The sequence below is a fragment of the Methanococcoides sp. NM1 genome (assembly GCF_900774285.1).
Taxonomy (GTDB): domain Archaea; phylum Halobacteriota; class Methanosarcinia; order Methanosarcinales; family Methanosarcinaceae; genus Methanococcoides; species Methanococcoides vulcani.
Map to the genome: position 1 here is coordinate 57,672 of NZ_CAAGTW010000006.1, position 115,343 is coordinate 173,014.

108 protein-coding genes, 1 tRNA gene and 5 pseudogenes (1 of these 114 only partly in view) are annotated in these 115,343 nt (G+C 41.0%); 47 read left to right on the top strand and 67 right to left on the bottom strand.

From position 1 onward, the window contains the following. Positions 1 to 44: 44 nt before the first annotated feature. Positions 45 to 1,127: a CRISPR-associated endonuclease Cas1 gene (gene cas1, locus E7X56_RS07195; protein WP_135606136.1), complete on the bottom strand. Its 1,083-nt coding sequence runs from the start codon at positions 1,125 to 1,127 to the stop codon at positions 45 to 47. Positions 1,128 to 1,468: 341 nt separating this feature from the next. Here cas1 and E7X56_RS11780 point away from each other — a divergent pair. Continuing rightward, positions 1,469 to 1,786, top strand: a pseudogene (locus E7X56_RS11780) (AAA family ATPase); the annotation flags it as partial. Between the two features lie 12 nt (positions 1,787 to 1,798). Here E7X56_RS11780 and glgP read toward each other — a convergent pair. The 9 genes from glgP to E7X56_RS07245 form a co-directional block, all read right to left on the bottom strand. Next, positions 1,799 to 3,664, bottom strand: a complete 1,866-nt coding sequence (gene glgP / locus E7X56_RS07205; protein ID WP_135606137.1) for an alpha-glucan family phosphorylase — start codon at positions 3,662 to 3,664, stop codon at positions 1,799 to 1,801. Positions 3,665 to 3,756: 92 nt separating this feature from the next. Beyond that, positions 3,757 to 4,032, bottom strand: a complete 276-nt coding sequence (locus tag E7X56_RS07210; RefSeq protein ID WP_135606138.1) for an EamA family transporter — start codon at positions 4,030 to 4,032, stop codon at positions 3,757 to 3,759. A 275-nt stretch (positions 4,033 to 4,307) separates the two neighbouring features. Further along, on the bottom strand, positions 4,308 to 6,758 hold the full coding sequence (locus tag E7X56_RS07215) for a VWA domain-containing protein (RefSeq protein ID WP_135606139.1): 2,451 nt from the start codon (positions 6,756 to 6,758) through the stop codon (positions 4,308 to 4,310). Continuing rightward, entirely contained in the window at positions 6,755 to 8,626 is a 1,872-nt protein-coding gene (locus E7X56_RS07220) for a VWA domain-containing protein (RefSeq protein ID WP_135606140.1), read from the bottom strand. Before E7X56_RS07220 ends, E7X56_RS07215 begins: the two co-directional genes overlap by 4 nt. Beyond that, positions 8,626 to 9,507, bottom strand: coding sequence for a DUF58 domain-containing protein (locus tag E7X56_RS07225; RefSeq protein WP_135606141.1), 882 nt, complete (start codon positions 9,505 to 9,507; stop codon positions 8,626 to 8,628). The genes E7X56_RS07220 and E7X56_RS07225 overlap by 1 nt, the downstream gene beginning before the upstream one ends. 47 nt (positions 9,508 to 9,554) lie before the next feature. Beyond that, positions 9,555 to 10,529 (bottom strand): MoxR family ATPase, encoded by a 975-nt coding sequence (locus E7X56_RS07230; protein WP_135606142.1) that lies wholly within the window; start codon positions 10,527 to 10,529, stop codon positions 9,555 to 9,557. Between the two features lie 50 nt (positions 10,530 to 10,579). Further along, positions 10,580 to 11,473: a hypothetical protein gene (locus E7X56_RS07235; protein ID WP_135606143.1), complete on the bottom strand. Its 894-nt coding sequence runs from the start codon at positions 11,471 to 11,473 to the stop codon at positions 10,580 to 10,582. A 75-nt stretch (positions 11,474 to 11,548) separates the two neighbouring features. After that, entirely contained in the window at positions 11,549 to 12,403 is an 855-nt protein-coding gene (gene pheA, locus E7X56_RS07240) for a prephenate dehydratase (protein ID WP_135606144.1), read from the bottom strand. Between the two features lie 48 nt (positions 12,404 to 12,451). Beyond that, positions 12,452 to 13,915, bottom strand: coding sequence for a sulfatase-like hydrolase/transferase (locus E7X56_RS07245; RefSeq protein WP_135606145.1), 1,464 nt, complete (start codon positions 13,913 to 13,915; stop codon positions 12,452 to 12,454). A 574-nt stretch (positions 13,916 to 14,489) separates the two neighbouring features. Between E7X56_RS07245 and mtaA the strand changes: the two genes are divergently transcribed. Continuing rightward, on the top strand, positions 14,490 to 15,527 hold the full coding sequence (mtaA, locus tag E7X56_RS07255; protein ID WP_135606146.1) for a methylcobamide:CoM methyltransferase MtaA: 1,038 nt from the start codon (positions 14,490 to 14,492) through the stop codon (positions 15,525 to 15,527). 54 nt (positions 15,528 to 15,581) lie between these two features. Here the strand turns inward: mtaA and E7X56_RS07260 are convergent, their stop codons facing one another. Then, positions 15,582 to 16,406 (bottom strand): nitroreductase family protein, encoded by an 825-nt coding sequence (locus E7X56_RS07260; protein ID WP_135606147.1) that lies wholly within the window; start codon positions 16,404 to 16,406, stop codon positions 15,582 to 15,584. 83 nt (positions 16,407 to 16,489) lie between these two features. Between E7X56_RS07260 and E7X56_RS12350 the strand changes: the two are divergent. Further along, positions 16,490 to 16,648 (top strand): annotated as a pseudogene (locus tag E7X56_RS12350) (pirin-like C-terminal cupin domain-containing protein); the annotation flags it as partial. A gap of 95 nt (positions 16,649 to 16,743) precedes the next feature. Here E7X56_RS12350 and tnpB read toward each other — a convergent pair. Continuing rightward, positions 16,744 to 17,862, bottom strand: a pseudogene (tnpB, locus tag E7X56_RS07270) (IS200/IS605 family element RNA-guided endonuclease TnpB). 524 nt (positions 17,863 to 18,386) lie between these two features. Here tnpB and E7X56_RS07275 point away from each other — a divergent pair. From E7X56_RS07275 to E7X56_RS07285, 3 genes are all read left to right on the top strand, one after another. Beyond that, the gene (locus E7X56_RS07275) at positions 18,387 to 19,892 is read left to right on the top strand and encodes a SulP family inorganic anion transporter (protein WP_244603446.1); all 1,506 of its coding nucleotides are present in this window, start codon (positions 18,387 to 18,389) and stop codon (positions 19,890 to 19,892) included. A 123-nt stretch (positions 19,893 to 20,015) separates the two neighbouring features. Then, entirely contained in the window at positions 20,016 to 20,231 is a 216-nt protein-coding gene (locus E7X56_RS07280; RefSeq protein ID WP_135606149.1) for a hypothetical protein, read from the top strand. Between the two features lie 97 nt (positions 20,232 to 20,328). Then, complete coding sequence (locus tag E7X56_RS07285) at positions 20,329 to 21,177, top strand: DMT family transporter (RefSeq protein WP_135606150.1); 849 nt, start codon at positions 20,329 to 20,331, stop codon at positions 21,175 to 21,177. A gap of 31 nt (positions 21,178 to 21,208) precedes the next feature. Here the strand turns inward: E7X56_RS07285 and E7X56_RS07290 are convergent, their stop codons facing one another. Together E7X56_RS07290 and E7X56_RS07295 are read right to left on the bottom strand one after the other, a co-directional pair. Next, the gene (locus E7X56_RS07290; RefSeq protein WP_135606151.1) at positions 21,209 to 21,871 is read right to left on the bottom strand and encodes a class I SAM-dependent methyltransferase; all 663 of its coding nucleotides are present in this window, start codon (positions 21,869 to 21,871) and stop codon (positions 21,209 to 21,211) included. Positions 21,872 to 21,979: 108 nt separating this feature from the next. Next, on the bottom strand, positions 21,980 to 22,666 hold the full coding sequence (locus tag E7X56_RS07295) for a peroxiredoxin (RefSeq protein ID WP_135606152.1): 687 nt from the start codon (positions 22,664 to 22,666) through the stop codon (positions 21,980 to 21,982). 272 nt (positions 22,667 to 22,938) lie between these two features. On the opposite strand from E7X56_RS07295, the gene E7X56_RS07300 reads away from it, so the two are divergent. Next, positions 22,939 to 23,763 carry a DUF4097 family beta strand repeat-containing protein gene (locus tag E7X56_RS07300; protein ID WP_135606153.1) on the top strand — a complete coding sequence of 275 codons (825 nt, stop codon included), beginning with the start codon at positions 22,939 to 22,941 and terminating at the stop codon, positions 23,761 to 23,763. A gap of 48 nt (positions 23,764 to 23,811) precedes the next feature. On the opposite strand, the gene E7X56_RS07305 is transcribed toward E7X56_RS07300, so the two are convergent. After that, entirely contained in the window at positions 23,812 to 24,744 is a 933-nt protein-coding gene (locus tag E7X56_RS07305; protein WP_135606154.1) for a nucleoside recognition domain-containing protein, read from the bottom strand. Between the two features lie 166 nt (positions 24,745 to 24,910). Here E7X56_RS07305 and E7X56_RS07310 point away from each other — a divergent pair, with 166 nt between their 5' ends. Beyond that, a complete protein-coding gene (locus tag E7X56_RS07310; RefSeq protein WP_135606155.1) occupies positions 24,911 to 26,023 on the top strand; it encodes a cytochrome c3 family protein in 1,113 nt (370 codons plus the stop codon). Between the two features lie 319 nt (positions 26,024 to 26,342). On the opposite strand, the gene E7X56_RS07315 is transcribed toward E7X56_RS07310, so the two are convergent. Both E7X56_RS07315 and E7X56_RS07320 read right to left on the bottom strand, forming a co-directional pair. Next, complete coding sequence (locus tag E7X56_RS07315) at positions 26,343 to 27,206, bottom strand: PGF-CTERM sorting domain-containing protein (protein ID WP_135606156.1); 864 nt, start codon at positions 27,204 to 27,206, stop codon at positions 26,343 to 26,345. A gap of 171 nt (positions 27,207 to 27,377) precedes the next feature. Then, on the bottom strand, positions 27,378 to 27,977 hold the full coding sequence (locus tag E7X56_RS07320) for a UTP--glucose-1-phosphate uridylyltransferase (RefSeq protein ID WP_371413358.1): 600 nt from the start codon (positions 27,975 to 27,977) through the stop codon (positions 27,378 to 27,380). Positions 27,978 to 27,983: 6 nt separating this feature from the next. Between E7X56_RS07320 and E7X56_RS11965 the strand changes: the two genes are divergently transcribed. The 4 genes from E7X56_RS11965 (at position 27,984) to E7X56_RS07335 (ending at position 33,654) form a co-directional block, all read left to right on the top strand. Continuing rightward, positions 27,984 to 28,220 (top strand): hypothetical protein, encoded by a 237-nt coding sequence (locus E7X56_RS11965; protein WP_210409257.1) that lies wholly within the window; start codon positions 27,984 to 27,986, stop codon positions 28,218 to 28,220. A gap of 399 nt (positions 28,221 to 28,619) precedes the next feature. Next, positions 28,620 to 28,823, top strand: coding sequence for a UDP binding domain-containing protein (locus E7X56_RS12200; protein ID WP_135606158.1), 204 nt, complete (start codon positions 28,620 to 28,622; stop codon positions 28,821 to 28,823). Positions 28,824 to 28,996: 173 nt separating this feature from the next. Then, positions 28,997 to 30,376 carry a mannose-1-phosphate guanylyltransferase/mannose-6-phosphate isomerase gene (locus tag E7X56_RS07330; protein ID WP_244603447.1) on the top strand — a complete coding sequence of 460 codons (1,380 nt, stop codon included), beginning with the start codon at positions 28,997 to 28,999 and terminating at the stop codon, positions 30,374 to 30,376. Between the two features lie 362 nt (positions 30,377 to 30,738). Further along, complete coding sequence (locus tag E7X56_RS07335) at positions 30,739 to 33,654, top strand: glycosyltransferase family 39 protein (protein ID WP_135606159.1); 2,916 nt, start codon at positions 30,739 to 30,741, stop codon at positions 33,652 to 33,654. Here E7X56_RS07335 and E7X56_RS07340 read toward each other — a convergent pair. From E7X56_RS07340 to E7X56_RS07410, 16 genes are all read right to left on the bottom strand, one after another. Next, entirely contained in the window at positions 33,639 to 34,868 is a 1,230-nt protein-coding gene (locus tag E7X56_RS07340; RefSeq protein ID WP_135606160.1) for a glycosyltransferase family 4 protein, read from the bottom strand. The two genes, E7X56_RS07335 and E7X56_RS07340, sit on opposite strands and share 16 nt — an antisense overlap. After that, positions 34,865 to 35,818, bottom strand: coding sequence for a glycosyltransferase (locus E7X56_RS07345; RefSeq protein ID WP_135606161.1), 954 nt, complete (start codon positions 35,816 to 35,818; stop codon positions 34,865 to 34,867). The genes E7X56_RS07340 and E7X56_RS07345 overlap by 4 nt, the downstream gene beginning before the upstream one ends. Positions 35,819 to 35,946: 128 nt before the next feature. After that, on the bottom strand, positions 35,947 to 36,189 hold the full coding sequence (locus tag E7X56_RS07350) for a hypothetical protein (RefSeq protein ID WP_135606162.1): 243 nt from the start codon (positions 36,187 to 36,189) through the stop codon (positions 35,947 to 35,949). 170 nt (positions 36,190 to 36,359) lie between these two features. Further along, the gene (locus E7X56_RS07355) at positions 36,360 to 37,736 is read right to left on the bottom strand and encodes a flippase (RefSeq protein ID WP_135606163.1); all 1,377 of its coding nucleotides are present in this window, start codon (positions 37,734 to 37,736) and stop codon (positions 36,360 to 36,362) included. Next, positions 37,733 to 38,533, bottom strand: a complete 801-nt coding sequence (locus E7X56_RS07360; RefSeq protein WP_135606164.1) for a glycosyltransferase family 2 protein — start codon at positions 38,531 to 38,533, stop codon at positions 37,733 to 37,735. The genes E7X56_RS07355 and E7X56_RS07360 overlap by 4 nt, the downstream gene beginning before the upstream one ends. Then, positions 38,523 to 39,461 (bottom strand): GDP-L-fucose synthase, encoded by a 939-nt coding sequence (locus tag E7X56_RS07365; RefSeq protein ID WP_135606165.1) that lies wholly within the window; start codon positions 39,459 to 39,461, stop codon positions 38,523 to 38,525. Before E7X56_RS07365 ends, E7X56_RS07360 begins: the two co-directional genes overlap by 11 nt. Next, the gene (gene gmd / locus E7X56_RS07370) at positions 39,451 to 40,521 is read right to left on the bottom strand and encodes a GDP-mannose 4,6-dehydratase (protein WP_135606166.1); all 1,071 of its coding nucleotides are present in this window, start codon (positions 40,519 to 40,521) and stop codon (positions 39,451 to 39,453) included. The genes E7X56_RS07365 and gmd overlap by 11 nt, the downstream gene beginning before the upstream one ends. A 26-nt stretch (positions 40,522 to 40,547) precedes the next feature. Beyond that, the gene (locus tag E7X56_RS12205; RefSeq protein WP_256360052.1) at positions 40,548 to 40,682 is read right to left on the bottom strand and encodes a hypothetical protein; all 135 of its coding nucleotides are present in this window, start codon (positions 40,680 to 40,682) and stop codon (positions 40,548 to 40,550) included. Continuing rightward, positions 40,672 to 41,823, bottom strand: coding sequence for a glycosyltransferase family 1 protein (locus E7X56_RS07375; RefSeq protein WP_167879477.1), 1,152 nt, complete (start codon positions 41,821 to 41,823; stop codon positions 40,672 to 40,674). Before E7X56_RS07375 ends, E7X56_RS12205 begins: the two co-directional genes overlap by 11 nt. A 19-nt stretch (positions 41,824 to 41,842) precedes the next feature. Further along, positions 41,843 to 42,967: a glycosyltransferase gene (locus E7X56_RS07380; RefSeq protein ID WP_135606168.1), complete on the bottom strand. Its 1,125-nt coding sequence runs from the start codon at positions 42,965 to 42,967 to the stop codon at positions 41,843 to 41,845. Positions 42,968 to 43,005: 38 nt separating this feature from the next. Beyond that, positions 43,006 to 43,929, bottom strand: a complete 924-nt coding sequence (locus tag E7X56_RS07385; RefSeq protein WP_244603448.1) for a glycosyltransferase family 2 protein — start codon at positions 43,927 to 43,929, stop codon at positions 43,006 to 43,008. A gap of 88 nt (positions 43,930 to 44,017) precedes the next feature. After that, positions 44,018 to 44,953 carry an SDR family oxidoreductase gene (locus E7X56_RS07390; protein ID WP_135606170.1) on the bottom strand — a complete coding sequence of 312 codons (936 nt, stop codon included), beginning with the start codon at positions 44,951 to 44,953 and terminating at the stop codon, positions 44,018 to 44,020. Positions 44,954 to 45,155: 202 nt separating this feature from the next. Next, positions 45,156 to 46,670, bottom strand: a complete 1,515-nt coding sequence (locus E7X56_RS07395; protein WP_135606171.1) for a glycosyltransferase family 39 protein — start codon at positions 46,668 to 46,670, stop codon at positions 45,156 to 45,158. Between the two features lie 9 nt (positions 46,671 to 46,679). Next, the gene (locus E7X56_RS07400; protein WP_135606172.1) at positions 46,680 to 47,207 is read right to left on the bottom strand and encodes a hypothetical protein; all 528 of its coding nucleotides are present in this window, start codon (positions 47,205 to 47,207) and stop codon (positions 46,680 to 46,682) included. A gap of 113 nt (positions 47,208 to 47,320) precedes the next feature. Further along, positions 47,321 to 48,664: a threonine synthase gene (gene thrC / locus E7X56_RS07405; protein ID WP_135606173.1), complete on the bottom strand. Its 1,344-nt coding sequence runs from the start codon at positions 48,662 to 48,664 to the stop codon at positions 47,321 to 47,323. Positions 48,665 to 48,887: 223 nt separating this feature from the next. Then, the gene (locus E7X56_RS07410) at positions 48,888 to 49,319 is read right to left on the bottom strand and encodes a DUF61 family protein (protein WP_135606174.1); all 432 of its coding nucleotides are present in this window, start codon (positions 49,317 to 49,319) and stop codon (positions 48,888 to 48,890) included. A gap of 265 nt (positions 49,320 to 49,584) precedes the next feature. On the opposite strand from E7X56_RS07410, the gene E7X56_RS07415 reads away from it, so the two are divergent. Both E7X56_RS07415 and E7X56_RS07420 read left to right on the top strand, forming a co-directional pair. Then, positions 49,585 to 50,832 (top strand): glycosyltransferase family 2 protein, encoded by a 1,248-nt coding sequence (locus tag E7X56_RS07415; protein WP_135606237.1) that lies wholly within the window; start codon positions 49,585 to 49,587, stop codon positions 50,830 to 50,832. 55 nt (positions 50,833 to 50,887) lie between these two features. Beyond that, positions 50,888 to 51,652, top strand: coding sequence for a GTPase (locus tag E7X56_RS07420; RefSeq protein WP_135606175.1), 765 nt, complete (start codon positions 50,888 to 50,890; stop codon positions 51,650 to 51,652). A gap of 114 nt (positions 51,653 to 51,766) precedes the next feature. On the opposite strand, the gene E7X56_RS07425 is transcribed toward E7X56_RS07420, so the two are convergent. Next, positions 51,767 to 51,964: a YwbE family protein gene (locus E7X56_RS07425; protein ID WP_135606176.1), complete on the bottom strand. Its 198-nt coding sequence runs from the start codon at positions 51,962 to 51,964 to the stop codon at positions 51,767 to 51,769. A 234-nt stretch (positions 51,965 to 52,198) separates the two neighbouring features. Between E7X56_RS07425 and E7X56_RS11785 the strand changes: the two genes are divergently transcribed. From E7X56_RS11785 to E7X56_RS07445, 4 genes are all read left to right on the top strand, one after another. Then, positions 52,199 to 54,154: a S8 family serine peptidase gene (locus tag E7X56_RS11785; RefSeq protein WP_167879478.1), complete on the top strand. Its 1,956-nt coding sequence runs from the start codon at positions 52,199 to 52,201 to the stop codon at positions 54,152 to 54,154. 224 nt (positions 54,155 to 54,378) lie between these two features. After that, positions 54,379 to 55,317: a calcium/sodium antiporter gene (locus E7X56_RS07435; RefSeq protein WP_135606177.1), complete on the top strand. Its 939-nt coding sequence runs from the start codon at positions 54,379 to 54,381 to the stop codon at positions 55,315 to 55,317. Between the two features lie 284 nt (positions 55,318 to 55,601). Next, positions 55,602 to 55,985 carry a DUF5830 family protein gene (locus E7X56_RS07440; RefSeq protein WP_135606178.1) on the top strand — a complete coding sequence of 128 codons (384 nt, stop codon included), beginning with the start codon at positions 55,602 to 55,604 and terminating at the stop codon, positions 55,983 to 55,985. A gap of 140 nt (positions 55,986 to 56,125) precedes the next feature. Continuing rightward, positions 56,126 to 56,317 carry a hypothetical protein gene (locus E7X56_RS07445; protein WP_135606179.1) on the top strand — a complete coding sequence of 64 codons (192 nt, stop codon included), beginning with the start codon at positions 56,126 to 56,128 and terminating at the stop codon, positions 56,315 to 56,317. A gap of 335 nt (positions 56,318 to 56,652) precedes the next feature. On the opposite strand, the gene E7X56_RS07450 is transcribed toward E7X56_RS07445, so the two are convergent. Both E7X56_RS07450 and E7X56_RS07455 read right to left on the bottom strand, forming a co-directional pair. Further along, the gene (locus E7X56_RS07450) at positions 56,653 to 57,000 is read right to left on the bottom strand and encodes a branched-chain amino acid transporter permease (protein ID WP_210409258.1); all 348 of its coding nucleotides are present in this window, start codon (positions 56,998 to 57,000) and stop codon (positions 56,653 to 56,655) included. Next, positions 56,997 to 57,740: an AzlC family ABC transporter permease gene (locus tag E7X56_RS07455; protein WP_135606180.1), complete on the bottom strand. Its 744-nt coding sequence runs from the start codon at positions 57,738 to 57,740 to the stop codon at positions 56,997 to 56,999. Before E7X56_RS07455 ends, E7X56_RS07450 begins: the two co-directional genes overlap by 4 nt. 204 nt (positions 57,741 to 57,944) lie before the next feature. On the opposite strand from E7X56_RS07455, the gene E7X56_RS07460 reads away from it, so the two are divergent. From E7X56_RS07460 to E7X56_RS07480, 5 genes are all read left to right on the top strand, one after another. Further along, positions 57,945 to 58,334 carry a hypothetical protein gene (locus E7X56_RS07460; protein WP_135606181.1) on the top strand — a complete coding sequence of 130 codons (390 nt, stop codon included), beginning with the start codon at positions 57,945 to 57,947 and terminating at the stop codon, positions 58,332 to 58,334. A gap of 75 nt (positions 58,335 to 58,409) precedes the next feature. Next, positions 58,410 to 58,757 carry a hypothetical protein gene (locus tag E7X56_RS07465; RefSeq protein ID WP_135606182.1) on the top strand — a complete coding sequence of 116 codons (348 nt, stop codon included), beginning with the start codon at positions 58,410 to 58,412 and terminating at the stop codon, positions 58,755 to 58,757. 1 nt (position 58,758) lies between these two features. Next, positions 58,759 to 59,199 (top strand): hypothetical protein, encoded by a 441-nt coding sequence (locus tag E7X56_RS07470; RefSeq protein ID WP_135606183.1) that lies wholly within the window; start codon positions 58,759 to 58,761, stop codon positions 59,197 to 59,199. A gap of 18 nt (positions 59,200 to 59,217) precedes the next feature. After that, the gene (locus E7X56_RS07475; protein WP_135606184.1) at positions 59,218 to 59,637 is read left to right on the top strand and encodes a hypothetical protein; all 420 of its coding nucleotides are present in this window, start codon (positions 59,218 to 59,220) and stop codon (positions 59,635 to 59,637) included. Between the two features lie 346 nt (positions 59,638 to 59,983). Beyond that, positions 59,984 to 60,253: a DUF3303 domain-containing protein gene (locus E7X56_RS07480; RefSeq protein ID WP_135606185.1), complete on the top strand. Its 270-nt coding sequence runs from the start codon at positions 59,984 to 59,986 to the stop codon at positions 60,251 to 60,253. A 52-nt stretch (positions 60,254 to 60,305) separates the two neighbouring features. On the opposite strand, the gene E7X56_RS07485 is transcribed toward E7X56_RS07480, so the two are convergent. After that, positions 60,306 to 60,581 (bottom strand): hypothetical protein, encoded by a 276-nt coding sequence (locus E7X56_RS07485; protein ID WP_244603449.1) that lies wholly within the window; start codon positions 60,579 to 60,581, stop codon positions 60,306 to 60,308. A gap of 14 nt (positions 60,582 to 60,595) precedes the next feature. On the opposite strand from E7X56_RS07485, the gene E7X56_RS12210 reads away from it, so the two are divergent. Beyond that, positions 60,596 to 60,718 carry a DUF1801 domain-containing protein gene (locus tag E7X56_RS12210; RefSeq protein WP_167879479.1) on the top strand — a complete coding sequence of 41 codons (123 nt, stop codon included), beginning with the start codon at positions 60,596 to 60,598 and terminating at the stop codon, positions 60,716 to 60,718. 4 nt (positions 60,719 to 60,722) lie between these two features. On the opposite strand, the gene E7X56_RS07490 is transcribed toward E7X56_RS12210, so the two are convergent. The 3 genes from E7X56_RS07490 to E7X56_RS07510 form a co-directional block, all read right to left on the bottom strand. Further along, on the bottom strand, positions 60,723 to 61,097 hold the full coding sequence (locus E7X56_RS07490) for a nuclear transport factor 2 family protein (protein ID WP_135606186.1): 375 nt from the start codon (positions 61,095 to 61,097) through the stop codon (positions 60,723 to 60,725). Between the two features lie 376 nt (positions 61,098 to 61,473). Then, positions 61,474 to 61,962, bottom strand: a complete 489-nt coding sequence (locus E7X56_RS07500; protein WP_135606187.1) for a GyrI-like domain-containing protein — start codon at positions 61,960 to 61,962, stop codon at positions 61,474 to 61,476. A gap of 209 nt (positions 61,963 to 62,171) precedes the next feature. Beyond that, positions 62,172 to 62,714 (bottom strand): copper chaperone Copz family protein, encoded by a 543-nt coding sequence (locus E7X56_RS07510; protein ID WP_135606188.1) that lies wholly within the window; start codon positions 62,712 to 62,714, stop codon positions 62,172 to 62,174. Positions 62,715 to 63,080: 366 nt separating this feature from the next. On the opposite strand from E7X56_RS07510, the gene E7X56_RS07515 reads away from it, so the two are divergent. Together E7X56_RS07515 and E7X56_RS07520 are read left to right on the top strand one after the other, a co-directional pair. Then, positions 63,081 to 64,412 (top strand): hypothetical protein, encoded by a 1,332-nt coding sequence (locus tag E7X56_RS07515; protein ID WP_167879480.1) that lies wholly within the window; start codon positions 63,081 to 63,083, stop codon positions 64,410 to 64,412. Between the two features lie 357 nt (positions 64,413 to 64,769). Beyond that, positions 64,770 to 64,937 (top strand): annotated as a pseudogene (locus tag E7X56_RS07520) (ferredoxin); the annotation flags it as partial. A gap of 61 nt (positions 64,938 to 64,998) precedes the next feature. Here the strand turns inward: E7X56_RS07520 and E7X56_RS07525 are convergent. The 6 genes from E7X56_RS07525 to E7X56_RS07550 form a co-directional block, all read right to left on the bottom strand. Then, on the bottom strand, positions 64,999 to 65,292 hold the full coding sequence (locus E7X56_RS07525; RefSeq protein ID WP_135606191.1) for a winged helix-turn-helix domain-containing protein: 294 nt from the start codon (positions 65,290 to 65,292) through the stop codon (positions 64,999 to 65,001). Positions 65,293 to 65,322: 30 nt separating this feature from the next. After that, the gene (locus E7X56_RS07530) at positions 65,323 to 65,469 is read right to left on the bottom strand and encodes a hypothetical protein (RefSeq protein WP_244603450.1); all 147 of its coding nucleotides are present in this window, start codon (positions 65,467 to 65,469) and stop codon (positions 65,323 to 65,325) included. 137 nt (positions 65,470 to 65,606) lie between these two features. After that, positions 65,607 to 65,858 carry a hypothetical protein gene (locus tag E7X56_RS07535; protein WP_135606192.1) on the bottom strand — a complete coding sequence of 84 codons (252 nt, stop codon included), beginning with the start codon at positions 65,856 to 65,858 and terminating at the stop codon, positions 65,607 to 65,609. 113 nt (positions 65,859 to 65,971) lie between these two features. Then, positions 65,972 to 66,469, bottom strand: a complete 498-nt coding sequence (locus E7X56_RS07540) for a PepSY domain-containing protein (RefSeq protein ID WP_135606193.1) — start codon at positions 66,467 to 66,469, stop codon at positions 65,972 to 65,974. 248 nt (positions 66,470 to 66,717) lie between these two features. Then, on the bottom strand, positions 66,718 to 67,527 hold the full coding sequence (locus E7X56_RS07545) for an FTR1 family protein (RefSeq protein ID WP_135606194.1): 810 nt from the start codon (positions 67,525 to 67,527) through the stop codon (positions 66,718 to 66,720). A 343-nt stretch (positions 67,528 to 67,870) separates the two neighbouring features. Continuing rightward, positions 67,871 to 69,295 carry a ribulose-bisphosphate carboxylase gene (locus E7X56_RS07550; protein ID WP_135606195.1) on the bottom strand — a complete coding sequence of 475 codons (1,425 nt, stop codon included), beginning with the start codon at positions 69,293 to 69,295 and terminating at the stop codon, positions 67,871 to 67,873. A 208-nt stretch (positions 69,296 to 69,503) separates the two neighbouring features. Between E7X56_RS07550 and E7X56_RS07555 the strand changes: the two genes are divergently transcribed. Beyond that, on the top strand, positions 69,504 to 70,130 hold the full coding sequence (locus E7X56_RS07555) for a VTT domain-containing protein (protein ID WP_244603451.1): 627 nt from the start codon (positions 69,504 to 69,506) through the stop codon (positions 70,128 to 70,130). Between the two features lie 26 nt (positions 70,131 to 70,156). Here E7X56_RS07555 and E7X56_RS07560 read toward each other — a convergent pair whose 3' ends face one another. The 7 genes from E7X56_RS07560 to E7X56_RS07590 all read right to left on the bottom strand — a co-directional run bounded on the left by E7X56_RS07560 (position 70,157) and on the right by E7X56_RS07590 (position 77,140). Continuing rightward, positions 70,157 to 70,747: a toll/interleukin-1 receptor domain-containing protein gene (locus E7X56_RS07560; protein ID WP_135606196.1), complete on the bottom strand. Its 591-nt coding sequence runs from the start codon at positions 70,745 to 70,747 to the stop codon at positions 70,157 to 70,159. A gap of 570 nt (positions 70,748 to 71,317) precedes the next feature. After that, positions 71,318 to 71,758, bottom strand: a complete 441-nt coding sequence (locus E7X56_RS07565; RefSeq protein ID WP_135606197.1) for a hypothetical protein — start codon at positions 71,756 to 71,758, stop codon at positions 71,318 to 71,320. 89 nt (positions 71,759 to 71,847) lie between these two features. Next, positions 71,848 to 72,270 (bottom strand): hypothetical protein, encoded by a 423-nt coding sequence (locus E7X56_RS07570; protein WP_135606198.1) that lies wholly within the window; start codon positions 72,268 to 72,270, stop codon positions 71,848 to 71,850. A gap of 224 nt (positions 72,271 to 72,494) precedes the next feature. Then, complete coding sequence (locus E7X56_RS07575) at positions 72,495 to 72,737, bottom strand: ATP-binding protein (protein ID WP_135606199.1); 243 nt, start codon at positions 72,735 to 72,737, stop codon at positions 72,495 to 72,497. A 24-nt stretch (positions 72,738 to 72,761) separates the two neighbouring features. Beyond that, positions 72,762 to 75,170, bottom strand: coding sequence for a histidine kinase N-terminal 7TM domain-containing protein (locus E7X56_RS07580; protein ID WP_135606200.1), 2,409 nt, complete (start codon positions 75,168 to 75,170; stop codon positions 72,762 to 72,764). Between the two features lie 215 nt (positions 75,171 to 75,385). Next, complete coding sequence (locus E7X56_RS07585; RefSeq protein WP_135606201.1) at positions 75,386 to 76,420, bottom strand: radical SAM protein; 1,035 nt, start codon at positions 76,418 to 76,420, stop codon at positions 75,386 to 75,388. A 57-nt stretch (positions 76,421 to 76,477) separates the two neighbouring features. Further along, a complete protein-coding gene (locus E7X56_RS07590) occupies positions 76,478 to 77,140 on the bottom strand; it encodes a SagB/ThcOx family dehydrogenase (RefSeq protein WP_135606202.1) in 663 nt (220 codons plus the stop codon). A 58-nt stretch (positions 77,141 to 77,198) separates the two neighbouring features. Between E7X56_RS07590 and E7X56_RS07595 the strand changes: the two genes are divergently transcribed. The 3 genes from E7X56_RS07595 (at position 77,199) to E7X56_RS07605 (ending at position 79,733) form a co-directional block, all read left to right on the top strand. Further along, complete coding sequence (locus E7X56_RS07595; protein WP_135606203.1) at positions 77,199 to 77,933, top strand: DUF434 domain-containing protein; 735 nt, start codon at positions 77,199 to 77,201, stop codon at positions 77,931 to 77,933. Between the two features lie 117 nt (positions 77,934 to 78,050). Further along, the gene (locus tag E7X56_RS07600; RefSeq protein ID WP_135606204.1) at positions 78,051 to 78,377 is read left to right on the top strand and encodes a hypothetical protein; all 327 of its coding nucleotides are present in this window, start codon (positions 78,051 to 78,053) and stop codon (positions 78,375 to 78,377) included. A 210-nt stretch (positions 78,378 to 78,587) separates the two neighbouring features. Next, complete coding sequence (locus E7X56_RS07605; protein ID WP_256360054.1) at positions 78,588 to 79,733, top strand: MFS transporter; 1,146 nt, start codon at positions 78,588 to 78,590, stop codon at positions 79,731 to 79,733. 50 nt (positions 79,734 to 79,783) lie between these two features. Here the strand turns inward: E7X56_RS07605 and rsgA are convergent, their stop codons facing one another. From rsgA to E7X56_RS07625, 4 genes are all read right to left on the bottom strand, one after another. After that, entirely contained in the window at positions 79,784 to 80,341 is a 558-nt protein-coding gene (gene rsgA / locus E7X56_RS07610; protein WP_244603452.1) for a GTPase RsgA, read from the bottom strand. 550 nt (positions 80,342 to 80,891) lie between these two features. Continuing rightward, positions 80,892 to 82,121, bottom strand: coding sequence for an ethylbenzene dehydrogenase-related protein (locus E7X56_RS07620; protein WP_135606206.1), 1,230 nt, complete (start codon positions 82,119 to 82,121; stop codon positions 80,892 to 80,894). Positions 82,122 to 82,273: 152 nt separating this feature from the next. After that, positions 82,274 to 82,420, bottom strand: a complete 147-nt coding sequence (locus tag E7X56_RS11795) for a hypothetical protein (RefSeq protein ID WP_167879483.1) — start codon at positions 82,418 to 82,420, stop codon at positions 82,274 to 82,276. Between the two features lie 83 nt (positions 82,421 to 82,503). Next, positions 82,504 to 82,956, bottom strand: a complete 453-nt coding sequence (locus E7X56_RS07625; RefSeq protein ID WP_135606207.1) for an SRPBCC family protein — start codon at positions 82,954 to 82,956, stop codon at positions 82,504 to 82,506. Between the two features lie 236 nt (positions 82,957 to 83,192). Between E7X56_RS07625 and E7X56_RS07630 the strand changes: the two genes are divergently transcribed. Continuing rightward, positions 83,193 to 83,909, top strand: a complete 717-nt coding sequence (locus E7X56_RS07630) for an aspartate/glutamate racemase family protein (RefSeq protein ID WP_135606208.1) — start codon at positions 83,193 to 83,195, stop codon at positions 83,907 to 83,909. Between the two features lie 236 nt (positions 83,910 to 84,145). Next, positions 84,146 to 84,664 carry a pentapeptide repeat-containing protein gene (locus E7X56_RS07635; protein WP_135606209.1) on the top strand — a complete coding sequence of 173 codons (519 nt, stop codon included), beginning with the start codon at positions 84,146 to 84,148 and terminating at the stop codon, positions 84,662 to 84,664. A gap of 107 nt (positions 84,665 to 84,771) precedes the next feature. On the opposite strand, the pseudogene E7X56_RS07640 reads toward E7X56_RS07635, so the two are convergent. After that, positions 84,772 to 85,171: pseudogene (locus E7X56_RS07640) on the bottom strand (transposase); the annotation flags it as partial. A 171-nt stretch (positions 85,172 to 85,342) separates the two neighbouring features. On the opposite strand from E7X56_RS07640, the gene E7X56_RS07645 reads away from it, so the two are divergent. Next, the gene (locus E7X56_RS07645) at positions 85,343 to 85,633 is read left to right on the top strand and encodes a ferredoxin-thioredoxin reductase catalytic domain-containing protein (RefSeq protein WP_135606210.1); all 291 of its coding nucleotides are present in this window, start codon (positions 85,343 to 85,345) and stop codon (positions 85,631 to 85,633) included. 857 nt (positions 85,634 to 86,490) lie between these two features. Here the strand turns inward: E7X56_RS07645 and E7X56_RS07650 are convergent. Continuing rightward, positions 86,491 to 87,063, bottom strand: coding sequence for an acetate uptake transporter (locus E7X56_RS07650; protein WP_135606211.1), 573 nt, complete (start codon positions 87,061 to 87,063; stop codon positions 86,491 to 86,493). 459 nt (positions 87,064 to 87,522) lie between these two features. On the opposite strand from E7X56_RS07650, the gene E7X56_RS07655 reads away from it, so the two are divergent. Both E7X56_RS07655 and E7X56_RS07660 read left to right on the top strand, forming a co-directional pair. Further along, a complete protein-coding gene (locus E7X56_RS07655; RefSeq protein WP_167879484.1) occupies positions 87,523 to 88,053 on the top strand; it encodes a cache domain-containing protein in 531 nt (176 codons plus the stop codon). A 254-nt stretch (positions 88,054 to 88,307) separates the two neighbouring features. After that, positions 88,308 to 88,892, top strand: coding sequence for a hypothetical protein (locus E7X56_RS07660; protein ID WP_135606213.1), 585 nt, complete (start codon positions 88,308 to 88,310; stop codon positions 88,890 to 88,892). Between the two features lie 363 nt (positions 88,893 to 89,255). On the opposite strand, the gene E7X56_RS07665 is transcribed toward E7X56_RS07660, so the two are convergent. Further along, positions 89,256 to 89,332 (bottom strand) — tRNA-Val (locus E7X56_RS07665). A gap of 160 nt (positions 89,333 to 89,492) precedes the next feature. On the opposite strand from E7X56_RS07665, the gene E7X56_RS07670 reads away from it, so the two are divergent. The 8 genes from E7X56_RS07670 (at position 89,493) to E7X56_RS07705 (ending at position 102,439) form a co-directional block, all read left to right on the top strand. Beyond that, positions 89,493 to 89,783, top strand: coding sequence for a hypothetical protein (locus tag E7X56_RS07670; protein ID WP_135606214.1), 291 nt, complete (start codon positions 89,493 to 89,495; stop codon positions 89,781 to 89,783). Positions 89,784 to 89,868: 85 nt separating this feature from the next. Beyond that, entirely contained in the window at positions 89,869 to 92,223 is a 2,355-nt protein-coding gene (gene hdrA2, locus E7X56_RS07675) for a CoB-CoM heterodisulfide reductase HdrA2 (RefSeq protein ID WP_135606215.1), read from the top strand. Further along, entirely contained in the window at positions 92,220 to 93,509 is a 1,290-nt protein-coding gene (locus tag E7X56_RS07680) for a 4Fe-4S binding protein (protein WP_244603453.1), read from the top strand. Before hdrA2 ends, E7X56_RS07680 begins: the two co-directional genes overlap by 4 nt. Positions 93,510 to 93,769: 260 nt before the next feature. Next, a complete protein-coding gene (gene gatE / locus E7X56_RS07685; RefSeq protein ID WP_135606216.1) occupies positions 93,770 to 95,671 on the top strand; it encodes a Glu-tRNA(Gln) amidotransferase subunit GatE in 1,902 nt (633 codons plus the stop codon). Positions 95,672 to 95,686: 15 nt separating this feature from the next. Further along, positions 95,687 to 96,751, top strand: coding sequence for a PD40 domain-containing protein (locus E7X56_RS07690; protein WP_135606217.1), 1,065 nt, complete (start codon positions 95,687 to 95,689; stop codon positions 96,749 to 96,751). A gap of 150 nt (positions 96,752 to 96,901) precedes the next feature. Next, positions 96,902 to 97,999, top strand: coding sequence for a glutamine-hydrolyzing carbamoyl-phosphate synthase small subunit (gene carA, locus E7X56_RS07695; protein WP_135606218.1), 1,098 nt, complete (start codon positions 96,902 to 96,904; stop codon positions 97,997 to 97,999). After that, the gene (gene carB / locus E7X56_RS07700; RefSeq protein ID WP_135606219.1) at positions 97,999 to 101,229 is read left to right on the top strand and encodes a carbamoyl-phosphate synthase large subunit; all 3,231 of its coding nucleotides are present in this window, start codon (positions 97,999 to 98,001) and stop codon (positions 101,227 to 101,229) included. The genes carA and carB overlap by 1 nt, the downstream gene beginning before the upstream one ends. Positions 101,230 to 101,254: 25 nt before the next feature. Beyond that, entirely contained in the window at positions 101,255 to 102,439 is a 1,185-nt protein-coding gene (locus tag E7X56_RS07705) for an argininosuccinate synthase (RefSeq protein ID WP_135606220.1), read from the top strand. 245 nt (positions 102,440 to 102,684) lie between these two features. Here E7X56_RS07705 and E7X56_RS07710 read toward each other — a convergent pair whose 3' ends face one another. Then, positions 102,685 to 103,476, bottom strand: a complete 792-nt coding sequence (locus E7X56_RS07710; RefSeq protein WP_135606221.1) for a hypothetical protein — start codon at positions 103,474 to 103,476, stop codon at positions 102,685 to 102,687. 181 nt (positions 103,477 to 103,657) lie between these two features. Then, entirely contained in the window at positions 103,658 to 104,824 is a 1,167-nt protein-coding gene (locus E7X56_RS07715; protein WP_135606222.1) for a pyridoxal phosphate-dependent aminotransferase, read from the bottom strand. 165 nt (positions 104,825 to 104,989) lie between these two features. On the opposite strand from E7X56_RS07715, the gene E7X56_RS07720 reads away from it, so the two are divergent. Then, positions 104,990 to 105,307, top strand: a complete 318-nt coding sequence (locus tag E7X56_RS07720; protein ID WP_135606241.1) for a DUF6951 family protein — start codon at positions 104,990 to 104,992, stop codon at positions 105,305 to 105,307. 34 nt (positions 105,308 to 105,341) lie between these two features. On the opposite strand, the gene gpgS is transcribed toward E7X56_RS07720, so the two are convergent. After that, positions 105,342 to 106,553, bottom strand: coding sequence for a glucosyl-3-phosphoglycerate synthase (gpgS, locus tag E7X56_RS07725; RefSeq protein ID WP_135606223.1), 1,212 nt, complete (start codon positions 106,551 to 106,553; stop codon positions 105,342 to 105,344). Between the two features lie 245 nt (positions 106,554 to 106,798). On the opposite strand from gpgS, the gene mpgP reads away from it, so the two are divergent. The 3 genes from mpgP to E7X56_RS07740 are packed head-to-tail and all read left to right on the top strand — an operon-like array spanning position 106,799 to position 109,407. Beyond that, positions 106,799 to 107,620: a mannosyl-3-phosphoglycerate phosphatase gene (gene mpgP, locus E7X56_RS07730; RefSeq protein ID WP_135606224.1), complete on the top strand. Its 822-nt coding sequence runs from the start codon at positions 106,799 to 106,801 to the stop codon at positions 107,618 to 107,620. Between the two features lie 27 nt (positions 107,621 to 107,647). After that, entirely contained in the window at positions 107,648 to 108,178 is a 531-nt protein-coding gene (locus E7X56_RS07735) for a hypothetical protein (RefSeq protein WP_135606225.1), read from the top strand. Continuing rightward, complete coding sequence (locus E7X56_RS07740; RefSeq protein ID WP_244603454.1) at positions 108,175 to 109,407, top strand: glucoamylase; 1,233 nt, start codon at positions 108,175 to 108,177, stop codon at positions 109,405 to 109,407. The genes E7X56_RS07735 and E7X56_RS07740 overlap by 4 nt, the downstream gene beginning before the upstream one ends. 208 nt (positions 109,408 to 109,615) lie before the next feature. Here the strand turns inward: E7X56_RS07740 and ade are convergent, their stop codons facing one another. The 4 genes from ade to E7X56_RS07760 all read right to left on the bottom strand — a co-directional run. Then, positions 109,616 to 111,367 (bottom strand): adenine deaminase, encoded by a 1,752-nt coding sequence (ade, locus tag E7X56_RS07745; protein WP_167879485.1) that lies wholly within the window; start codon positions 111,365 to 111,367, stop codon positions 109,616 to 109,618. A 92-nt stretch (positions 111,368 to 111,459) separates the two neighbouring features. Beyond that, positions 111,460 to 114,294 carry a DEAD/DEAH box helicase gene (locus tag E7X56_RS07750; RefSeq protein ID WP_135606228.1) on the bottom strand — a complete coding sequence of 945 codons (2,835 nt, stop codon included), beginning with the start codon at positions 114,292 to 114,294 and terminating at the stop codon, positions 111,460 to 111,462. Beyond that, positions 114,291 to 115,175, bottom strand: a complete 885-nt coding sequence (locus E7X56_RS07755) for a metallophosphoesterase (RefSeq protein ID WP_135606229.1) — start codon at positions 115,173 to 115,175, stop codon at positions 114,291 to 114,293. Before E7X56_RS07755 ends, E7X56_RS07750 begins: the two co-directional genes overlap by 4 nt. A 2-nt stretch (positions 115,176 to 115,177) precedes the next feature. After that, positions 115,178 to 115,343, bottom strand: the final stretch of a protein-coding gene (locus tag E7X56_RS07760) for a hypothetical protein (protein WP_135606230.1). 239 nt of this gene lie beyond the right edge of the window; the window shows 166 of its 405 coding nt (coding positions 240–405); its start codon lies beyond the right edge, outside the window; its stop codon occupies positions 115,178 to 115,180.

Sequence of the window (115,343 nt, forward strand, 5' to 3'; positions counted from 1 at the left end):
ATTGATTTTTTGAAAATGGAAAAACACGTGGTTCAGCTCTATTTTTATGAATATCCAGACATATCAATGATTTTCTTCCTCAACAGATCAGTATCATCCCTTTCAGCCACATAAACAGGTTTCACGAACTCAACAGCTTTCCTCTTCCCAACAAGATGTTGGCTTAGCTCCCTTGCTTTGAGCAACAGTACAGATCCCCAGGAACTGTTCTTGTTCCTGTACTCAACCTTACCGTTCATTACAGAACTAAATTCCTCAGTAACCTTCCTCGCTCCTGTAGGTTTAAGTCTCAATGAAAAGCTCTCTGTCCTGATAAAGTCCTTGTTATCAATAACTCCCTTTTCGATCAGGTTCATAACAGCAAGATCCACAATGAACCTGAACGGCTCCTGCAAATCATAAGCAAGACTGTACTTGCTCTGGTTCATTTCATGAAGGAAACCTACATGAGCATCAAGACCAACTGAATTAATAGCTCTCAGGCACTCAGATTCAAGTAATGCATAACCATAATTGAGCATTACATTGGTTTTGTCACCAGCTCCTGTTGCTCTTCTGTATTGGTCTATCCTTGATCTAAAATCATATTTTTCAGGAACAGCTTTGGCATACTCATTCCAGTACTTCCAGGCAACCCCACCTTCAACACCAAGTAGCTCCCTTATGGATTTGGCATTCTCAAGTTTAGCCTTATCATCAGTAAAATCATACTCAATCTCAGGATACCTCTGTTTAAGGTAATCAAGAACAGCTTCTGATTTGGAAAACTTAGCCTCAATGAACTTCCTAGCAAACTCAATCCTTGTATCCTTATCTTCATAGGCATGGTACTGGGCAAACTTCGTTTTAACATTGGTACTCTCAGGAGGAAGCATTGTTGTCAACAGTTTTCCATCCCAATTGAGAATTGTAATCTGTACATTGTGTTTGACTAACCATCTTATGGCTTCAAAGCTCAGAGATCCGCTCCGACCATACACAACAATGCTATCAATATCCACCCGTTTTGGATAGAAAACATACTTTTGAGGTTCTTCAGTGGTTGAAAATCTTCCATCTTTGATATGGAGTTTAGCAGCATCAACCCTCATGTTGATTCCATGACCGTTTAGAAGTAGCATTTTCATTGTAGATAACCTTCCATTTAGTCTAAATGATCAGCTAAGCTAATGCATCGATTTCAATACCATTTTTTTTTTGAATCTTACAGATAATTAGCTGAACAATTTGATAGAAACGTGCATATATGACATGTACTTTTTAGTTTATATAATTTATGTATGAAATGTGCTTACTGATTGCGTTTTAAAAAATTAAAAGAAATAGAACATTTATAGATCACGACTTACTTAAAATACACCGTAAGTAGAATCGTCGGGCATAGGGGTATAATATTCGAGAAGTTTACGGAGTTGCCTTTACCCGATTTACCTATATCCCCACATAGCAAGTCGATGAAGCTTCGCTCAATGGCTGCAAGCTAGCGTTTCTCGACAGGTCGCTTATAGACAATGCGGCCTATACACGACATTATGGCTTAGATGTTCCTTCGGATCTTGATAATGCATGCAGGAATGCTTGCTATACTAAGGGGTTCTTCCTCGAGCAGGTCAGGTCTTTCGAGAATAATAATGTAAGAAAAGAGGATGACATGGAAGCAAAGGCTCTCTCAAAGATAATCTTTGAGACTTATGGGCTATTCGGTTATGAAGTTGTCAAGGTTCCTGATATGGGAGCACCAGCAAAGAGATTGGATTTAATACTCGAGATTCTTTCCCTTTTTTGACCTATTAGAAATTCAAAATTGCCAAGCAAATTCCTTCTTTATGTAATCACTTGCACGTAGAGGATCACGATATGCCCTGATGTCATATTCATCCATCATCTTTCCTGAGCTGAAGTCAGTTAAATTCAGGTTTGCTGTGTTTTTCATGATATGGATATATTCTTTTGGAAGTTCCATTGGGCTTCTGTCTTTGTTATAATATTTAGGCATGATCACATTTTTCAGAAGAGAAAATAAGGCATTTGCATCTTCATCCCAACGTACGTCCCAATCAAGACTTTCTGGATTGTATGGACCTATGATAAAACCATTCACACCATTTATGATTCCTTCACGAGCACCACCATCGGCGGTGGTTGCGCATGGTACCCCGTCTGTTTTCATGTATGATGTCCCACAGGCTTCCTTATAGATGAATGGTGTGTTGAGCCAAAGATCGCTACCTGATGTCATCTTTTTTGCGATCTGTATGTTATAATTAGGGATATATACTCCCTGGATGTCATCGCTTATGACTGATAAGTTGTCCTTTATGTTCTGGATTATGCATTTACCGCCGTCATCTTTAGGGTGTGCCTTGCCGGCAAACACCAGCTGTATAGGGCCTACATCTTTTGCTATGTCGCATAGCTTGTTGATATCATAGAACAATAGGTTTGAACGCTTGTATTGTGCTGCACGTCTCGCAAAACCTATCGTGAAAGCATTATAATTCAGTTCTGCTTCAGGAATTGTATCGTTTGCGTAATCGATAAGATTTTTCTTTTCAGTATTGTGGGCTGCCCAGATCTCTTCATCTGGTATTCTAGAGCATGGATCTTTCATACGTAGAGTTCCTGTTTTCCAATCACCTGGCAATGTCTCAAAATACTTATCGTAAAGTTTTCGGAATGAATCGGATGTCCACCTATAGCTGTGGACGCCGTTTGTTATCGAATGTATGTTGTATTCAGGGAACATTTCACGGCTTACGTACTTATGTATCTTTGAGACAGCATTTATGAATCCGCTGTAGTCCATACCAAGACGGGTCGTGTTCAACTTATCATAATTATAATTTATTGCATCTCTTGGAAGTGTCTCATCGCCGTAGATTAGCCTTTCTACAAGTTCGCGGTCGAACTGGTCATGACCTGCAGGTACGGGTGTGTGTGTCGTAAAGATGCATTTTGACTTGAGGTAGTCCTGGAGTGTCAAACCTCTTTCTCTCAGTTCTTCTTCTTTGTCTTTGTTATTGTTCAGAAGTTCAAGAACCATAAGGGCTGAATGACCTTCATTCATGTGATATTTCTTTATATTGGTGAAGCCTAATGCTTCAAGCATACGGATACCGCCTATGCCGAGTACGATCTCCTGAGCCAGCCTGTATTCCCGTTCGCTTCCATAGCCGTCAGGCTTGCAGCCATAAAGACGACTGGTAATGCTCCCGTATAAGTCATTTTCATCTAGATTCGTGTCTAGCAGTATGACAGGGACTGCATTTCTGCCATCGACGCTCTTGACATCGTATTGCCAGGCAGATACTGTGACATCACTGTCTCCGACTCTTACATTTACTTTCTTGTTGAGTCTTTTGAAGTAATCCTTCGGGTTCCAATCCACGATGCTCTCGCACTGAAATCCTTCCTCGTTGAATGACTGGTTGAAGAATCCGCCTGAATAGCATGGGATTACTGCGACCATGGGGATCCCGAGGTCTGCAGCGCTCATTATCGTGTCGCCTGAAAGGATGCCCAGCCCGCCGCTATATAGGGGCAATAGGCCGTCAGGATCGATTGCTGCTTCCATCGAGAAATAAGCTATTTCTATATCTTTCCAGTCATAGGCAAAAGGATTCATCAGGTCCTGATTGTTAATTCTGTCTGCCGTTAGGTTCATCCAATCACCGAACTATCTTTTAATCACATGAGAATAATAATCAATAGCTATCAATTATTTGATTGCTGAACTATTAAAACTATCTGTCGTTTTCAAAGCAGAAGCGATATCCAGGCAACTATAAGGACTATGATGCCTAACCACTGGATCTTCCTCAGTTTTTCTCCGAAAGCCCTAGATCCATAGATCGCTGTTATCAAGGGGTTTGAGAACATGAATGCTGAGACGATTGTCACGCTTGATATCATGATTCCTGCATTGTAGGCGACGGTTCCTATGGCGACGAAGTTATTTTGCTGATCGATCCACAAAACCCTAAGCGAGCTGTAATCAGAGATCTCTATTTCTGAAAATATTGCTTCCATCATTCAATAACAGAAACTTTCTGTTCCCACTTCTCCAACCTTTCCCTCACATGAGCATTGAGAGTAAATGGCTTGTCACTCTTAGCGTTCTGGCTATTGCTGTGACTTAATTCAACACATCAAGCTTGAGTTGGACATGTATGGTCCTGACAGGTAGCACCTGATGATTGTCATCAAGTAACAGAACGAATGAATGCTATATATTCATTACTTTAACTACGAACAAATTCGTAGTCTTCTGCATGCGTTTTTGAAAAAAAAAGGAAGGCAGAATTCGTTCACTCTGCCCTTTCCCTATTTGCTTCCCTGATCTCCCTTATTCTTCTTACTGCTATCTCTGTAAGGAAGAGCAGTAATGCTGCAATAAGGAAGTATAATTTCCTGCTGACCGGCTGCTGAACGCTTTTCAGCGAGTTAGCCTTAGCATCTGTAAGTAACAGTGCCAGTGCTTCGTTCTCACTGTAGGTCTTACCACCGTTTGCCTTGATGAGCACAGGCAGGTTCTCGTTCAGGCCGACATCACGGTATTCGATAGCATAGTTCACAGCTATCGGATAACCTGAAACATCATGCATTCCGATGTTCTTTGGCTCTATCGTGGTCTCATAGGTATTCTTACCTGTGACCGCAAGCTCAAGGGTCTCTCCCTTGTACTTCAGTTTCGGGATACCTTCATCGTAGCGTGTAATGTAGAGGGTTGCAGGACTTCCAAACCATGTATCATCTCCTTCGACCACGGTTCCTTCCTCGACCTGTGGATTGCCTATCGCCCAGTTCATGGTTGAGGATATCAGCCTTGAATTGTTACCGGAGTACATCTGTGAGCTCCATGTTGCCTGTCCGCCTTTACCGTTATCCGTGGTAATGGCTGCCACCCTTCCAAGCCCATATCTCCATGTAGTGATGACCGGTTTGCCTGTGGCTGTCACAACGATCCTGTCGGCACCTGCTTTTGGTGTGACGTCATTGTAGCCGGTGACATTGCCTTCAACTTCCAGGTTGCGGGTGATGAAGTGGTTCGGGTTGTATTCAATAAGTGGGAATGATGTCATCAGTGGAACATCTTCCTCGCTATCGTCGGGGATGTCCTGATCTTCGAACTCCAGCTTTGCACGTTCTCCTCTCTCCACAGGGAAGTATATACCATCCACAGTTTCCATGAGGTCTTCCGCATAATATGTTCCAGTAAATTGATCTTTTTGATCATTAACACCTCTCTCACGCACGTGAACAAAATAGAAATTAACCCCTTCGCCTTGGATGTCTTCTGCAACTTTTAAGCTTTCATCATAACTTTGTCCAATCCCACCATCCGAGATAATAATTATATCCAGTTCTCCTACCTCGTTCTCAAGCCAGTCCTGTGCAATGAGAAGCCCCTGGTCCAAGGATGTTTCGCTGAGATCGTCTGACGTAAGTTTAGATATATCTTCTTCAAGCTTTATTACGTTAGAATATGTTCCAAGATAAACCAAACCTCCCGATACATCGATACCTTCGCTTCCATAGGCAATAACACCTGCGTAGGCATCTCTCAGGTTCTCATTCTCAAGTATGAATAGTGCATTACCAAGGACATCTTCAGCTACGGTTCCTTGTTTGATACTCGGGGACACATCAACTATAAGCACAATGCTCCTGCCACCTTTCCAGTCTGTTGGTCTTGAGAGCACCGGCAGTAAATCTTCAAATGATGAATTCAGGTAATTGCCCTGATCAAAGGAGGTCTCTCCCCCAACGACCACAAGACCGTTACCATCAGCTACAAATTCCTTGAGGATCACGACATCACTTTCTGAAAGTGTCCTTATGTTGCGGTTATCGAGGACTATTGTCTTCTTATCATCAATGTTTGTGAGCTCGTTCGTGTTGGACACATCATACAAGTTGTACAGTACATTTCCAAGAGGTGCGGAAGTATCGCTGGTCATTAGTTTGATATTCGGCTTGGGTACAACATAGATAGCTTTGTAGAACTCGTTATTAATGCCATCCTTGTCGGATGTTAGGGGTGTAAGCTTCACGCTTAACTCCTGTGCACCAAGTTTCTTGAACGTGTAAGGTACACGTATGGTCCTTGTGCGTGTCTGCTGTGTGAAGGTACCACTCCTGACAAGTGTATCTCCTGCGTAGACCTCAAAGCTATATCTTATCTCTTCATCCCCTGCCTGTGAGACAAGCACGTCGAACTGGTTCTCGTTTCCGATGACCACTGTCTTATCGCCCAGTATCTGTACGCTTATGTCATTCTCCTCAAGTTCCGGTTCCACTGAATAAACTGTAGTACCGACTTCCTCGGCGAATTGGAGAGCCTCTTCAAGGTCCTTTCCAAAGTTGCTGTTACCATCCGTTACAAGTACGATCTGGTTATCCCCGCTGGAATACTGCTCGACAGCATCCCCGAGAGAACTGCTATCTCCTGAGAGCCTGACAAGGGTCGTCGGCGTGTTTGCGGTCAGGGATTCATAGACATTATCACCCACTCCTTCCTCGAAGAGTTGCATACTGCTGGTCTCATCAGAGATTATCACTATCTGGGGTGTATCATCACTCGTGACCTCGCTGACAATTGAAAATGGGGATGCCAGTGCTACTACTAGCAATGAAAGCACTATGATGCGTGAAAGTATCAATGTCTTTCTTGCACCTTTTTTGATGAGATACAGTCCGCCGGCGATTATTGGCAGGATTAGTAGCAGTACCAGTGGTTCTTCAAAAGTAAACATCATAGCTCACCCCGGCTTCTGATAATTAGGATCTCAACGATCACCAGCAGCATGGCAATGATGATGAGATAGATGTCAATGTAATTCTTGGATGTGTAGGTACTTTCCCTAACGATCTGGGAACCATCCTGTGCTGTGGCACGGTCCATAACACCGGATGAATCGATGGTGGTGTCGGATTCCATGTCGTCATAGAGGTTGACAGCGATGTCCTTTCCCGCAACCTCGTAGATCCCGACCTCATCATAGAGCAACCTGCTGGTCGTCACGGTTCCGGTTGGTGTGGAAACATCCTGCTCTTTTGAAAGTGCGGATATGGCACCTGTCTGGACATTATAGTCGCCGATATCCCCTGCACCACCTAGCCATGCGATGAGCTTTGCCCAGAGGACAGGATACTCCGGCAGGTTATGGAAGTTGTTCCATGCATCTTCTCCGAGTTCATCGCTCAGGCCCAGATACATCACTGTTCCGTCACCGACACTCCAGTAAGCAAGCATCGGGATACCTGAATCGGTATTCACAAGTGAGACCGCATCTGACCGAATGGTAGCATTCAGGTAAGTGTAAACTGCGATATCCTCGAATCTCACATCTTCTGTCAGCCTGGTCTCCTGTACAACCTTAAGCGTTTCCCCGTTGTTGCTTTGCATTGTAGCAATTGGTTTTACCGGGAGTATTTTTAGCAGGTCAAAGTTCGCAACTGCCGGGTCAAGTGTGGAAGATGCAATGAAAAGTGCTTCTCCGCCGTTGTTTATGAAAGTATCAAGAAGTGTGACCTCTTCGGTGGTCAGTGCTCTTTGTTGTGTGTCTATCACGACAACCTTGTAGTCACCAAGGTCTGCCGGGACATTGTTCGACTGGGTTGCCCTTATGTTCGGCAGCAATGAAAGTGCAACTGATGCCGGTGAGTTCTTAACATCGGTCACAAGGAGCAAATCGTTGTGAACGTCCGAAGGGATCGATATGTAAGCTGTATTATCAGTTATAAGGCTGTCATCTTTTGTTATCCTGAGTGTTGTGACACCGGGTCCCAGGTTTGTCAACTTGAATTGGTTGGTTGAGAATGGCTTTACCTCAAGTATAACGCTCTTCTTTGTCTCGCTTCCGGATGTATCGATCTCAAGGTTGACGTTCTGTGTGGTTTCCTTGTAGTTCTTGACGACACAGTTGTATGTGTAGCCGTACTCTTCAGCCACGAGCCAGCCCTGTATTATGCCAACATTGTCCGCAGGGGCTCCTACTCTGACGAAACTGACCTTCATGCCATAGGATTCCGCAAGTCTCTTTGCAGAGACTGGATCCTCACCTTCCCAGTTGGTGAGATCAGATATGACTATTATCCTTCCGCCTTCGTTAGAAAGCATTCGCATGGCGCTCGTTATGGAACTGGACAGGTCTACCACAGTGCCTTTCCCCGATAATCCGTCCAGAGTGTCCTTTGTAGCCGAAGCACCTCCGGCTTCAAGAACGGTGACCGGAATGTTCTGTGCAAGGATGATGCTGTTCTTCTTGCTGACATAGGTCTTTGCGATCTCAGTAGCACTGTCAAACCTTCCGTCAGTGTTCATGCTTGCAGAAGCATCGATGACAAAGACAGTGTGCTCTCCGCTCAGGCTTTCCTCGGATGTGTAGAATGGAGCTGCCACTGCAACGGATAATAGAATCAGCACCAGTAATTGTGCAAGGAAGATAGGATCCCTTATCAGTCTTCTCAGGGAAGCAAATCGTTTTTTCTTCTGTTCTGCCCGCATTAGGAACATCAGGGACGGGATCTTCAGTTGAAGTGGCTTTGGTCGTAACAGGTACAATATGATAAGAGGGATCACACTTGCAAGGGCTGCAAGTCCGAGTGTGTTCTCAAAAGGCATTAAAGGCGCCTCCCGCTGATTGTATGGAAGAACGCATCAAATATGGGTGTATCAGTTGTAAATGTAAAGAAATCGGCACCAACATGGTCGCAGATATTTTTAATTCCATCGATGTGTGCCTGTAGCTCTTCCTGGTATTTATCCTTGAAATTGTTGCTGAGGTATGTCTTCAATTCATCATCTGTCTCAAGGTCCAGGAGCTTTACATGTCCGTGCATGGACAGATCGCTCTCTGAAGAGTCCAATACCTGTATAAGCATAAGGTCATGATGCGATAATCGGTAAATGGCAGATTCAATGGAACTTAAGTCTTCCATGAAATCTGAAATAATGACGACAAGTGACCGTGAATGTATAACACGCTCGTACTGCTCAACACAGCTGTTCAATGCGGTCTTACCTTCAAGATCTACTTCTGCCAGCCGGTCGATGTCCCTGAGAAGGTAGCGTCTGCCTCTGTGTGTCTGGGAGATCGCTATATCCTCGGCATATGTGGAGATGCCGAACTTGTCGTTGTCCTTGGTGACAAGGTATGCAAAACCGGCTGCAAGCATGGCTCCATACTCGTATTTTGTAACATCACCCGTCGAATAGTCCATACTGTTGCTGGAATCCAGCAGTATGTGGGTAGTTACTGATTTATCCTCTTCGAACTCTCTCACATAGAGCTTCTCAGACCTTGCATATACGTTCCAGTCGATGGATTTCAGGTCATCTCCCGGGTGGTATTCAACATATCCGAGGGTATCAAGACCGCGGCCGCTATGGGTTGAACGCCTGCTTCCGGCATAAGCACTGGACACCCGCTTTCTTACCATGAAAGTAAAGCGGTCCAGCTGGCGGAAGAAATCCACATCGATCCTGTGTTTCCTGTCACTCATGGTTCAATATCTGTTTTCGTTATTCATAGGCTGCACTTATCAGAAACTCATTTGACCTTTGTTAATATTTCCTTAATGACCTGGTCCGGTGTGATACCACGCCTTTCAGACTCGAACGTCAGGATGATCCTGTGCCTTAAGATCGGATATGCCATGGCCTCGATGTCCTCGTTGCTGACGAAGTTCCTGTTGTTTACCAATGCACGTGCTTTTGCTGCAAGTATCAGACCAATAGATGCTCTCGGGGATGCTCCATATTCGATGAAATCGGTCCATTTACGTGTTGCCATTACTATTTTGATGGCTCTGTCCTTTATGTCGTCAGCAATTGGCATATCCCTTGTGAGACGCTGCAACTGTAGCACCATTCTCTTGTCAAGCACCTTTTTGACCTGTGGTTCATCATACTGCGTGTAGCGTCTAACGATCTCTTTTTCTTCATCGAAGGACGGATAGTCCAGCAGGATCTTCAGAAGGAACCTGTCAAGCTGTGCTTCAGGAAGCGGGAAAGTACCTTCCATCTCAATAGGGTTCTGGGTTGCAAGCAAGAAGAATGGTTTGTCAAGCAGGAACGTATCATTTCCAACAGTGACCTGCTTTTCCTGCATAGCCTCAAGCAATGCTGACTGGGTCTTTGGGGAAGCACGGTTTATCTCATCTGCAAGGACTATATTTGCAAAGACAGGTCCGGGCTCGAACTTGAATTCCTTGCTTCCGCCTCTCTCCTCTATGATATGTGTACCTGTTATATCTGCAGGCATAAGGTCCGGAGTACACTGTACCCTGCTGAAATCGAGGTCCATCGTCCTGGCCATAGTAGAGATTGTCAGTGTTTTTCCAAGTCCGGGATTACTCTCCATCAGTGCGTGACCGTTGCACAGGATCGCAATGACGATCTCTTCAACTGTCTCCTTCTGTCCGACTATGACCTTTGATATCTCATTGAAAAGTGCTGCAAAGGCATCTCCAGCACCTCTGTAGACCCGTTCAAGTTCACCGGATCCGGCGTCATTGGAATTCATTTAATGTTCTCCTTGTATTGCAATTGATCGAATATGTTAATGTGATATTTTTAGTTCTTAGCCATCTCCTCGAAGTACTCTTTTATGATACTCTCATACCCTTCGGGGAGTTGCTCATAATAGGCCGGGGATGACATAAGTCCAACCTCATAGGCGGACGAGCTCACAAATTCAGGGGGTAGTTCCTCACCTTCTTCACCTGCTGTAAAACCGGTTCCTGCTCCCGGCGGGAGTGACAGGTCGACCTCTTCTCCTTCAACCACTATTACAGCCGGCTCACCCATAAGATCTTCATCACCGCCGTTCCCGTCTCCGTCATCTTCCAGTGGAAATATCTCATCCGGAGATGTTGCATTCTCTTTATCAGGCACGAATGGCAGGTCTTCGATCAGGCCTGCAAGATCATCGGGGTCAACGCCTGACTGGTAGTCGGTTACTACAACAAAACTGAAGATCGCAAGGGAGGCAACAAGAAGTGCCATGCTTGCCTTGAACCTCTTCTTTTCGAGAAGTTCGGAAGAGTTGACCTTTGAAGCGATCTCGAGGACATTGCCCATGAGCTCGTCAACAATGATGTTATGGATATTCCTGTTATCGTTCGCTGTGCGTAGCCTCTCGTTCAGTGAAGGGAACTTTTCTTCGATAAGTGGTACTATCTGTATCTTCCTGTCCCGGAAGTGTATAGCAAAGGTAAGTAGGATCGCAATGAAGATGGATATTGATGCGATGAAAAGACTTCCTGCAGAGATAGCATCTGCAGGGCCATATGTTGAATCTGCATAGAGCTCGAAGGTCCTGAATTTGAAAAGCAGTTGGTCGATCTTCAGTATCTTTAGCAGAGTGAATAATATTAATGCGATAATAGAAAAATCAAGTATCTTATAGATACGCCTGTATTTATTAGCAGCAGACTCCTGTTTTTTAATAAATGCATCAATATCCATAAGTACATATCCCTTAATGATAAATTACTAAGATTACTACGACCACTATTCATCCCTTTATATAAAAATGTGTGTTTAGCTATCCAGCGGGTAGCCATTATAAGAGCCAAGAACCTTCAGCATGGATACTTTGGAATCAATATGATATAGAGCATCTTTTATAGCTGCATTGGATGTGCTTCCTTCCAGATCGATATAGAACAGATAGTCACCGAGCGAACGCTTGGATGGTCTTGACTCGATCCTTGTAAGATTAATGTCCCGCTTTGCAAATTCGCCGAGGATCTCATAAAGGGAACCAGCCCTGTCATTCCCGATATAGGCTATTACGGATGTCTTGCGGACATAAGCTTCATTGGTGTTGCTTTCATCCATTTCCCTGTCAGTTCTCTGGATAGCAATAAAGCGGGTATGGTTCTGTTCCCTATCCTGGATATTTGGCATCAGTACATTAAGACCGTAGGCTTCTGCTGATTCCTTTGATGCAATGGCTGCCATTTCCTCGAACTCGTTGGCAAGTTTGGCAGCATGTGATGTGCTTCCCGTTGTGCGTATCTCTACATTCTTGAAATGATCTCTTATGAACTGCCTGCACTGTGCAAGTGCCTGTGGATGTGAAAGTATGATCCGGATGTCGGATATCTTGCCTTTGGATAACAGGCAATGTTCAATCGGTACAACGACCTCTCCTATAATAGTAACATCCGTTTCAAGCAAAAGATCAAGCGTGATACCCACTGATCCTTCGATGGAATTTTCAATGGGGACGATCCCCATGTCTGTTCTTCCTTCGATGACCGCGGAAAACGTGTCGGTAATATCATCATAATATAACAGGGATGCTTTTCCGGTGATCCCCTGTTTTTCCATCCAGCCTTTTGCAGCTTTATCTGAGTAGGACCCTGCAGGTCCAAGTACGCCAACGATCATCGGTTAGAATGGGGCTGCTTTATAAAAATAGTTTGTGTTGCTAACGTGTCATTTTTTTAGGAGCATGAAGATAATCCCCAGTCCAGCCAGGTTGATCAGTACTATAAGAACAGATCCGATCGTACGGCGTGTATCTTTTTGCCCTGCATCTCCCAATCCTTTCGAAACATCCGGTGTTGGATCAAACCTTATAACCTGATCGGTATCTGAAAGCACTGTTCTTTCCATGATCCTTTCTGGTTCTTCTGCTGTTTTCATTCTGATACTATACTGGGTATCCTGCTCAAGTCCATAGAATATATATGAATCATCTCCCATTGCATCTGCGATCATTTCATTGCCCTTGTATATTGTGACAGTACCGGTTTCAGGCAGTATCACCTTAAAATTAACATAACATTTTGAAGCAAGAGACCTGCCGTTTGTAAAACGCATCTCATCGGGCAGGTCAAGCACGCTAAGTATGGTGGGTGCAATGTCCTGCTGCCCGAACTCTCCTTCAAGGAGCTCATTGTTCAGGTTCTTTGATGTTACAATAAAAGGTATCCTGAGGACTTCAGGTTGGCTGGCATACTGATCCGATTTACTCCCTCCTCTTCCGTCTGCAGACTGGAATGTCATTCCGTGGTCCGATGTAAGTATCAGTGCAAGGTCATTCTCTTTTGTTCGTTCGTAAAGTTCACCTATCATTATGTCAAGGTCTTCGATAGTGTCCGCATAACCTTCACTCCTGCGATAGAGTCCTGCTGTATCCACTGCACCAACGTTGACAGTAAGGATGAACTTCTGTTCAGGATAACGTTCGTGCATAAGGTCGATAACCTCGGTCGTGGTGTCCATCGCCCAGCGGTTGTAAGCGTAATAGCGTTCAATGCTACCTTCGGGATGCTGTTCAACATAACCAGGTGCGGATTCTGCATTTGTTTCCAGGATCTCCGTTATGGATGTTTGCAGAGATTCATACTGGCTCTCATATTGGGAATTTACAATAACTTCAATCTGTGGGTCATTGATGGATGTCGTAACGTCGTGTATGACCATATCCTGTTCTGCAAGTATTTCCGATATATCTCCTTTTTCAAGGATTGCAAAGGTCAGATATCCATTTTTGTGTGCAATGTCATAGATCGTTGCATCGGTGTAAGCAACCATTGCAGGAGTTGCTCCGGAATTACCTGTTACGATCACCGAATGTCCGTTCTCACCTTCCGTGGAGGGAGTTAGTACATTAAGCACTCGCAGGCCTTGGTCTGATAACATGGATATATTTCTGACGACTGGCTTTTCAATGATCGAACCGTCGAGTGCATAAGGGATGATTTCAGGATAGATGTAGGATGAACCAAGTCCATCGATGATTAAAATGACTGCTCCGTCTGGTGTACTGATGGGATTGACATCTATCTGGGTAAGTGCCCCTGCAGGGGGCGCAGTAAAGGAAACTATAAAGCAAATAACTAAAAAAACCCGTATGACTATGCAAATATTATTTGATTTATGCCCGTTTCTCATCCTGTGGACAATATTTGTTCAGAATAAAATAAGTACTGTTTTTTTATTTCTCATTTGATTTTTTTATTTTTCTTGTTATTTGCTGATCTCGCTTATTACTTGTGTACATTTAAGCAAACGTTGTACCTAATTACATATATTCAAATATGTATATTGTGATTATTGTTTATATTATAGAGATCAAAGAGTTCAAGCACATCTTTACGGTTTATCCATTCATGTGCTTTTTTGATGCTAAAATTATCTCTGAGCTTATAGCTCACAAGAGCTTTCAATAGTCTGTTGATGTCAATACCATGTTTTTTATGTTTGCTGAATATACTAGAAAAGTTCAGGACATCGTAGAGATTTTCAACAGTCAGGATAGTTCCAATCGGAAAAGATATATTGGTATTAGGAACTATTTCGTATGTTCTTAGTTTGGTTTGCATTTTGATCGACTCAAACAAAACTAAGAACATTTATATTAATTTTAACTGACAAACTTGGGTTAAAATGATCCTTGTTCAAAACATATATTCGTTCAAGAAAAAATCCGTTCCATTTTTTGTTACAAAGTACCAGAGGGTTGAAATTGACAGACCTAACACCAAAAGAAAGATTCATGCGAGCTTTACAAGGCAAAGATGTAGACAAGGTTCCGGTCTGTTCAGTTACTCAAACAGGCACTATCGAACTTATGGATATTGCAGGTGCAAAGTGGCCGGAAGCACATTTTGATGCAGAGAAAATGGCAACTCTTGCAATTGCAGGACATGAGATCGCAGGGCTTGAAGCTGTACGTTATCCTTTTGATGGAACTGATATTCCACATACACTTGGATGTAAGATAATTGAAGGGACCTACGATACGCAGCCATCGATCGTTGATTTCCCCTGCAAAGAACCGAAAGATGTGAACGATCTGGAAATTCCTGAAAATCTCCTTGAATGTGACAGGGTAGCGACTCTCCTGAAAACAACAGATATAGTAAAAGAACGTGTTGATGACGACATACCGGTAGTTGCAGGGATGCTCGGACCGGCAGCACTTGCAATGTCACTGGTTGGTGCAAGAAATTATCTCATGTGGTTCATTTCAGAGCCTGATACCATAAAGGAATTGATCACAATAGGCACCGATATCTGTATAGAATATTCCAATGCTCTTTTTGAACATGGGGCTGATGTGATCTGCCTACCTGATTCCGAAGCCGGACCTGCGCTGATACCGCCTGAGTTCTTTGAAACGATGATATTATCCGAGTATAAGAGACTCAATCAGAAGGTGCACGGGAAGACAATAGCACATATTTGTGGAGATGCTTCTGATATCCTTGAGCCATTATCAACTTCCGGCTTTGATGGCATAAGTATCGAGGAAAAAGTCGACGTCGGATATGCAAAGAGCATCATTGGAAATAAAGCCTGCCTGATAGGGAATATATCACCGGTAGAAACGCTTCTTGGAATGCCTCCGGAACAGGTAAAAGAAGAAGCAAAAGCATGTATTGACGATGGTATAGACATCCTTGCACCAGGATGTGGATTAGCTCCGCATACCTCACTCAAGAATCTTAAGGCGTTCGTTGCTGCAAGGGATGAATATTATCTGGAGAAAGGAAAGCTCTAAACTTAAAGAACTTCTTTCTCCAGAGATGACTCTCTTTGGGGCTAGATATCTTTTTCATTTCCACGTAACTATGGCAGGTTCCCTTCCCGGAATCCCATTGACCCTGTGTTCAGGGTACCCGAACATCATGCTGTACTGGACCACATGACCCTGCGGAAGTTCCAGCTCATCCATCAATGGCTTGTAAGATGTAGCTGCTATGGCCAGGAATCCTGCCCAGCATGTTCCGACTTCAAAGGCCTGTGCTGCAAGTTCGAACCATGAAAGTGCTATAATACTGTCAGTATAACCGGTTGGGTTCTCAGCTGGCGTGTGTGCTATTACCAGATGCGGAGCTCCCCTGCAGATCGGATCCACACCCATTTCGTAAGTTGATATAAGACCCGGCATCAGCGACTTGAGAGGATGTTCTCCTTCACTTGCCACGACATCGCGCATCCAGTCGATGCTCAGACCGGTGATCTTTTTTACTTCCTCAGGATCGTGAACAATGGTCCATTGTACAGGTTGCTTGTTCATTCCGGAAGGAGCATAGCGAGAAATATCAAGTATTGCTTCTATTTTGCTCTTATCGACGGATTCATCTTTATAGCTCCTGATCGAGCGACGCATTACCATATATTTGCCTATCTCTGATGTAGGTATGGAAGGGAATTCATCATCCTGAAGCTGATAATAGGTTGAGTCGAACAAAGTTGAGATCGCGCCTTCAGGACAGAATACCTCGCAGTGCCCGCATTTCGCACAATATGTAGCAGCATCCTCAGGCGAGTAAGGAGTGCCACCTTCCTTGGAAGGAAGGATTATAGACATAGGACAGATCTCTACGCAGATCTCACAATTCGTACACAGCTCTGGGTCAATGGATATTACTGTCATCAGGTCACCTCTACTCCAAAAAATTCAGTTCAGTTAATGTTGGATGCTGGAGGATATATACTTTTCATCTGTGATGGAAAATTGGTGATGAAATAGTCGCAACAGCAGGGAATAAAGGATTGAGATTCCTGCTCGTTTCGGGTAAGCCCATCAATGAGCCAGTTGCCTGGTACGGTCCAATTGTAATGAACACGCAGGAAGAATTGAAGGTGGCTTTTGAGGAATATAGAAATGGGACTTTTAGTGAACTACTCCACGCTTACGCATGGAGCTTCCTGCTTCATTCTTTGAACTTATGTTCACAAGTCCACAGGCTCTTCCCCTCGTTCCGAAGGTGTCAAATATTTAGTAGATTTTGATTTTGAAGTGCAAACTTCTTGATATTGATAGCGGCATTGATATCTCGGTCGTGTTCTGTATTACACTCAGGACAGCTCCAATATCTATCTTTCAAAGTCATTTTACCATTGTGGAAACCACAAACATTACATAATTTCGAAGATGGCTCAAATTGGCCTATCTTTAATAGTGTCTTTCCGTACCGCTCTGCTTTATATTCGAGTTGTCGAAAAAACTCACTCCATGAAACATCACCGATTGCTTGTGCAAGACTATGGTTTTTTAACATGCCCGAAATATTCAATGTTTCTACTGCAATTGCTTGGTTCTCGCTTATTAATTTATAAGAAGTTTTGTGCAGAAAATCAGTTCTCTGGTTTCGGATTTTTTCATGAAGTGTAGATACTGCAAGTCTAGCTTTATTTCGGTTCTTTGAACCCTTTTGTTTCTTACTCGTCCGCTTTTGTAAGATTTTCATCCTATCCATACTATTTCTAAGGTGTTTGGGATTGTCGATTTTTTCACCATTGGAAAGTATGGCGAAGTGAGTAAGTCCAACATCGATTCCCAATGTTGATTTTTCATCGAACATTTCTTTTTCAGGCAATTCTTTTCCATCATCTACTAGAATACTGATGTAGTATTTTCCAGTAGGGGTTATTGATACCGTAGCGGTTTTTAGTTTACCTTCAAACTTCCGATGCAACTTTGCTTTTATCGGTTGTTTCAACTTAGGAAGTTTGATTGTATCAGTTTCAAAATCCACTGAATAATGTTGTGGTATCTGAAATGATTGTACGGGATTTTTCCTTGATTTGAAATTAGGAAATCCTTTTTTCTCTCTGAAAAAGCGAGTGAAAGCAGATTCGAGATTGATAAGTGTATTTAGTAATGATTGGGAATTGACTTATTTTAACCATTCATTGTTTGGTTTCAGGTCATGAACAAGTCGATGCTGTAATTCAAATCTCGACAAGTGTTTTTTATCAACTTCATACGCTTTGTTTTTCTGTTCTAAAGCCCAATTATACGTAAACCTACATGCACCAATATGTTTTACAAGAATCTCGATTTGGGATTCTGAGGGGTACAGTCGATATTTGTAGGCTTTAAGCATCAATATACTATATGTTTTAACAATATATCAATGTTTTGTAAAATAATGGTGTATGCGGATAGTACGCCTTTCATCCCCTACCTTACGGAAGGGGACTTCTCGGCTGAAAGTTAAATCCGGAAGTCCGGATTGATTCGATATTATTCTTTTTTCAAAATATGATTACATTTATATACTGACAGTCTGTTCTACGAATCTCTATCAACATTGACAAGATATGTCTAAGAGGATAGAACTAATGGAATTCGAGAACAAGGTCATAGAGCATTTTAGATCGTTTCTGAAAAGTCTTTATAAAGCTACCATTGAATGTTTGCTTGTTTTTTCCATTGATACTTCAAATAATTTCATATTCAGATAAATATTCACAAGTTTCCCCACCCTGAGTTACGTTTTTCGTAAAGCTTTCCCCAATTTATTTAATTGGCCCTTCAACTTCGAGCTTTGAGAGAACTTGCGGGTGTATAGTAATTTTAAGAAATGGTATAAATATGGCGTTTATAGAACAACTAAAAAATGATCAATTGAACTTTAAAAATGAGGTCTTATCCGGGCTGACGGTTTCATTGGCCCTTGTGCCGGAAGCTGTAGCCTTCTCAATAATAGCAAATGTTAGTCCATTAGTTGGACTCTACTCTGCATTCATCATTGGATTAATAACCGCAATTATCGGTGGCAGACCGGGAATGATATCAGGTGCTACCGGTGCAATAGCAGTTGTAATTGTGGCCCTGGTGCTCCGACACGGAATTGAGTATCTTTTTGCTGCCGTAGTTCTAATGGGTATTATCCAAATGACCATTGGCTTTTTGAAATTGGGTAAATTTATTCGGCTTGTACCACATGCAGTGATGTTCGGCTTTGTAAACGGACTGGCTATCGTGATCTTCATGGCCCAGCTTTCCCAGTTTAAATTTACTGACATTAACGGGATAGAACATTGGTTGGGCGGACAATCCCTGCTGGTCATGTTAGGTTTTGTAGGATTGACCATGGCTATTATCTATGTGATGCCAAAATTAACAAAAGCTGTTCCTGCTTCACTAACTGCAATTATAGTTGTTTCAGCCATTGTCATCTATTTCCAGGTCCAAACAAGAACAGTTGGAGATATTGCATCTATTGCAGGCGGTTTTCCCGAATTTCATCTGCCACAGGTTCCACTAAATCTGGAAACATTAAAAATTGTATTCCCTTATTCGCTAGTCATGGCATTGGTTGGATTGATCGAAAGTCTATTGACGCTCACCGTGATCGATGAAATGACAGAAACAAGAAGCAGGGCAAATAAAGAAAGTGTTGCACAGGGTATTGCAAATTTTGTTTGCGGGCTCTTTGGAGGAATGGGAGGCTGTGCAATGATAGGGCAGAGTCTCATTAACATCAATTCAGGTGCCAGAAACAGAATCTCCGGGATCGTTGCAGCCACGGGTCTATTACTTTTTGTTTTAGTAGGTTCCTCTCTTATCGAAAAGATACCAATGGCAGCATTGGTTGGTGTAATGTTCGTGGTTGCCATCGGAACCTTTGAATGGGCATCATTAAGGATATTCAGAAAAGTGCCCATGACGGATGTAATTGTCATGGTGGTCGTTGCAGGAATAACCGTTATCTACCATAACCTTGCAGTAGCTGTAATTGCAGGTGTCATAATTTCTGCATTGGCTTTTGCATGGGAAAATGCCAAACTGGTGCGTTCAAGAGAAATAATTGATGAGAACGGGATCAAGCATTACGAATTTTTCGGCCCGTTGTTCTTTGGTTCAGTTACGGAATTTCAAAATAAATTTGATGTGTTGAATGACCCTGATGAGATAATCATCGATCTCAAAGAATCAAGAGTTGCTGACCACTCTGCAATCGAAGCATTGAATAAGATAACCGAACGCTATGCAAAGGTTGGAAAAAAGGTTCATCTGCGACATTTAAGCGAAGATTGCCTGGTACTATTGGACAATGCATCTGCCATAATTGACGTTAATCACTGGGAAGATCCGCATTACAAAGTTCCTTCTGATATACTGGGATAAGGAAGAAAGGGCAAATAATCAAATTTGCCCCTGATTTTTTAAAATGAATACCAATATTGGAATTCATTAATCGTTTAAGGGCGAGTAATTAGCTTTATTTGCAAAGTAATTCAATTGTCCATTATGGAAGATGAAAAGCAGAATATATTTCTTGAACTCCAATCCATCTTATCATCTTATGTATCACCTCTTGTTTGTCAAGATAGACAAAAAAAACGCTATGACATCTATGAAAGCAAGATCGTACAGGTGGGGAAAACAAAGAAAGATGGCATCTTTTTTGCTTCTGTTATAATCCAGAAATATCACGTGGGATTCTACGTCTTCCCGATCTATTAACTTAATTTGGTTTTAATATTATTTCACCCCATATCGAAAATAAGGGGCATAAACCCAAATAGCTTCAACATGATAATTATTCCAGAGGAAAAAAGACATGATACCTGCTGAATTCCTTGTGGTTTTCTTTGGACTTATGGCAGCTATATCCTGGGGTGCCGGAGATTTCAGTGGTGGATTTGCATCAAAACGTGCAAATGTCTATAGTGTCGTTCTGATAACCCAGGCAGTCGGAGTTTTCCTTCTTGCAGCGTCAGCTCATCTGATGGCAGAAGAAATGCCACCTCTTGGCGGTATGGTCTGGGGAGCTGTTGCCGGCGTTTTCATCAGCATCGGGCTTCTGGCTCTTTATCGTGGCCTTTCACAGGGAAGAATGGGATTTGTAGCACCTATTTCCGCAGTGGTAGCTGCTTCCGTACCGGTCATCTATGGTGCATTCTATGAAGGGTTGCCTGCTGTTCATCAAATGATCGGTTTTGCTTTTGCATTTGTAGCAGTCTGGCTCATTGCAGGTGGAGGAGACGAGAGCAGCAAAATAGAACGCACAGACCTTATACTCCCATTGATCGCCGGAACGGGATTCGGACTGTTCTTCATATCCATTGACAGGGTTAGTGATACGGCTGTACTCTGGCCCCTTACCGCTGCAAGGATCGCAGCTGTAATAACATTGCTCGTATTTATCGCATTAAGCAAACAGGTGTACATACCACCTAAAAATGTCCTTCCTGTAGTTATCATTGCAGGGATCTTTGACACAGCAGGAAATACCTTTTTTGCCCTGGCTTCCCAGGCAGGCCGGCTGGACATAGCTTCCATCACATCTTCCCTGTATCCTGCAGGCACAGTATTGCTTGCATGGCTGATACTGAAAGAAAAGCTTTCTTCAAAACAATGGACAGGAGTAGCCGCTGCTCTGGTTGCGATCGTATTCATCTCGGCCTGAAATTGTAGGCTAAGTGTCTTTAATCTAGAATTTACCGGGAAGCTACAAGAACAGCATACATTTCATACCAGTAAGGATAAAATATTCGTTTAAATCCGGCTTCTTTCAGCCTTTCCCGAAATTCCGCAAGTGTATCTATCCTTTCATAGACCCTATCCAGAGAAAGCAACATCCCTTCAACCTCTTCAGGGGACATACCCCATTCCAGCATATACTTTTTCCATTGCGACCTATAGATCATCTCTTCCCATTTGCTTTCAGGCCTGAAAATGTCACCTTCGAGGAGCATGCCGCCTGGTCTGAGACTATCATGGATCTGTTTGAAAATACGTGCTTTTTCATCTGCTGGTAACGCAAAGAGACATTGTGTAGAGATCACAAGATCAAAACTGGTCTCAGGCCACATTTTCAGGATATCGCCTTCGATAAAGGTAATATCTTTGAGTTCAGGCTTTTCCTTAGCTATCGCCAGCATATCAGGATCCTTATCGATGCAGGTAATTGAGACTTCAGGTCTGGCTTTCCGGATCATGCTGGTAAGAAATCCGGTTCCACTGCCCAGTTCAAGTATTTCCTGTTTTCCTTCAGGGATATATTCGATGACCGTGGAGAAAAAAGCCTGCCAATTCGGAAGAGCCTGTTTTTGCAGAAGGTCATATCTTTGGGGAAGGTTATCAAAAACAGATGGAGTCATTATATTACCTTAAAGGATGGTTGTAGAACTATTATTGTATGCCCACATATAGAAATTACTGAAGCCACTGAAAATAGTGGCTACAGATAATAGATATATAACCTTCGTTCAGGATTCTTTTCTGAAACAGATGAACCAGTCCAGACAGTATTTGCCTTCTTCTTCTGTTTCAATTCTTTCTTTAGCGGCTCCGCAGGATCCTGGTGGTGGAATAATGACATCGTCGCCAGGCATCCAATTTGCCGGAGTTGCAATGTTCTCTTTATCAGATTTCTGCATTGCAATTATCATTCTTTTGATCTCATCCATATTCCTTCCGTTTGATAATGGATAGTAAAGGATTGCCCTTACCTTTGCTTCAGGATCAATAATGAATACGGCCCTCACCGCCTGATTATCGGAAGCATTTGGCTGCACCATTCCAAACATTTTAGCAACTTCCATTTTGAGATCTGCAATTACAGGGAACATGACCTCAACATTCTTCATCCCCTTGTACTCGATCTTCTCTTTGATTGTCCTTAACCAGGCAATATGTGCATACTTGCTATCAATAGACAGACCTATCAGTTCAGTATTAAGTTCACGGAATTCTTCCTGCATACTGGCAAATGTCATGAATTCTGTAGTGCATACAGGTGTGAAATCTGCAGGGTGACTGAATAATATTACCCACTTACCCTTGTAATCCTCCGGGAAATTTATCTCTCCCATAGTTGTATCTGCTTTGAATTTAGGTGCATCATCGCCGATCAGAGGCATAGTAACACGTTCTGTATTCTCGGATTCACTCATAGATTGTTCTCTCCCTGCCAAACTCTTTTAAAGAATATATTAAAATTTCAGATATTACTATATATAACTATTCAACATAATTAACAACGTTAACACTTGCAGTAATTTCACCCAATGTCGAAAAACAAGATTATAGAACGGCTTTTAGTAACATTTTTCAGAATTTATATTTCAATGGATAATCGAAAAATCAAATAATTCTGACATTTAAGCCTATATTGATAGGTATCTTTATTATGTAAATCTCCCCAATTCTTATTGGGGGTTTCTACATGAACAAATACCAGATCACATTTCTACTGTTATCAACACTGGCCATTGCTGCTGTATCCGGATGCAGTACATACGGACCTGACTTTGGAGCCGAAGACATAGAATATTTCAGTGGCGAATATGAAGCAGATAACAATACCACTTTGAACGTTATCAATGTGAACGGACAGATAGAGATCAACAGCTGGGATGGCGATAAGGTCGTATTGGAAGCTATCAAAAGAACCTTTTATGGGGAAGATGAACTGCAAAAGGTTCACATTATTGTCAATAGGATCGATGATGAGCTGAAAGTGGAAACAAAATATCCTGCTATTGAAAATGTCAGGGTTTCAGTTGACATGAAGATCAAGGTTCCGGAAAATGTTACAGTTGACATTATAGAAACGACCAATGGAAATATAGTGATCTCGGACACAAAGGGAAATACTACAGCTATAACCACCAATGGAGCTATAACGATAACTAACGTCGACGGATACATAAAAGCAAGATCCAGCAATGGTGCACTGGACATCCGGGGAACAACAGGGATCGACGAGCTGAAGACCACAAATGGAAAAATAGAAGCCCAGATCTTTGACATTAAAGACGATGTGGATATCAGATGCACTAATGGAGCAATTACCATCTATATAGATCCGTCATTGAACGCTGAGATCGAGATGGAAACAACTAATGGTTACATTTCAGTGAACGAAGTAGAATTAGTTGTAACGAAGATGGAAACAACTCAGGTAGAAGGGATCCTTGGTGAAGGCGGTAATAAGATCGATATAAGGACCACAAATGGTTATGTGAACCTTAACAAACTTGTTGTTTGATCAAGGTTCATTTTTTTCTATTTTTATATTAGAGGATCTTTGCTTCTGTCACAATAACACGAAGATGAAGCCCACTATCCCCAGCATGATACCGTTCTGCATGACCAGCGATACAACCATTATCCTCACACCCAGATTCGGACTGAAGATCCCAACATAATAAGGTAGCATGGTTCTGATCCTTGCAACACTTGCCAGTATCCTTCCGATGAGAAGTGCAAGAATTATATCCTTCGAAGAGAGCATCTCTGTTTCTAAAAGATTACCTGCTATGGTAAATGCAGCTATATTACTGGCAAACCAGCCGGCGATTATGGGAAGGCCCTCGGCAGGCACATATTGGATCATGAATGAATCTTTCATTATGGATGCTGCCCAATCAAAAAGACCTGTATCCATCAGCTGGAAAACTATGATCGATACAATTGTCATAGTCAGGACGATCCTTGTAAGAGATGAACGGGACCTCTTTAAGGACTTCACAGAGGCTTCCCGGAAGCTGATCTTTTCGGTATTGTTGTGGATATTCCCCGAAGGCCGGGGTGTAAGGATAAAACGTGCCACTATCAATGCGATCATTGTTTTCAGGAAACCGATGAGTACAACTATCCCCAGATAGATAAGCCCGGTAGTTCCAAGCAATATGACCATCACAGGCAGGAGATCCCTTGAAAGTACGATGCCTGACGGGAAGGAATTGACCATTGTCGCAACGATGGTTTCCCTTCTATCGATGTGGCTGTCATCGTGCAGCTTTGCGATCATGGAGTTACCTGCAGCCGAGGAACCAAAAGATGTCAGAAAACTAAGACCTATCTCTTCCCTTAGGTGACCAAAACGCATCAGGGGAGATGCCAGAAAGCCCAGCTTATTCACCCAGCCCATCTCCACCATAATGTCCATTATCAGGGTTCCGATAACGATCGGCGGGATGACCTTGATGAGATAGTCAAATGCTGAGTATAATCCATCGATCCACATTTGCGTTCATATTCTCCATATCAGATAAGAGCCTTACGTGTTCTTCCTAAAAAGAGCAAACGAATAGGAAACAAAATAAGATATGTAACAACAAATGCTGGCCGAAAAATTGCAACACTCTTAAATAAATATCAATACATATTTTATATTGGCAGGGGGAGTGCTAATGAACCAGAGGTTCCAATTGATCAGAAATTTCCGCAATATATCTGGAAAGAAACTATACAAACATTGTATCGTAAGTATCGTTCTTGTAATGGTCTCAGCTTTTATTATCCTGACGACAAATGTTGCTTTTGCGATCGAAGAACCGGCATCTGAATTTGAAAGCTGTGAACCTTGCCATTCAGATATTACTGCTAATTTTTCATCATCCCTTCATTACACCGGTAGCAGTATGAAAGGAGAATATGAGAAGGGTGCAGCAGGTGAATTTGGAATTGATATGGATATTTTCTATGAGGAAAGGGGGTGCTCTTCATGTCATGCAACCTCCTGTACATCATGTCATACCGGTGAGGGAGGACATGGAGATGATATAACTCTGGAAACATGTGACCAGTGCCACTTTAAAAAGCAGACATCATATTTCCAGGGAGAACTTCCTGCACATAAGGGTGTAGCTCCAAATGCAGATATCCACTATGAAAAGGGACTTGAATGCACAGACTGCCATACCGCAGAAGAGGTCCATGGTGACGGAGTTGCTTACGAGTCCCAGATGGAAGCCGTGAAAGTAACATGTGCTGATTGTCATACCGATCCGGAAAAGACGGTAAAGGGTATGGATGTTACGCAATATTCACCGGATACCCCTGCACATAGCATACATGACGGGAAACTCGATTGTTCAGCCTGCCATTCCGGCTGGCTCATCACCTGTGAGAATTGCCATCTGGAAACCGGCCAGCTGGACAGAATAAATGTAGACAGGTTCTACCTTGCAAGATCGGTAGATGGCACGATCAAACCGTTCATCAATATGACCACCTCTTACAACGGTTCCACACATACGGCTTTTGCTGAATGGGGACCTCATACAACCACCAGGGAAGCAAAAGATTGTGTATTCTGCCACGAGAACACCGAAATATTCTGTGGAGATCGTGAAGCAGTGATACTTGGCGCTGGTGGTTCGTTCCTGTCACAGGAAACAATAGACAGGATAGCTGAAGCCCCACTTGATGTTGAAACTGATGCCGAAAGAACGCCAGGATTCATGGTTTATATGGCGATCGCAGGAATACTGGCTGTTTATTTTGTGATGAGACGGGAATAATATTGTTCCCTTCTTTAAAGAAATTGAGCTTAATATCAGAACCAAAATAAAACAGCTATGTGGTCACATATTAATTCTACTTGATTACAAATAAGCCAAAGCTAAACACCCCTGATGTTCAGGAAATAAATTCAGTTAGAATTGCGCCCATATTATATTTACAATTGATAGAAGAGATCACTTAGAGACCTGCCACAGAAAAATCAATTTGTAGGTAAATAGGAATTATGTAAAACTTAAATCAAGATAAATCGACTTACTCTAATTAGGCAAATCAGTTAAAAAAGATAAAAAGAAGGGTTAATTGAACCCTTCAGAATTACTCAAGATCCTTTCTTCTTACAATAAATGCAACTGCAAGTAATCCAGCGATTGCAAACACTGCCTCAAATCCAGGTAGTCCTGATGGCTCTTCCGTTGTTGCTGGAAGCTCATCTGAAGTAGTATCATCGATACCTTCATTGTCTTCAGAATCGGTGGTTCCATCAGCACTGTCGTCACCATTTGTCTCATCTGTAGTATCTTCTGGCTGCTCGGTATCTTCAGCAGGAACTATACGTGCTCCGCCACTACCGCCACTGCTACCACCACTGCTGGTGCTGCTAGACGCAATTGTGAAAGAAGCAGATGATGATTCAAATGAAGGCTTTGCTTCATCGCCTGTGTTCAGGGACAATACAGCAGTGTAATCACCGGTATCAAGTATAGTTGTGTCAAGAGTGATAGTATACTTGTACTCAACAACTTCTCCACCTGCTCCGTAGCCATAGCCATAGCCGTAGCCATATCCAAAGTCATAGCCATATCCCAGTCCAGAATCATAGCCATACCCATCACCTTCACCATATTCTGATGGTAACGGAACTGTGACAGCTTTAACTGTTATACCTGAAACTTCTGATAGTGCCTTTCCATTTGTAAAGAACTCAATTTCTTTATCAGTAGGACCTGTGATCCCCAATGAGAAACTATCAATTGGTACATAACTGTCAGTATCTTCAATTGTCGCAGTAACATCAAATGATACAGAAGTACCCTTTGTATGAGTACTTCCATTCAAACCTGCAATTTCCATAGAAACAGCACTTACAGGACCTGATAAGACCATCATTATTACAACGGCAATCGTTATTCCAATACTAACATATTTTCCATGTTTTTTGGTTCTAGATTTCGATTGCATATTCAACCTCTAAGACTTAAAAGACCACATTCCCATATATAAATAAGTGGTTAGTTATCTTCAAGCTAGTATTACAAGCAATAAGCTATATAAATTTGCCGAAACTTTTGTCCATAGTTATGAAGTTCGATTGTCGTGACTGAACATGAAATATTAAACATTGGGAATTTATCAAAGAGATGCATCATCATCATTATTAGCAATAACACTTTGCAAATATTCGAGAATATCATCTTTCATGTTCTCATTGTTCAGCGCAAAATTGATGATCGCTTTCACATATTCAACTTTATCTCCGGTATCATATCTTGTTCCATTGAACTTATAACCATACACTTTCTGGGACCGGTTAAGATTCCTAATCCCATCAGTGAGCTGAATCTCGTTCCCAACCCCGGATGATGTTTCCTTTATACAATCAAATATCTCAGGAGTGAACACATACCTTCCAATGGCACCGATATTGGACGGAGCCTTGTCTACATCTGGTTTTTCAACGATGTCTTCCAGAACATACAGGGAATCATCCAAGAGCTTTCCTTTTATGATCCCATAGCTGCTTACCATTTCTTTCGGAACTTCTTTAACTGCAATGGTGGAACGCCCGTATTTCTGGTAGATATCTATGAGCTGCCTGGTACAGGGACGTTCATTTACTACGATGTCATCGCCCAAAAGCACCGCAAATGGTTCATCCCCGACTACCTCACCCACAAGAAGAGACCCACCAATTTTCTCAAAAAGCTCGGCATCCCCGAAGACCGCTACCACATCCAGATGCTCAACAACCCCTACGGGAACACACTCGAAGACGACTACGATTCCATCGTGGTCTCCTCCGAAACCTACCCCGTAGCCCTGAAGATTAACGAACTGAGAAAGAAATCCGGCAAGCCCGAAAAGATCGTCAGGATAGAATACGTCATGGCCGATGATAACATCCCTATTTCATTCACAAGGATCGTACACGGGGAGCTCGATATACATGGATATTTGAAGAGATCACGGTGTTAACATAATCTATGATGTTTGAAGAGCAGAGCCAGAATACTGCATAAAATACGGAAGAACAACACTTTCTTAGAAATTTACCTTCAAAGCAGTTGTAAGATACTGTATATACACATAGCAAAAACCAAACCGATTGACTTAAATATTTTTATAACCGTAAGCAATCCAGTTCTTAATCAAATCAACTTGATTATAGATTCAGTAAGTACAATATATAGAGGTGTTAGTATTGAGGTATACTGAAAAAACCTGCCCTGTTTGTGGGAATAAGTTCGTTGTAAATGAAAAGGTAGCAGACAGAGTGTTATTCTGCACACTCGGCTGTTGTTCCAAAGCTATGAGGGATGAACCAGAGAGCGTTGTTTTAGAAGCTTAATCTGAAAAAACTAATCATAGAAGGATCTGGAAACGGTTTTGAAAGGTGCCGATGCAGTCGCTATTCTAACCGCTCATGCCGAATACTTCCAGCTGAACCCCGTCGACGTAAAGACTTCAATGAGCCAAAATATGCCGGTTGTTGTGGATGGCAGGAACGTTGTCAAGCCTGAGGAGTTTATTGATGGTGGGTTTGTTTATCGGGGTATTGTGAGAGGGGATGTGAACTGAAAAGAGATTTTTTAAATTATTATCATTTAAATTCAAAAATCGAAGTAGGAGAGAGACATGCTATCCGTTATCATTCCAGCATATAATGAAGGTCATCATATATGCAATAAACTATTAAAAATTAATGATGAGTTGAATACTTTTTTGATTCAAGACAAAAATAGCAATCGGGAGTGAATACAATAAAATCCATAATCCTTGCCGGTGGTTCGGGAACTCGCCTTTGGCCTCTTAGCCGTGAACAGTATCCAAAACAATTCCTTAAATTTGGTGAAACGTCCTTGTTCCAAAGTACTTTTCTTCGCTGTCTTGAGATTACGGATATTCCTGAGATCTTTGTTGTGACAAACGGGTCTCAGAAGTTTTTCGTGCTTGGACAGATTCAGGAACTCGGGTATGAACTCCCAGAAGAGAATGTCCTTATCGAACCAGAGGGCAAGAATACACTTCCTGCCATATGTTTTGGGATGAAGATAGTTGAAAAGAGATTTGGAAGGTCTGTTGTTGGCGTATTCTCATCGGATCATGTGCTCGACAGGTCCGCAATGAACACTATAGCTGCCGCAGAGGAGCTCGTATCGGATTATCTTGTAACCTTTGGAATATCTCCCAGTTCCCCAAATACGGGCTATGGATATGTAAAACCTGCTGAATCTCTTGGAATTGGGCACAGGGTTTCAGAGTTCAGAGAAAAGCCAGACTTTGAAACCGCTAAACAATACATAGAAGAAGGTTGTCTCTGGAACAGTGGAATGTTCCTTTTTGATACCGCACTTTTCTTTGATGAACTCAAAATCCATGCCCCTGAGGTCTTTGGATGTTTTGAAGGATCAAATGAAATTGATGATATTTACAAGGATGTACCAAGCATCTCGGTTGACTATGGTATCATGGAAAGATCGAGCAATGTGGCTGTCGTAAAGCTGGACCATAAATGGAGCGATCTCGGGAATTTCTCAGCGATCTATGATGAATTCGAAAAGAACAATGATGAAAATGTGATCTATGACTGTGATCATGTTACACTTAACTCGAACAGGAATCTTGTTCACTCGATGCCTGGAAAGGTAGTTTCACTGATTGATGTCAATGATATGGTTGTTGTGGACACTCCGGATGCATTACTTGTATGTCCTAAGGAAAGCAGCCAGAAGGTAAAGGATGTGGTTAACGAGCTTAAGAGCAGGAATGATGAACGGGCACAAATTGGCCAAATAGTATACAGGCCCTGGGGTTCTTACTCAGTGCTTGAAAGTTCCCAGAACCATGTTATAAAGAACATAACTGTTCTTCCGGGTCGGAAGTTAAGTCTACAGTTACATTACCACAGAAGCGAACATTGGGTAGTTGTTAAAGGAATGGCCTGCGTCCAGGTAAACAATGAGAAATTCTTTGTAAGGCCAGGTGAGAGCACCTTCATAAGGGCAGGTGAGAAGCACAGGCTATCGAACCCAAGCACAAATCCTCTTGAGATTATCGAAGTGCAACTTGGAGAATATGTGGACGAGTCAGACATTGTTCGATTTGATGATGAGTATGGGCGAACAGGTTAATGTGATATTCTTATGGTTATGAATGTACTATTTATTTGCCATACATAAAATTAAAAATTTCTAACCGAAGTTTAAAATCATGAAATGTATACTCTTTAAAATCCAACTTTGCTAGTCAAAATAAATATAAGTGTTCTTAGTTGTGTTTGTATTTTTGGTCGAATCAACATAACTAAGAACAGTTATTAATTTTGACTGTCAAAGTTGGGTTCGAAATATTTATGAACTAGGAAAAACTCTTTAAGGAAAATGATTTAGAATTAACAACAACTACAAGCCAAAAAAATAACATTCCATTCAGATATTTGTAGAGAATAAACGAGCATCCGCTTTAAAAAATTAGTGTGAAAATGTGATGTTAAATGAGTTCAAACTTACCCTTCGATAAAGAAACTCTTGAAACGCTTGCAATCGATGTTTTCAGGAATCTAACACTCGTTTCCCTGTTGTTCTTTGGAATAGATCTGCTGGTGTTGCCCGGCTATGTAGACTTCTATATCGGGAGAGAACGGCTGCTCTACCTTCTGTTCATATCTACATACATCCACGTCTTCCTCTATGTGAGAAAACTTGAGAGAACGGATACCATCCGTTTCAAGAGATCTAATAAACTGATAAGCTATACATTCTATGCCCTTATGACCAGTGCTATATTCTGCTACCTCCCATACCTGGTCTCAAGCAGTGCAGCAGTACCTATTGTAACAGCAACTCTTGCCCTCGGTCTTACCACATTCTACCTGCGAAGATCTGAAAAGACATTCTCATATACATTACATCCAAAATTGACCTGGAGATCGTATGTGATCGACCATGAGACCATCTATCGATATATCTCATTGTTGTTCTATGGTATGCTGTTGCTGGCTATTCTGAATATGATAGTGCACTGGTATCCTCTTGCAAGTGTAGGATTACAGGTAACAAAGGTGACCATTGCTATAGGAATCCTTTCCATATACTTCAACAGAGAACAGGTACGTCATCACCTCCAAATCATCCAAGAGCTTAATCGAAACTATTCCAGATTTAAAATTATCGATACCTTCGCAGCATATCTGAACAGGGAATGGCTGACCCCCCTCACTCAATGCATCCGAAACTTCGATCGAAACGATCTCAGACATGAGAGGATTAACAGTATCTTCTCCCACACATTCCTAGGATTGATACTGGTCCTTGCAATACAATCAAGTGCATTATTATTGCTACCTGAAACTTTGAAAACACCGATAACCTTGGCAACCCTCATTCTCGGTGCAGCCACTTACTACTTGAAAAGAACCGTACCAATCTCCTCATTACTGCATAAAGGAGATCATGAAAACAAACATGAGTTCAGGTACAGATGGATTAATGATGCTATACCCTATGCATTTTACTTACTGCTGATCCTGACCCTATTATCCCACATCCCATGGCCACTCGATGACTTGAAAACAGAGATCATGGTAGCTGCGATTATTTTTGGTATTTTTACCTTTTGCTTAAACAGGGAAAGGGTTGAGGCAGAAATAAAACTGGAAAAAAATCGGGAAGAAAGGGCAGAAAGGAAAAGAGAAGAAGAGTTTGATAGGAAGTTTACCTTTTTAACAGGCTTGAATCTGGATTATGCTATCTCTGAAAACTGGAAGGAAGGGAATTATGGTAATCTGGTATTTCGGGTATTGATTGCACCTTTTGTATGGATTACAAGATTGCTATATAATTCTGTCAGGTGGATGTATAAAGAGGAGGGGTGGTATAGTGCTGGACTGATTTTGATTGTTGGCATATACTTTTTTGTTCAATTTTCGATGTTTCAGTATCCCGGCAATCATCCTGATGAATACCATCACATTATAGCGGCTAAAAGCTTAGTTGAAACTGGAGAATTTCCAATACTCAATACATATTTAGAGGATAAGGGGTATGTCAGAGGAGCGCCTATTTCATATTTAATTGCTTTCTTTTTTTCAATATTTGGAATGAGTTTATTTGTTGCAAAATTAGTGCCGATCAGTTTAGGATTTATAAATTTATTATTATTATCTGAAACTTCAAAATCTATTATATCAAATAAAAAAATAAGATTTGTATTATTACTTACATTTGTATTAAGTTCTTGGTTAGTTTTTAATCATTTTTACATAAGACATTATGTATTTCTTGAATGTATGTTACTATTTTTAGCTTTTTTAATATCCAAACTAAATGATACCATTTCATATCAAAAATCGAATGGGTTGATTTATGTATTTATTGTAGTTTTTATTAATATATGCAATTATTTTTTAATGAACGATGTAACAAAATATATTATTCCTATTGCAACAGCATTTGGATTTATATATTTATTTTTGTTTGAATCACATAAATGTAAGATAAAACAGAGAAAACTACAAAAAATATTTGATTTCGATAGTGGAGAAAAAATTTTATTTTTGCTTATACTTTGTATTGTTGGGTTATTATTAATTTCTAATTTTGTAAATCTAACTTCATTAATGGATGCTTTATTAACGGGTACTACAAATACTGCATCTGAACATTTTAATTTTAATAATTTTTTCTTTGGTATTTATCTGTTTTTTACATTATTCTTTATTATTGGAATGATAGGGAATATAATGTTCAATGATAATAATAAAATTATATATTTTTTAATAGTGCCTCTTTTATTATTGCATTACATATCAAGTGAATCTGCCCAAGTTATGAGACTTATGATCTACTTATTACCACTATTCTATTTATTATCCTTTTATGGATTGGAAAAAGTTATGAATAGTTTTCAGAATAAGAAAATTATTGCAATCCTATTAATTTTCTTTCTAATTACGACCGTAAGTATTTTGCAAGATGATAAAGATCGAATTTTTTCAAAAGGATATCCTGTATTTCCTAGCGAAATTGGGTACCATGAATACGAACCAATGTATAATTACTTGAAAAATAACCTTTCAGAATATGTTATAATTAATACTGAATATAATATTCAAAAAGAGAAATTTTTTGGAGTGGAAACGGATTATAAGCTTGATTTCAAAAACGTTTTTGATCAACATTATACACATTATTATGATGAAAATAGAGAAGTATATAGACAAGTCTATACAAATACACCAGTTATAAAAGATAGAGATGAATATAATTCTATAATTTCAAATGAAAAGGTATGCATAATTCTGAGCGATCATGCAAATCATTTTTTAGAAAACTCAGATATTGCTGAAATTAAAAATAATTTTAGAGAAGAAGCAAGATTTATAGGTTTCACTATTTATTGTAAAGATTGATACAAATCCTCATACATCTTAGCCTGAATCTCTAAGGCATACTCTTTTTCTGCTTTTTTTCTTTTATGTAGTCCTAATTTATTATTTGAAAGACAAAATTCAATCCCTTTTGCTAAATCTTCTACATCAAATGGATTAGCAAGATAACCATTTTTTTTGTGTTCGATTATATCAGGAATGCCACCAATTTTAAATGCAACAACAGAAGTATTGCAAGATATTGATTCTAATGAAACCAATGAAAAGCTTTCTGATCTAGAAGGAACAATCGTAACGTCAGCAGCAGAATATAATTGATTTAATTTTTCTTGTTCTCTAACTAAACCAAAATATCGAACTGGCATTTTTGCTTTTATTTCAAAATCTTTATTATTCCCAAATACTAATAATTCTATATTGGGTTGTTCTTTTAAAAAAACCAAACTTTTTAAAAGTAAATCAAATCCTTTGTTTTTATCGGTCGTTGCAGACATAGCACCAAACAATAAATATTTTTTCTTATCTGACAAACCTAAATCTTTTCTTGCTTTTCTTTTGTCAAGTAACTTAAAGACATCTAAATCAATCGAATTCGGAATTCTAATTACATTTTTATTTTTTAATAAAGAACTATTTTCAGCACATCCTTTTAGCCAGTTACTTGGAGTTACAACAGTGAAATTAACATTATCAAAAACTCTTTTCTTATTTAACCATATATTTCTACTTAAATCCAATTCTTTGCCTGAACATAATATAGGACAGTTACCACACTTGTTTTCATATTTTTTGCAAGAATGCGGGATATGGCAACCCCCTGTAAAAGCCCACGAATCATGAAGAGTCCAAACTATAGGCTTATTTAGTTTACTTAATTCTTCAAGTTGATTAATTGATAGAAAAGTTCCATTGATCCAGTGAAGATTAATAATATCAGGATTCATTATTTTAATCGTTCTGATTAAAAAGAAATTAGGAAAGTTACCAATACTAAATATTTCTTTTTTTCGGCCAAAATATATCCTTACTTGAAGTTTTTCTATCTGTCTTTGGACAAAAAAAATGCCACGCCAAAAAAAACTGGATTTACCAATTACATAAGGATTATCACTTTGTTTTTTTTGAACAACTATCCAGGAATCTATACCAATTTTTCTTAGACCGGTATGTAACCTGTAAGTAGCTCTTGCTGCTCCACCTGAAATATCATTTGTACATAAATGTAAGACTTTCATTTTTGATACCTTATTTTTCGATAATATTTATAAAAAGATGTATCTTTAATTACACCATATATGATTTTTTTGAATATGTTCTCTTTATAGACCTTTCTGAAATCACTCATAATTTCATGATTTATTTCAATTTTAGGAGGTACTTTTGGTGTTTCTAGTAGATTTAAATTCAATTGATTAAATCTGGTATTTTTACCACAGTGGACCCCTGTTGAATCATTACCTATGTTGTCTACATATGATTTTACTGGATATACACAAAAGGAATCGTTCTTAAAATGTGTATAATCCCATCGTATTGCCCAGGAATCGATCTCCCCTCTCATTTGTTTCATGAGCATTTCAGACTTATCTTCACCGGAATAATTAAATTTTTTCTGCAGGTCTTTATTTTGAATGAAATTTTTTAAATCAGTTACTTCCCAATCAACTTTATCCCACCTATCTTTCCAAGTACCCCAACTCCAAGAACATGCCCTCGGATTAAAATATACATCATAAGGATAGTTGTCAGAAATTTTCATTAAACTTTTTGGATGATTATAGCCTGTTATGGAAAATATATTTTTTTGATTATCATATTCATTAAACAAGTAATTCATATACGTTAAAAATTTAGGAGAGGTCACTAAATCATCTTCTAATACAATAACAGTATCATATTTATCTATCACTTCTGTAACACCAGAAATAATTGATTTTGCCAAACCTAAATTTTTCTTTCTTTCGATTAAATGTATTTCTTTGAAACCTTCAATTGAATGAATATATTTTCTCACTTCTTCTACTTTGGACTTATCCTCTTCTCTTTTTTGAGCATCTGAAAAGATATAGAGGATACTTTGAGAAGATAATGTGTTGTTTAACAGAGATTCAACTGTTCTCTTAGTGTGAACAGGTCGGTTATAGACAAATAGTACAATCGGTGCTAGTTTCATTTTTAATTCCATCTATAATTAAAGAAGTATACTTTAATTCATTTTTATTCCTTTTATTAAACTCAAGACTTCTATGAATAAATCCTTCTTCTGCAGACCATTTGTTTTTCAAAAAACGACATTTTCATCAAAATATTCGACTAATTTGACCATAAATCTAGCATCTGCAAATTCATTACTAAGTGTTGTATAGTATACAATATTTTGTGGTCATCTAAAATTGCTCCATGAACCTCTGGTTTTATATAATTAATATAATCTTTATCAGGGAAATTTTCATCAAGGAATACAATGCGTAATCTACCACCTTTCTTTAGAAATTTGAAACAATTATCTAAGGCCTTTTTGATTCCTCTTTTGTCAGATGTTCCAAACCTGCTCAATTAAAATATTAGATATCTCATTTATTTTAAAAATTTTTTGCTAATTACTGAACGAAGTAATATCAAAAATATTTGTATCTGCATTTATCCAACCATTGAATTTAGTTCCAGCACCGTTTACAATTATTTTTTATTTTTAGATATGTAATAATGAAGTTTAAATTCAAATGTCACAAATTTTCATTTTGTTTTAACCATTTTAATGCTTTCTTAATTATTTTTGCTAAGTTGAAGCTTCTCAATAAACTAAATCCTGCAACTCTGCTTTTAGCTGGAATTAATATACAAAAAGTTGAAACTCCATATGAAATTAATGTTGCAATTGCAGCTCCAAATATGCCATACTTAGGAATTAAAATAATATTCAAAATAACGTTAGTTATTGCACCAATTAGTGTTCTGTGAAAAGAAATTTTTGTTAAGTTTTCAGCCACCAAATATTTAGAACTAGCCACACCTAAAAATACAAAGGTTCCCGCCCAAATATGTATTGATAGAACAGTGGCTGCCTCAATATACTCAACTCCATATATTATTCGAATAATAAATGGAGCCATAAAGGTTGTAATCATAGCAACAGTAATAGTAAACCAGGTGAATGAATCATATAGCATTTGCATTCGCTTTAAATATAATTCATTGCTTTTTTTACGAGCATTTAGTATTGCAGGAAACACTGAACCTGAAATAATCATGGGAATGAAATACCAAGCTTCAGATAATTTTACTGCCGCAGAATAAATTCCAAGCTGAGCGTCTCCAATCATATTTCCGATCATTACCTGATCAATTTTCATATATACCATAATAGCAATCCCTGATAATATCAAAGGCCAGCTATCGTTTAGTAAATTCTTCATTACATCATACTTTATTTCCCATTCAAAGAAAGAAAATGTGGCTTTTTTGTGATACAAATAAACTAATAATAATGCAGCCAATAAACTGTCTAATGCATACATCAACACAAAAGCAATCAAAGGAGCTTGTGTAATGACCAAGCCTACTTTTAATATTGAGATTATGAGAAAAGCAATCGAACGAGAAAATACAGAATATTTTGATTGAACTTGTGATTGAAACCATAAATCTATAGTGTCAAAGGATTTGAAGACATAACCTAATGCTATTATAACAACAAACAGTTGAACTAACGTGTTACTTGGTTCTATTAAGAATATCCCTATAGCTGAAATAATAAGCATCATCAGTGAACCAAAAAATTTTAACAAAAGAGTGCTTCCCAAATATTCTCCTTTTTTTTCAGGATCTGAAACAATATTCCTTATTGTAATATTGTCCAGACCTAGGGTTGCTAAAGCAGAAAACAACGCAACAAAAGCCAAAGCATAATTCATCAAACCAAATTGCTCAGGACCTAAATAACGGGCAACCCAGGCGACCAAGAATAAACCGATCAAATTGCGTAAAATATTTTCAAGAGTGAGCCAATTAATATTTCCAATTATTTTTCGTAAATCCTGATTATATTTAACTTTCTTCCGTATGAAAGAAGGCATGATTTTTATAAGACTTTTAGTTATCATTTTACTTGTCTTTTGTTATTTATTTTGATTAATTTTGCTAGCAATTTAATTAATCCTAAACGTGTAAGTGCTTTTTTTGTCCCTTGTTCTAAAATGATTTTAAAAAAATAAAAGCGATAAGCATATAACTTCCCAAAATATTTTTCTATAATATGGAATGTCTCAAAATAATTAATAGCTTTATTAGAACTAAATCCCCCAGATAAAAAATTAGCAATAATAATATCTAACTTTAAGTAAACACAATCGCTTAAATAAGATCTACAATAAAAATCAAAATCGGAGGATGATTTATATTGTAAATCAAAACAACCCATATTAATTAAAAAAGATTTATCAACAAATGTCGCTTGATGTGAAGGCATAATACCATATTTTAATTTTTTTATAGTAATTGGTGATATAGATTTATAATTCTCATATAATCTAAGTGATTTGCCATAAATTAAATCAACATTTTTCTTCCGAATTACATCTACAATTTTTGAAATGACTTCCATGTCATAAAAAGTATCTCCAGAATTAAGAAAATGAACATAATCTCCTGTAGACTTCAAAATACCTTTATTCATTGCATCATAAATACCTTTATCTGGTTCACTAATCCAATAATCTATGTTTATTTCATATTTTTTAATGACATCAACAGTTCCATCCGTTGAGCCACCATCTATAATGACGTATTCAACATTATCATAAGTCTGATCAATTACTGAGTTAATCGTTTCTTCAATATGCTGAATATCATTATAAACAACCGTTATTACAGTAATTTTAAGATCGTTTTTAGAATTCATGCTTACGATACCACTCAAAAGTACTTTGAATGCCTTCTTTTAAACAAATTCTATGTTTCCAACCCAAAGAATGCAATAAACTAACATCAAGCAATTTTCGAGGGGTTCCATCAGGTTTAGAAGTGTCATACACAATTTTACCCTCAAAACCAACAACTCCTCGTATTATTTCGGTCAGTTCAGTAATTGAAACATCCTTGCCAACTCCAATATTCACAAATTCTCCGATTTCTTCTGCATCGAAGTTTTCCATTAGGTAGACGCATGCATCTGCCATGTCATCCACATGCAAAAACTCTCTGCATGGCTTTCCTGTACCCCATATAACAACTTTTGGTTCGTTATTGATCTTTGCTTCATGGAATTTGCGAATAAGTGCAGGCAGTACATGGGACGTCTGCAAATCAAAATTATCATTCGGACCATAGAGGTTTGTTGGCATTACAGATATAAAATTTGTTCCATATTGCTGATTGTAGTGCTTGCACAGTCTGATACCAGCAATCTTTGCTATTGCATAGGCTTCATTGGTTGGTTCAAGTTCTCCTGTAAGTAAATATTCTTCCTTCATGGGCTGAGGTGCGTATTTGGGATAAATACAGGAGGAACCAAGGAAAAGAAATTTTTTAACACCATATTTATGCACTGCATTGATCACATTTGCCTCTATCATTAAGTTATCATAGATGAATTCTGCAGGATAGGTATTGTTTGCAAGAATTCCTCCAACCTTTGCTGCTGCCAGGAAAACATATTCTGGTTTTTCTTGGGTGAAGAAGTCGTTGACTTCTTGTTGGTTAGTTAGATCTAGTTCCTGATGGGTCCGGTAGATTAGATTGTTATGTCCTTTTGACTCTAATTTCCTCATTATAGCTGAACCTACTAGCCCTCTGTGTCCAGCAACATAGATCTTTGAATCATTTTCCATGGAAATTACCTTCTAACAGTATTTTTCTAAATACGTTTTCTTCTTCTGCTTTTGCCATTTGCCTTACAAGTTCTTCGAACTTAACTTTTGGCTCCCATCCAAGTTTTTCTTTGGCCTTTGTAGGATCACCGATCAGTATCTCTACTTCTGTTGGTCTGTAATAAGCAGGATCGATTTCTATCAATACTTCTCCTGTACTAGAATCAATTCCTACTTCATCAACAGCTTCCCCTTGCCACTTGATATCAATTCCAAGTTCTTTGAATGTAAGTTCAGCAAATTCTCTTACAGAATGTGTTTCACCGGTTGCGATAACAAAATCATCAGGTTCGTCCTGCTGGAGCATGAGCCACATGGCTTCAACATAATCCTCGGCAAATCCCCAGTCTCTTTTTGCATCCAGATTACCAAGGTATAGTTTTTCCTGTAAACAGTGTTTTATCCTTGCAGCAGCCATTGATATTTTTCTGGTAACAAATGTTTCTCCCCGAATAGGCGATTCATGGTTGAAAAGAATTCCATTACATGCAAACATGTCGTATGCTTCTCGATAATTTATTGTAATCCAATATGCGTAAAGTTTGGCTACACCATAAGGACTTCTAGGATAGAATGGAGTTGTTTCGGTTTGTGGAATTTCCTGAACTTTTCCATATAATTCACTCGTAGAAGCTTGATAAAATTTTGTCTTTTTGCTCATCCCCAATATTCTGATGGCTTCAAGCAACCGCAATGTTCCCAATGCATCAGAATTTGCAGTGTATTCAGGAGTTTCAAAAGAAACCTGCACATGACTTTGAGCTGCAAGATTGTATATTTCATCTGGCTGTGTTTCTTGAATAATTCGAATAAGGTTTGTAGAATCTGTCAGGTCACCATAGTGCATAAAAAAGTTGACATTCCTTTCATGAGGATCTTTGTAAAGGTGATCTACACGTTCTGTATTGAAAGAAGATGATCTCCTTTTGATTCCGTGGACTATATATCCTTTATTCAGTAAGAATTCAGCAAGGTACGCTCCATCCTGCCCCGTAATCCCAGTGATTAATGCTGTCTTCATTTTGTATTACCTCCTAGTTAAACTAATCAATCATTTCCTACAACAAAATTATAGATTGGATAATCTAATTCCAAAAGTGGAGGAATTGTTTCTCTTAAATATTTTAATCCGTTGCAATTTAGCATTACTACGCTTACTAAAGGAAAATAATCATCCTTCATTGCAAACCTCTTCATAAACTTTTAATGTTTCTTCTGCACATTTTTCCCAAGAAAACATCATACAGTTATTAAATCCTTTAATGGATAAGCTAATTTTAAATGTGTCATCAGAAGTTATTTTGGATATCGCGCTCGCAATTTCTTCCACGCTATAAGGGTCAACCAATATTGCACCTTCTCCTGCAACTTCTGGCATAGAACTCACATTAGATGTAATCACTGGGCAACCACAAGCTTGTGCTTCCAATATAGGAAGACCAAATCCTTCATAAAGGGATGGATAAACGAAAGCTTTGGCAACATTATAAAAGCTAATTAGAACGTCTTCCTCAACATAATCCATGAAAAAGATTCTTTTTGTGTTTTTTGTCTTTCTATATGTGTTAAAAATCTGATCATAAGCCCATCCTTTTTTGCCGACTATAAATAGAATTAATTTTGGATCGGTTTCAGCACATATATCAAAAGCTTCAATGGTTCTGGCAATGTTCTTCCTAGGGCTTAGTACATTTACACTCAATAAAATAGTCTTATTTTCAATATCAGCAACCATCATGTTATTTTTTTTAAAACAACGATGAATATTTTCATATGAGTCTTTTTTAGCTTTAATTTTAAAATTCTTTGAAATACCCTGATAAACCAATCTTATTTTATCTTCATCAACATTAAATTTACTTAGTAAATCATTTTGTGTACTTTTAGAAATACAAATAATTCTATCCGCTTTTTTAAGATAAATAGGAAATATAAAATTCCAATATATATAGTCTTTAAATTTCATAGATTCGGGGTGTATTATTGGAACTAAATCATGAACAGTTATAATTTTAATGAACTTTCCAAAATAAGGCACAATTCCTTTTAAACCATGAAACAACTTTATATTATTTTTTTTAACCAAATATGGAATTGTTATATTTTCATAAGCTAACCTTAGGATGCTATTTGGCTTTATTTTAGATGGAACACAATTGTACGAGCCATATTTTTCGAGTCCGAATAAAAAAGTGTTATTTTTATCATAATGAGTTATCAAATTGGTTCCATAAGTTTTTGAGCCGCCGGGTAAATTAAAGGTCCTTGCGTCATAACCTACTTTTATGTTAAACTTTATTTCTTTCTCTTTTGTAGTGCCCATAATTATCATAAACCTATTATTATTTTAAGTTCAAAACCAAATCTTGCATACCTTCATTTGCTTTTTCTTGAGTGCCAATTTTTCCTTCAAGGATATAATATTCTAATGATTTGCGAAATTCTTCATCATTCACCATTTTTTGAATCCCTTTGGACATATCATCTACATTTGGCTCTACCAATAAGCCACTCTTATTATTTTCAACTAATTTAGAGTTACAACTTAGATTTGTAGCTAAAATTGATTTTGCTTGAGAAAAATAATGCAGTGCTTTCATTCCTGGAGGGCCATCTATAACTCGTGGCAAAATGCAAAAGAGACTGTTTTTTATAAAGTAATTTGTTTCAATTAAGCTCAAATTGCCTGTAAAAATAACAGATTCATACATGTTCAATTTTTGTGCATACTTTTGAACTTCCTGATAGTTTCCACCCGCAAGGACTAAAGATATCTTATCGTCTATTTCAAAATATTTTTTAAATGCTTTTATAAAAAAAGGAATCCCTTGATAATCTTTAAAATTGCCTGCATAAAAAACATATTTATTTTCATTGAAATTCTGCAATGGTTTTATTTCTTTTGGAAAAGCATCGTGTACTAAAGAGATATTTTTATCAGAATAGTTGCTTAATATTCTTTCCTTCTCATACTTCCATTCCACAGTTATATTTTTTGCTCCTTTTTCCAAAAAAGAATCAATTTTAGCAGATATATGTAACAGCATGCTGTTATTAATATAAGGCCTAAGTGTTTCATTTAATGGGTTATACATTTCATAAATAAATTGTTTCTTAAAAAATTTCGATAATACTAATCCAATGAAACCGCCTTCGAAATCTTCTCCAATGACAATATCATACTTTTTTGTGATCATTAAAAAAGAGGCCTTTAAAAAAAGAAGAATATCTGCATACATTTTAGATAATGAAGGTCCAGCACTAACTTTTTTGTAGAAAGGTATCTTGCATCTAATATGATTTACATTAATTATATTATAATCATTTCCTACGGGATAGGTCAATAAATCAATCTCTAAATCTGCGTTTGCTAGGGCAATTATGTTTGATCTTGCCCTAACTGAAGAACCTTTATCCAGATAAAAAGGAGAAGCTAAAATAACTAATGCATTTTTATTCTTTTTCATAGTTTTTCACATCGAAATCATAATTTAGCATAACCCATTCATTCAAAAATATTTTCAACCAGATAATTCTTCCTACCCTCTCCTCCATAGTAGATCTTAAGCATGATATCAGCCAGGATCCCGGACACGATCAACTGTACCCCGACCATGATCATCAATATTGCTACCAGGAATAGAGGACGATCTGAAAGACCCATTCCAAAGAACAATCTCTGGATGCCCAACCAGCCCCCAACCAGGACACCGGCAGAACAGGATATCAATCCTACTCCTCCAAATACATGGATCGGTCTGACTGAGTATTTCTGCCAGAAACTGATAACGATCAGGTCAAGAAATCCCTTGACTACCCTTTTCCAGTTGTACTTAGTGACACCATAGGCTCGTGGGTGGTGTTTTACTTTTGCTTCTCCTATGGAGTAGCCTTTCCAGAGCAGCATGGCAGGGATGTATCTGTGGATCTCACCGTACAGTTCCAAATCCTTTACGCATTCGTTACGGTATGCTCTAAGGGTACAACCTGAATCATGGATGAACTCACTGGTTATGCTTCGTCTTAGCAGGTTGGCGAACTTAGAAGTGATCGTCTTGGAAAGGGGGTCTTTTCGATCGGCTCGCCAGCCGCAGACCACATCGCAATCTTCGGCTTCAAGCATCTCCACCAGCCGAGGAATGTCTGTAGGATCGTTCTGCAGGTCACCATCCATACTGATCACGATATTCCCTTTTGCATGGTCAAAACCTGCCTTCATGGATGCGCTCTGGCCAAAGTTCTTCCTGAACTTGAGAATCTTGATGTGCGGATTCTTCTCGTGGGCAGCTTTTAATTCTTTGAACGTGCCATCAGTACTACCGTCATCGATGAATATGACCTCGTACGTCCTATCGTAATCATCAAGAGCGTTCTCAAGCGCCTCCACAAGAGGTTGTATATTCTCTTCCTCATCAAGTAAGGGAATCACGACCGATATATCAATAGGATCCTCCTCAGGATCCCTATTATTATTAGCATTCTCTAAAGAAGCAGTAACTCTTTTCAGTTAGATCACCTCATTGATCCGTGGATTCAATGTACCACTGCACGTATCGCTTCAATCCTTCTTCCAGACCTATCTTCGGACTGTATCCGAGATCACTGGAAGCTTTGCTTACATCAGACCACGTGTGTTCAGCATCACCTTTCATAGATTCACTGTAGATGATCTCTGATTCACTGTCCGTGATGGAGACGATCTTCTCTGCCAGCTCACGGATGCTGATGCGCTCTCCACCGCCTATGTTATACTCGCCTATGCCGTTTTTCATTGCACGTATGTTTGCATCGACGATATTATCAATAAATGTGAAATCCCTTGTCTTAGTTCCATCCCCAAATATTTCGATGGTTTCATTGTTCAGGGCTTTTTTGGTGAAAATGTTGATCGCCAGATCAGGTCTCATCCTGGGACCGAAGACGGTGAAGTACCTGAGGGATATAGTATCAAGACCATGGAGCTCATTGAAGACACGACAGTAATGCTCAGCAATAAGTTTCGATGCACCATATGGAGATACCGGTAGATTCGGATGGTTCTCATCGAACGGTAGATATGAGACCTTACCATAAACTGAAGACGAAGATGCATTGATCACCTTGCTTACTCCGGTCTTCACCGCAGCTTCGAGTATGTTCAATGTACCTGTAGCATTTGCAGAATGTGATTTGGAAGGATTATCCACCGAGATTCTTACTCCAGCCTGTGCTGCATTATGGAATACATAATCTACATCTTCAAAGAGCTCGTATAACAGCTGCTTATCAAGTATATTGCCCTCCACAAGTTCAAAATCAGGATTGTCCATGAATGACTCGATATTCTTCCGTTTAACCTGTGGATCATAGTATGGATCAAAATTGTCCAGACATACGACTGTACCCATATCTAGCAACTGGTTACACAGATGGGAACCAATGAAGCCAGCGCCTCCTGTTACAATACACCGCATGACGGTTTAAAAATATATGATAGTATATAAATGTTTTGACTTTGTCTCATATATTCGTTATAATGACCTAATAAAAAGTTTCAAAATCGAAGTATTACATATTATATAATTAAATTTTGTGGCTCATACAATGAAGCAAAATCCATAATAATAGTTATCTGATCGTGATAAGTTAATTGCTATTCCCTACTTCATCGTAGAGTTATAAGTCCCATCTGTAAACTATGAGAGAATCATAACTTTCCACTTTAAAGATAGTATCATTCGATAAATAAGATGTCATTTCAGGGCTTATACTCCTTTGTGTCATATCATCCACAACGATCCAGCCTTGATCATGAGCATCCACCACATCCTCCAATGCCTGTACATCTCTGATTGCCGTTGCATTGGCATAAACATCATATTGAGTATTATTTATTAGGAAATCGTCAATTCCTGTCCCGGTTATGGGAAATGCCAGCCAGTAATCACATCTGCCAAGATAATATTGTGCAAGTGGTGTCCAACCAGCTATAATTGCATCATCAGGACCCATGTTTGTATTGATAGTATTGTAGGCTTCTTTGAACTCTGCTTGTGGGGTTCTGGGTTCCAATTTGTAATTATCCTCAGGGGTTAATTGAAATTGAGCTACAGATGTTAACAACAGCAAAATTATGATTGCTGAATTAATAAAAACCTTCACATTAGGCAATTGCAACTTCGGTAAAAGTTGTTCATTTTTGTTTTTTGTCAGCTTTATAATCAACAAAGATGAAAATAAAACTAATATCGGAAAGATGAAATATAGATATCTAAACCCAAGAAGTTTAACATGAAATGAGATGAAATAAAAAGGAATTATGTAAGACACTATCAAGAGCATTGCCAACCCTGGTCTTTTCTGAAAAGACATAACTGCTCCAAGAGGGGCTAAATAGAAAAATAAAGGGACCCAGTCCTCTAAAAAATAAATATAAGATCCAAAATAATCATATCTTGTATTGAAGACCTGAGATATTACGCAAGTAAGATCTGTAGCAAATATCACTATCATTAGAATCGCTAATGACAAAACCACAGGTCGCATATCTATAGATTTTATCTGTATCTTTTTAGCAATGTCAATGTTTCCGATCAGGAAGTAAATAAAAGCGATAGGAATGAGCACGTAACCAAATAAGTGACTGGACATAGCGCCCAATATGCATATTACGAGTAAAATGAAATTTTTTGTTGTTCTATTATTATTGAACTCGTAGATCAATAGTATTGAAGCGAAGTAGAAAAACTGTAGCTGTTGATACATGCGGGCTTGACGTGACCACATTATTTCCCAAACAGAGAATGCTATGAATATCGAAGCTAGAATACCAGCATTTCTATTTTCCAGTCTTGCACCTATGAAGTATACAACTGGTATTGTCAACGTGCCAAAGATAACACTGGGAAGTCTTCCTGCAAATTCACTTACTCCAAAGATATTGTATGATAATGCAATTAAATATGTGTTCAAAATTGCCCGGCCATAGATATATCCCGAAGGAAATACAGGTGAACCGTATTGCAAAAGTGCTGCTGCAGCATTAGATGATATCGCTTCATCGAGCCATAATGATTGATTTCCGAGTTGGTAAACTCGAAGCAAAAAGCCCACCACAGTGATCATACCGATCAATAGAGCTACTTTTAACTCAGCTCTGTTAACGTCACTTATTTTTTGTTTAAATGTCATAATCTCAATTTAATAATTAACATTAGAGTTGTCAAATCTACTTATCATCACTGTAGCCGCACCAAAAATTATCAAAATACTCAGTAAAAATCGGATTACATTTGATCCTATCAAGTTAGCATTTAGCTCTTTGATGACTAACAATATACAAAAAATTGTTAGCATTAATTGAAATACATTATTTGAGCCAATTTTTATTAATTCAAATTCAGTACTTTTTTTGTAGGATAGGTCTACTTGTTCATATAAAATTTCCAATTTCTTTGCCACTTTTTTACTAAATGGTATGCCATAAAAGGCAGCATGCTTAACAGGAACAATTATTCCACTAATAGAGTACCGTATGATCTCAGCATAGTAAGCTGATGCTAAAAGTAAGAGATATAGTGAAAAGAACCAGTTGATCTTGGTTTGGAGTCCGGGAAATATAAAAGGATTTAGTTGAAGATAAACTGTTATGATAACAGCAACAGCAAAAAATGTAATAAAGCTTTCAAGAAGAATTAATTTTATTGCTGAAGCATCGATCGTTTTCACACGTTTCTGTAGCTAATAAAACCTTATAAAGATTATGGTTTTATTCTAAAAATATCGAAATAACTTCAAAACTCGTAAAGGAAAAATAAATTGAAAACTTTAAAAGAAAAGCTTTACTCAAGCCTTTCCTTCAGATAGCTCTTGAACTGTTCATAATCCGTACCCAGGAATTCCATGTGTTCCTCTCTCCCCTCGATCTCTTTCAGGCTTTGCGGAGGTTCAGGTTCAATTCCGATAGCAGACACTACTTCTTCAGGGAATTTTGCCGGATGGGCAGTTTCCAGTGTCACTGCGAGCGTGTTATCGCCAGTGCTTGCCCTGTAATCCATCAGACCCTTAATGCCTACAGCACCGTGAGGCTCGATTAAGATGTTGTGCTCCTCGAAGAACTCCTTGACCACTGCTTTGGTTTCCTCGTCCGTGACAGATGTTGAAAAGATATCACCATTCAATCTGTCCATGTCGGGGAGCTTGTTGATATTTCCGATCTCATCCATTTCCCCGCCATAGATCGCGATGAGCCTGGCAAGGTTGCTTGGGTGACCAACGTTCATTGCATTTGAGATACAGTTCTTTGAAGGAACGATCTTTTCATATTCACCGGTATTAAGGAAACCCGGGACCTCATCGTTCTCGTTAACAGAAGCGATTATCTTCCTGATAGGCACGCCCATGTTCTTTGCCAGCACACAACCCATCATGTTACCGAAGTTACCTGATGGTATTGAGAAAATGATCTCCTCAGGGTAATTCCTTAGTTTCAGGTAGGAATAGAAGTAGTAGAGCGTCTGTGGGATCAGGCGGCCTATGTTAATGGAATTTGCTGATGAAAGGTTCAGGTGTTTGAGCTCACTGTCTGCAAACGCCTGCTTAACCATTGCCTGACAGTCATCGAACTTGCCGTCTATTGCCAGTGCAGAGATGTTCTTGTTAAGGGTTGTCATCTGCTTCCTCTGGCGGTCTGAAACTTCATATTCAGGGAACAATACGATGACCTTAATTTTGCCAAGACCATAGAATGCATGAGCAACCGCACTTCCTGTATCTCCGGAAGTTGCTGTAAGTATGGTCAGTTCCTTGTTCTCTTTCTTGAGATAGTACTGCATGAGCCTTGCCATCATACGGGCGGCAAAGTCTTTGAAAGATGCAGTTGGACCACGGTCAAGTCTCATTATGTATGTGTTCTCATCTACTTCTTCCAGTGGTACTTCATAGTTGTAAGCATCATAGGTTATTGCTTTGAGAGATTCCTCATCGATCTCACCTTCAAGTATCTTCTTAAGCAACTGGAAAGCGATCTCAGGATACTCTTCATCCTTTAAGGCTACGAGCTCTTCTTCTGAGAAATGTGGAAGTGTCTTTGGCATGTAAAGGCCTTTGTCAGGAGCCAGGCCAGTGATAAGTGCAGTTTCAAAATTTACTTCTTCTGCTTGGAGATTAGTGCTATAGAGTTTCATATTAATCAGGACTCTTATATTGATCCATTATTGTGTTATTCAAGGATAGATGACCATGAAAAGATTAATTTCTGAACGTTAATTCGGTGTATTCTACTTAAGTATTACATGCCGGGTATATTTATGAGCTTTTCTCTCTTATTTGTTATTGCAGTCCGATGCTAGACAAAAATGATAGAATTTTCTCTTACTTTCTTTTGTCAGGACGATAAGACGGAATTTTTCATCCCATCACGATCTGTACTGCAGTTGGATATTTTCTCATGATGGAATAACCAATACTTTTTCCTACCCAGAGCCTTCCTTTGTTAAGGCTGCGGGATCTGCTTAGCTCCCCCATGATCTGGAGAGCTTTAACAGCGTTCTCATCATTGAGAAAACAACTATCTTCCACACGGTTGTCAAGGAAGAACAGAATTGGAAGCCTGAGCCTTCCATGAAGCTCTTCCGGAAGTCCCTCTTCAAGCAGACCTAGTATCTCTTTATCGAATAAATGCTCCTTACCACCCTTTGTCTTTGAGGATGGTATCTCCTCCCCAAGCAATTGAGAAAGGTGTTTCCTCTCAGCCACGATCTCCTTATTGATCTTGCCGATCTCCAATCTCATCCAGCTCATCAGTCCTGAGTCATCCGAATCCGGTAGTCTTCCTGACATCTCGTTCACTTGAAATTGTTATTGGGAATGAATATTATCTGTTGATATCCGACACTAATGAGTAATCATTTATCTATATGATATTCTTCAGATTAATTTCTGGTGCTTGTTATTAGAATAAAGAACATACTGAGCACATGCAGGTGATAGGAACCTACACCGTGTCAAAAAAGAAACTAATTATATCAGATCAACCTATAAATTATCAGAACTGGAGAAATATTCGCACGCAAAGTGAATATCGGGGAGATGGATTTACTTGAAAATGACAATGGTTATTCCCAGTTACTGGGGAAGAGAAAGTAGCATAGGATGGCTTGAAGGTGATACAGTTTACGATCATGCCACACCACTGGATTCTGAGGGGACGCTTGGAAGAGCTATAGAAAGCACAGCAATACTTGAGGACACTGATTTTGAACTGGTGATACTGGTCGCTCCAAATAATGATGAGATCACAGAACAGGTCGAGCAGAAAGTAAATGAGATCATCAGGACCTCTGCAAACGATGGGATCAACGTTCATATGTTCGGTCCATCTCATCTGGAAAAGCTACATGATGAACTGAAGAACGATGGCATGGATGAATATTGTGACCTGCTTTCGCTCACAGGTTACTCCAACATCAGGAACATGTGTCTTTTTATTCCACATATCATGGACTCAGATGTTGCACTTCTGATCGATGATGATGAGGTTTTCGAAGACCCTCAATTCATTTCCAAAGCAAAGGAGTTCATAGGGAATCACCATGAGGGGAGATTCATCGATGCCGTTGCCGGATACTATCTACAGCCGAATGGGGACTATCTTGTTGGAGTTCCTGACAGCCCATGGACCAGATACTGGGATAAAAACGTCTGTATGAACGAGGGTTTCAAACAGGTGATTGGCACACCCCCAAGGCTTAAGGAGACGCCTTTCGTATTTGGAGGAAATATGGCCATTCATAGGGATCTCTTCATGAAAGTCCCGTTCGACCCCATGGTCCCGCGAGGGGAGGACATTGATTACCTGATGAATGCCATGATGTTCGGTCATTCCTTCTTACTCGACAACGAACTTGCTATCAAGCATCTTCCACCTGCTAAATCCCATCCGACATGGAAACGAGTGAGGGAAGATATTTACAGGTTTGTCTATGAGCGGGCAAAGCTCATGAGCCAGAAAGAGACCGATGGGATGAAATTATTATCTGCAGACGATATGGGTTGCTATCCCGGAAATTATCTCAGGGACGATCTTGAAGAAAAGATCACAAATGCCTGCAGGCTTCTTTCTGAAGAATACCTGGATACCGGGGATCCATTGGGAAGTGAGGAAGCTCTCAGAAATATAGAACTTTCACTTAGCGATGCAATTCCAGATTTTGAACCCTTCGAACATCTATGCAAGCTGCAAAAGAGATGGAATGAATTAATGCTATACACAGCTGACAGGAAAGGAATGAGTTCGGTCCTTTCTGAAATGAAGCTCGATCAGGCCTGCCTTTTGCTAGCCTGTGAATCATGAAAATATACCAAACCTCTCAACAAATCCTTATAGGCTTATGTTGTAAGGATACGTAATGGCAAGTTATAAGTTGATGATAAAGGATGTCATAAAAAAAGCCGATGTACTTCTTGAGGTCGTAGACGCTCGTTTTCCGGATGAGACCCGAAATAGTGAGGTCGAACGTAACGTTGAACGTTCACGAAAGCCATTGATCATAGTCCTTAGTAAATGCGATCTCGTATCAAAGGAAACTCTTGAGAAGTCTAAATCCCGCCTGTCAAAGATCGCTCCAACAGTCTTTGTTTCCAGTAAGGAAAGGTTCGGTACGACCATGTTGAGACATAAGATCCTTGAAGTTGCCGACATAAAAGGACGTGATATTCTCGTCGGCAGCCTTGGTTATCCAAATACGGGTAAATCCTCGGTCATCAACGGGGTAGCAGGAAAGAACAAGGCCGGTACGTCTTCAATATCCGGACACACCAAAGGAGTCCAGCTTGTAAAGGCCGGTTCCCGTATAGTTTTCATTGATACTCCCGGAGTCATACCCTTTGATGAGAATGATGAGTACAGACAGGGTCTTCTTGGAGTAAAGGATGCTACACACCTGAGTGATCCCATAGGAGTAGCCATGAAGATAATTGAGACCATCTGTGCTGAGAACAAGCCTGTACTTGAAGAGTTCTATAAGGTCGAGATTGGAAATGAGAATTCTTACGAGATTCTTGAACTCATAGGCCTGAAGGCGAACTTCCTTAAGAAAAAAGGGGAAATCGATGAAACAAGAGTCGCTATTAAAATAATCAACGACTGGCAAAAAGGAAAGCTACTTATCTAAAATTCGAATACTGGCCACTTTGCCTTGATCGACCACTATTCACTGTATTAGTTACGAAATTCTTCAAAAGATGTCAGTATCCGGAAAGTTTGTGGATAACAGCCATCCCGGATCTTATGAAAGTATCTCTTTTACCCTTCCAACCTGACCATCTTCCAGCTGAACTTTTATTCCATGGGGATGGGAACAAGATTTAGTTAGAATTCTCTTTACAACGCCGTGGGTTATTTTTCCGGATCGTTGATCCTTCTTTAAGACGATCCCTACTTTTAATCCAATTTTGATATTTGCTCTGGTATTACCTTCACTCATGGTGGGATGAAAGTTCTTAAAGCTATAAACATATACTTTTTTAAAAAATTCGAATTACTTTACTTTATCGTCGCACAAAAATAGATAGATAAAATAGAACAATGAGTCGATAGACCATCATTATCATTATAAAATCTAGATCGTTTTTTATAAGGACAAAGCTTATTTAAATATTAGTAATCAATAATTAATATTCAGGAATAATTTGTGGTATAACTCATCAGAGGTAGTACAATGGATTTACACAATTGGAAACTTACTGTATTGACCGTTTGTTTATTGATCACAGGGATGATAATTCCAGTCTCTGCATTCACACCTTCGGTTGATGCTCAATATGACATTTATGAAGAATTGACTATAGACATCCCAGAGAATGACTTATACGTACCTGGCGAGATAATCGTCAAGTTCGCTCCCGGCCTTTCAGAAGAAAAGATCGCAAATATAAATGCCAGGAACGGGGCTAAAGTAAAATACACAAGCCAACATGCAGGTTTCAAGGTCCTGAAGATCCCGGAGAACAGGAACGTCGAGAAGATGGCGGAGATCTACAGTAAGAACCCGAATGTGAAATATGCTGTTCCAAATGCTATTATGACGGCCTTTGCTGTGAATGATGAATATTACAACTTCCAGTGGAATTTATACAGTAATTATAGTATCAATGTTGAACCTGCGTGGGTAGAAACAACTGGAAATGGTGTTGTCGTAGCTGTGCTTGATACGGGCGTTGCCTACGAGGATTACAGGCAATATAAAGTTGCTCCGGATCTTGCTAGTACTCAATTTATAGCGGGATATGATTTTGTCAATAATGATAAACATCCAAATGATGACCATTCCCATGGCACTCATGTTGCAGGAACAATTGCACAGAGCACAAATAATGGGATCGGTGTTGCCGGAGTGGCATATGATTGTTCCATTATGCCTGTAAAAGTGCTTGACAAGAGTGGAAGCGGAACCCTTTCAGAATTAGTGGATGGGATATACTTTGCAACCGATAATGGTGCAGATGTCATAAGCATGAGCCTTGGTTATCCTCCTGAGTATTACCCCGGTAAAGCATTGGATGATGCACTTGACCATGCAGACATTAATGGAGTTACTATCGTAGCTGCTGCAGGCAATGATGCAACAGGTGTAGTCAGTTATCCTGCTGCTTATGAGAAGTGTATTGCAGTCGGAGCAACAGGATATAATGGTCAGTTAGCTCCATACTCAAATTATGGAGATGCGATCGATGTGGTAGCACCTGGTGGAAATACTGGACAGGATCTGAACAGCGATGGATATGGAGATGGTATACTTCAAAATACATTCAATCCTACCACAAAAGACCCTAAAGACTTTGGTTACTACTTCTTCCAGGGTACTTCCATGGCTACTCCCCATGTTTCGGGTGTTGCCGCTTTGTTGATGTCACAGGGTGCTTCCAACGATGAAGTTAGGACTGCACTTGAATCAACTGCAAGAGATCTGGGAACTACAGGATGGGACAATGTATATGGCCATGGTCTCATTGATGCAACGGCTGCACTGGAATACTACGATCCAATCACTCCACCCACTCCAATCAATAATCCCCCAGTCGCTGATACAGGTGGCCCATATGATGGAGTTGTAGGAACAGCAATAACATTTGATGGGTCTGGATCAAGTGATCTTGATGAAGATGCAACAAGCCTTTCCTATGACTGGTACTTTGGAGATGGTAGCACAGGTAGCGGTATTACTCCAACACACGCATACAATTCAATTGGAAGCTATACAGTCATACTCAATGTAACAGATAGTGAAGGTGCAACAAATGAATCTACTACTGTGTTAAGTATCACTGATCCAAATACACCAGTAGAGCAAATGTCCATAAAAAGCGTTGCAGTCACCGATTTCACAAGACAAGCAGGTAAAAATACATTTGTCTATGCTGAAGCAGTCGTGACCATTGTAGATGAAAATCAATATCCTGTAGAAGGTGCTACGGTCTCCGGACAATGGAGCGATAGTGCTACTGACACAGATACTGGTATAACCGATACTTCGGGAGAAGTAACACTGACATCAGATGCTGCGAAATATAAGGGTAAGCCACTAACATTCATATTTACTGTGAACGACGTTACTCACGCTGTGTATGAATGGGATGGTGAAACCTTACCAGTAACTGAAACATACCCTCAATAAACCAAAAGACCGGTCTCGATAAGAGACCACCACCTTCTTTTTTTATTTTTCTTTCAATGATCTGATCCAGTATAGAAAAATCTGGAAACCCACAACACAAGTCTCTCCCATTTTCGAAAAAAGGAAGCTTTTATGCATTGAAGGACAATAACGTAATAGAGAATATACAAAATGGAAACCTGAACTGAAAGAGCATTTGAGGATGTTGTGGAAAACTCACTAAAATGTATGAACTGTTAATTCTATTGATCGCCCTGGCAGGATTAATGATTGGAGCAGAGCTGATCATCAAAGCAGCCTTGACCATTGCAGAACACTACAAGATATCACATGCATTTATCGGCCTTACACTGCTCACTCTGGGAACCAACCTGCCGGAGCTTGTCATTAGCGTGACCGGTTCTGTTCAGCGACTAAGAGGAATTGAAACATCCGGACTTATCATTGGCGATTCCATCGGCTCCTGCTTTGGCCAGATAGGCATAACAATGGGCATTGTCGGTATGTTCGGGGTCCTGACCTTAACAAAACGCGAACTGTCCAGGGATGGAGTGATGATGCTCGTTTCTGTTGCCCTTCTGTTCCTGGCTGGCCTTGATGGCACACTTAGCCGGACAGACGGCCTGATCTTCATCGCGGCCTATGCGATCTATTTCTTCTTGTTATACAGGGAAGAAGAAGTCCACGAAAAGTTCAAGAGTGCTCCCCCTCTGCATTTCATGCAAACCATCCTTTCTATCAGTGTCGGCTTTGCGATCCTCATAATATCATCCTATGCAGTTCTGAACAATGCACTATACCTGGCAGATATGTGGGGGATATCACAATCCTTCATCGGGATCGTCCTTATCGGACTGGGAACCTCATTGCCGGAGCTTGCACTCTCATGGAGCAGTATCAGGAAAAGGGCTGTTAACCTCTCCGTTTTCAACCTTATCGGAAGCAACATATTCGATATACTGTTCACCCTTGGAGTAGGCAGTCTGATAAGCAGCTTTATCGTAAGTGAAGATTTGGTAAGATTTGATATTCCGGCCCTTTTCTTCTTCTCACTTCTGGTCCTGTTGTTCTTCAGAAGGCATATGCAATTGAAGAAGAATGAGGCGTTTGTGTTGATATTGCTTTATGTGGTGTACATTGGTGTGAAGATCTATAGTTTGTGAGCATAATATCGGAAATTAAAAAAGCTCCGGATAACATTTTTCGTATCTGGAAAACCTAAGTAGATAATCTTATATTCCACACACTCTTATTAAATGCATCTGAATTATTTTAGAGATTTTATACATTAACACAGTTAAATACACTGGTTTTAAACGTAATTCAGGATAATCGATCCGAATTGGCGACTGAAGAAAAAAAGTGGAATCAGAGCAAGGCTTGAACAATCAGATCTCATCAAATAATGTACATATGGATCTAAAGCTCGTGATAATAAAGGGATAAAATGAAATATCCAAAGACTATCCAAAAAGGACTGGACTATATCGTAGCAATGGATGCAACGGAGTTATCTCCATTTGAGATCAGAGAACTGCTGCGTAAAACGGTGACCAAACGCTTTGATGTCATAGATCAAATTATGGTAGCTGCCAGAAAGGAAGGTATCATAACTGATAAAGATGGTATGTGCCACTTCACTTATGAGACACACGATCTGGATTTTTATAAACCCAAAATTATACACTCAAAAGAGATCAACAACTGTAGATGTTGTGGTAGGAGCATGAAGGAAAGTCACTACATAGAATTAAAATCCGGGTTGCTTGGTCCATACGGTTCCACTTGTATCAGGAAGCTATATCTGGACTATTTGTTTGAAGAATTGTAAATTTTTATTATTCTTGATTTATTTTTTACTGGTTTTGATTTATAAGCTCATTGAAAAAATCAAAGAATAATTGAAAGCTTTTGTTTTAATCGAGCTTGCAAATAAATCATAAAAACAAAAACAGTGCTCCTACAAAGATCATGGGAATTCCAAATGTCATTCCAAGACCAGTTAATGAAAATATAATTCCAAGAACGATTAGCACCAAGCCAGATGCTTTCCTAATAGCTTTAAACGAAAGGGCAAATATGATCAATGATATGAAAGCTAATATTACAAACCAAAATCCATACTATACCTCAATTGATATATTTATTATGAATAAATACTAATTTTTAGTATGTTGGGATGCACAGCATACTATTTAATTCTTTTTAAAAAGGCATTAAATTTTTGTAACCAAGGGCATCACCTCATACATTTACCTCACCAAAACCTGTTTTAACTCAGAAATCAATATATTATATGGGTGTGGGAGTTGTACGGTATGAAGCGAGTTTGGGAAATTATGTGGGGATGAGATACCGCTAAAAGGTGGTATTCTCAGATCTATGACTCCCACACTTATTGTTAAACTCATTTTGTTTTGCTGCTGGACCTTCAGGGATCCATGATAGAAACTTTCCGGAGCCTGGGCTCCATTCTGTTCTCACATTAATCTCCACTATCAGCCAAAAAGAAGCCGGAACACATCAAGCTGAACCAGCAGCATATACAACCCCGTCCCTGCAAAGATGCTGAGCATTGCATTGCGTTTCCACAAGTGCAGGCCCATGACCGCTGCTATTGTAAAAATTTCCGGGATTCCATAGGGAACCTGAAGCCACTGTACGTCCTTCAGGCAGTAGATCACAAGCAGCAAGAGGATCATCGGAGGGAGATTCTTCTCAATGGTGGAGAGAATCTCAGGCGGAGCTCTCGTGTTAAAGAATACGAAAGGAAGAGCCCTTGTGGTGAAGGTGGCCACTGCTACTACTGCTGTAACGACCAGCAAGTGAACCGGATCTTCTATCATGAGATGTCCTCCTGATCAGGGTCCTGATCTGCAATGCTTCTGATCTCAAGGTCGTCCTGAACGAACCTCTCATGTGCCATCAGGATGAGGGTGCCGATAAATATCGAGAACAATAACATGTTGTCAGGGCTGAAGAGCAGGAGTGAAATGACACCTGCACCCATGGCTGCCATGAAGGGAAAACGGGATCTTGAAGCGTGGTACTGCTCAATGGTCAGCACCACGAACAGTGCAGTAAGCACAAAGGTCATTCCTTCCAGCCTGAGGTCAAGTACTGAACCCAGTACAGCACCAAGAACCGAGCCCAGGATCCAGTATGAGTGGTCAAGCACAGCTATGTAGAAGTAGAACCTGCCTTTTGAATCCTCTTCCGGAGCTTTGGTGGTTGTTAGGAGTGCATAGGTCTCATCGGTAAGTGCAAAGATAAGGTAAGGTTTGACCTTTCCCACACCTGAGAACTTCTCCAGCAATGACAGCCCGTAGAAAGAATGTCTGAGATTTATCAGTAGTGTGGTGATCACGAATTCAGTGAGCCCTGCACCGGCTGCCAGAAGTGCAACTGCAATGAACTGACCTGCACCGGCATAGATGAAGATGCTCATTACGGGTGCATATATCCAGTGATAGCCGGCTCCTTCGAGAAGGAATCCGAAAGCCATGCCCAGGGGAATATATCCCAGGAAGACCGGTAGCGTTGTCTTGAGGGCGCTTTTGAAAAGGCTTTCACTCTGCTGGCTCATAATTCTTGCACACCTTTTAAATTTAAGAATGATTTATCTATTTACTTTCCGAAGTGGGAAATAAAGTGCAAGAAAAGAATTAATTGTATTTATGTTTTGTCAAATGAGAACAAAAAGATGAAAGTGATGATTAAATCATAACTTCTCAATAAATCTAAATAGTATCCACTTCAATTTATTTGTATAAGTCAATGGGGGAATTTGGTGGAACCAGATGTAATTACAACTTTATCCAACCTTTCACTTTTCTTGCAGATAATAGCATTTCTAATGCTTGTATATGCGATCAAGATGAAAACAGAGGGTATAGACCAACATGCAAGAGGTGCATCACTTGCAGTTTACACAATCGTGCCTTCTGTTCTGTTCATGTTCTATTCGATCAGTCAGGGCTTCCAGCTTGCTTCCTATGGAATAGTGCTTGCCCTGCACAGGCTTCTCGGATCGATCGTCATAATTTTCATAATACTTTTCGTGACCAACAGATGGAGATTCAAAAAGAAGGTGCATATGGACATTGCAACCGGATGCTGGCTGGCAACATTGGTTCTGGGGGTTAGTGTGTACCTGATATCCTTCGGATACATTTCCTGAGGTCAAAAAAGAAAATTGAAACATGAAAATAACAATCAGGGTAAGTGAATCGTAATAAATTATCGTGGTGGTAATATGTACGTTAAAACGAAATGCTCAAAATGTGGAAATAATGACTTCCACGACGTCTATTGGTGGATAGTAGGTGAAGTAAAGAACGACCAAGCAACTGCCAAAGTTGATGAAATGGAAGGAGGTGACACGGTTTCCGAAGAACAATTTGCAGATGATGTGGTTCACGAACTCCGCGGCTTCATGTACAATGGTATGACCACCGATGAATTCTGCAAGCTACTGAAGAAGTATTTCGGGGTCGCTGCGAAATACTGTTGTGATCATCTCCAACGTATGAAAATTGAGATGGACATGTACTGTCCGGATAGGCAGCATCTCTACTTTGTAGAACAAAAAACAACTGCATAACATGGTAGACCATAAAGGGGGAGCTCGTATGGGGTTATTTGATTTTTTGAAAGGAAAATCTTTGAAAGGAAAAACAAAGCAAAAAAGTTCGAATACAATTGATCAATATTCAAACATAAAAACGTTGCATATCGAATCGATGATGTACTACCAAAAAGCAAGAGAGCTCTATGAAAGGAATGAAGTGTTTTTCCCGACACTTCAGGAATCTGTACGATTTCAATTACTAAATCATCAAAAAAATGGTTTCGACAGAGTGGAAATACTTGCTGCAGAATCTCAATCATGTAACGTATGTCAAAAAATGAATGACAACGTCTTGACAATTACAACAGCATTAAAAAATATGCCAATTCCTCGCAAGGATTGTAAACATAGTCCCAATGAAAACGGAGAAGGTTGGTGTAGATGCACATACGTACCTTATGTTGATGATTTGTGAATTAAAAGGCGATAGAACATGAAAGCATATACTAAAATAATTACACTTCTGTTAATTTTGATAGCAGTAACTGCAATTGGTTGCACAGACGTTGCAGCTGATGAGCCAGTAAACGAGGTGTCTACTTCAGACTCCGGAACAGTTTCAGATGTAGAATCATCTGACGACGTGGTACAATTCCAACTAGTCCAGAATCAGCCCATCGAAGTAGCACGGGACTATACCATTTACAACGAATGGCATGGTCGGATGAAAGAGATCTTAGAGGACAATAAAGGAAACAATGTGAAAATATTCAGCTACAACATGCAGATAATGGGTGACATTGTCGAGGTAGAAGAATATTTCGTCATTTTAGAAAATGACTTCCTGGGCGTATGCTACATCGACATTGATTCAATCAATGCCATAACCATCAACAACGGCAGCACCGAGTGATATGTACTGTCCCGATCATCAACATTTGTATTTTGCGGAAGCTTGAGGTTCGAATCTTACCCCCCGCATAGCAAGTCGGGGCTGTAGGTAAGCACAAAAACCGAACTCTTAAAATATTTCGATAACATTTCAAAGTAAGCGTTTCAACAAACATTGAAATATTATTTTTAATACTTCATGATTATTTTACGTAAATAAGGATATATGTAATAACGTTAAACATCTATGTGGGTTTGGGAGTACTTACATGAAATTCTCTTACCTCGATTAGTCGTAAGCGGGGGCTTTCGACTGTAATTGATTAAATCGATAAAATACAAGTGAATAAAAGGGGAGTGTTAAAGAAATGTTGTTTATGGATATAGTTTCATGGGAGCCAAAGGACAATAACGAAGTAGCAGAACGTTTTTCAAACTGGGAATCTCCCGAAGGAATTAAGGTCATCGGTGAATGGGAAGACTTATCCACTTGCCGACACATTGTTGTATATGATGCAGAGAACGCTGAAGCTTATGCGGCTGCTATGTTTCCTTGGAGGGATATCTGTTATTTCGACAGCTTTCCTATAATGGAATCAAGTAAAGTCATGAAATTCATGTCCGAGCAAATGAAATGAATTTTTGACACGATGAATGTTTAAGTGATTCGATGATCAACATTTTGATGGCTCATCGAAAATCTCTTTTTAACAGTTTGAGATTCAATAACCTTTCCTTCACATGACTATTCAGAGCAAACGGCTTATCACTCCTAGTACCCTGCTTCATGTAATGTAAAGTACTTTTAGAGAATCCCATCTTCTTCCATTTGGTATAAGGCATATCAATGATCTTCTTTTTCAACAGATTAGAATCATCCCTTTCAATTACATAAGCAGGCTTCATGAACTCAACAGCTTTCCTCTTACCTACAAGATGATGGCTTAACTCTCTCGCCTTGAGCAACAGGACAGATCTCCATGAACTCTTCTTCTTCCTGTACTCAACCTTGCCACATCAAGAAGCTGGAAGATGTGGATCAGGATGTCCTGCGGGAGCTGGTGAAGAAGTCTGTGGAGTATATGAAGAAGACGAGTTTGTAAACCTTCAATTTATTCCTAAGGATGCCCTGTTTTCTCTCGTATCTTCAAGGATGCGCCACTCATCAATTAGATCATCCTTGACTGATGCTGTCCAGAGTGCAGGCCCAGCAAGCAATTCATTTGAGCAAGTTGAAAAGCCAATAACGACCACTCTATCACCTTTTGATTCAATTCTGGTGAAGTGGTTTCTATAGTCAGGAACTAACTTAAAAAATTCAATCCAAGAAATTTCCACTTCGGCTTTTCCCGTTTTGGTTGTTTCTTCACCTTCAACCAATTTGGTGCCTTCTGACAGCAATTTCCCCAATTCATCTGCATCCTGATTGTTGATGTACTCATTGAATTGCAGGACAGTTAATTTTGGATCTCTTGTGTTCATATCATTTCCTTCAGCGACTTGCTATGTAAATTATGTCGTTTTAAATGAAGAAAATGCTTTCGTTGTTGATAAAAAGTCTAAAGTTGTAGAACTCTTTCAATTCCCATATGAGTCTCCACCTCGTAAACCCTAATTTTTTATCACAAGTTATGTGAATGTATCTAAATTCAACCAATTTCTTATTTTAGCAGCACTCTCCCCAAGTCTCTAACCTTTCCCTTACATGAGCATTGAGAGTAAACGGCTTATCACTCTTGGCATTCTGTTTCATGTAGTGTAAAGTACCCTTAGAGAATCCCAACCTCCCCCTTCAAATCCCAGATTACTTTTGTAAAGAGAGGCATTTATACTTCAGAAATGCCCCCTTGGATCTTATTCACTTGACGGGCATACATATATCAACAATATGATGCTTTTCTGGATGTTCTTCGGGGGAGTTTAAATATATCTCATAACTTGCTCGGGACATATCAATTTCAAGGTTATTTTGTATCAGCCACTCAACGACCTTTTCCCATGCAGGACCATATTCTTCTGCCCCTGTCAGTTCTGCACGCATTACTACATACTTTCCTCCAGGAAGCTTTTTCTTTTTAATTTCTCCTTCAACTTCAATATCATCTTCAATGGTCATGCACATATCCAGCTTAAGTTCTTCCGGAGGGGTAACACCTGGATCATCATAATAGGCAGACACCAAAAGAGTATCTGGTCCCATCAATTGTTTCGGACCTGCCCAGCTTAAAAGTTTACCACATAAATCTTCAAAGACCTTGGTGTTTCCCAAATAGTTGCCGACAAAAGAAACATATGCCACATTTCTTTCTTCTATTTCTGTTATCTCTGGTTCGTTTATAATTTCCAAACTTATCACCCACCTTTAATTTCAAACTATTTTCTGTAATACGTACTATAAAAACTCATAGTAAAAAACGAACGGATCAACATCCTTCCCAATTCTCCAACCTCTCCCTCACATGAGTATTGAGCGTAAACGGCTTATCACTCTTGGTATTCTGCTTCATGTAATGAAGCGTCTGTCAGGCAACATCTTTATTTTGTAGAACAGAGAACTTAACATTTACACGAATGTAGCGAAGTGGCAGTGTGCGCATGTGCTTTCAAAGTTAATACCTTTGTACAGCATTTGCCTGCAGGATTCCTGACCCGGCGCCGGGATCTTCCTTTACCCTTGATCACAGCAATAACATCCTTCATGCTATCGACACCAGTATTAACAACCGTTTCGATAACCTGCTCTTCTGTTATCACATTACAATAGCATGCATACTTTGGATCGGCATCCCTTTTGAACCATATAGGGACTTTCAGGTCCTCTTTTCTGAACATTGCTTCCGTTTCTGTATAGTATGCAACATCACAATCCTCGTCAAGACAAAGCCAGTGATCAACATCAACAACAGATGACATCAATTTTTCTTTGACCAGATGCCTGACTGTGACGCTCTCAACGGACTCCCCAATAGTACCATAGACGGGACAAGCATGTTTTTTTTTGTTCAGGTCAATAGTTTCAGGTCCGCAACAGTTACTGTTCGTCGGACCACAACAACTATCCTCTGCAGGTCCACAATCACAACAAGATGGCTGATCCAATATCTGTTAGGTCATTTACTGCACTCCCACAACATCATGTTACATTTTAAACTTCAGGATTCAAGACTTACATCTTGCTTTCTAATTCATTCTTTATCAACGAACCTATTTCAAAGCTCCTGATTTGCTATTTTCCAGTACAATATAGAACATGCATTGATTGTAGGAGGTAGACGTTAGACTTTTTGAAACAGGCTCAACTGTTTCTTCCGATGTTTGATAGAAAGTACTCATGATCAAACCAACAACCTATGATCATTTGGTAGCAACCACAATGCTATTATATTTAAGCAGTAAATTCCATTTCATATGGGTATCAAAAGATCGATCTCCTGGTTTTTGTTTTTTATGATCATTTGCTCAGGCATGGGTTGCATAGCAGATGATGGATACCCGGAAGAGAACGGATTGCCTGATATTGATGAAACTGATCTAGCAGGTGAGGAATACAATGAAGAGTATAACATAACCCTCAAAAAGACTGCTATACTTGACCTTGAAAATGGATACTCCCTGAAGATCCTGGATATTAACAGGAAAGAAGAGTTCACGTTTATTTCTTTCAGGAAGGACGAGCAGGAGTATTCCGTAAGAACACTGTTAACAGGTCAAACATACAATGTGAAAGATCCGGAGGACAGGAATAACGTCTATTCTATCAGGGTGGATAAAATCTATGACAGCAGTTTTACTATTGATCTGACCTATGAACTAAAGCCTGAGATCTTTCTGGAAACAGAACCCATCGATTCTGAAACTGAAATTAAGATAGCAGTTTCACTGGATGAAGATTCCATTACACGTACGTATGAGTGGGAATACGATAACACAGAGTTCTGGATCAAGAATGAATACTACAAAGAAGATTACGACTTGTATTCCGAGAGAAGCCGAAGCAGGGACTACGATCAGTTTGCTAACGATCCTTACGACGACGAACTGATATCACAGATAACCTCCCAACTGGAATACCTCGCTGATGAAGGTGGTTATGGCAGCGACGAGATACCATACATCGCAACCGCTTTCGTCCAATCACTTCCTTATGTCAGTGACAGTGCTTCTGCAGGTTATGATGAGTATCCCAGATTCCCATTCGAGACACTGTACCACGGTGGTGGGGACTGTGAAGATTCATCTATCCTTCTGGCATCACTTCTACACGAGATGGGATATGGAGTAGCATTGATCACATTGCCTGATCACATGGCAGTGGGTGTACAGGGCGATGAGAGCGTATCCGGAAGCTATTATGATTATAACGGTATCAACTATTTCTACCTTGAAACGACCAATTCCGGCTGGGATGTGGGTGTGATACCGGATGAGTATCGAAATTCAGAGGCAACAATAACTCCGATCGGTTACGGATATCCTCAACTGCAAATTGAATTTACAGGAACCAGCAAGAGGGGAGCAGCGTACACATATGTAGATCTGGATATTGAGATCACAAATGTTGGTTCGGCAACTGCAGAAGATGTAACAATATACACTTACCTTGAATCAACCGATGAAGGTATGGGGTGGGACCAGATCCAGAGTGATGTGATCCCGGAAATTGAAGCAGAAAGTGGAATGACATATACCGTAACCAATCTGAAAGTTCCGGTTGGTCAGGAATATCGTGTGGGTGTTATGTCCCGGGGTTCAAACGCTGAGCAAGCATATGTTTACAGCGATTGGGTTGTTGCCTGAATAATCTCAATGCATAACAATCGATAAATATAACTCAATCTCAAAATAAACTTAATATTATCCAAAAGTGGGGGAACTAACAATGGCTGATAATGAAAATAAAGGGTTCTCATTAACATCGAGTGGGTAATTTTAACGTCCTGCAAGCAAATATTCGCAATTATAGATCATCTCCCTGTACAATCCTTTAATTGTGATGTGGTATTTTTGCTCATTCGATTGCGATTTGCATTAGTTCTTTGAATTCCATGACGCTTGAAAGGTAGATGTAAATAAATTTAGTTACCCACACGATGTTGAAGAGATCCAAATAAAGTAGCTGAAAATGTACCTGGTCAGTTCTATGTAGATGAAGGATGTATCGGATGTCGTCTATGCACAAATGATGCTCCTGAAAACTTCAAAATGACCGATGATGGATCGACTGCATTTGTCTTTAAGCAACCTGAAAATGATTCCGAGACAAAAGATTGTGAAAATGCAATTGATTCATGCCCGGTAGATGCAATTGGTAATGATGGCTAAGCCCATCATTTTTTTAACTTCAAAAAACGTTTGTAACTATTGATAGCCTTACGAACGAAAGTTACTCAAAGAAATTCCTCAGATCATCGATATCCAGTGAGATATCGAATTCCTTGAGCTTGAAAAATTTCTTTGCCCTCATGTCGTCATCTTCAAGACGAAGATCACTTTCTACAAATCCGGCCTTTTCAAGACGTTTTAAATGAAGATACAGGACCTGCCGGGAAACACTGAGCTCTTTGGCAAGCTCATACACATACCATTCCCTTTCTGAAAGCATATAGAGAAGCTTAAGCCTCAGAGGATGTGAAATAGCCTCGCCTATAGAAACTATCTGCTGCATTGTTTTAGCCATAATAAGACCGGCTGAGGGTTTAAATTGATCTTAGATCTCTTCCAGTTTCTCTTTGATCTCCTCTACAGTCTTTTTGATCTCAGCAACATCTTTCTCCATGCTCACAAGCTTCTCGTTGCTAGCTGAACCTGCAAACCCGGATTTGTTAATGAAGAAAATGACTAAACCTACGACCAATAGTATAAGGAGGATTTCCAAAAAGAAATCCAATAGACCAAATGTATTGTAATAGTGCATCATGGTTGTTCATAAGATGTTTTTGTTTTCATATTAATCTTTACTAATATCCCATGCTTAAAGGTCATCTTCAGACCTTATTCCAGTTTCTTCAGTATCTTTTCCAGAGACTCACGATTGCTCTCCACCTGTTCTTCAATACGAGATAAACGCGTGTCACGATCGTCTTTGTTATTGCACGCTCCATTATTGAAAATGCATGACCTGTTGCTGAAAAATGAAGAAACTAACCAGATAAGAGCTATCAATATAAGCAAGTTGAATATCATGGTAAACCCTCCTGAACTTCCGAAGATTCCATAGTCACCATACATTCCATATCCCATCATGCTATCACATTCCTACCAGGATCAAACTCTTCATAAAGGTCAGTGGATGATCCCTGCCATGGTGGGGAGTATAATTCAAAAATAAATGGCAGGGAATCCACATAATTCATTTATCAGTACCGATACATTCTACCATGGCCCATCGCATATCCATAACCCATTCCGGGACCGTAGCCATCACCGTACATCATGCCATATCCACGGCCCGTATTCTCATAGTCGTATGACTGACCTGTAGTATCCAGCACATCTCCTGTGAATGCATCGATGTAGCTGCGCATCACAACACCATCATCGTTCGTATAATACACAACCCACCATCTACCCATCTGGTAGATATTCTCCTCATTCACATCAGCATCGATCTCTTCCTCGGCTATTTCCAATGCATCCTCAATGCTTTCAACAGTCAGGTCATAATAACCGGAATCGGAAGCTGCCTGATTATAGCCTGAATATCCTGAACCATAAGCAGGACATCCACCCCATCCAGACCCCGGACCTGAACCATAAGCAGCCTGAACAGTATCAGTTTGTACCGTCAGGGCGACCATTCCCGCACCGGCAAAAAGTATAGCACCGACCAAAAGCATGTTTGTTATTTTTCTCATTTTGTTCACATCCTTTGTTTGCTTCAAACCATGTAACCATAGTTTGCATATGTGGCCTATATGTTCCACATGTACTCGTTGATATTTAAAGATTGTGCCTAAAAGCACCACAACCGCTTTAAAGTGGCTGCTCCAAATAAACAAATCAAGAGCCAGCAGCATAATTTACTCTAAAGAGTGATGAACAAAAAAAATCTGCCACCATTCTTATCGATGGTAGCAGTTATGGATTTTTAACTCCGATATGATCAGGCTTTTATCCCGATCTTTTCGCGCCTTCCGGGTACTCTCAACCCTATGCCAACTGCGACGTAGTATCCAACATAGGTAAGCACTTCGATCAGTGACGGGTTTCCGTTGTATCCGAACAGGGATTTCATGATAGAACCAAAGGTTCCTTTCTCATCTATGACGTGATTGATATCCCATACATGCTCAACAATGATCGGAACTACAGCTGCTTCCTGAAGCTCATGCACACCATGTGCTGCAAGTCCTGCTGCAAAGAGTATCAGGAAGATGCTGGTGATCTTGAAGAAGTTGTTCAGGTTCGTATGTGACGAGTATCTGAACACCATGTATGCAACCACAATGGATACAGAAAGACCTGTAAGCCCTCCGTAGAGCACAACATTGGTTTCCGTGTTCATTGCTGCTGCACCTAGGAAGAGTACGGATTCAATACCTTCCCTCAGCACAGAGAGGAACGCCAGTGCAAAGAGTCCGTAGGCTTTCTTCCCTTCGACATGCTCCTGTATCGTTGTTGAGATGTTGTTGCTCTCACGTGCCATCCAGATGATCATGGATGTCAGGATGACTGCTGCTACCAGCATTACAATTCCTTCAAAGACCTCCTCATTGCGTCCTTCGAATTGTATTGCAAGGAGATTGAAGACAACTGCAGCGACCAGGCTTCCAACGATAGCAAGTCCTGTCCCGCTATAGACGTACCTGTTCAGTTCCGTTCGTCTTGTCTGCACAAGATACGCGAGGATGATCCCCACGATCAGAAAGGCTTCAACCCCTTCCCTGAATGTGATCATAAAGCTTGAGAACATTTTAACCATTCCTATTATTGTTCGACATGCCTAACAATTATAGGGGTGATATATTGTAGTTGGTATTGCGGCAAATGCTGCAACACTACACACAACCATACACACAACCATACACAATAATATTGCATGGTTTGAAACATTTCCGGGAATAGAATGAGATTGCCACATATCAAAATTAAGATCTCACTAATTCGTTTTATCAAATTCACAAATGAAAAAGCAATCTGCAAGATATTGAAACTAAATTAAAAAGTGATTACAGGACCTGATCTGAAATAATCCCAGATATCAGTCAGGTCTGCAACATATTTATCAGTTATCTCAATGGAATTATGCAACGCGTTCAGGCCTTTTGGAAAAACTCAATGGCTTGTGCCAATTCCTTATGATCTTTGGCATATTCTGCAATATCTACGTCCTTAAGATAAGCGTCACATGCCTGAACAAGTGCTTTTGCTCCTGCATTAGTTCCTTCAGGGTGTGCATGCACACCTGAACCCATTGTTGTGATGAAATCCACATTGCCCATTACATCAATGAAAGGCTTCAGCCTGACCGGATTAAGACCTCCGGAAACGATCGGACAGCATTTTTTCATGCCTCTCCAGCTATCGTCCTCGAGGATAACATGATGAGCTGAATCCTCATGTACAAGATCTATAGCATCCTTATCGGTTTCCATGATCTTTGTCCATGTTTGTTCGAAGAAGTGACCACTGGAGCTCAGATACTGAATACCATGTGCAGCAACTACATCTTCTTCAGGTGTTCCTTTCATTTTACCAACACCTGCTGTACCTGTGTGGATACCTGAAGCACCAGCAAGGCGTGCGAACTTGGACAGGACCAGTACTGAAAACCCGATGGGGTTCTCTGGTCTTGTGAAAGCTCCGTGGGCTGCCCTGTGGAAGTGCAGGAATACATTCGGATATCGGCGCCTGATGGTCTGGACTGCCATCCAGCCAGCGGTTATGCCATCGATCAGGAATGCATAACTTCCAGGCTCAAACCCGGCATTGACGATCATTTCACACCTTTCGATCATGGTGTCAAAATCGGCAGCTGAAACATTGAAGGAATGGACCTTTTTCTTCCCGGTCTCTTTGACTGCCTTGTCCATGGCTTCCTTTACATGCAGTACCATTTTGTCATATGGACAGAAATCCTGATTCGCCTGGGGTTCATCGTTCTTAACGAAGTCTCCTCCGCCTACCCAGAAGTCATAGCATACCTCTGCATACTCTGCAGAAGTGAGCCCCATCTTTGGTTTTACAATGGTACCAAGGATCGGCCTGTCATATACATCCAGGTATTTTCGCATGTCATCAACAGTAAAGCCAGGACCGTCATACTGCTCAAGCATGGCCGGTGGGAACCAGACATCCAGCAGCTTTAGTGCTGATATCTCTTTCATTCCCAGGATATTTCCGACAATGTAAGTCAGGATGTTCTGGACATTACCTCCCCTGTCAAAAAGCCTCCACGGATAAGCAACCCAAACAAGGTTCCTTTCTAGGTCAAGCTGATAGACCAGAGCATTCATTGTCTTAGAGAATTTGGTCTCAGTATTAACTTTAAAGTTCGTACCAGTAGATGATTCCGCTGCGATCTCTGCAGCTGCCTGCAATATATTCAGATCTCCCCCAGGAACTAAATGAAAGGCCCCAAGAAGATATTCCCCATTAGTAGGGTCCGGTAGTTCCAGATTAACATAAGCTGCCTGTTTGGAATCGAGCGATCGGACCAGATCTTCATGAATCGAGCTCATAATAAGAATAACAGTTTGCAATCTATTTGAATTTTTGGAGTGAAATGAAACTGATGGGAAATAAGGGATCGGAAGACGTCATATAGAGAACAGAAAAGTTGACCAATATGTATACCAATTTAAGCAACTATCTAAAACCGAATGCTATTAGCTATGGAAACAAGGAAAGGATTTTAACCTATAACTTCTCAAATTGTTAAGAGGTTCAATGAAGATAAAAAATGAAAAGCTGATCCCATCAAAAACAGATACTAATGAAATGGGAATTTGTCCTCACCATGATGGTAAAAAGAACATCCAGATCCTCGGGTTAATTGTACTCTTCATAGCTTCATGGTCAATTCTCCTTTTTTATCATCCCCCGGGAGAAATAGTCGAAAGACTGGGAGTACGCAACATTTACATTTTTGTCTTCCTGCTGGCTATGATCGGTGGCGTTTCCACATTTACCTCCACCACATTCTACGCGGCCCTGATCACAATATCCCTGGGAGGAGTAAACCCAATATGGATCGCATTATTTGCAAGCATAGGCCTCACTTTTGGAGATCTGGTATTCTATTACCTGGGTACAAAAGGCAGGCAATGCATTAAGGGAAAATATGCAGGCAATGTTTTCCGCCTGACAAAATGGATGGAAAAGATCGATGACAGGATAACTATGCTGATGATCTTCTTTTACTCATTGACTCCTCTTCCAAGTGATATAATCGCAATATCACTTGCAATCGTGGGATTCCCATTCCGAAAAATGCTCATTCCGTTGTTTGTAGGTAATTTTACACTTATCATTATGCTTGTGGAGCTTTCAAAACTGGGATACAGTTTGATCTGAAGTGGTTGAAAGTACTGACAGAATGTTCAGTCTGAATGCTCATGCGAGGAAGATTCCGCAGAACGAGGTATGAATGTCCTGGGGTCCAGAAATACAGTATTTTCACAGTAACTGCACATGGTCTTGAGGTCTGTCCCTTCCAGAAGAACCTTCTCGACCTCTTCCTGAGGTGTTATGTACTGTGTCATTTCCTCCCCACAGTGAGGACATTTTATCTTAAGCCAGTCCAGTTTGGTAAGTTGCCGGATGTCTTTTATGACCACCCCCAGTGCATCTTCATAGGTATCCCTGGAAAAACCGATGGATGGAAGATGGCTTATCAAAGCCGGTAATTTCTCTCCGTATTCTAACAACGGGATTATCAGCTGATCTGTGCCCACAGCCAGACCGATCTCCTGATTTACTCTTGGTGACAATATGCCATCCATGGTGAGGATGACGATCACACAATCTGAATGGCGGATACCAAAGCTGATCAGTTCCGCATCGGAGAGTGAATCGGTCTTTTTGAACAGAGAGGAAAAACTCTCCAGGTTCACAACCCACAATACATGTTCCAGTTCCTGAGCCAGACTACTGTCCTGCTCAGAGTGGGAAATATAGACTCTGGTTATCATGATTATTCACCTTCAAATAATCCCTGCTTTTTTCCAGCGATATTACATGTAAGCAATGATCTCCGGCTTTTGAAGCAGAGGTGTTTGCACCATATCTGATATTTAAGTCAATCTTTCTTATCCCGTGGTCTTTTGGTTGGTTCGGGATATGGAACTGGTTCGGGCGAAGGTTCTGGTTCCGGTTCCGGACAAGGTATTGGCTCTGGCTGAAGTGATGAACTATTCTCTTTTTTTTGCAAATAATATACCCCCTTTGGTCAATTAATTAATTTGAGATTACTTCTACTTAAGATTATACTTTAATGACTTCCTGTTTACCAGCATTTCTCAAATGAAGGAAAAGGGATTGCTCATGTAAGGGGACCCATAGATGATAGTTTTGTGGACTAAACCTCCATATACCATCATATAGATGGAATTCTTACGAGTACTTACATGAGCAAAGAAAGTACCCCTTTCTGAATTCACAGTTCCCCAACCGTGCATCAGGCCACCATGTTAGAAGTCTCTGTTAACACATGATAACCCGATGGTTGACGACTATCGTTTAATCCCGTTGCTCTAACTTCATTATGGGAAAAACACCATCTCGAAGTGAACAAACAGCCAAACAAGGTAAAGTAAACCGAGCAATATCCCAAATGGATAAGCCATGAACCACATGAAAGTCATTTCCGGTTTTTCAAACCGTAAGCTGGTAACTGTAAAAGCAGTGTTCACCCACACATGCCAGAAACTCAGCAGTCCAAGAATGTAAAATCCCCAGTGGGAATCGATCAGTATTAAGGCAATACCAACAAAAGTAGCTGGACAAATGATGACTATGTCTGCAAATGACATTCCAAACAGTATCTTTTGCTCATGCCAGTCATCGCTTGAACCATCTGGGTTGTCCATAGCTTTCCCTTTATAGACATTGATCTGGAACCACCAGAGGATAAGTGTGATCGATCCGAACAATAACAAAAGAACATATAAGGTCACTCGTGACAGAAGTTCCAGTTCCTGCATATTCTAAACCTCAGTTTAAATTTTAGTTTAAGTTCATTTTGTAGTTTGTGTCTCGCATTTTGTGATCGCATTTAATTAAAATACAGTCATTACCATGCAATTGCAATTGCCAGAATACCGGTTATAAAATTTGAAAAGAACCAGATGATCCTGAACCTTTCCGTGTTGGTATTATGACCTAACTTGTTCTGGTTTCCAATCCAGAACCAATAACTTAAGCTATGATATACCAGTATCACACCCGGAATCCATGCCAACTTAAATGCCCATGGAAGATCCAGGATCAGACCGATGGCCACAATTCCATAGATCCAGCCAATAGATACATCAGCAACAGCTATTGCATGTTCATATACTTTGAACTCAGGCAGCATTCTCTTTTCCTGAAGTCCTATCCTGGTGGCATAATCCCAATTCAGCACTGAAATAAGTTGACCCACCCAATGAAAAATAAATCCAACAATAAAGATCAGGATACCAACAAGTACATGAAAATATGGAATTAATTCCATGCTATCCCAACCCCTGTAATGGAATTCATCCTGCTCCCTTCAGGAATCTCTTCCACATTTGCAACTTCGATCGGTCTTGTTGTTATAATATCGAAACCCCTAAATAAAAAATTGAAATAACAACATATATATTTTTTGTAGGGACTGAGAACTGTTAAGCTAGTGGATCTCCATGGATCCAATGAGCTTTTACTTAAATGTGAATCTAAAAACTTTGTTACTGATCACTGATAGTCAGGATTTGAAGGGATCGTAAAAGTAAAGGTACTGCCCATGCCTTCCTCACTGTCAACCCAAATATTTCCGCCATGCATCTCAACATATTGTTTAACCAGAGCCAACCCTAAGCCAGTACCTCCATATTGTTTTGAAGTTGAAGAATCCGCCTGTTTGAAGGTCTCAAATATTTCATCATGCTTATTTTTGGGAATACCAATACCGTTATCCGACACAGAGATCTCCAGCATATTATCACGATCAGCCGCATTGATCTATATACATCCATTTTCAGGTGTGAACTTCAGGGAATTGCTTAACAGATTATACAATATTTGTGTCATCCTTAATCTGTCAGCATACATTTCGATACTTTCAGAACGAGCCAGATTAGAAATTTCAATGTTCTTTCTATCTGCCAGATGTTTTATTATATCTTCCACTTCAGAAAAGAAGGAAGAGGAACTGAACTTTTCTATTTCAAGTTCCATTTCCCCGCTTTCGATCTTTGAAATATCAAGAATGTCGTTGATCAGGTCCAGTAAGTGTTTCCCACTGGTCATTATATTGTCTGAATATTTAATTTCTTTTTCAGTCAGGTTGCCAAAGGGATTGGTATTTAGCAACTGTGAGAAACCGATGATTGAATTAAGAGGTGTGCGTAGCTCATGACTCATGTTTGCGAGGAATTCAGATTTAATGCGGTTAGCTTCTTCGGCTTTATTTTTAGCCTCAATTATCTCTTTTTCAAATTTTTGGCGTTCACTTACATCCCTTGAAATTCCAAACAATACTTTTTTGCCATTCCACTTACCGGCGGTGACCCTGGTCTCAACAGGGATGTATGCACCATCTTTGGAAAGAAGAGGACCTGAACATGAATCAATTTTACCGCCAAGCAATTCGTTGACAATTGATATGACCTTGTCTTTGCTTTTTTCAGGATGAACATCAATAGCCTTCATTGATGTAAATTCCTCTTCATTGTATCCCAGCTTTAACCTGGCTGATTCATTTGTCGATATGATGTTCCCCGATTCATCCAGCACAAAAAAAAGATCATCCATTGAATTAAACAGGTTTTCCAGATCGGCCTTCTGCCTGTTCAGAATATCCTGCATTTTTGCTCTTGCGACATACTCGCCTGCAAAAGATGCTATACTTTCAAGACCATTCCTTGTTTGTTCAGGAATTTCGTTGTAAGTGTGAGATGAAAGACTCATACATGCAATGGGATCACCTTCGAAATGGATTGGAATTGCAGTCATTGCTTTCAATCCTTCAGACAAAAATTCTTTATACATGCTATTATTAGAGACATCTGGTGATATGTCAGAATACTTTTTGTATACCGGTCTGCCATCTCTTACAATTTTTGCATTGGATGAATTATGATCGTAATGGCTGCATTGTTCTATGAACTCTTGTGAAAGTCCATTATGCACAATCAGGTCCAGGTTCCCATTATCATCTACCAGATAAATTCCACCTGAATCAATAGCTTCGATCTTTACCAGATGTTCCATCAAAGAATTTAGTGTGCTTATAAAGTCAGAACGTGTTCCCATATCAATTGAAAGGTCATGTTGAATGGACAGGATCTCTTCTGTAAGCTTTCGATCTGTAATATTGTCCAGAACGATCATTTTTCCATGAATGTCATCATGTTCATCATAAAGAGGTGAGACATTAACAGCAAACCAGAAAGTTCCATCTGCAAGACTTTTCTTCAGTTCTGTCCTGTTTATCTCTTTATCGTTACATTCAAGGTCCAGAACTTCAGACCAGTATCCAAGTACTTCTGAAACAGGTTTGCCTATATCTTTTGCAGACAGATCCAGATATTTTTCTGCAAATTTGTTAATATCGACAACCCGTTCCTTTCCATCAAGAACTATGACCCCGGAAGGTATATTCTCAAAAAGAAAACTGCGGGCAAGAGGTGTTATATCGAGTAATTTATAACGAAATATCCCGATGTATGCCAGAATTACACTTAGAATAAAAGCAAAGGGTATAGGATCGAAACCGTCAGGAAAAAATCCTGCCAGATAAAGCAGATACACTGAAAAAGGAATCAACGAACAGGTAATTAGAATTATCAGATGCATGCCAAAAAAGGACCTGTTGTATAACCACATCTTAAAGAAAAGAGCGATACTAAACAGTATTAATATGATCGAATAGAGCTGACTGAACCAATAATATATGCCCGGTTCAAAGTACAGACCAAAAAGCGGACCCACAGTATTGATGTAAGTAACTTCGTGGAACAGCTGATGCATTTCGCTGGTGAACACAAGGATCAGCGTGATAGTTGGAACAATAAAGATGACAGCAATCCTTGCAGGAGTGATCCATTGTTTTTCTCTTGTATAGCTCATGGAGAATAGAAGTAAGAAAGCAGGGATCATAACGATACCAACATACTGAAACTTATAGAAGATCAAAGAAGTTTCCAGTGTTGTCGAAGATATTTCCAACGCATAGAATATCGAATAGATCGCAAGAGAAAATAATAGCATTGTAAAATAAGTGATATATTCTGAGTCCTTGAACTGCCAGATATAGAGTGACATTATTATAAGCAAAAGCCCGGAAATTATTAAGAAATCCGAATATAAGCTAGGATGGATCGTGGCAACACCTTCAGTCAGTGGACTATTTTCAAGAAAATAAGGCATTATATTATAAATATATGCTTATTATATCCTCAACTGTACTTCATGTTGCTGTTTTCTAAATTATACTGATGATTGGAGGCAGATATTTGATATATTTTATTCTGTTGAGGTCAATTGCCATATAAGTCTTTTTAAATTGGAACTACCCATTCTCACTTTTAAGAAGCCAGAGTTATCAGGAAAAGAACCAGGTCATAATATTTAATCGAGTTCTATCAGATCAAGACATCTTCAAGACCTGCTTCCTCTACTATCTCTATTGCACGTCTCTTTTCATCAGATGTAAGCCGACGGTCTATTTCCGGGTATTTTGAAGCTCTATAATAAGGCGTGTACTGGAACATCAGATTAAATCTTACCTCTGGAATGTGATCTGCTATCCATTTTGCAATCGGTTTTGTGCAGCATTCCAGATGATCTGGCAATACCAGGTGCCGGACTATGATCTCTGCGTTCTGATAAGCGATCTCATGATCTCTTTTGACCGCACTAAGATAATCTTTTACTTTGGAATACTTTCTTGCGCATTCATCATTACCATATTTGAAGTCGGCAAGATATACATCGATCACACCTTCCAGCAGTTTTGCCACCTCCCTTGAATGATACATGTTCGAGTTCCATACCATAGGGATGTTCACAGGAACCCTGTTAATGATCTTCAAAACAGAGTGTGCATGTGGCGTAGGGGTTACAAAATTTACATTCCTTGAACCTTCGTGTCGTCTCCTCTTTATGATTGTGGCCAAATTATCAGGATCTGCATCGGTCCCACTTTCAGGACGGGTGGATATGTCCCAGTTCTGACAATAAACACAGGCAAAGACACACCCTGTGAAGAAGATCGTATGTGAAGGTACAAGTTCCGGTTCTTCCCCCATATGTAAGAATTCAGAGGCGTATCGGGAGGTTTCAAGCAATCTGCAGAATCCTTTTTCACCCGCCCTGCGATTCACACCACACCTTCGCTCGCACATATGACAGTTTTCAAGTATCCTTTCAACGATCGCTATTTTCAGATCAAGAAGGGAAGGGGTCGCTTCTGGCAGTCCAATGTTCTTTCCTTTCGAATCGATACTTTCCAGTAACTCTCGAAATTTCCCCATCTCACGATCATGGACCTCCCAGAGATCTTCAACTGAAGCCGAAGAATCGAAGTCCACAGGAATGCTTTTTGTGATCCTGAAACGGGCTGGTAGCTCATCCCGCTCTACTTTGAGATAGCGGTTTAGAAACTTTGGATCCCCCATATAGATAGATTTGATCGCTTCTATTGAAAACATTACGGTGTCATGCTGAGACTGATGTTACACATACCCTATCGGCAGTATCAGCAATGGATCTTCATTGGCTGGCAGGTTAAGGATGGAAGCAACCTCCTCATCATCAAACGCACCCACCGCACACGTCCCAATGCCAAGTGACACTCCCTGCAGATAGATGTTCTCAGCAGCGCAGCCCACTTCGAGATGTACATACCTGATCCCACGAGTCCCGTACTTTACCGTTGTGCGTGAGTAATCCGCCGCGATCACAACAACCGCAGCAGCATCCCTGATCTGTGGTTGTGACAACGAAGCCCGGCATAGCTCTTCCCTTCTGTCACCCTTAAAAATCCGTATCATTGAATGCCTGGATGGTACATACCTGTAAACACCAACATCCAGCCCACTTACATTTCCAGCAACCAGATACACCTCAAGCGGATAAAGGGCACCTGCTGATGGTGCTGCCCTGAAAAACATATCCGAGGTCATCCCTTGTGCAGCCCAGAGAAGTTGAGCCACATTAGAAAGAGACAGCTCATTATTGGAATAGGAACGAATGGACCGCCTTTCTGCAAGGGCCTGTTCGATGGAAATATTGCCGGCAAGGACCGGTTTTGGAAGTTCGACCTCAGGCGATGGGTCCGCAGGATCTCTCGCTGCATCAAACCGATCATTCTCATTTCTTTCGATATACCTACTCATCAAAATAATAGATTGGTGTGCGACATCTATAAATCTTACTCATAGCAAAGTATTTACAATGTCTGACGAATATCTGCTTCCAGCCGATCAGCTGAAAGAAAAGCTTTCAGAACCTGCAATGGACATAAGGTATCTTCTCTCCAGAGGATATACGAGAAAGAGTGCAGTTACTTTTGTAAGCAATCATTACAGATTGACTGAGCAGGAAAGGCACATACTCACAAGACTTGTTGTTTCACCCGAGATCGCAGACAACCGCAGCAAAAAGAAGCTCGGCTGCTCCCAATTAAAAGGATGCGATGTTTTTGTCGACGGCTATAATGTCCTGATAACTATTGAAACTGCACTCAAAAATGAACCCATATGGTTTGCAGATGATGGATTCCTGCGTGACACAAGTGGAATATTCAGGAACCACAAGATCACGGATACGACCTGTATGGCAGTTGACGAGATGCTCTCAACCCTTTCAACTTTGAAAGTGACGTCAGCTACCATCCTCCTGGACTCCCAGATGAGCAACAGTGGTAAACTTGCACAGTTCATTCTTAAAAGATCTAAAGATCATACTTTCAAAGCCGATGCAAGGACCTCAAAACATGTGGATTTCGATCTCAAGGAAGCAGGACCGCATGCAGTAATAGCAACTGCTGACAGCATTATAGTGGATGCTGTGGATAAGGTGGTTGATATTACGGAATGCTGGATGAAACAGAATGCGAAGAGTGATAAGCCGTTTAGTCTCAATGCTCATGCCAGGGAAAGGTCGGAGACGTGGAACAGGCGTTGCTGATTGCGATTTTGACGATGATTGAACAATACAAAAACTTAACAATTTATATTATTTGCAATTGAATTAATAATGCAAAACTGGAAAATGTTTAAATGTAGATATATCTTACAAAAACTAATGACGAAAATTAGATTAGGCCTAACACTAGGAGTCGTTGCCGGGATTATTGATGTCATTCCAATGCTTATTCAAAATCTCACATGGGATGCTAATTTATCAGCCTTTTTCCTCTGGGTTGTCTCTGGGTTCCTAATTGCAACCTCAGACATCAAAATCAACGGTGCCTTAAAAGGAATAATAATTTCATTTCTTATTTTATTGCCATCAGCTATTCTTATAGGTTGGAATGATCCATTCGCATTATTTCCTATTTTCATCATGACTTTAATTCTCGGTTCTCTATTAGGTTGCTTGATAGATAAATTTGGTAAAGTTAGTAAGTAATAAGTTGAATCACCGGTAGAGCTTCTACAAGACAGTTACTAATTCAAAGATAACACAAATCGTTAATGTCATGAAGTTCAATGATATTTCGTACTGAAGAAGGGGGTAACAGATATTGTCGAAACTAGGCCGATTCCTGAAGAAGATCAAATAAGAAGATCAAAGGAACCTGATTTTCTTATCACTGGTATCAAAAAGAATGTTTTTATTCTGGGTCTTGTAAGCTTATTCACTGACATAGCAAGCGAGATGCTATATCCGGTTATTCCAATATTTCTCACCGCTGTACTGGGGGCTCCAATGACAGTGGTTGGCCTTATTGAGGGAATTGCTGAAGGTACGGCAAGTTTCCTGAAAGTAATTACAGGATGGTATTCAGATAAAATTGGAAGGCGTAAGCCCTTTGTGCTTTCCGGATATAGCATTTCCGCCATCTCAAAGCCTTTGATCGCTTTTGCTTATACTTGGCCGCTCGTTCTTGTTGCGCGGGTTATGGATAGATTTGGAAAAGGTGTGCGTACATCTGCCCGTGATGCTTTGATCGCAGATTCCTGTGACCCATGTCAGAGGGGAAAGTCCTATGGACTTCATAGGACACTGGATACCATCGGGGCGGTGCTTGGCCCTGCTATTGCGATCATGATATTATATCTTACAAATAATGACTATCGCCTGCTTTTTCTGATAGCATTTATTCCAGGTTTGATTGGTGTTTTGTTTGTAATGTTCTTTGTATCTGAACGAAGGCACATACTCGATACAAAGATCTCATTTAAAATGTCCCAATTTGGAAGGGATTTTAAGGTATTTTTATTAATAACATCTATATTCGCTGTTGGGAACTCAAGTGATGTATTTTTGATATTGAGAGCTCAGGATCTGGGTTTTTCCGTTTCCACCGTACTTTTGTGCTACATTTTGTACAACGTGATCTTTGCGATCGGTGCATTCCCTGCAGGCATATTATCGGATAAACTAGGAAGGCGCAATCTCATGACATGCGGGTTCCTGATCTTTGCATGCGTATATGTAGGTTTTGCGCTAACTGCTGAAAATAGCTATGTCTGGCTGCTTTTTGTGGTGTATGGGCTGTATGCGGCACTTACCGATGGAATTGGAAGAGCGTACGTAGTAGATCTTGTTCCTTCTGATAAGAGGGCAACTGCCCTTGGTATATACCATACTGCAATTGGTATAATGATGCTCTTCGCAAACCTCATTGCTGGAATTCTCTGGGACCTGATAGGTGCTCCGGCACCATTTATCTATGGTGCGATGGCTGCTGTTGTATCTGCAGTAATGCTGATCGTGCTAATGCCGATGAAAACAAGATCAATTGAAGAGAAAACATTCTAACTTTGTTGTCATGAAGCTGATTGAAAGAAAAGCTCTGGATACAAGGCATTTCATGATTGGATACCCGGATTGTCAATAACAAATACACCATTGGGAAGAAGGAATAACTGCCGTGCTGTGGTTATATGCCTTCCTTTCCAATCATTTTCCCGAACATCCATAATTTTCCGGGCTTTCCCGTCAGAAAAAGTATTGATAAGCGTAGATTTTCCAGTGCCAGATGAACCAAGAAGTGCCACCGTTTCATCAGGATTAATATAAGGACTAATTTCAATCACACTCTCTTTTGAAAGAGCATTGATAGGAATAACCGGCACATCCCCTGCAACAGACTCTATTTTTTCTACCATTTGAGATGGATCGTCTGCAAGGTCCATTTTGTTTAGTAAAATTACTGGTTTTGCTCCAGATGAATGCACAATGGTAAGATATCGTTTAAGTCTTCGCAGATTAAGATCTTTTCCTATTGAAGTTACAATAAATATAGTATCAATATTTGCAGCAATCGGCTGCTCCTCGCGACAATCCCCGGAAGCTCCGCGTGACAGGCAGCTTCTTCTGGGCAGGATATCCATAATCATACGTGAGCTTAATTCCGGCTGATCCAATAGAACAACGAAATCTCCCACTACTGGTTGCTTACCAATTCGAAGGAGTGTTTCAGCAACTCCTGCCTAGATAATAGCATCTGAAACAAGAATATCACAGACTGCTTTGTGTTGAGCTACGACTCTTCCAGCTAAGTATGGCCCTGCATAGGCAGAAAAGGCTGATTCAAGTTCTTCATTCCATCCCGGAATGACATTTATATAGGAATGACCAGAGATTTCTGGCTCATATTGGTCATTCATGAATAAGAACTATCTAGTTTAACAGAGATAAGTTGTTTGGTAGAGCCTAAAAAATGTGGTTTTTGACATTTACATAAAATGCAAGAAACACACAGATTGCTTATGATTTTCAAGAACCTTTCACGTATATTGTGAATCTTACTGTTATCAATTTAATTGAAAGGGGAAGCATTTGAATAACAAGGATTTTGTCAGGACTGAGAACTTTTCATTGAGGTTAAGACCTGTTCTTTACTAAAGAGTAAAATAGGACGTGATTGACTTTGCACAACCACATCCTCTCAACGTTCAGTTTCTGGTGACGAGGTCATATGAACTTCATGTAATACATCCGGGAGGTCATATGTTGATAACCATGTCGTGAGTTATCAAATATGGCAACCCCGAAGTAATGTTCCTCACTTGTATTGAACTGAACATCATCATCATTGCCGGTGGTAAGATCTCTTGACAACTCAGCTGTCCAGGTACCGTCCTTCCAGGCAGCTCCAAATTGGATGTCAGCGCGGCTACCATCTGGTGTCCTGAGAATCCGCTCCGGGACTACAGCGTCCAAGGCTTCATATTTAGACCAGTAAGTGACAGCATCTTCGTCGCTCACACCTGTGTTTTCATCTCCGATAGTTTCACCTGCATCGATCTCAGATTGGGTTAGAATCATGGCATCAGCAAAATCGTCCGGGTCCGTTTCCATATATTTTGGACGTGACTTGTCTGCAATACGGTTATGTGAATATGCACTGGTTCCTTCATCACCATAACGCCCACCATCTTCCCCATTGATAGTATCGTTTGCCCAGACATCAACATACTTGTCATCAGCGTACCCGATCGTAGAGATAGTTCCAGCAACAACCTCATGAGTGTCCGGATCTACCGTAAGGCCTAAGCTTGTAGCTGAAGTCAGTCCTGCACCTCTTCCTGCTTTACTATGCCACATATCCGCTCGTCCGCTCTTCAACCAGGAATCATCAATGATGTCATGGGTACTGACATGAGGATCAGTGTCTGTTGGATAATAGATATGGCATTTAGCCATACAGCCCCCCGTATCATAGGGTTCGCCCTGGATCTCTCCGATAGGCCAGAAGAAAGAGATACGATCTTCGGACTGTTCCGGATCTTGTTTCACCCATGTTCCATCAATGAATGACCAGGAACCACCACGGGTGAAACTCGCTGTTGGATCAGGCCAGGTCGCCAGGACGGTCAGGAGAGTGTCATTATAAACAGCTTTTAGTGTAACTGTTGTGTCGCTGTCATAGGCATGGCATCCGGCACAGTCGGTAATGCTTGCCGGGTCCTGGGTGTCGTATGTCTCACCAAGTGGAATGGTCAGTTCCGGGGCATCAGCCCATAGATGGTCTGCTTCACCATCCACTACTGGCACATTCGTGACCTTGATCACATTCAGTTTGCTTTGATCGTACAGCTGTTCTGGTCCTACCTCCCCCTCGTCCTCAACACAGCCGGATGTTAGTATTATGATCACAGCTAGTATCACTATGATTGCTTTACTTGCATTTCTTGATATCATTATCCTTTTCTCCCCACTTTGTTGGCACTTACACCTGAATTTTCACCGGCGTTTAGTTACTCAACAATTTAATTATAGACAAGAATGATAGGAAAATATTTCTGTAATTCATTCTTGATATTTGCCATTCAAAAATATATGCGTATGTCAGTTTAAACTTTGTGCTTTGAGAAAGTTTGACCTTCATTGATCTTCTTAAACCTCTTCAGCACATTAGAAGTACTGACTGTGAGCCTCGAAACAGCAATGAGTGAAGAGCACTTGTCTTCAAGGTCTTGTTTGTATTTTTCTAAATCCATACTTTATGATATGATTTCTTTTACGGATCAAATTAATCTGAAGAATACAAGTTCCTGGATCAGATAAAACATGTTAAAGAAAATTAATAACCTGGATTTTCTAATAAGCCTTTAAGATTTTTCCCCTCTTCTCTCATATGGATCCTAATAGCTTCAGCTCTCTTTTTAGCAATTTTTGAAAACAGCCATCCAAATCGAAAAGAAAGTGTAGCGGTGAATATACTTCCATTACTATTGAGAGGTTTTACGGAAAATGACCCCCTGGGGCAAATAATGGAATGTGGAAACAGGAGCTTGTATTCTATCAATTCACCTTTTTTGAATTTGGTTGTTTCAAAACTTAACTTTTCCAGTTTAGCGCCGAGATATTCCTCAGTATAAAGAATCGAGCCTTTCTCAAAATCCCTCCCCCTGATCCATTTTGCAACTACATGATCCTGATGCCACGATGTGTAATTTTCCGGAAAATGAGCTAACCATGCAAAAATAACATCTGGCGGCCGGTTTATAGTTACAGAATCTTTTAAGGTAAGCATATTTTACACCCTCACATTCCCCTTGTGAACAATAAATTAAAAGAGTATTCGCCTTTATTCCAAAAATAAGTTTTCTCAGATCAGATTTAAGATAATAAAATTTCTTTGGTAGATGAATAAAAATACAAAATTGATTTATGATAATAGCCCAATCAAAATATAGATACGTAATTTAGCAATAAAAATGGGGATAGAGGGGAATATCTTGCAAATGGGGAAGTTTGGGGAGCAATTGAATGAAAGTTAAAGCACGTGATAAAACGGTTGGTATTTTAGGAGGTGTGGGATCTGAATCAACTGCACGTTTTTTCTTAAAGGTTATCAAAAATACTCCCGCCAAAAATGATCAGGACCATTTAAGGATAATCATTGATAATAACCCAAATATACCAGACCGTACACTGGCAATACTTGGATTGGGCATAAGCCCCGTCGAAGAAGCAAAAAAATCGATCTATACTCTAGAAAATGCTGGTGCAGAGATCATCGCAATACCATGTAACACTATGCATTACTTTTATTCGGAACTACAAAAGAGTACAGAGATTCCCATAATAAACATGATCTCAGAAACTGCATCGTACATTCATAAAGCATTTCCAGAGATTAAAAAAATAGGGTTATTGGCCACTACAGGCACACTAAAGACCAGACTATATCATAATGCAATAGATGGGATCGAAATAATAACTCCAGATGAAGAATTACAGGAAAAAGTCATGAATTCAATTTATGGAGAGGAAGGGATAAAAGCAGGATATATAGAGGGAAGTGCAAGGAACGATATTTTAGAAGTAATTGAAGTGCTCATCAAAGAGGGTGCAGAAGGCATAATACTTGGTTGCACTGAACTTTCTTTGCTTTCAATTAAAGAGGAAGTACCTGTTCCATTGATAGATCCTTCACAGGTCTTAGCAGAAGTTGTTGTCAAAAAGGCAAGGTTGCAGACATAAGTTCAAGTTCAAGAAAAAAGCTTCACAACATATTGCTCAAAGAAATGTCTTGGAATCCACATATCCTGTCAGTAGCAGAAAAAGGCCAAGCTACTCCGAGATGATGCTTAAATGATCATCTCATTTTTCAACACTGGTTGCAACCCCATAATCATGTTCAATGATTTCTGGAATCATGATCTCATTTCCTCCATGTGAGAAGAAATCATATAAAACAGCAACAATATCTCTAAATCATGGAATACCAGAACGAAGAGTTTGAAGCGGAAACCTTTAAAGATATTAATCTTACAGACGTATCTTTCAAAAATTCAAGGTTTATTGATTGTGATTTTGAAAACTGCAACTTATCAAACGTCGATCTGGATAACACCAAATTTCAGGATATTAGATTCAAGAACTGCAAAATTATGGGATTGGACTTTTCAAAATGCAATGACTTCATACTCGCTTTTGGATTTGAAGATTCTTTTCTTTCCCTGTCAGTATTTTCCGATCTGAATTTAGAAAATACGGATCTTACTAATTGCCAGATATATGACTGTGATTTTGTAAATACTAACCTTACAAGAGCAAATTTTGAGAACTCTGACCTTAAGAACAGTCTCTTTAGAAATACAAACCTGAGCTTTACATCTTTCAGGAATGCAAAGAACTATGATATCGACCCAAATAACAATTTCCTGAAAAAGACAAAATTTTCTATCCCTGAAGTTATCTCCCTTTTAAATATCTATGATATTGAACTGGAATGAACAACTGCTAACCAAAGCTTAATAACTTTCCAGGTTCTATTAACAACACCTTAGAGCACCTTCCAGTTTACAATTTCTGGCAATAAATTGCATACATGTACATGTATCGCAATCCTTGAAACACGTGATCTTGATATGCTTTCCACCCCCTAATTGTGAAATAATTTTTTCAACTCTTCTTGTTGAAACACCTTGAATGTAAGATTCAACAATCGCATTCACGATTGCTTTTTCAGTTTGGGAGTATTTTTCAAACACTTGAGTTGTGAATGGAAAATCTCGTAGTTGTGGTTTTTTGAGTGTCAGTTCTCCATGACTTATTGTGAGTGTCCTATCACGATAACCATTCCTATGAGTTGTTCGCATCATACTTCTTTCGTGTTTTCCTGCACCCGATTGTTCAATTGCTTCTTGTTCCATGACTTCGTTTAAGAACCAAGTTATGAGAAGTTTTAGTGAACCATTGCTATCGTTAAGATAATCTGATATTAAGTCGTAGAGTTCCATTGTCCTGTATCCTTTTTGGTTGTTAGCGCTCTAACAAAGGTACAGGACTAATTATAATTTATAGCAATTTAGTGACGCTATCTGCTAAAGCCTCTAATCGGCAATATAGGATTGGGAATGGATATTTATTAACAAGATTAGGAGTAATGTAGAAGTATTCCGGAGGCAGACATGAATGAACATGAAAGACTAAAAGAACAGCTATATGAATTGGGTATAAAGTACGCCGAAAAGAAAGGATACAGACTAAATTCTGATAAGGAAATACTCGACACTGTAATCGATGGGCTTGCTGAAAATAAAGAGAAATACGGTAAGAGGTACTGCCCATGTCGGATTGTAACAGGTGATGAGGAAGAGGATAAGAAGATAATATGTCCATGCATCTACCTCAAAGAAGAGATCGAAAATGATGGGATGTGCCATTGTGAACTCTTCTTCAAAAAAGATGAGGATGAATAATAATTAGAATTAAACCAGCATCAATTCTATGTGAGACTATAGGCTTGTCATTATATAATTTAGGTTTCAATCTCTTTATTTAAGCTTAAATTATTCTAGGGAAATGTTGCAGTTCGACCAAGCATGTCAGCGTAGTTGTCTACAGTTGTGATGTATGGTCTCGTGATCATCTTCTCAACTTCACGTAGGGTTGCCATCCTTTCCCATTTAAATTATCTTCCTGATCTGGCTCACTCGATCGATTACGACCTTTTCATGTAACCTATATCCCTGACTTGTTGTGCGGTAAGAAAAGGAATGAAGTAAAAATAAAGCCAAAGCTTATCGAAAAATAAATAGTAGAATAGTAATTTAATGGCAGGAATCAGGAATCTATTTGCCGACCTCATTTGGGCGATCCTAACCCGATTCTCTCCATGTCAGATCGACCTAAAGGATTTACAAATGCCAGACAAACCTTGAAAGATCATGGGCTTTTATACCCAATGGCGTTCTACCTTCTGACTCACTGCCACACCGTACCATTTATAGTACGGTAATAGAATATATGTTTTAAAACTACTAATTGATTTTGATATACAATATGGTAACAAAAAAGAAATTGGGAAAACCATAAAAGAAAATAAGGAGGACAAGATCAATGAGCCTAGTTCTTAAGAGCAGCAATAAGCAACTCACGAACCTCAGGCTGTTTGGTTTTCCAAGATACGTGATGTTTCGGATTTCCAGATATTATACTCCACCTTGTATCAAAGTCATTTTCTTTTTGCATATTCCTTTGATAATGTACGTTCTCTTTTAATGCCACTATTCAGTTCCAGCAACTACCAGCAGGTAAAACAAATGCAAACAACTTGTTATTCACCGATTGGCAAAATCGTTTTACCGAATTTTTCATTTATTATTTCAGCCAATGCCAAATAGATCGCACTAAGACCACAAACAATCCCTTCATAACCAGCGAACTGCTTTATTGCTGCACTTCCTGTAAAATCGGATATGGCCAGCAATACGAATAACAATGCCAATGTTCCGAAAACGATTTGCAAGGCCCTGTTAGCTTTGAAAGTTCCTATAAACATTCCAAAGGTAAACAATCCCCACATGAAGAGATATGCTGACATTTCGATTGCACTTGGAGCGTCTCCCAAGCCTAATTTTGGTGCAATCATTATGAATACTAAAGTGAGCCAGAATGCTCCATATGAAGTGAATGCTGTTGTCCCAAAAGTATTACCTTTTTTCCATTCCATGACCCCTGCTATCATTTGAGCAATACCTCCATAAAATAGGCCCATAGCTAAGATCATTGATCCCAGTCCAAACAATCCTGCATTATGCAAATTAAGCAGCACCGTAGTCATCCCAAACCCCATCAATCCCAATGGTGCCGGATTTGCCGTTGTGTCCTTGATTACACTTTCATCCATACCCACACTTCCTATAATTTATTATTAATAAAATTATAGTATAGTTTAGGGATGATGTGGATATAAACATTATCAGATATTGGCGCTTAACTTTAGGAGTGTTGATAATTTATTAATTACAGTACTTCGCTAATATTTTCCATTCACCTACAACATTCAATTGTTAACATCGGTTTTAGCTTCCGTCTCACCCATTCCGCAACAAAATGGATAAATATATCAAATCAGAACAAGTCACTTTCGATAGTGTTAGGGCCTCTTTTATCAATTGTAAAATGTTTTTTCCAAGACGCTTGCATTCTTCTTTAAAAGCAAAGTTCGTAAGGGACATAATGCAAAATTGGTATAATGGGTTATAAATTTTGCTTCTGTTGGAGAAGTTTATCGGAATTCCCTATATTCTTGGACCAATAGTCGTATTTATTCTAAAAATAATATATGATATGGGAGTGTTGTGACATGATCGAGCTGAAGAAAGTAATTTGTGTTCTATTAATCTTCATCCTGTTCTTTGTAGTTGCAGGGTGTGTGCAACCAGAAGATACTGCCGAAGACGAACAGGGACTAGTTGAGGAACAGGATCAACTGGCTTCCCAAAGAGAATTTACTTCCGCACAGGTCTATTCAGCCGTCGAGCTGATTGAGGAGGAGGGAGAGCAGGCCTTCCCGCAGTTCAGGGAGAACAACAGTCAGTGGTTCCATGATGATTTCTACATCTTCGTCTGGAGAAACGATGGAATGCGTGTGGTATATCCACCCGATGTCAGCGGTGAGGGGGAAGACGTGAGCAATCTTGAAGACTTCAACGGCAAACCAATAGGCCAGATGTTCATAAACATAACCCAGAGCGAAGAAGGAGAGGGATGGATTGATTACTACTGGCCAAGACCCGGTGAGACAGAACCCTCTAAGAAATACACCTTCATCAAGGGAGCATCCTTTGATAACCAGACCTACATTGTGGGATCAGGGTTCTACTTGGTGGATTAAATAAAACAAGGACATGAAAACCTCTCTTTCACACGAACATTGAGAGTGAACGGCTTATCACTCTTGGCGTTCTGCTTCATGTAGTGCAAAGTACCCTTAGAGAACTCCATCTTCTTCCTTGTTAGCCATCCGTCCCTCTCCAAAGCAAGAGTTACAAAGATTTATTAATGTATTTCCACAATTATTGTATATGTATATTCAGCGGGGGTTTTGTATCGTGTTCGCATTAATCGAAAATAAAAGAGGGATTTTAAATGGAATTTAAAAAAGCTTCTTTATCGACGTATCTAAGTATCTTTTTAATTCTGGTCCTTATCAACACACTCCTTTCAAGGTTTGCAATTGTCAATTCCCCGATATCTCCGGCTCCGGGTGTCTCAGGAATATATTTTGCAGTGGCTTTCACGATCGCTTTTGGGCTGTGGTATGGAATGTGGGGTGCTATATCTGCTTACTTTGGCTGTCTAATAGGTGGGGGGACTCTTATCGACATGCCACTTTCAATGAATATCATATGGTCCCTTGCAGATTTCTGGCAGGTTCTTATACCGCTTGTTGCATTCGTTTCACTGGGCGCTGATATTACCCTAAGGACTCGGAGGGATGTGGCCATTTTTCTTGTGTTTGGGCTTTTCCTCAATAATCTAGTGGGTGCTATATGGGGTTCTTCCATACTTGTTGCCGGCGGAATTGTCCCATGGTCTGAATACGGGAATGTTTTCAGGGGATGGTTCATTGGCAATCTGGTTGTTACAATCCTTATAACTCCTCTTCTGCTCAGGTTCGTAACACCCTATCTGAGTAATACAAGGTCATATGTCAGGGGTTACTGGAGCTGATGCTCTTTATTCTCCCAAAAAGAAAAGCAAACGCTCCACCAACCCCCTTTTAGGAGGCACTAATGCAGAAGTCACCCACCCAGATTTCGCTTCTGGAGCGCGGAACGAGGTGATTCGCTATGCTCAACACCTCACTGACAGCAAAACGGAAGCTTCAATAGTAAATCCAAAACAGCAAACCCAAAGCTCTTCATCGCGAACTTCAGAAGAATAGGAGTGTGGTGGGCCCGAGGAGATTCCACACCCAGATTACGCTTCTGGAGCACGGAACGAGGTGATTCGCTACGCTCAACACCTCACTGGCAGCACAGGAAAATTAAAGACCAGCGGCTCTTCATCACGAAAATCATCAGAAAATGAACATGGTGGGCCCGAGGAGATTCGAACTCCTGACCCCCGCCGTGTAAAGGCGATGTCATAACCGGCTAGACCACGGGCCCCTGTTGCAAATAATGCACATCAATAACCGTCATTATGAAAGTGATACGGGACGTGCAACCCCTTAATGTCATTAGTTGTATATAGCTTTTTTGTGGGAGGGCGGGGATGTGCAGGAATGAATCACAACCATTAATAATCAGTAATGCATACTGAGGTAGCATGACCGATAATAATGAGAATTCTGAAGTAGTCCAGCAGAGCAAACAGCTTGAAGAGTTTAAAGTCGACCTCAATTACAATGACCAGATGGGACAGATCATTATCTGGATGCCGGTCGGGGAGCATGATATGCGTATCATTACCAGTAGCGAGGATGGAATACGGGATTGTGTTTTTGTCCATATGCATCCGAGTCCTGAAAAGGCGCAGGAAGCCTATGAGAAATTTGGTACTGCACATGACATCAGGAATATATTCTGCATCAGCGGCATTGGAAAGAAATGTAAATAATATTAGAATAAATTAAAAATTGAATTTGAATTACCCATTACTTAGTACCTCATAAATATACCAACCTTAAGAGGAAGCCTGTCACATGCGAATCGGAGTATATATCTGCCACTGTGGATTGAACATTGCCAGTGTCATCAACATGGATGCACTGCACAGGAAAGTCGAGGAGATGGAGGATGTTGCACTTGTAAAGGACATCCAGTTCATGTGTTCTGACTTCGGGCAGGAGCAACTGATCGAGGACATCAAAGAGAACAACATCGACAGGATACTGGTAGCAGCCTGCACTCCGAAGCTCCATGAGACCACATTCAAGCGCGTCCTCGAAAAAGCAGGGATCAATCCATATCTTCTGGAGATAGCTAACATCCGCGAGCAGTGCTCATGGGTACACATGCACAACCACAGCATGGCCACTCAAAAAGCCTTTGATCTGATCAAAATGGGCGTGGCAAAGCTCAAGCTGCTGGCACCTTTGCAGATCCGCAAGTTCAAGGCTAACAAGGATATCCTTGTTATCGGTGGCGGTGTTGCCGGGATCGAGGCAGCCCTGACACTTGCAGATGCCGGTACGCACGTCTACATGGTGGAGAAGGAACCTACCATCGGCGGTAAGATGGCATTGCTCAATGAAGTATTCCCCACCAATGACTGCTCTATATGTGTGCTTGCACCGAAGATGACGGATGTGCAGAACCATCCGAACATTGAAATGCGGACATATTCCGAGATCACTGACATCTCCGGCTCAGTAGGTAATTTCAATGTAAAAGGCGTCCAGCACCCCAGATATGTCATGGTCGATCGTTGCAAAGGGTGTATCGATGAATGTTCACATGTCTGCCCGGTAGAGATACCTAATCCATTTGACAGCGGCCTTGGCAAGACAAAGGCCATCAACATGCCTATCCCGCAGGCTGTCCCGCAGTCGGCTTACATAAACAATGAATACTGTGTTGGCTGTGGACTTTGCAAACAAGCTTGCCCGGCAGATGCAATTGATTTCAGCCTGAAGGAAGAGGAGTTCTCGTTCACAGTCGGGGCTGTGATAGTCGCAACCGGTTACCAGGGGTTCGATGCAAAGCGCAAGGAAGAGTATGGTTACAGCGTTTATCCGGATGTCCTGACCAATATGGAACTGGAGAGGCTGCTCAATGCATCAGGACCAACACGTGGTAAAGTGGTCATACCATCCACACGAGAGATTCCGAAGAAAGTTGCATTTATCCAATGCGTCGGTTCCAGGGATGTGACCGTTGATAATCCCTACTGCTCCCGGGTCTGCTGCATGTCATCCATGAAGAATGCACAGATGATAAAGGAGCGCTATCCTGATACCGATATTACCATCCATTACATTGACATACGTGCTGCCGGTGAGATGTACGAGGAATACTATGTACGCACGCAGTTAATGGGTGTCAATTTCATTCGCGGCAAAGTCGCTGAAGTGCAGCTTGACACGCAAGGACAGATGAAGCTCAGGTACGAAGACACGCTCGACTGTGCTATCCGCGAGGAACCTTATGACCTTGTAATTCTGGGAACCGGAATGGAAGCCAGCACCACTTCAGACCCGATCGCAAAGATGCTGAACCTCTCAAAAAGGCCTGACAGGTTCTTATCCATCGCACATCCAAAGATGAGACCAGTGGATGCCCACATAAACGGTGTCTTCATCGCAGGCTGTGCTTCGGGACCAAAGGAGATACAGACATCGATCGCACAGGGAAGTGCAGCTGCTGCAAGGTCCACCCGCCTGCTGGCAAAGGGCGAGCTTGAGAACGATCCATTCAGTGCACATGTCGATCCGGAAAAATGCATCGGCTGCCGCATATGTGAGAACACATGTAATTTCAATACGATCAAGGTCATAAACGGGAAAGCAGTAGTTGACGAGATCTCCTGCCAGACATGTGGTTCATGCAGTGCATCCTGTCCCACAGATGCCATAACCATGCCACACAGCACCGATGAACAGATCATAGCACAGATAAGGGCAGCCCTTGAGGTAAAGGATGAGTTCCCGCTTATCATTGCATTCCTCTGCAACTGGTGCAGCTATGGTTCCGCTGACCTTGCAGGAACATCAAGGATACAATATCCGACTAACGTCAGGATCATCAAAGTTATGTGCGCCGGACGTGTCGACCCGGATTTCGTACTGGAAGCATTGCAGGGAGGCGCTGACGGGGTGCTCATTACAGGCTGCCGTCTCGATGAATGCCACTACATCCTCGGCAACCATGATGCAAAACACAGGATGGAGAATCTCAAAGAAGTACTCGATGAGATCGGGCTGGACCCTAAAAGACTTCGTTTGCAATGGATATCCGCAGCAGAAGGAGAGAAATTTGCAAAGACCATCGAGGATTTCGTTGATGAACTTACCGAACTTGGCCCGGTGGGTTCCGAGTTGCCGGAGGTGCAGGAGTGAGCGACGAAGAAAAGTCCATGGAAGTCTTAAGAGAGATGGATATACAGGGCAACCACATACTTTACAAACTGGTCTCCGACAGGTCTGAAAAAACACTTGATTACGATTACAAGAGATGCGTGGGATGTGGCATCTGTGTAAGGATATGTCCCACAAAAGCACTCGAGCTTGGACCTATCAAGGAAATAGCAACTGGTATGGATGCACCACCTGTGATGATGGACCTTGATAAATGCACCTTTTGTTCAATGTGTGTTAACTTCTGCCCTGTAACAGCACTGGAAATGAGAACGGAAGGAGATTTCCCTGAAGAGGAACTCTATCCTGTGCTGGAATACAAGGTTGAGATGAACGAGAAATGCGTACCTTGTTCCCTTTGTGAAGCATCATGCCCCGAGGATGCCATTGAGCTTGAATACACATTCCCGAAAAAAGAAGAGATAGCACCTTTAAAAGAGAACGCTGAAGGCGAGATCGAGATAGATACCGAGAAATGCAATCTCTGCGGCATATGTGCAGCTTTCTGTGACGCCTTCCTCATGCTGGAAAAGGAACCTACAGCAACCGACCCCATGCCCTTTGAACAACTTATTGTGGACGAGGACATGTGTGACTACTGCATGCTCTGCCAGGACATCTGTCCCGAGGATGCAATTCGTGTAAAAGGAGAGCGTCCCTGCGAACCTCCTGTGGTCTCAGGACATGTGACGGTAGATGATGATAAATGCACACGATGCGGCTGGTGTGACGCAGTCTGCCCTTATAACGCAGTCGATCTGCTCAAACCTTTCGAAGGTGAGCTGGTGCTTGTCGAGGAGCATATCGAAAAATGCGACACACAGGGCTGTCATGCCTGTTTTAATATATGTCCATCCCACCTCTGGTACGTCCCGGAAGATGGAAAGAAGATCGCAGCAGTACACGATCTTTGCACTTACTGCGGAGCCTGCGTCAATGCATGTCCCGTGGATGTGATGAAAGTTGCACGCAGCAAGGTAAATCATACCGATATATCCGATACACCCTGGGCATCTGAGTGGAAGGACGCCATTGATTCACTCCTCACAAAAGAAAGAAAGCGACCGGATATTTCAAGAGCACTTGAGATTGAAAGCGAACCACTAAAAGAACATGTGGATATCGCGTTCCCTGATGTCGATGAAGAGATGATGGGTAAAGTTTTCGACAGGATGAAAACAGCCAGGGATGTCCTTACCGATCCAAAGTTCAGGAGGAAACTGAACAAAGGTGACGCAGAAGAGATCCACCGGTCCATGGAAAAGTAAGATCTAAAATCAGAAAAGTTAAATTATGCAATGATCACTTTTTCAGGAAACAGATAGTATCCAATTTCACGGGGTCTGCTGATATACAGGCATAGGAACTGCCTGTGCCATCAGCCACATCTATCATCTTAAGATATTCCTGAAACCATTATAAAGGACGATACCCTTATACCAGTAAATAAATAGCAAACAATACTTTTATAACGCCTAACACATTTTGTTGTCTAGATTGTGACAGAGTAATTTTTGGTGATACTTTTATGAGCAAAAAGATCGACTACCGTGAACTTGGACTAAAATGCGGACTTGAGATTCATCAGCAGCTGAACTCAAAGGAGAAACTCTTCTGTAGATGCCCTACTAAGATACGTGACACGGATGAGTCGAACTTTGAATTCTTCCGTTACCTGCGCCCTACTGCAAGTGAGATGGGGGAGACCGACAGGGCAGCACTTGAGCAGACAAAGGTCAACAGGAAATATATCTACAAAGCATACGACAGCACCTGCCTTGTGGAAAATGATGAGGAACCACCTCGTGAACTTAACAAAGAGTCACTTGACATCGCATTATCAATTGCAAAGCTATTGCACATGGTGCCAGTGGAGCAGCTCCACGTTATGCGAAAGATAGTTGTGGACGGATCAAATACAAGCGGATTCCAGAGAACTGCTTTCCTCGCAGGAGGCGGACACCTCGACACATCTGAAGGAGATGTAGGTGTCGATGTCCTTTGTGTGGAAGAAGAGGCTGCACAGAAAATAGAGGATGCAGGCGATTCTATCACATACTCACTTGACAGGCTTGGCATCCCGCTCGTGGAGATCGGTACAGCACCGGACATAATCTCACCGGCCCATGCAAAAGAGACGGCTGCCAATATCGGTATGCTACTCCGTTCTACCGGTAAGGTAAAAAGAGGTATTGGCACCATCAGGCAGGATGTTAACATATCCATTGCAGAAGGAGCCCGTGTGGAGGTCAAAGGTGTCCAGGCTCTTGATCTTATCGAAACTATTGTTGAAAGGGAAGCCGAGAGGCAGGTCAACTTGCTTGAGATACGCAGATCCCTTCTGGAAAGAGATGCAAGTGTCCATGATGAGATATTTGATGTGACCGACCTGTTCAGGGAAACAGAATCAAAGGTCATAAAGAAATCACTCAAGAAAGGAAAGGTACTTGCAGTTCTTTTGCCCGGATTCGCAGGACATGTGGGAATGGAAGTACAGCCCGGAAGACGTCTGGGCACCGAGTTTTCCGACCGCGCAAAGACCTCAGGCGTAGGTGGCATATTCCACACTGATGAACTGCCCAATTATGGTATAACCGAAGATGAGGTCGCCTCATTGCGTGATCTCGTCGGTGCAAAAGAAGGCGATGCTGTCGTCATGGTAGCAGACAAAGAGAAACGTGCCCGGGGTGCGATGGAGAGTGTGCTGATCCGTGTAAAGGAAGCACTTGAGTTCGTTCCGGAAGAGACCAGACGTGCACTTCCTGATGGTAACAGCGCATACATGAGACCACTTCCAGGTGCATCAAGGATGTACCCCGAGACAGATGTACCACAGGTGGAGATCAGGAAGGAGTACTTTGACACTATCGAGATCCCGGAGCTTCTCACAGAAAGAGCAAAGAGGTTCAGCAAAGATTACGGACTCAACGAGGAACTTGCAGAGAAGATCGCATATTCACAGGACCTGACACTTTTCGAGGAATTGATGAGCAGGTTCAACAATGACAAAAATGTCACTGCAACTCTTATCGTGACCACACTCACAGGACTTGTACCTGAACTCAAACGTGATGGTGTGAACGTTACTAACATTAATGATGAGCATTTCAAACAGATGTTCGAGATCATATCTTCAGGTGATGTGGCCAAAGAGGGTATCGAACAGATACTCCGCTATGTTGCAAAGAAACCAAAGGTCAATATCCGGGACAGCCTGGAAGATCTTGGACTTACAGGCATTGACACATCACAGATCGAAGAGTTCATCTCAACGGTCGTGGAAGAAAGACAGGACTTTGTGAAAGAAAAGGGAGCAGCAGCCGTAGGACCTCTCATGGGAATCGTTATGGGAGAATTCCGTGGAAAGGTTGACGGAAAAGTTCTCAGTGAACTCATGAAACAAAAGATTAATGAGTGTATTAATACATAATATTTGTTAGATATTATGACACTTGGGAGAAATAACACTGGTACATTAGTCTTAAAGATTGCATTGATCGCGTCGATACTATTGATATCAACAGCTTTAGCAGGTGCTATAACAATAGAAGAGACAGAACAACTTACCTTCGATGTTAACCAGAGGACACCAGCATGGAGTCCTGATGGAAAGCTGATCACGTATTCTTCAGAGCAAGCCATTTGGGTAATGAATACAGACGGCTCTGACCAAACAAGAGTATATGATACCATTGCATGGGAAGGAGAGCCTTCTTTCAGTTCGGATGGAAAATTCATCTATTATGCTACAGAGCACGTCCAGCCATTCTCTTCCAAGTTCATCAGTATCCGTGTGGTTGAGCTTGCGGACAAAAGCAACACCTCACAGATAACTGAAAATGCTGACAAAAGGGCACCCGTGATGAGTCCTGATGGAACAAAGATAGCATATCTGTCCAAGGTTTCAGGCAACTATGACATATGGGTAATGAACCCTGATGGTGGTAAAAATCAGCAGATTACCGATTCAGCTAATGATGAAGGAGCACCTTCCTGGTCACCTGAAGGTGAAATGCTGGCATATTCATTGGAAGGCAACCTCTGGACCGTGAATCTTACTAACAGGGTTCCTGTTGTCCTCCGAAATGACACTTTTGAGAACACACATCCGGTGTTCAATCCTGACGGTACAAAGATAGCATTTGTATCTGACAGGTCTGGAAATTCCGATATATGGGTAATGAACTCAAATAGTCTAGGCATAGAACAGATAACATTTGAAAATTCGACTCAAACATACCCTGCCTGGAGTCCTGACGGCGACAAAATAGCATTTGCATCGAACGAAGGTGGTGACTACAATATCTGGACACTTACACTTTCAGACACTGATAGACCAATTGAGTTGGGGCAGGACAAGGAGCTGGTGATGGAAGAAGAAGAATTCAATATATTAAAAGAACTTGAAGACTTTGCAAAAGAATCACCATTAAGGACTCTCACGATACTGTTTGCCATGTCTATATTCGTCATATTATTCTTCCTCAGGAACTTCCTGAAAGGGCTGTGAGACAGTCCTTTTATTTTCCTTTTATTAATTTTAGCGTATATTATCCTGTTATTTTCGAAGTAATATCCATATTAATTACATCTGTTTTGAAAATTGTAAATTCCATCGTAACGCTTATAGCCTATTCATGACATGTACTCGCAGGTTCGGATGATGTCTGCAGTAATAGGATTAGAAGATGGAACAATTTTAAAAGGTACTGGTTTCGGTGCCGAAGGTATCGTTTGCGGAGAACTTGTTTTTACTACCCAGTACACTGGATATGAGGAGTCACTTACAGACCCTTCATACACTGGTCAGATATTAATGTTCACGTACCCTTTGATAGGGAACTATGGTGTCAATGATGAAACATTCCAGTCCGACGGCGTAAAGGCCGAAGGTCTTGTGGTAAGGGAAGCCTGCCCATTTCCAAGTCACCGCCTTTCCACGCGTAATATTTACAAATTGATGGAGGATGAAGGTAAGCCGGGGATATCCGGTATTGACACACGTATGCTTACCATCGGTACCAGAGAGCATGGTACCATGCGTGCTGCAATGATAAACGGCAGCGACGATGGTGAAGAAGCAGTCAGGCTGGCAAGGGAACAGCCCGACATTTCAAGCCTTGATCTTATCTCAAGGGTAACCTGCAAAGAGCCTTACACAATAGAAAGTCAGGTAAAGACCGCTGACAGAAAACACGTTGTGCTCTTTGATCTTGGAATGAAGAAGAACATCTCATTAAGTCTTCTGAGAAGAGGAGTTAATGTTACAGTAGTGCCTGCCAACACACCCACTTCTGTGATCGAGGATTACAACCCGGATCTGCTTTTCCTTTCCAATGGCCCGGGAGACCCTCAGAATGCACAGAATGCTATTGATGTTGTCAAGGATCTCGCAGGAACAATGCCAATATCAGGTATCTGCCTCGGACACCAGGTGATCTCGAGAGCACTTGGAGCAGATACATATAAACTTAAATTCGGACACCGCGGAGCAAACCAGCCGGTGAAGGACCTGAAATCCGGAATTGTCCACATAACATCACAGAATCACGGTTTTGCTGTTGAAGGTGACTCATTTGACAATACTGATGTAACTGTCACACAGATCAACACTAATGATAATACAGTCGAGGGAATCGAACACAACGATCTTGACATCTTCAGTGTCCAGTATCATCCGGAAGCACATGCCGGACCAAGGGACACGGAAAAGATATTCTTTGGAAAGGTCATGAAAGCTATGGGAGGCAGGGTATAATGACAAAACGGACAGATATTAAGAAGATCCTGCTGATAGGTTCCGGACCGATCATGATCGGACAGGCAGCAGAATTCGATTTCTCAGGAAGCCAGGCTTGCAGATCATTAAGAGAAGAAGGATACAAAGTGGTCCTTGTAAACTCCAATCCGGCAACTATCATGACCGATCCGGAGATGGCAGATGCCGTTTACATCGAACCGCTTGAAGCAAAGATAATCGCTAAGATAATCGAGAAGGAAAGACCTGACAGCATCATTGCAGGCATCGGCGGTCAGACAGGTCTTAACCTTACAAGTGAGCTTGCTGAAATGGGTGTGTTCGAGAAGTTCAATGTGGAATTGCTTGGAACATCTCTTGAAGCTATCAAGAACACCGAGGACCGTGAGCTCTTCAAGAACAAGATGGAAGCCATCGGTGAGAAAGTGCCTAGAAGTGTGGCAGTTTCCACACTTCAAGAAGCTGAAGCGATCATTGATGAACTCGGATTACCCCTTATCATACGCCCCGCATACACCCTTGGAGGTGCCGGTGGCGGTATCGCATACACAAGAGAACAGCTTCTCGAGATATCCGAAAGAGGCCTGCGCCGCAGCAGGATCAATCAGGTTCTCATCGAGGAAAGCGTTCTCGGATGGAAGGAATTCGAATACGAGGTCATGCGTGACTCCAACGATACCTGTATCGTCATCTGTAACATGGAGAACCTTGACCCAATGGGAGTTCACACAGGTGAGTCCATTGTAGTTACCCCTTCTCAGACGCTTAACGACATCGAACATCAGATGCTTCGTACAGCTGCTATAAAGATCATACGTGCTCTCGACATTGAAGGTGGGTGTAACATCCAGTTCGCTGCCAAGGACGGCGAATACAGGATCGTTGAAGTGAATCCACGTATCTCGAGATCATCAGCTCTTGCTTCAAAAGCGACCGGTTATCCTATCGCAAGGGTCACAGCAAAGATCGCAATTGGAATGACACTTGATGAGATACTCAATGATGTCACCAAGAAGACACCTGCATCCTTTGAACCTACCATCGACTATATTGTTACAAAGATACCAAGATGGCCATTCGACAAGTTCGTCACCGCTGACAAGACACTGACCACTGCTATGAAAAGTACCGGTGAAGTAATGTCCATCGGACGTACCATTGAAGAATCACTTCAAAAAGCCGTCCGCTCTCTTGACATCGACATGAAGTTAGGAAGCAAGAAGTGGGATCAGGCAGAGGTGACAACCCTGCTGAAAACACCTACAAGCGAACGACTCTTTGTTGTATTCCATGCATTGAAGACCGGGATGAGCATTGAGGAAGTCTCCGAACTTACAGGTATTGATGTATTCTTCATAAGGAAGATCAACAACATTATCGAGATGGAAGCGGATCTTGAAAACAAACTTTTTGCCGGCGAGACGGACATCGACATACTCAGATCTGCTAAAAGACTGGGATTCACCGACGATAGAATTGCAGAACTGACAGGTAAGGCACGAGAGGAGATAACTGACCTGCGCCGCAATAATGAGATCACCACCACCTACAAGATGGTAGATACATGTGCTGCGGAATTCGCTGCAGAGACCCCTTATTATTATTCATGTTATGAGACTATGTGCGAAGACCAGCCAACCGACAGGAAGAAGGTCCTGATCCTCGGAGCAGGTCCGATACGCATCGGTCAGGGTATCGAGTTCGACTACTGTACCGTCCACGCTGTCACAGCCATCCGTGAGGATGGTATTGAGGCACATATCATTAACAACAATCCGGAGACAGTATCAACTGACTACGATACATCCGACAAGCTGTTCTTTGAGCCCCTTACACTTGAAGATGTCATGAACGTGATCGAACGCGAGAAACCATACGGAGTGCTTGTCCAGTTTGGTGGACAGACATCTGTCAATCTTGCAATGCCACTCCAGAAAGAGCTTGATCGTCGTGACGATATCGATACGATAATCCTCGGAACCTCTCCGGAAGATATCGACATGGCAGAGGACAGGGAGAAGTTCAACCTGATGATGAACAAGCTTGACGTCGCACAACCTGAAGCAGGTTATGCAACATCCCAGGAAGATGCAATTGCGATCGCATCACGCATCGAATACCCTGTACTGGTCAGACCATCATATGTTCTCGGTGGACGTGCAATGGAGATCGTCTATGAGCAGTCAGACCTTGAACGTTATATGAGAGAAGCAGTTCGTGTTTCTCCTGAGCATCCAATACTTATCGATGACTTCCTTGAAGGCGCGATCGAGATCGATGTAGATGCTGTCTGTGATGGAAAAGAAGTGCTTATCGGTGCTATCATGGAACACATTGAAGAAGCAGGTGTACACTCCGGTGACTCTGCATGTGTGATCCCACCATATTCACTCTCCGAAGAAACACTCGCTACAGTACGTGATTATACCCGTAAGATCGCACTTGCGCTCAATGTAAAGGGACTTATCAATATCCAGATGGCAGAGCAGAACAGAAAGGTCTATGTGCTTGAAGCAAACCCACGTTCCAGCCGAACGATACCATTCGTATCAAAGGCTGTCGGGCTCCCACTTGCCAAGATAGCTGCACAGGTCATTATCGGACATACACTTGAAGACCTTGGCTATGCAAACCATGATGAGATACCTGTGAAACATTACTCCGTCAAGGAAGTTTTACTTCCATTCGACAAATTACCAGGCGCAGACCCTGTGCTAAGTCCTGAGATGAAGAGTACCGGAGAGGTCATGGGAATTGACTATGATTTCGGACGTGCTTTCTTTAAGGCACAGCTCAGTGCAGACAATATCCTGCCACTTAGCGGTTACGTTTTCATGTCCATCAGGCAGAACGACAAGGACACCTTTGTTGAAACTGCCCGTAAGATGCAGGATGCAGGGCTTAAGCTGATCGGTACTAAAGGTACTGTGAATTTCCTTGCTGAGAAGGGCATCAATATGGAAGCAGTGATGAAAGTGCATGAGGGCAGTCCTAACGTCATCGATATGATGCGCAGGGATGAGATCGCACTCATTGTGAACACACCAACCGGAAGGCAGTCACGAAAGGACGGATACAACATCCGCCGTGCAGCAGTCGACTTCAAGGTACCGTACATTACTACGATCCAGGCTGCAAAAGCTGCGGCTGATGCCATTGTCTCAATGAAGAAAGGAGACATTACCATCAAGTCCATCAATGAATATCACAAAGATATCATCAGGAACTAATTATCATTTAAAGGAAGCAAATATCATGTCAAAGAAAGTAGTACTTGCTTATTCCGGAGGACTGGACACATCCATCTGTATCCCGCTCCTAAAAGAGGAATACGGATATGACGAGGTCATAACAGTAGCAGTCGATGTAGGACAGCCAAAGGAAGATGTCGCACAGGCAGAAGAAAAGGCACAGAAGATCAGTGACCTGCATTTCACCCTCGATGTTCGCGAAGAATTCGTGAACGATTACATCTTCCCTTTAATAAGAGCCAATGGTGACTACGAAGGCTATGTTATGGGAACATCCATTGCACGCCCGCTTATCGCCAAGAAGGTCGTCGAGATCGCAGAGCAGGAAGGTGCTGTTGCACTTGCACACGGTTGTACCGGCAAAGGAAACGACCAGCTTCGTTTCGAGGCTGTGTTCAGGCTTACCGACATGGATGTCATCGCACCTATGCGGGAGATGAACCTGACCCGTGAATGGGAGATCGAATACGCAAAAGAACATGGCATACCAGTAGGTGTGACCACTGCAAAACCATGGAGCGTTGACGAGAACATCTGGAGCAGAAGCATTGAAGGCGGAAAGCTCGAAGACCCCGGATACATCCCACCTGAGGAGATCTACAAGTGGACAGCTTCACCTGAAGACGCACCTGATGCACAGACAATCGTGATCGGTTTCGAAAACGGTGTGCCAGTATCACTTGATGGTGAGAAGATGGGCGGTGTGGAGCTCATTGAGAAGCTGAACGTCATTGCAGGCACACACGGTGTTGGACGTACTGACATGATCGAAGACCGTGTCCTCGGACTTAAAGCACGTGAGAACTATGAGCACCCTGCAGCAACCGTACTCCTCGCAGCACACAGGGACCTTGAAAAATTGGTCCTCACCCGCTCTGAACTCAAGTTCAAGGCAATGGTAGATGAACAGTGGTCTGAGCTTGCATACTACGGTCTTGTGGACGAACCACTCTACGATGACCTGAATGCGTTCATTGACAAGACACAGGGACGTGTCAGCGGTACTGTTACCATGAAGCTTTACAAAGGAAGCCTCACCATCCTTGCAAGAACCTCACCGGCTGCACTTTATTCAGAAGAACTTGTGTCCTTTGATGGAACAAGCATCGACCAGAAGGATGCCGAAGGATTTGCTAAATATCACGGATTCCAGGCACGCCTGTTCAGGAAATTCGTTGACAAGAACTAAAATCAATTGATTCGTATGCGGTTGACGCATACGAACTTCTTTTTTCTTTTGTTGATTTGGATTTGGATTTGGATTGTTCTAAATTTAATTCCAGCTATTGTGCTGCTTAACTCATTGGTTAAAACATACCCTTATGCTTAAGCTATGTTGCGCTGAACTAAACAAAAAAGCTCGAATCTCTCCCCTCGAAATCAAAAATTAGGCATGAATTTTTTTGTGCCTATTGGTCATCAGTAATTAATTGTTTAATTTATAATTTCAGGATCTATTATTTCTACGTTATTTTCCCCAAACTTTTTTATTATGCCACTTGGCAGAGGATTATTTGCTATAGGGTTCAAGCATAATGTGAAATCATTATCAATAATTAGCAAGAGAGCAGAAATCATGGAAGTGTCGTGCTTTTCCCCATATTCAATTGTATCTGTTTCTTTGTCCCATATAAAGTCAAACCCAAAAGCACGTATAATATTTATTTTTTCAGGTGCAGAGGATGGATGTAAATAAAGGGCCACAATACCTGGTTTGGTTTTCAATAACTGTTCGCTTTCTTCTAGTATCCTATCTTTGAACGCTCTAGGCTCTCTTTTTTTGATAGTTGTTATTTCAAAAGGATTGTTTTCAACAACTTCACCTTCTGGAATTCCTTTTCTGGTTGAAACTTCTATATACAATTCTTCACAATTTAGAACTGTTTTTAGATCAGCTTTTTTTCCATTTATAAGAGGAGGCTCAAATTCAATATTAAAACCCATATTTTTAAAAAAACAACCAACTTTTAGTTCGGCTAATGTGCTAATGAATTGATCTTTATTCTGCAGTGTTCGGAAATGGGTATTATGTTCGCTCATTTCCTTGTCCATGAGTTCCAAACAATCTTCAAGATTATCTAAGAACTTGAGTGATTGTTTATCATCAAGAATTAATTGCCTTATGACCAAATGCTCATTTTTTTCAATTTCAGATTTCACCCATTTTTCAGGGAACCACTTCGCAACAAGTGGATAATTTTCATAAACATTAGGATATTCAATCATGGATTATATAATAATGCATGTATATATATAATTACTGAAGTCTAGATTTAATTAATTTCAAAAGGGAATAATTAGATACAGAGTATAATTCTATGTAAATAATAGAACCCCAAGATATATTCCAAGATACATTCCAAGATATCCCGGATTGTTTTTTAGTTAATTCTAAAACTTGACCTGTTCACCCATTCAAGAAAGCATCAAGCCTCTCCATCCCTTCTTCAATATTCTCCATATTATTAGCATATGAGAACCTGATATATCCTTCCGCACCATCGCCAAAATCAATTCCCGGAGTGACAGCCACGCCTGCCTCATTCAGTATTGTACGGCTCAGTTCAAGAGAGTCATTTCCAAACTCATGGGCATCAGCAAGCACATAGAAAGCACCCATTGGTTCGTATCCAACTTTAAATCCAATCTCTTCCAGTCTCTTCAGCATGTATTTCCTGCGTTTGTCATATGTGGTCACCATTTCATCAACATGCTCCTGCGGACCACGAAGTGCAGCGATACCTGCCCCCTGGACAAAGCTGTTGGCACATATGAAGAAGTTCTGCTGGAGCTTTTGCAGGACCCTCATGCAATCAAGAGGTGCAATGAGATATCCAAGCCGCCATCCTGTCATGCAGTATTTCTTGGAAAATCCATTGAGAACAAAGGCATTGTCAGTATACTCAAGTATGCTGTGATCCTTTCCGCCATAAACAAGCCCCTGATATATCTCGTCCGAGATGATTGGAATGTCCCCTGCTATTTCCGCAATTCCCTGCATGTCCTTTGATGGCATTACATAACCTGTTGGATTGGAGGGACTATTGATCAGAATTGAACTGGTATCAGCATCAAGGTTCTTCGACACAAGTTCCGGGGTCAGGCCAAAACCATTCTCTTCGGATGTGTATGCAAAATTCGATGTGCAACCAAGACCACTGACGAAATTCGGGTAGCAGGCATAATGTGGATTTGGCAGGAGAACCTTATCCCCCTGATCAAGCAATGCCATGAAGGTCAACATCAACGCAGGACTTGTCCCGGATGTCACAAGGACCTGCTCGGGAACAAGTTCAAGCCCAAACCGGTTGTTATAATCATCCACTATGGCACTTCTTAGCTCATACAGGCCCAGACTATGAGTGTAGCGAGTGTTACAGGCTGCAAGTGACCGGTTCGCTGCATCACAGATGTGTGGTGCTGTTGGAAAATCAGGTTCCCCAATCTCAAGATGAACAATGTCTCTGCCGGATCGTTCCAGTTTCTGGGCACTTTCCAGTACTTCCATGACATAGAAAGGAGGTATGTTCATGGATCTTTCAGATAGCAATAAAGAGGCAGGTGGATGTGACATTCTTGGTAGCTCCTGATCCTAAGTTTTTAATATGTATGCTCTTGAGGTTTATTTAAGGATAACTTATTGTACATATATAGAAGAAAGTATTTCTGAATATAGAAGATGTGGAATCTGTGAAATATGAAATGTGGAATATGGGACATAGGACAAAAGGATAACAATATGACAACTATCACTGTCGATTCGACAATATGTGGATTTACTCATACAATAAACGGCCAGTTGAACGGCGATAAGATTATCATCGATATCGAAAGCCCATGTGAAAAGATAAAGGAATTTTCCCACTTGGAAGTCCCGATGATGGAGATATTCGGGATCGATGATAACTATGTCATCAGGAAAGCAAAAGATGCAAAATGCAGTTCTACCTGCCTGATCCCATGTGCAGTACTTCACATGTGCAGCCTGGAGGCAGGCTTCATGTCAAAGAACCTGGCAGAGAACTCCGGAAGTATCAGCATAAATTTTGAACCTTGAAGATCCTCCCCGCCACAAGCCAAAGAATATCTCATTATTCTTTGCAATATTCTTTTTCATCAGCAAGACAGGCTTCATACAACTGTTCACGAAGGTCCGGCATAGCTGAAAGTGTACGGGTCCAGTCAGGCATGAGCACATCTGAAGGATGTTCAAGGTAATCTTCACCTGCTCTCCTGATGACGTTTGCGAACATATCAACATATAGCTCTTCTTCATGCCTGTTATAGCACAGGCCATTGCAAAGAGCATCAGCATGATACCTGCGTATAAGATCCTGACCAAGGCGCTTGTATTTTACATGGATACCATGCAAGTAAGAATGAGATATTTTGTTATCCGTGGATTCCGTTGCGATCCTCATAAAGGTTGTGAAGATATCACCGACCATTTTACAAAGACCTTCGGATCTGTTGGAACCTATGTCCTGATGCTTGTGATCATAATAACCAAGATCAGTCTGACACACTTTTTTAGTCGTTGTATTTCTGTAGACCTCTGCAAGAAGACCGACTTCAAGTCCCCAATCTGCAGGGATACGTATGTTCATGGCAAGATCACTGGTCATAGCAAACTCCCCTGCAAGAGTATACCTGAAAGCAAGAAGATACCGAAGTATGTCTGCCTTTGAATCCATTTGTAAAGTATCAAGCAAAGGACGGACGAAAAGTCTGAAAACACGACCGTGCATGGTCTTCTTTTCCATGTTGATCCTGGCATAATATCCTTTATTGAAAAAGAAGTTAAGTTCAGGTTCCACAACAGGATATAGCAGTTTTGCAGGGAAATCCTTTGAATAAGTGACAATATCAGCATCATGATAAGCAATAGCATAGGAATCAAGAGTAGCTATTCCCGTAGCTATCCAGACATCTTTTCCTTTACCTTTATAGGATGTAAGGTCAATTCCCATCTTTTTCATTGTGAATAAGGTATGCTGGATCCTTGGGCCATCACACCAGACCACGATGTGAGGTACATTTAATTCCTTGAAAAATTCCACCACGTGAATATACTGTTCCACATTTTCAGCTGCAAGAGCAATGACTATCTGATTAACGCACGTACCCTCATTGAGATTGGAAATTATATTCTTAAGAGGTGGATTGTTAACCTCCTCATACAAAATAGGAATAACGAGTGATGCAGGTCTGCGACTCTTAAGTTCATTTATTCTCTTGATAAGCCTTTCTTTATCAATACTAAAATCATGAATTGTCGTAATATATTCTTGATAGAAATCCATCTAACTCCCCAGTAGATCTGATAGCCTGTAAAGCATTCATAACCCGGGAAAAGGACTGCTCGAAATGCATTCCCCCAACTGTAGATGCATCCCAATATTTCCGTTTGTATGATAGGTTGAATATCTATATATAGGACATTCAATATAAGCTTTTATACGAACGGGAAATATAAAACTGGCAACGGTCGGTCGAAATATTAACATATGGCCGAATGTTTTTTTAACTGCTGGTAGGGGGAACGATCTTGAGATATATCGTATTTACAGACCTTGATGGCACTTTAATAGACCATGATACATATTCATACGAGGCAGCAAGAACTGCTCTTGACCTGCTGAAACAAAAAGATATACCGTTAATATTCTGTACCAGCAAAACACGTGCAGAGATCGAGGTCTATGTTGAAGAACTGGACTGCCGCCATCCATTCATATCGGAGAATGGTGGAGGCATATTCATACCGGAAGAATATTTTGATATTGATCTGAAGTTCGACCACAAGCTTGGGAACTATAATGTCATAGAACTTGGGACCAGCTATTCCAAATTAAAAGATACACTAATTGAGATCAGTAAGAGCTCCGGTATTGAGATAATCAATTTCGGAAATATGACCACTGAAGAAGTAAGTGAGGATACAGGACTTGATCTTCACTCTGCGGGACTTGCAAAGATACGCGAATATGATGAGGTTTTCCGGATAATCGATGAGACTGAAGATAAAGCCTCCCGGATAATGGAACTCATAGGATCTGCAGGATACAACCACACAAGAGGTGGCAGATACTGGCATATAATCGGAAATAATGATAAAGGCAAAGCTGTCAGGATACTAAGTGATATCTACAAACAGCAGTTCACTGATGTTACTACAATAGGTCTGGGCGATAGCCTGAATGATCTGCCAATGCTGGGATCTGTGGATATACCTGTTCTTGTACAAAAGCCGGGTAGTTTACACGATCCTTCCATAACTGATCCGAAGATAAAGCGTGTAAAGGGTATCGGACCTATAGGGTGGAACAATGCGATCAGCGAGATAATCGAGAAGGGATCAGAAATTTAATAATAAGAGTCTAAAGGGGTACAGGGAATGACACGAATTGAGAATATGATATCAAGAGCCTTTTTGATAGGTATTATCAAGATGGTAGACAAAAACGGGATTCAGAACGCACTGGAATGGTTACGTGAGATCGGAGAAGAAATGGCTGAGATCGAAGGACCGGGATTTGAAGGTGCTCGCGAAGATGAGATCAACTATTTGCCGGTGTGTCCGTTCTCAAACAAACTTCTTGATTTTATAAAGATCTACGGGGAGAGACCTTCACAATTCGTAGAGCTCATAAACCTTTCTAACAAGCAAATGATGGAAGCGGAAGACGGATGGGACTATCCGGCACTTACAACGGTCACAGGCATACTTCATCACAGCTACCTTAAGAGACGAGGGATGATGGCAGGTGTTGAACTTCTTAACGTGGGATCAAGATGTCCCCGAACCAACAATTTCGTCTACAACGAGAAAGCCCTTGAAAAGGCAAATATGACAAAAGAAGATGTGGATAAGTATCTTGAGAAAGCGTATTACGTTTGCAAGATCAATTACCTTAAAAAGGAGTGAATTCTTTGAACCTGATCGAAGCTGAAAAACTCTACGAGAACAGCGTGAAGATCCTGAAGAACAACCAGCATGAAAAAGGAGGATTTTATGCAAGTCCGCCAGGAACACGTTATCCTTTTATCTACCCGAGAGATCACTCTGTGGCAATACTTGGCTGCATTGAAGCCGAGATGATGGATGAGGCCCGAAGAGGTCTTGAATTCGTCCTGAACTCCCAGAAACCTCTGGGAGAATTTTCCCAGAGATATGATGTTGACGGAAATGACGCCAGCTACAAGGATCTCCAGATCGATGGAAACGGTCTGGTCCTTTTTGCCATGGGTAAATATTTCGAAGCAACAGGTGGACTCTTCTTTGAATCAATGGCTGACAGGACTTTTGTGGAAAAGCACTGGGAAACGATTAAGAAAGCCGTCGAGTTCATACTGATGAACAAGAACGAAGAGGTCGACCTGATCCATACCGTGAACAGCATCCATGAATATCCGGCCTACGAGCATGGGTTTGAGATCTATGCCAACTCTGCCTGTTGTGCAGGGATCCTTGCGGCAGTAAAAATGGGAGAGGCTCTTGGTGAAGATGTCGCCAACTGGAAAGCTGAGGCTGAAAAGGTCAGGGAAGCCATCCTTACGCGGATGTATAGCCCACGTAGGCGTTCATTTATCAAATGTATCCGTGTGAAAGAGAAAAGCAGCAACCCTATCGGATATGATGCTTTTGCATCAAGCGTCATCGATGTGGATGTTGTGGAATACGCACCTGCATACTTTGAGCTCATCGACCAGCATGATATCAAGAACCGTTATACGGTCAGGAGGATACACGATAACCTCTGGGATAAGGAAATAGGAGGTTTGAACCGCTATCCGGAAATATGGGACAGGAATAACGGAGGATACGGACCATGGTGCCACTTTACCTGCCAGCTTGCAAACCACTATATTGCCATTGATGACGAGGATATGGCAGAGATGTACATGGGCTGGGTACTGGATATGTCACACAACTATCTCCTGCCGGAACACATCTCGACAATTGAAAGGTTCGAGATATGGTATGAAGACTATACCAATGCAAAAATTCTCAGGGATAGTAAACTTACCATGATCGAGAATATACGCAACCATCCAAAATGGAAGGATGGAATGGCATACGTAACGATACCCCTTATATGGCCTCATGCAGAATATATCAGGACTTACAAGAGCTATATTGAGAAGTTTGGATGAGCAAGTTCTTTGCAGATATTTCTTTGTAAATATTTCTTTGAAAAAGCGAAAGTTGTGCTGGAAACTTTCTGAGATCTTACTAACACCTTACTGGCATCTTGCTGACACCTGTCGGAAAAATGTCCTGCACTACTTTCTAATGTATTCTTTTATTTTATCATTTCAATATCGGCTCTCGTCTTTCTGATGATTTTGTTGTCAACTGATATTATTTTGAAGATCCCATCTCTTCCCCTATAGGAGATACAAGACTGAAATTATCCACATCAAAAAGCCCCATATCAGTAAGCCGCAACGAGGGGATCACCGGGAGAGCTATGAATGAATGGGTTATGAATGGTGCAGGAAGGGTACATCCTATACTTTTTACTGCTATGTGCAGATCGTTCAATCTTTTTTCGACCTCTTCGACAGGAAGAGTACTTAACAGACCGGCAAACGGAAGTTCAAGCCTGTCAACTACCTTACCATCATTGACAACACAGATACCACCATTCATCTCCCGAATGTTGTTGGCACACAATGCCATGTCTGAATGATTATCCCCTGTTACCACAACGTTGTGGCTGTCGTGCCCTATGCTCTGACCGATAGCACCATTTCTGATGCCTATTCCTTTGATAAAACCAAGCCCTATGTTACCTGCCTTTCCATGTCTTTCGATCACAGCAACACTCAGAACATCATTATCACCGTCCGGAAGCAACACACCATCAAGGTCTGAATGAAGTATTGCATTCTCTTTTTCTGTAAGGATGAGATCAGGCAGGATTTTTATCACTGATACCCTGTAATCCTTATCAGGAGTTGCTTTTAGTTGCATGTCAGATGCATCGACCTCTGAGAACCTGACCGTATTAAAAACGAGATCAGGATATTCATAAGATGGAGTGAAGCCATCGACAGGCTTCCCTGCTGCATAGACCGAACTTATGCTGAAAGCGTCAAGGTCATCAAGCACAATAAGATCTGCTTTCCTGCCAATTGAAATGGAACCAACGACATTGTCAAGATGGTAATGCTTTGCAGTATTGATGCTGGACATGCAGATCGCATCAATAGGAGAGAGTCCCATTGCTATGGCCCTTCTGACGATAACATCCATGTAACCTTCCATCAGATCAGACGGATGTTTGTCATCGGTAACAAAGAAAACGTTCTCAAGGGACACACCGTCCTCTATAAACCGTGGAAGGAATCGATCAAAAGATTTCGCAGCCGACCCTTCCCTTATCATAAGCTTCATTCCAAGACGAAGTTTTTCAAGCGCCTCTTCATATTCAATGGATTCGTGGTCCGTGGATATTCCGGCTGCTATATAGCCCCATAATTGTTCGTCGGTGAGTGCAGGACAGTGCCCATCGACCACGAGCTTGTCTTTTAGTGCAGTCCTAATCATGGATAACTTGTTCTCATCTCCTGACAATACACCGGGATAATCCATCATCTCCCCAAGACCCACGACATTCTCGTTATCGATCAGGGAATCAATATCATCCGAACTGATGGATGCACCAGACGTTTCAAAAACGGTTGCAGGAACACATGATGAGATCGCTACAAAAACATTCAAAGGTAGTGACTTCGCTTCTTCAAGCACAAGTTCAATGCCTTTCCTACCAAGGACATTGGCTATCTCATGAGGATCGATCAGCACAGATGTTGTTCCATGTTCCAGAGCCGAGACAGAGAACTGGCTCAAGGTAACCATGCTGGATTCAAAATGAACATGACCATCGATCAGTCCGGGACAGATGTAACGACCACTTACATCGATGAGCTGAGTATCATCACCTTTAAGGCAGGAAACCTCGCCGATACCTACAATATAGCCATTCTTTACCGCAATGTCCCTGTCCAATATCTCTTTTGTATTGACATTGACAACATGACCACCGGTAAAGATAGTATCTGCTTTAACTTTACCTGTAGCTGCAAATATCTTGTCCCTGATATCCATGACAGATTTCTTGGATTTACAAAGTATAAGGATATTGCGCCATAAAAACTGCAAATCGCAGACCTGTTTTGAAGATGACAGATGCCCACATCTCATTTCCAGAACTGTTTGTTCTTGGCATAGTTCCTTTCTGCAGCCATAATGTCCCTGTAGAACGCTTCCTCATCCACACGCATCTTTTCGATGACACGTGAAGCGGTATCAGGACCAATACCACGGCTTGCAAGAGCTATGACCGCAAGCTTCCCGTTGCCCATCACAATGCCGGCATTTCGATATACCCGCTGAATGCGCTTCACATCTTCCTTTGCAGTTACCTTGTCCTGTTTCCGGACAAGCTTGATCTCTTCCTCTTCCCACGGTTTAAGGGCGGCCACCATTCTGGAATCACACACGGGGCACTGTATCTCATCGGGAACATTCATGATCTTCCTGCGTGACACCCATTTCTTGCAGTGTACACAGAACAATATGATCCGGTCGTGCATGATCCTGTCCTTCAGTGCAAGGACGATGGACCTGTCAGCTTTCTCCGGAGCTACAAGGTCACGCCTCATTGCAAATCCTGCCGAACCAATCGGTGTTGGCATGGGACTTACCAATATGACCATCTCCTCAGAAGCTATGCGCGAAAGCACATCCCTTGCCTGGTCCACATCCAGCATGTTGTGGAAGATCTCACGCATGACCTCATCATACATGGAAGTATCTTTGTAGATCTCAAGCAGTTTTTTCATGCTGATGCGATCATAATTAATATCCTTGCTTAATGCACCGAACTTGCGTGCTACATGGACCATCTTCCATTTCATCACTGAAGTGTTCTTCAGGGTCATCTCAATGATCGGCTCAATATGCTCAGGCTGGATCTCATATATCATTTCCTGAATCTGCAGGGCTTTCATGCGCCTTGGGAGCTGCATCCTTATCCTGTAAGGATCTACCTCCTGGCTTACACTGCTACCAAAACGGGCAGCAAGGAGGGAAGTTATCACCTTCCCTATGGTCTCGTTGGTAGTATGTCCGAAACATGAATTGATTATGATGGCTTCTCCTTCATCCTCAATGACGATCGTATCATTATCAGGAAGCGGACAGCCCTTTGAAATGTGTTCCTTTACGAGTTCTATGACCGAAAGGGCACTGTGAATATCAACAGGATATTCTTCCATCAGTGCTTCAACGATCTCCTCATCACTTTTCCCATCGTGTATCAGGAATGATACTCTGAACCGAATGCGTCCAACTTGCTGTGCTACCTCGAACGGGACAGGGATCTCCTCACCTACCCAGCTTGGGATCTCACCCATTATCTTGACAGGCTCTACCTTTATCCTGTCACGATCGTTATTCATCTCAATAACACGCCACATGTCACCCTTGGTAATGAAAACCGCACCAGGAGAAGCGAAATTAACAACAAATGCCTCATCCAGCATTCCTACGGATCTGCCGGAGACAATATCGTAGATCTCGAACTTCCTTTCATCAGGGATCATTGAAAGATTTTCGTAGTAATATTGCCAGCTCTTCTTCCGCCTGCTTATGGTGTCTGAACCCTCTTCACGCCAGACCATCCGGTAATCAGTGACCTGTTCGATGACACGCTTAAGCTGTTCCATGGAAAGGTCCCTGAAAGGATAGGTCCGTCTTAGTATGGAATGGATCTTCTTTATCTCAACATCACCAAAATCGATCACCATTCCGGAGATCTGGTTTGCCACAACGTCGAGGGAACCACTGTGGGGAATAATATTTTCAACTTTACCCTGCATTGCAGTCTTTGTGATGGCCATGCTTTCCACAATGTCATCTGAACCCATAGCAAGGATCGTACCTCTGGAAACCTCGTGTATCCTGTGCCCGGCACGCCCCACACGCTGGAGCAGGCGGGAAACCTGTCTCGGAGAACCATATTGTACCACGTGGTCAACTTTACCGATATCAATGCCAAGCTCCATTGATGAAGTACAGATCAGGCCCTTTATATCGCCTGCCTTGAACGATTCTTCAGCTTCGATACGTGCATCCACTGAAAGTGAACCGTGGTGCACTCCTATTGAAGCTTCCAGTATTTTGAAACCCGATGCAAGAGCTTCAGCACTTTGTCTTGTATTAACGAAAATAAGAGTTGACAGGTGATTTTCCACGATCTCACGGATGCAGCGCAGATGGGATGCAAACTCCGGCTCACAGCCGATCTTTCTCCCAAGTTCAACGTCCTCATTGGTAACCTGCGGACTGACCACATTGAATTCCAGCAGGCTTATCATGGAAACCTGTACAACGGATACTTCCCTGCCTGAACCTACAAGGAATTGTGAAACAACATCCGGGTTGCCCACGGTAGCTGAAAGCCCCACCCTCAGGAACTCACCGGAGATCTCCACGAGCCTCTCAAGCCCCACAGAAAGCTGTGCACCTCTTTTGGATGATGCCAGTTCATGTATCTCATCCACGACAACGTAACTGACACATTCAAGGTTCTTTCGAAGACGCGAACCTGTGAACATTGCCTGAAGTGTTTCAGGAGTTGTTATCAGAAGATCAGGAGGATTCTTGGATTGTTTTTGCCTTTCGTATGGTGAAGTATCCCCATGGCGAACCTGTACGGTTATGTCTAACTCTTTGCCCCATGTCTGGATACGTGTGAGCATATCACGGTTGAGAGCACGTAGTGGAGTTATGTAAAGAGCAGAAATACCTGTGCGGCCTTCTTCACTTTTGCGAAGGATATGATCGAACATCGGCAGTACTGCAGACTCGGTCTTTCCAGAACCTGTGGGTGCTATCAGGAATGTATGCTCTCCTGCAAGTAGATGCGGGAAGCACATCTCCTGAGGTTTAGTGGGAGCAGTGAACCCCATTTTTTCAAGGGTCGACTGAATAGCAGGATGAAAATCATCGAACTGGTTACCAAAGCTCATTTCCCCGCCTCCTTTGACCTCTTTCGCTTTGATCTGATACTTCTGTTATTCCTGTTGCTTCTGCTTCGATCGGACCGGGTTTCCTCCAGTTTCCTGATATTCTTCAATATTCCAAGATAAGTACCATCCAGCAGATAGATGTCAGAGTTTTCCAGGTCAAGTGCACCGGATGAGAATACCGGTCCCAGAAGGTCATCACGCACGGACTCATTGAAAGCAACCCCGCCACAAAGTTCGTTGAAAGCCGGGACTACTACCACATCAGGGTCAGACCAGCCATCACTTTCAGGAGAGAGGTCTGCACTCTTAAAGTGCCCTGCAAGCACTTCTCTTTCAAACCGTGCCCTTATCCAGACATGCTCCACCACCGAGTATCCCATGGCATCCGTGAACCGCACTGTTGGATGGTTGTGAGCAACAATAACATGATCAGCAGATAACAATTCCACCGATGGCCACGTGTGGCCATGGAAATAGCCTACTCCGTCAATAACGTCTCCACGTGCTGAATAAATATTTACATCGCTGTCCGGCGGAAGCAGGAACTCGATCCCACCGTCATGGTTCCCGGGGAAGATATCAACAATAGCCTTCTCTGCAAGGCTGCTAATAAAATAAGGGATCTCATCACGTTCCTGCCAGGAAACCTGTGGAACGTTGTGTTTGATATCACCAAGCAGCACGATCCTGTCAGGTATCTCCTGCTCCACAAGCCTCATGATACGCTCAAGTCTCTGCTCTATCTGGCTGGGTATGGAAAAGCCACTCCTGTAAAGGTCCCATTCTATTCCAAGATGGATATCTGCCAGTACAAGGGCCTTTGTATCACCTGACACCAAAAGAGCAGGCTCATCGATCACAGGTTCGACCGTTATCGTCATTTTTATTTCTGTCCATCCTTGCTCAAGGTATCTACCTTTTCCTGCAACTCTTTTAACATAGACTGCATTTCACGCATTTCATCGTGCATCTGCACCAGGCGGTTGTACATGGGACTCCTGTCATCCTTTACTGCCTGCTCCTGGGAGAACTTCTGCTTACTCGGGAAA

Bases quoted from the DNA above. Each gene is read 5' to 3' on its own strand.
- E7X56_RS07545 (WP_135606194.1), bottom strand. From the start codon at position 67,527: ATGTTCTCAAGCTTTATGATCACATTCAGGGAAGGGGTTGAAGCCTTT.
- E7X56_RS07425 (WP_135606176.1), bottom strand. From the start codon at position 51,964: ATGAGTGAAGGTAATACCAGAGCAAATATCAAAATTGGATTAAAAGTA.
- E7X56_RS07375 (WP_167879477.1), bottom strand. From the start codon at position 41,823: ATGGGCACTACAAAAGAGAAAGAAATAAAGTTTAACATAAAAGTAGGT.
- E7X56_RS07575 (WP_135606199.1), bottom strand. From the start codon at position 72,737: ATGCTGGAGATCTCTGTGTCGGATAACGGTATTGGTATTCCCAAAAAT.
- E7X56_RS07455 (WP_135606180.1), bottom strand. From the start codon at position 57,740: ATGAGCCAGCAGAGTGAAAGCCTTTTCAAAAGCGCCCTCAAGACAACG.
- E7X56_RS07655 (WP_167879484.1), top strand. From the start codon at position 87,523: ATGATCGAGCTGAAGAAAGTAATTTGTGTTCTATTAATCTTCATCCTG.
- E7X56_RS12210 (WP_167879479.1), top strand. From the start codon at position 60,596: ATGAACTCTTCTTCTTCCTGTACTCAACCTTGCCACATCAAGAAGCTG.
- E7X56_RS07245 (WP_135606145.1), bottom strand. From the start codon at position 13,915: ATGAGAAACGGGCATAAATCAAATAATATTTGCATAGTCATACGGGTT.
- E7X56_RS07755 (WP_135606229.1), bottom strand. From the start codon at position 115,175: ATGACGATAACGGTCGAACCTGTGATCGATGAGCCTGCTCTTTTGGTG.
- E7X56_RS07475 (WP_135606184.1), top strand. From the start codon at position 59,218: ATGAAAGCATATACTAAAATAATTACACTTCTGTTAATTTTGATAGCA.
- E7X56_RS07285 (WP_135606150.1), top strand. From the start codon at position 20,329: ATGATACCTGCTGAATTCCTTGTGGTTTTCTTTGGACTTATGGCAGCT.
- E7X56_RS11965 (WP_210409257.1), top strand. From the start codon at position 27,984: ATGCTCAACAACCCCTACGGGAACACACTCGAAGACGACTACGATTCC.
- gpgS (WP_135606223.1), bottom strand. From the start codon at position 106,553: ATGGATTTCTATCAAGAATATATTACGACAATTCATGATTTTAGTATT.
- carB (WP_135606219.1), top strand. From the start codon at position 97,999: ATGACAAAACGGACAGATATTAAGAAGATCCTGCTGATAGGTTCCGGA.
- ade (WP_167879485.1), bottom strand. From the start codon at position 111,367: ATGGATATCAGGGACAAGATATTTGCAGCTACAGGTAAAGTTAAAGCA.
- pheA (WP_135606144.1), bottom strand. From the start codon at position 12,403: ATGATCGTTGGCGTACTTGGACCTGCAGGGTCCTACTCAGATAAAGCT.
- E7X56_RS12205 (WP_256360052.1), bottom strand. From the start codon at position 40,682: ATGAAGGATGATTATTTTCCTTTAGTAAGCGTAGTAATGCTAAATTGC.
- E7X56_RS07590 (WP_135606202.1), bottom strand. From the start codon at position 77,140: ATGAGTAGGTATATCGAAAGAAATGAGAATGATCGGTTTGATGCAGCG.
- E7X56_RS07340 (WP_135606160.1), bottom strand. From the start codon at position 34,868: ATGAAAGTCTTACATTTATGTACAAATGATATTTCAGGTGGAGCAGCA.
- E7X56_RS07540 (WP_135606193.1), bottom strand. From the start codon at position 66,469: ATGAGAAAAATAACAAACATGCTTTTGGTCGGTGCTATACTTTTTGCC.
- E7X56_RS07215 (WP_135606139.1), bottom strand. From the start codon at position 6,758: ATGATGTTTACTTTTGAAGAACCACTGGTACTGCTACTAATCCTGCCA.
- cas1 (WP_135606136.1), bottom strand. From the start codon at position 1,127: ATGAAAATGCTACTTCTAAACGGTCATGGAATCAACATGAGGGTTGAT.
- gatE (WP_135606216.1), top strand. From the start codon at position 93,770: ATGAGCAAAAAGATCGACTACCGTGAACTTGGACTAAAATGCGGACTT.
- E7X56_RS07710 (WP_135606221.1), bottom strand. From the start codon at position 103,476: ATGATTGAATATCCTAATGTTTATGAAAATTATCCACTTGTTGCGAAG.
- E7X56_RS07625 (WP_135606207.1), bottom strand. From the start codon at position 82,956: ATGCTTACCTTAAAAGATTCTGTAACTATAAACCGGCCGCCAGATGTT.
- thrC (WP_135606173.1), bottom strand. From the start codon at position 48,664: ATGAAACTCTATAGCACTAATCTCCAAGCAGAAGAAGTAAATTTTGAA.
- E7X56_RS07230 (WP_135606142.1), bottom strand. From the start codon at position 10,529: ATGAATTCCAATGACGCCGGATCCGGTGAACTTGAACGGGTCTACAGA.
- E7X56_RS07570 (WP_135606198.1), bottom strand. From the start codon at position 72,270: ATGGAATTAATTCCATATTTTCATGTACTTGTTGGTATCCTGATCTTT.
- E7X56_RS07705 (WP_135606220.1), top strand. From the start codon at position 101,255: ATGTCAAAGAAAGTAGTACTTGCTTATTCCGGAGGACTGGACACATCC.
- E7X56_RS07670 (WP_135606214.1), top strand. From the start codon at position 89,493: ATGACCGATAATAATGAGAATTCTGAAGTAGTCCAGCAGAGCAAACAG.
- E7X56_RS07750 (WP_135606228.1), bottom strand. From the start codon at position 114,294: ATGAGCTTTGGTAACCAGTTCGATGATTTTCATCCTGCTATTCAGTCG.
- E7X56_RS07535 (WP_135606192.1), bottom strand. From the start codon at position 65,858: ATGATGGGATATGGAATGTATGGTGACTATGGAATCTTCGGAAGTTCA.
- E7X56_RS07315 (WP_135606156.1), bottom strand. From the start codon at position 27,206: ATGCAATCGAAATCTAGAACCAAAAAACATGGAAAATATGTTAGTATT.
- E7X56_RS07555 (WP_244603451.1), top strand. From the start codon at position 69,504: ATGAAGATAAAAAATGAAAAGCTGATCCCATCAAAAACAGATACTAAT.
- E7X56_RS07235 (WP_135606143.1), bottom strand. From the start codon at position 11,473: ATGGATATTGATGCATTTATTAAAAAACAGGAGTCTGCTGCTAATAAA.
- E7X56_RS07220 (WP_135606140.1), bottom strand. From the start codon at position 8,626: ATGCCTTTTGAGAACACACTCGGACTTGCAGCCCTTGCAAGTGTGATC.
- E7X56_RS07420 (WP_135606175.1), top strand. From the start codon at position 50,888: ATGGCAAGTTATAAGTTGATGATAAAGGATGTCATAAAAAAAGCCGAT.
- E7X56_RS07395 (WP_135606171.1), bottom strand. From the start codon at position 46,670: ATGACATTTAAACAAAAAATAAGTGACGTTAACAGAGCTGAGTTAAAA.
- E7X56_RS07305 (WP_135606154.1), bottom strand. From the start codon at position 24,744: ATGTGGATCGATGGATTATACTCAGCATTTGACTATCTCATCAAGGTC.
- E7X56_RS11785 (WP_167879478.1), top strand. From the start codon at position 52,199: ATGGATTTACACAATTGGAAACTTACTGTATTGACCGTTTGTTTATTG.
- E7X56_RS07345 (WP_135606161.1), bottom strand. From the start codon at position 35,818: ATGGAATTAAAAATGAAACTAGCACCGATTGTACTATTTGTCTATAAC.
- E7X56_RS07410 (WP_135606174.1), bottom strand. From the start codon at position 49,319: ATGTCAGGAAGACTACCGGATTCGGATGACTCAGGACTGATGAGCTGG.
- E7X56_RS07690 (WP_135606217.1), top strand. From the start codon at position 95,687: ATGACACTTGGGAGAAATAACACTGGTACATTAGTCTTAAAGATTGCA.
- E7X56_RS07360 (WP_135606164.1), bottom strand. From the start codon at position 38,533: ATGAATTCTAAAAACGATCTTAAAATTACTGTAATAACGGTTGTTTAT.
- E7X56_RS07210 (WP_135606138.1), bottom strand. From the start codon at position 4,032: ATGATGGAAGCAATATTTTCAGAAATAGAGATCTCTGATTACAGCTCG.
- E7X56_RS07415 (WP_135606237.1), top strand. From the start codon at position 49,585: ATGACAATGGTTATTCCCAGTTACTGGGGAAGAGAAAGTAGCATAGGA.
- E7X56_RS07580 (WP_135606200.1), bottom strand. From the start codon at position 75,170: ATGCCTTATTTTCTTGAAAATAGTCCACTGACTGAAGGTGTTGCCACG.
- E7X56_RS07470 (WP_135606183.1), top strand. From the start codon at position 58,759: ATGGTAGACCATAAAGGGGGAGCTCGTATGGGGTTATTTGATTTTTTG.
- E7X56_RS07735 (WP_135606225.1), top strand. From the start codon at position 107,648: ATGACACGAATTGAGAATATGATATCAAGAGCCTTTTTGATAGGTATT.
- E7X56_RS07550 (WP_135606195.1), bottom strand. From the start codon at position 69,295: ATGAGCTCGATTCATGAAGATCTGGTCCGATCGCTCGATTCCAAACAG.
- E7X56_RS07515 (WP_167879480.1), top strand. From the start codon at position 63,081: ATGGGTTGCATAGCAGATGATGGATACCCGGAAGAGAACGGATTGCCT.
- E7X56_RS07560 (WP_135606196.1), bottom strand. From the start codon at position 70,747: ATGATAACCAGAGTCTATATTTCCCACTCTGAGCAGGACAGTAGTCTG.
- E7X56_RS07280 (WP_135606149.1), top strand. From the start codon at position 20,016: ATGGAAGATGAAAAGCAGAATATATTTCTTGAACTCCAATCCATCTTA.
- E7X56_RS07335 (WP_135606159.1), top strand. From the start codon at position 30,739: ATGAGTTCAAACTTACCCTTCGATAAAGAAACTCTTGAAACGCTTGCA.
- E7X56_RS07295 (WP_135606152.1), bottom strand. From the start codon at position 22,666: ATGAGTGAATCCGAGAATACAGAACGTGTTACTATGCCTCTGATCGGC.
- gmd (WP_135606166.1), bottom strand. From the start codon at position 40,521: ATGAAGACAGCATTAATCACTGGGATTACGGGGCAGGATGGAGCGTAC.
- E7X56_RS11795 (WP_167879483.1), bottom strand. From the start codon at position 82,420: ATGGATTTAGAAAAATACAAACAAGACCTTGAAGACAAGTGCTCTTCA.
- E7X56_RS07595 (WP_135606203.1), top strand. From the start codon at position 77,199: ATGTCTGACGAATATCTGCTTCCAGCCGATCAGCTGAAAGAAAAGCTT.
- E7X56_RS07310 (WP_135606155.1), top strand. From the start codon at position 24,911: ATGAACCAGAGGTTCCAATTGATCAGAAATTTCCGCAATATATCTGGA.
- E7X56_RS07525 (WP_135606191.1), bottom strand. From the start codon at position 65,292: ATGGCTAAAACAATGCAGCAGATAGTTTCTATAGGCGAGGCTATTTCA.
- E7X56_RS07720 (WP_135606241.1), top strand. From the start codon at position 104,990: ATGACAACTATCACTGTCGATTCGACAATATGTGGATTTACTCATACA.
- E7X56_RS07260 (WP_135606147.1), bottom strand. From the start codon at position 16,406: ATGACAGTAATATCCATTGACCCAGAGCTGTGTACGAATTGTGAGATC.
- E7X56_RS07450 (WP_210409258.1), bottom strand. From the start codon at position 57,000: ATGATAGAAGATCCGGTTCACTTGCTGGTCGTTACAGCAGTAGTAGCA.
- E7X56_RS07390 (WP_135606170.1), bottom strand. From the start codon at position 44,953: ATGCGGTGTATTGTAACAGGAGGCGCTGGCTTCATTGGTTCCCATCTG.
- E7X56_RS07290 (WP_135606151.1), bottom strand. From the start codon at position 21,871: ATGACTCCATCTGTTTTTGATAACCTTCCCCAAAGATATGACCTTCTG.
- E7X56_RS07465 (WP_135606182.1), top strand. From the start codon at position 58,410: ATGTACGTTAAAACGAAATGCTCAAAATGTGGAAATAATGACTTCCAC.
- E7X56_RS07355 (WP_135606163.1), bottom strand. From the start codon at position 37,736: ATGATAACTAAAAGTCTTATAAAAATCATGCCTTCTTTCATACGGAAG.
- glgP (WP_135606137.1), bottom strand. From the start codon at position 3,664: ATGAACCTAACGGCAGACAGAATTAACAATCAGGACCTGATGAATCCT.
- E7X56_RS07445 (WP_135606179.1), top strand. From the start codon at position 56,126: ATGGGAATTCCAAATGTCATTCCAAGACCAGTTAATGAAAATATAATT.
- E7X56_RS07645 (WP_135606210.1), top strand. From the start codon at position 85,343: ATGAATGAACATGAAAGACTAAAAGAACAGCTATATGAATTGGGTATA.
- E7X56_RS07490 (WP_135606186.1), bottom strand. From the start codon at position 61,097: ATGAACACAAGAGATCCAAAATTAACTGTCCTGCAATTCAATGAGTAC.
- E7X56_RS07650 (WP_135606211.1), bottom strand. From the start codon at position 87,063: ATGGATGAAAGTGTAATCAAGGACACAACGGCAAATCCGGCACCATTG.
- E7X56_RS07715 (WP_135606222.1), bottom strand. From the start codon at position 104,824: ATGTCACATCCACCTGCCTCTTTATTGCTATCTGAAAGATCCATGAAC.
- E7X56_RS07300 (WP_135606153.1), top strand. From the start codon at position 22,939: ATGAACAAATACCAGATCACATTTCTACTGTTATCAACACTGGCCATT.
- E7X56_RS07660 (WP_135606213.1), top strand. From the start codon at position 88,308: ATGGAATTTAAAAAAGCTTCTTTATCGACGTATCTAAGTATCTTTTTA.
- E7X56_RS07620 (WP_135606206.1), bottom strand. From the start codon at position 82,121: ATGATATCAAGAAATGCAAGTAAAGCAATCATAGTGATACTAGCTGTG.
- E7X56_RS07630 (WP_135606208.1), top strand. From the start codon at position 83,193: ATGAAAGTTAAAGCACGTGATAAAACGGTTGGTATTTTAGGAGGTGTG.
- E7X56_RS07480 (WP_135606185.1), top strand. From the start codon at position 59,984: ATGTTGTTTATGGATATAGTTTCATGGGAGCCAAAGGACAATAACGAA.
- E7X56_RS07435 (WP_135606177.1), top strand. From the start codon at position 54,379: ATGTATGAACTGTTAATTCTATTGATCGCCCTGGCAGGATTAATGATT.
- carA (WP_135606218.1), top strand. From the start codon at position 96,902: ATGATGTCTGCAGTAATAGGATTAGAAGATGGAACAATTTTAAAAGGT.
- hdrA2 (WP_135606215.1), top strand. From the start codon at position 89,869: ATGCGAATCGGAGTATATATCTGCCACTGTGGATTGAACATTGCCAGT.
- E7X56_RS07585 (WP_135606201.1), bottom strand. From the start codon at position 76,420: ATGGGGGATCCAAAGTTTCTAAACCGCTATCTCAAAGTAGAGCGGGAT.
- E7X56_RS07225 (WP_135606141.1), bottom strand. From the start codon at position 9,507: ATGAGTGACAGGAAACACAGGATCGATGTGGATTTCTTCCGCCAGCTG.
- E7X56_RS07600 (WP_135606204.1), top strand. From the start codon at position 78,051: ATGACGAAAATTAGATTAGGCCTAACACTAGGAGTCGTTGCCGGGATT.
- E7X56_RS07365 (WP_135606165.1), bottom strand. From the start codon at position 39,461: ATGGAAAATGATTCAAAGATCTATGTTGCTGGACACAGAGGGCTAGTA.
- E7X56_RS07635 (WP_135606209.1), top strand. From the start codon at position 84,146: ATGGAATACCAGAACGAAGAGTTTGAAGCGGAAACCTTTAAAGATATT.
- E7X56_RS07440 (WP_135606178.1), top strand. From the start codon at position 55,602: ATGAAATATCCAAAGACTATCCAAAAAGGACTGGACTATATCGTAGCA.
- E7X56_RS07565 (WP_135606197.1), bottom strand. From the start codon at position 71,758: ATGCAGGAACTGGAACTTCTGTCACGAGTGACCTTATATGTTCTTTTG.
- E7X56_RS07380 (WP_135606168.1), bottom strand. From the start codon at position 42,967: ATGAAAAAGAATAAAAATGCATTAGTTATTTTAGCTTCTCCTTTTTAT.